Source organism: Thalassotalea sp. PLHSN55 (genome assembly GCF_052030545.1).
In the GTDB taxonomy this organism is placed as follows: domain Bacteria; phylum Pseudomonadota; class Gammaproteobacteria; order Enterobacterales; family Alteromonadaceae; genus CANMXU01.
In genome coordinates this window covers 288,356-403,698 of the sequence record NZ_JBPDIH010000005.1, presented here as the reverse complement: position 1 = coordinate 403,698, position 115,343 = coordinate 288,356, and the positions used below count along the sequence as shown (strand labels likewise).

Annotated in this window: 77 protein-coding genes, 1 tRNA gene and 1 pseudogene (2 of these 79 running past the window's edge); 64 read left to right on the top strand and 15 right to left on the bottom strand. The window is 38.8% G+C overall.

Annotated elements, in window-relative coordinates; all coding sequences use genetic code 11:
- The 5 genes from carB to ACRRSQ_RS12495 form a co-directional block, all read left to right on the top strand.
- On the top strand, window positions 1-57 hold the end of the coding sequence (carB, locus tag ACRRSQ_RS12515; RefSeq protein ID WP_440876080.1) for a carbamoyl-phosphate synthase large subunit. The gene continues 3,159 nt to the left of window position 1, outside the view; 57 of the gene's 3,216 nt are visible here — the last part of the coding sequence; its start codon lies beyond the left edge, outside the window; its stop codon occupies window positions 55-57.
- A gap of 114 nt (window positions 58-171) precedes the next feature.
- A complete protein-coding gene (gene greA, locus ACRRSQ_RS12510) occupies window positions 172-648 on the top strand; it encodes a transcription elongation factor GreA (protein WP_440876079.1) in 477 nt (158 codons plus the stop codon).
- Window positions 649-900: 252 nt separating this feature from the next.
- Window positions 901-2,667 carry an EAL domain-containing protein gene (locus ACRRSQ_RS12505; RefSeq protein ID WP_440876078.1) on the top strand — a complete coding sequence of 589 codons (1,767 nt, stop codon included), beginning with the start codon at window positions 901-903 and terminating at the stop codon, window positions 2,665-2,667.
- A 114-nt stretch (window positions 2,668-2,781) separates the two neighbouring features.
- On the top strand, window positions 2,782-3,627 hold the full coding sequence (locus ACRRSQ_RS12500; RefSeq protein WP_440876077.1) for an SPFH domain-containing protein: 846 nt from the start codon (window positions 2,782-2,784) through the stop codon (window positions 3,625-3,627).
- Between the two features lie 26 nt (window positions 3,628-3,653).
- Window positions 3,654-3,866 carry a hypothetical protein gene (locus ACRRSQ_RS12495; RefSeq protein ID WP_440876076.1) on the top strand — a complete coding sequence of 71 codons (213 nt, stop codon included), beginning with the start codon at window positions 3,654-3,656 and terminating at the stop codon, window positions 3,864-3,866.
- Window positions 3,867-3,920: 54 nt separating this feature from the next.
- Here ACRRSQ_RS12495 and yhbY read toward each other — a convergent pair whose 3' ends face one another.
- Window positions 3,921-4,217, bottom strand: coding sequence for a ribosome assembly RNA-binding protein YhbY (yhbY, locus tag ACRRSQ_RS12490; RefSeq protein ID WP_440876075.1), 297 nt, complete (start codon window positions 4,215-4,217; stop codon window positions 3,921-3,923).
- A 185-nt stretch (window positions 4,218-4,402) separates the two neighbouring features.
- On the opposite strand from yhbY, the gene rlmE reads away from it, so the two are divergent.
- The 15 genes from rlmE to ACRRSQ_RS12415 all read left to right on the top strand — a co-directional run bounded on the left by rlmE (window position 4,403) and on the right by ACRRSQ_RS12415 (window position 18,932).
- Window positions 4,403-5,032 carry a 23S rRNA (uridine(2552)-2'-O)-methyltransferase RlmE gene (gene rlmE / locus ACRRSQ_RS12485; RefSeq protein WP_440876074.1) on the top strand — a complete coding sequence of 210 codons (630 nt, stop codon included), beginning with the start codon at window positions 4,403-4,405 and terminating at the stop codon, window positions 5,030-5,032.
- 58 nt (window positions 5,033-5,090) lie between these two features.
- The gene (ftsH, locus tag ACRRSQ_RS12480; RefSeq protein WP_440876073.1) at window positions 5,091-7,028 is read left to right on the top strand and encodes an ATP-dependent zinc metalloprotease FtsH; all 1,938 of its coding nucleotides are present in this window, start codon (window positions 5,091-5,093) and stop codon (window positions 7,026-7,028) included.
- A gap of 130 nt (window positions 7,029-7,158) precedes the next feature.
- The gene (gene folP, locus ACRRSQ_RS12475) at window positions 7,159-7,938 is read left to right on the top strand and encodes a dihydropteroate synthase (RefSeq protein ID WP_440876108.1); all 780 of its coding nucleotides are present in this window, start codon (window positions 7,159-7,161) and stop codon (window positions 7,936-7,938) included.
- Window positions 7,939-7,976: 38 nt separating this feature from the next.
- Entirely contained in the window at window positions 7,977-9,314 is a 1,338-nt protein-coding gene (gene glmM, locus ACRRSQ_RS12470) for a phosphoglucosamine mutase (RefSeq protein WP_440876072.1), read from the top strand.
- A gap of 121 nt (window positions 9,315-9,435) precedes the next feature.
- Complete coding sequence (gene tpiA / locus ACRRSQ_RS12465; protein WP_440876071.1) at window positions 9,436-10,206, top strand: triose-phosphate isomerase; 771 nt, start codon at window positions 9,436-9,438, stop codon at window positions 10,204-10,206.
- Window positions 10,207-10,212: 6 nt separating this feature from the next.
- On the top strand, window positions 10,213-10,599 hold the full coding sequence (gene secG / locus ACRRSQ_RS12460; RefSeq protein WP_440876107.1) for a preprotein translocase subunit SecG: 387 nt from the start codon (window positions 10,213-10,215) through the stop codon (window positions 10,597-10,599).
- A gap of 45 nt (window positions 10,600-10,644) precedes the next feature.
- Window positions 10,645-10,729 (top strand) — tRNA-Leu (locus ACRRSQ_RS12455).
- Between the two features lie 164 nt (window positions 10,730-10,893).
- Window positions 10,894-12,135, top strand: a complete 1,242-nt coding sequence (locus tag ACRRSQ_RS12450) for an integrase domain-containing protein (RefSeq protein WP_440876070.1) — start codon at window positions 10,894-10,896, stop codon at window positions 12,133-12,135.
- 2 nt (window positions 12,136-12,137) lie between these two features.
- Window positions 12,138-12,860, top strand: a complete 723-nt coding sequence (locus ACRRSQ_RS12445) for a hypothetical protein (protein WP_440876069.1) — start codon at window positions 12,138-12,140, stop codon at window positions 12,858-12,860.
- Window positions 12,861-12,929: 69 nt separating this feature from the next.
- Complete coding sequence (locus tag ACRRSQ_RS12440; RefSeq protein WP_440876068.1) at window positions 12,930-13,199, top strand: helix-turn-helix transcriptional regulator; 270 nt, start codon at window positions 12,930-12,932, stop codon at window positions 13,197-13,199.
- 2 nt (window positions 13,200-13,201) lie between these two features.
- Window positions 13,202-13,519, top strand: coding sequence for a hypothetical protein (locus ACRRSQ_RS12435; protein ID WP_440876067.1), 318 nt, complete (start codon window positions 13,202-13,204; stop codon window positions 13,517-13,519).
- Window positions 13,520-13,810: 291 nt separating this feature from the next.
- Window positions 13,811-14,392 carry a YagK/YfjJ domain-containing protein gene (locus ACRRSQ_RS12430; RefSeq protein ID WP_440876066.1) on the top strand — a complete coding sequence of 194 codons (582 nt, stop codon included), beginning with the start codon at window positions 13,811-13,813 and terminating at the stop codon, window positions 14,390-14,392.
- 219 nt (window positions 14,393-14,611) lie between these two features.
- Entirely contained in the window at window positions 14,612-15,217 is a 606-nt protein-coding gene (locus ACRRSQ_RS12425) for a hypothetical protein (RefSeq protein WP_440876065.1), read from the top strand.
- An 847-nt stretch (window positions 15,218-16,064) separates the two neighbouring features.
- On the top strand, window positions 16,065-18,707 hold the full coding sequence (locus tag ACRRSQ_RS12420) for a hypothetical protein (RefSeq protein ID WP_440876064.1): 2,643 nt from the start codon (window positions 16,065-16,067) through the stop codon (window positions 18,705-18,707).
- Window positions 18,708-18,719: 12 nt separating this feature from the next.
- Window positions 18,720-18,932, top strand: a complete 213-nt coding sequence (locus ACRRSQ_RS12415; protein WP_440876063.1) for a hypothetical protein — start codon at window positions 18,720-18,722, stop codon at window positions 18,930-18,932.
- 475 nt (window positions 18,933-19,407) lie between these two features.
- Here the strand turns inward: ACRRSQ_RS12415 and ACRRSQ_RS12410 are convergent, their stop codons facing one another.
- Genes ACRRSQ_RS12410 through ACRRSQ_RS12400 form a run of 3 tightly spaced genes read right to left on the bottom strand, consistent with a single transcriptional unit; the run spans window position 19,408 to window position 22,851 of the window.
- On the bottom strand, window positions 19,408-20,697 hold the full coding sequence (locus ACRRSQ_RS12410) for an ABC transporter substrate-binding protein (protein ID WP_440876062.1): 1,290 nt from the start codon (window positions 20,695-20,697) through the stop codon (window positions 19,408-19,410).
- Window positions 20,697-22,148: an ATP-binding protein gene (locus ACRRSQ_RS12405; protein WP_440876061.1), complete on the bottom strand. Its 1,452-nt coding sequence runs from the start codon at window positions 22,146-22,148 to the stop codon at window positions 20,697-20,699. The genes ACRRSQ_RS12410 and ACRRSQ_RS12405 overlap by 1 nt, the downstream gene beginning before the upstream one ends.
- Window positions 22,138-22,851: a response regulator gene (locus ACRRSQ_RS12400; protein ID WP_440876060.1), complete on the bottom strand. Its 714-nt coding sequence runs from the start codon at window positions 22,849-22,851 to the stop codon at window positions 22,138-22,140. The genes ACRRSQ_RS12405 and ACRRSQ_RS12400 overlap by 11 nt, the downstream gene beginning before the upstream one ends.
- 182 nt (window positions 22,852-23,033) lie before the next feature.
- Here ACRRSQ_RS12400 and ACRRSQ_RS12395 point away from each other — a divergent pair, with 182 nt between their 5' ends.
- Complete coding sequence (locus tag ACRRSQ_RS12395) at window positions 23,034-24,548, top strand: sulfatase family protein (protein WP_440876059.1); 1,515 nt, start codon at window positions 23,034-23,036, stop codon at window positions 24,546-24,548.
- A gap of 303 nt (window positions 24,549-24,851) precedes the next feature.
- Window positions 24,852-25,097, top strand: a pseudogene (locus ACRRSQ_RS12390) (zinc ribbon domain-containing protein).
- Between the two features lie 267 nt (window positions 25,098-25,364).
- Here the strand turns inward: ACRRSQ_RS12390 and ACRRSQ_RS12385 are convergent.
- The 3 genes from ACRRSQ_RS12385 to ACRRSQ_RS12375 all read right to left on the bottom strand — a co-directional run bounded on the left by ACRRSQ_RS12385 (window position 25,365) and on the right by ACRRSQ_RS12375 (window position 28,253).
- Window positions 25,365-25,487, bottom strand: a complete 123-nt coding sequence (locus tag ACRRSQ_RS12385; RefSeq protein ID WP_440876058.1) for a hypothetical protein — start codon at window positions 25,485-25,487, stop codon at window positions 25,365-25,367.
- A 199-nt stretch (window positions 25,488-25,686) separates the two neighbouring features.
- Window positions 25,687-27,624, bottom strand: coding sequence for a sulfatase family protein (locus tag ACRRSQ_RS12380; protein ID WP_440876057.1), 1,938 nt, complete (start codon window positions 27,622-27,624; stop codon window positions 25,687-25,689).
- A gap of 266 nt (window positions 27,625-27,890) precedes the next feature.
- Window positions 27,891-28,253, bottom strand: coding sequence for a sulfatase-like hydrolase/transferase (locus tag ACRRSQ_RS12375; protein ID WP_440876056.1), 363 nt, complete (start codon window positions 28,251-28,253; stop codon window positions 27,891-27,893).
- Between the two features lie 369 nt (window positions 28,254-28,622).
- Between ACRRSQ_RS12375 and ACRRSQ_RS12370 the strand changes: the two genes are divergently transcribed.
- The 10 genes from ACRRSQ_RS12370 (at window position 28,623) to ACRRSQ_RS12325 (ending at window position 46,166) form a co-directional block, all read left to right on the top strand.
- On the top strand, window positions 28,623-30,047 hold the full coding sequence (locus ACRRSQ_RS12370; protein WP_440876055.1) for a sulfatase family protein: 1,425 nt from the start codon (window positions 28,623-28,625) through the stop codon (window positions 30,045-30,047).
- A 107-nt stretch (window positions 30,048-30,154) separates the two neighbouring features.
- A complete protein-coding gene (locus ACRRSQ_RS12365; protein ID WP_440876054.1) occupies window positions 30,155-31,753 on the top strand; it encodes an alpha-L-fucosidase in 1,599 nt (532 codons plus the stop codon).
- A 97-nt stretch (window positions 31,754-31,850) separates the two neighbouring features.
- Window positions 31,851-32,093, top strand: coding sequence for an IS3 family transposase (locus ACRRSQ_RS12360; RefSeq protein WP_440876053.1), 243 nt, complete (start codon window positions 31,851-31,853; stop codon window positions 32,091-32,093).
- Between the two features lie 237 nt (window positions 32,094-32,330).
- A complete protein-coding gene (locus ACRRSQ_RS12355; RefSeq protein WP_440876052.1) occupies window positions 32,331-35,012 on the top strand; it encodes a VPS10 domain-containing protein in 2,682 nt (893 codons plus the stop codon).
- A 169-nt stretch (window positions 35,013-35,181) separates the two neighbouring features.
- Window positions 35,182-36,375: a GDSL-type esterase/lipase family protein gene (locus ACRRSQ_RS12350; protein ID WP_440876051.1), complete on the top strand. Its 1,194-nt coding sequence runs from the start codon at window positions 35,182-35,184 to the stop codon at window positions 36,373-36,375.
- A 394-nt stretch (window positions 36,376-36,769) separates the two neighbouring features.
- Complete coding sequence (locus ACRRSQ_RS12345) at window positions 36,770-37,546, top strand: IclR family transcriptional regulator (RefSeq protein ID WP_440876050.1); 777 nt, start codon at window positions 36,770-36,772, stop codon at window positions 37,544-37,546.
- Between the two features lie 316 nt (window positions 37,547-37,862).
- Window positions 37,863-39,287: an L-fucose:H+ symporter permease gene (gene fucP, locus ACRRSQ_RS12340; protein WP_440876049.1), complete on the top strand. Its 1,425-nt coding sequence runs from the start codon at window positions 37,863-37,865 to the stop codon at window positions 39,285-39,287.
- A gap of 131 nt (window positions 39,288-39,418) precedes the next feature.
- Window positions 39,419-40,939, top strand: coding sequence for a sulfatase (locus tag ACRRSQ_RS12335; RefSeq protein WP_440876048.1), 1,521 nt, complete (start codon window positions 39,419-39,421; stop codon window positions 40,937-40,939).
- Between the two features lie 615 nt (window positions 40,940-41,554).
- Window positions 41,555-44,626 (top strand): TonB-dependent receptor, encoded by a 3,072-nt coding sequence (locus ACRRSQ_RS12330; protein ID WP_440876047.1) that lies wholly within the window; start codon window positions 41,555-41,557, stop codon window positions 44,624-44,626.
- 304 nt (window positions 44,627-44,930) lie between these two features.
- Complete coding sequence (locus tag ACRRSQ_RS12325; RefSeq protein WP_440876046.1) at window positions 44,931-46,166, top strand: SGNH/GDSL hydrolase family protein; 1,236 nt, start codon at window positions 44,931-44,933, stop codon at window positions 46,164-46,166.
- A 187-nt stretch (window positions 46,167-46,353) separates the two neighbouring features.
- On the opposite strand, the gene ACRRSQ_RS12320 is transcribed toward ACRRSQ_RS12325, so the two are convergent.
- Entirely contained in the window at window positions 46,354-47,574 is a 1,221-nt protein-coding gene (locus ACRRSQ_RS12320; RefSeq protein ID WP_440876045.1) for a DUF6786 family protein, read from the bottom strand.
- 190 nt (window positions 47,575-47,764) lie between these two features.
- Entirely contained in the window at window positions 47,765-49,393 is a 1,629-nt protein-coding gene (locus ACRRSQ_RS12315; protein WP_440876044.1) for a sulfatase family protein, read from the bottom strand.
- A 383-nt stretch (window positions 49,394-49,776) separates the two neighbouring features.
- Between ACRRSQ_RS12315 and ACRRSQ_RS12310 the strand changes: the two genes are divergently transcribed.
- From ACRRSQ_RS12310 to ACRRSQ_RS12275, 8 genes are all read left to right on the top strand, one after another.
- On the top strand, window positions 49,777-51,225 hold the full coding sequence (locus ACRRSQ_RS12310; protein ID WP_440876043.1) for a hypothetical protein: 1,449 nt from the start codon (window positions 49,777-49,779) through the stop codon (window positions 51,223-51,225).
- A gap of 624 nt (window positions 51,226-51,849) precedes the next feature.
- Complete coding sequence (locus ACRRSQ_RS12305) at window positions 51,850-53,304, top strand: glycosyl hydrolase family 28-related protein (RefSeq protein ID WP_440876042.1); 1,455 nt, start codon at window positions 51,850-51,852, stop codon at window positions 53,302-53,304.
- A gap of 549 nt (window positions 53,305-53,853) precedes the next feature.
- Window positions 53,854-55,332: a mannitol dehydrogenase family protein gene (locus ACRRSQ_RS12300; RefSeq protein WP_440876041.1), complete on the top strand. Its 1,479-nt coding sequence runs from the start codon at window positions 53,854-53,856 to the stop codon at window positions 55,330-55,332.
- An 81-nt stretch (window positions 55,333-55,413) separates the two neighbouring features.
- Entirely contained in the window at window positions 55,414-56,976 is a 1,563-nt protein-coding gene (locus tag ACRRSQ_RS12295) for a sodium/sugar symporter (RefSeq protein WP_440876040.1), read from the top strand.
- Between the two features lie 583 nt (window positions 56,977-57,559).
- The gene (locus tag ACRRSQ_RS12290; RefSeq protein ID WP_440876039.1) at window positions 57,560-58,720 is read left to right on the top strand and encodes an XdhC family protein; all 1,161 of its coding nucleotides are present in this window, start codon (window positions 57,560-57,562) and stop codon (window positions 58,718-58,720) included.
- A complete protein-coding gene (locus ACRRSQ_RS12285) occupies window positions 58,720-59,313 on the top strand; it encodes a nucleotidyltransferase family protein (protein ID WP_440876038.1) in 594 nt (197 codons plus the stop codon). The genes ACRRSQ_RS12290 and ACRRSQ_RS12285 overlap by 1 nt, the downstream gene beginning before the upstream one ends.
- Window positions 59,307-59,783: a (2Fe-2S)-binding protein gene (locus ACRRSQ_RS12280; RefSeq protein WP_440876037.1), complete on the top strand. Its 477-nt coding sequence runs from the start codon at window positions 59,307-59,309 to the stop codon at window positions 59,781-59,783. Before ACRRSQ_RS12285 ends, ACRRSQ_RS12280 begins: the two co-directional genes overlap by 7 nt.
- Window positions 59,780-62,041 (top strand): molybdopterin cofactor-binding domain-containing protein, encoded by a 2,262-nt coding sequence (locus ACRRSQ_RS12275; RefSeq protein WP_440876036.1) that lies wholly within the window; start codon window positions 59,780-59,782, stop codon window positions 62,039-62,041. Before ACRRSQ_RS12280 ends, ACRRSQ_RS12275 begins: the two co-directional genes overlap by 4 nt.
- Before the next feature lie 105 nt (window positions 62,042-62,146).
- On the opposite strand, the gene ACRRSQ_RS12270 is transcribed toward ACRRSQ_RS12275, so the two are convergent.
- Together ACRRSQ_RS12270 and ACRRSQ_RS12265 are read right to left on the bottom strand one after the other, a co-directional pair.
- On the bottom strand, window positions 62,147-63,700 hold the full coding sequence (locus ACRRSQ_RS12270; protein WP_440876035.1) for a sulfatase family protein: 1,554 nt from the start codon (window positions 63,698-63,700) through the stop codon (window positions 62,147-62,149).
- A gap of 336 nt (window positions 63,701-64,036) precedes the next feature.
- Complete coding sequence (locus ACRRSQ_RS12265) at window positions 64,037-64,996, bottom strand: ThuA domain-containing protein (RefSeq protein ID WP_440876034.1); 960 nt, start codon at window positions 64,994-64,996, stop codon at window positions 64,037-64,039.
- Between the two features lie 298 nt (window positions 64,997-65,294).
- On the opposite strand from ACRRSQ_RS12265, the gene ACRRSQ_RS12260 reads away from it, so the two are divergent.
- On the top strand, window positions 65,295-66,191 hold the full coding sequence (locus ACRRSQ_RS12260; protein ID WP_440876033.1) for a 3-keto-disaccharide hydrolase: 897 nt from the start codon (window positions 65,295-65,297) through the stop codon (window positions 66,189-66,191).
- 559 nt (window positions 66,192-66,750) lie between these two features.
- Here the strand turns inward: ACRRSQ_RS12260 and ACRRSQ_RS12255 are convergent.
- Together ACRRSQ_RS12255 and ACRRSQ_RS12250 are read right to left on the bottom strand one after the other, a co-directional pair.
- On the bottom strand, window positions 66,751-68,316 hold the full coding sequence (locus tag ACRRSQ_RS12255) for an alpha-L-fucosidase (RefSeq protein ID WP_440876032.1): 1,566 nt from the start codon (window positions 68,314-68,316) through the stop codon (window positions 66,751-66,753).
- Window positions 68,317-68,784: 468 nt separating this feature from the next.
- A complete protein-coding gene (locus ACRRSQ_RS12250) occupies window positions 68,785-70,377 on the bottom strand; it encodes a sulfatase-like hydrolase/transferase (RefSeq protein WP_440876031.1) in 1,593 nt (530 codons plus the stop codon).
- Between the two features lie 1,122 nt (window positions 70,378-71,499).
- On the opposite strand from ACRRSQ_RS12250, the gene ACRRSQ_RS12245 reads away from it, so the two are divergent.
- From ACRRSQ_RS12245 to ACRRSQ_RS12135, 23 genes are all read left to right on the top strand, one after another.
- Window positions 71,500-73,335 (top strand): arylsulfatase, encoded by a 1,836-nt coding sequence (locus ACRRSQ_RS12245; protein WP_440876030.1) that lies wholly within the window; start codon window positions 71,500-71,502, stop codon window positions 73,333-73,335.
- A 356-nt stretch (window positions 73,336-73,691) separates the two neighbouring features.
- Window positions 73,692-76,214, top strand: a complete 2,523-nt coding sequence (locus tag ACRRSQ_RS12240) for a CBM96 family carbohydrate-binding protein (RefSeq protein ID WP_440876029.1) — start codon at window positions 73,692-73,694, stop codon at window positions 76,212-76,214.
- Between the two features lie 19 nt (window positions 76,215-76,233).
- The gene (locus tag ACRRSQ_RS12235; protein WP_440876028.1) at window positions 76,234-76,737 is read left to right on the top strand and encodes a cohesin domain-containing protein; all 504 of its coding nucleotides are present in this window, start codon (window positions 76,234-76,236) and stop codon (window positions 76,735-76,737) included.
- 322 nt (window positions 76,738-77,059) lie between these two features.
- Window positions 77,060-79,546: a glycoside hydrolase family 2 TIM barrel-domain containing protein gene (locus tag ACRRSQ_RS12230; RefSeq protein ID WP_440876027.1), complete on the top strand. Its 2,487-nt coding sequence runs from the start codon at window positions 77,060-77,062 to the stop codon at window positions 79,544-79,546.
- A 44-nt stretch (window positions 79,547-79,590) separates the two neighbouring features.
- Window positions 79,591-81,138 (top strand): sulfatase family protein, encoded by a 1,548-nt coding sequence (locus ACRRSQ_RS12225; protein ID WP_440876026.1) that lies wholly within the window; start codon window positions 79,591-79,593, stop codon window positions 81,136-81,138.
- 2 nt (window positions 81,139-81,140) lie between these two features.
- Window positions 81,141-82,208 carry a glycoside hydrolase family protein gene (locus tag ACRRSQ_RS12220; RefSeq protein ID WP_440876025.1) on the top strand — a complete coding sequence of 356 codons (1,068 nt, stop codon included), beginning with the start codon at window positions 81,141-81,143 and terminating at the stop codon, window positions 82,206-82,208.
- 199 nt (window positions 82,209-82,407) lie between these two features.
- Window positions 82,408-83,958, top strand: a complete 1,551-nt coding sequence (locus tag ACRRSQ_RS12215; RefSeq protein WP_440876024.1) for a sulfatase family protein — start codon at window positions 82,408-82,410, stop codon at window positions 83,956-83,958.
- A 30-nt stretch (window positions 83,959-83,988) separates the two neighbouring features.
- On the top strand, window positions 83,989-85,398 hold the full coding sequence (locus tag ACRRSQ_RS12210; protein WP_440876023.1) for a TolC family protein: 1,410 nt from the start codon (window positions 83,989-83,991) through the stop codon (window positions 85,396-85,398).
- Window positions 85,399-85,400: 2 nt separating this feature from the next.
- On the top strand, window positions 85,401-86,642 hold the full coding sequence (locus ACRRSQ_RS12205; protein ID WP_440876022.1) for an efflux RND transporter periplasmic adaptor subunit: 1,242 nt from the start codon (window positions 85,401-85,403) through the stop codon (window positions 86,640-86,642).
- Complete coding sequence (locus ACRRSQ_RS12200) at window positions 86,639-89,734, top strand: efflux RND transporter permease subunit (RefSeq protein ID WP_440876021.1); 3,096 nt, start codon at window positions 86,639-86,641, stop codon at window positions 89,732-89,734. The genes ACRRSQ_RS12205 and ACRRSQ_RS12200 overlap by 4 nt, the downstream gene beginning before the upstream one ends.
- A gap of 158 nt (window positions 89,735-89,892) precedes the next feature.
- On the top strand, window positions 89,893-91,197 hold the full coding sequence (gene fucP / locus ACRRSQ_RS12195; protein ID WP_440876020.1) for an L-fucose:H+ symporter permease: 1,305 nt from the start codon (window positions 89,893-89,895) through the stop codon (window positions 91,195-91,197).
- Between the two features lie 593 nt (window positions 91,198-91,790).
- The gene (locus tag ACRRSQ_RS12190; protein ID WP_440876019.1) at window positions 91,791-95,021 is read left to right on the top strand and encodes a TonB-dependent receptor; all 3,231 of its coding nucleotides are present in this window, start codon (window positions 91,791-91,793) and stop codon (window positions 95,019-95,021) included.
- A gap of 784 nt (window positions 95,022-95,805) precedes the next feature.
- A complete protein-coding gene (locus tag ACRRSQ_RS12185) occupies window positions 95,806-99,021 on the top strand; it encodes a TonB-dependent receptor (RefSeq protein WP_440876018.1) in 3,216 nt (1,071 codons plus the stop codon).
- A 282-nt stretch (window positions 99,022-99,303) separates the two neighbouring features.
- On the top strand, window positions 99,304-101,838 hold the full coding sequence (locus ACRRSQ_RS12180; protein WP_440876017.1) for a glycoside hydrolase family 2 TIM barrel-domain containing protein: 2,535 nt from the start codon (window positions 99,304-99,306) through the stop codon (window positions 101,836-101,838).
- A gap of 238 nt (window positions 101,839-102,076) precedes the next feature.
- Window positions 102,077-104,539, top strand: a complete 2,463-nt coding sequence (locus ACRRSQ_RS12175; protein WP_440876016.1) for a PVC-type heme-binding CxxCH protein — start codon at window positions 102,077-102,079, stop codon at window positions 104,537-104,539.
- 72 nt (window positions 104,540-104,611) lie between these two features.
- A complete protein-coding gene (locus tag ACRRSQ_RS12170; RefSeq protein WP_440876015.1) occupies window positions 104,612-106,192 on the top strand; it encodes an arylsulfatase in 1,581 nt (526 codons plus the stop codon).
- Between the two features lie 47 nt (window positions 106,193-106,239).
- A complete protein-coding gene (locus tag ACRRSQ_RS12165; RefSeq protein WP_440876014.1) occupies window positions 106,240-107,010 on the top strand; it encodes a 3-keto-disaccharide hydrolase in 771 nt (256 codons plus the stop codon).
- Window positions 107,011-107,150: 140 nt separating this feature from the next.
- Window positions 107,151-108,629: an alpha-L-fucosidase gene (locus ACRRSQ_RS12160; RefSeq protein ID WP_440876013.1), complete on the top strand. Its 1,479-nt coding sequence runs from the start codon at window positions 107,151-107,153 to the stop codon at window positions 108,627-108,629.
- 496 nt (window positions 108,630-109,125) lie between these two features.
- Window positions 109,126-110,139 (top strand): zinc-binding alcohol dehydrogenase family protein, encoded by a 1,014-nt coding sequence (locus tag ACRRSQ_RS12155; protein WP_440876012.1) that lies wholly within the window; start codon window positions 109,126-109,128, stop codon window positions 110,137-110,139.
- 1 nt (window position 110,140) lies between these two features.
- Complete coding sequence (locus tag ACRRSQ_RS12150; protein WP_440876011.1) at window positions 110,141-110,974, top strand: amidohydrolase family protein; 834 nt, start codon at window positions 110,141-110,143, stop codon at window positions 110,972-110,974.
- A gap of 9 nt (window positions 110,975-110,983) precedes the next feature.
- Entirely contained in the window at window positions 110,984-111,919 is a 936-nt protein-coding gene (locus ACRRSQ_RS12145; RefSeq protein ID WP_440876010.1) for an aldo/keto reductase, read from the top strand.
- Window positions 111,920-112,295: 376 nt separating this feature from the next.
- Window positions 112,296-112,478 (top strand): hypothetical protein, encoded by a 183-nt coding sequence (locus ACRRSQ_RS12140; protein WP_440876009.1) that lies wholly within the window; start codon window positions 112,296-112,298, stop codon window positions 112,476-112,478.
- Window positions 112,479-112,592: 114 nt separating this feature from the next.
- Complete coding sequence (locus tag ACRRSQ_RS12135; RefSeq protein WP_440876008.1) at window positions 112,593-112,952, top strand: L-rhamnose mutarotase; 360 nt, start codon at window positions 112,593-112,595, stop codon at window positions 112,950-112,952.
- Between the two features lie 366 nt (window positions 112,953-113,318).
- Here the strand turns inward: ACRRSQ_RS12135 and ACRRSQ_RS12130 are convergent, their stop codons facing one another.
- Both ACRRSQ_RS12130 and ACRRSQ_RS12125 read right to left on the bottom strand, forming a co-directional pair.
- Window positions 113,319-114,254, bottom strand: a complete 936-nt coding sequence (locus ACRRSQ_RS12130) for a sugar kinase (protein ID WP_440876007.1) — start codon at window positions 114,252-114,254, stop codon at window positions 113,319-113,321.
- Window positions 114,254-115,343, bottom strand: the 3' portion of a protein-coding gene (locus ACRRSQ_RS12125) for a UxaA family hydrolase (RefSeq protein WP_440876006.1). The gene runs 401 nt beyond the window's last position; 1,090 of the gene's 1,491 nt are visible here — the last part of the coding sequence; its start codon lies off the right edge, out of view; the stop codon is at window positions 114,254-114,256. The genes ACRRSQ_RS12130 and ACRRSQ_RS12125 overlap by 1 nt, the downstream gene beginning before the upstream one ends.

The following is a 115,343-nucleotide window of genomic DNA, read 5'->3' as shown; positions in this document are numbered from 1 at the left end:
TCAGCTGACGACAGAAATACTGTAACGTCTATTCAAGAACTACATAAAAGATGCTAATTGGCTCAATAAATTAAGCCATTTAGTAAGATAAAAAATAAAAGGTGGTTTTACCTGATTTCTTATTTAAGAAGGTAAAACCGCCTTTGCTGTTATAAAATACAAAGGATTACCATGAATCAATACCCAATGACTGTACATGGTGCTGAAGCATTACGTGAAGAGTTAACGCATCTGAAACAAGTAAAACGTCCACGTATCGTTGCTGACATAGCAGAAGCTCGTGAACACGGTGACTTAAAAGAAAATGCTGAATATCATGCCGCTCGCGAAGAACAAGGTTTTTGTGAAGGTCGAATTCAAGACATTGAAGGTAAGTTAGGCAATGCGCAAGTGATCGACGTTACTAAAATACCAAACAGTGGCAAAGTTATTTTTGGTGTAACTGTGACTTTATTAAATATTGACACTGACGAAGAAGTGAAATATCAAATAGTGGGTGACGATGAAGCTGATATTAAGAATCACCGTATTTCAGTAAATTCACCAATCGCTCGTGGTTTAATTGGTAAAGAAGTAGATTCTGAAATTGAAATAACCACACCCGGTGGCGTAGTTGAATATGAAATTATCGCGGTAGATCATATTTAATTAAACAGATGAATTTAGCTTTAAGCTAAATAAGTTTTTGAAAAGCCAGTTGAATTCTCAGCTGGCTTTTTTGTTGAAGTGCGTTTTAGCCCGCTTAACTGTTATTGTTACATATTGAACATCTGTTTAATATTTGCCATTTAAAAGCATCATAAAATCACCTTAAAAATTTTATGATAAATATTCTTGCTGTCACACAACTGTCTTAAAACTTAAATAAACTAGTTACAAATAGATGAGTTTTAAAACAGTATGAACGTAGAATCCCACCTTAAATGCATTATTAAAGACGAACAGCTTTCAGCTTTATTCCAACCGATTTATTCAACAACTTTTGAAAAAGCCTACGGATTTGAAGCCTTAATTCGAGGCCCATCAGACAGTCCATTGCATAGCCCTAATGCCTTGTTTGATGCCGCGCTTCAATATGGCTTATTGTCCGAGCTAGAGCTCGTTTGTCGGAAAATATCAATTGCACGATTTGTCGAATTGGACTTACAAGGAAAGCTGTTTTTAAATGTTAGCCCTATGGTGTTGCTGCAATCAGACCATAGTCAAGGTGTGACGATTTCTTACTTGAACGAATACAACTTATCACCAGATAAAGTTGTGATTGAGTTAAGTGAAAAGTACCCGATAGACTCACCAGAGTTGCTAAAAAATGCTTTGATATATTACCGTAATTTAGGTTTTAGTATTGCTGTTGATGATCTTGGTGCAGGTTATGCTGGTTTGAAGTTATGGTCAGAGGTAACGCCAGATTTTGTCAAAATTGATCGATATTTTATTAACCAATGCCATCATGATCCCGTTAAAAGAGAATTCATTAAAAGTATTTTAAACTTGGGTAAAAATATCAATGCCAACGTTATTGCCGAGGGGATTGAAACTCATGATGAGTTTGATTGCTTAAACGAACTAGGTTTAAGCCTATATCAAGGTTATTTATTTGCTCGCCCTGAACCGTTTCCGCAACAAACCTTGCCAAGTATTCTCGAATTTAAACAGCGTTTAGTGAACGTACCTGTCGACATAGAGCCCTTAGCGAGTTCACTGTTACAGCCTGCAAATACCATTAACCATGATGAGCTAACGAAAGATGTAGTGGATTATTTGCATAAGCACCCACACGTACATTCGATTCCGGTGATCCGAGGGCGAGCGCCAATTGGCATGGCGTTGCGTGGTTTATTATTAGAGTTGTTTTCTACGCCTTATGGACGGGCATTAAATGAACAAAAAGTTATTAGCGAAACTATGGCGAAAAACCCAGTCATCGTTGAAGCTAATACACCACTTAGCGAAGTTGCTCGAATGGTGACATCTGAGCATGATGAAAAAATTCAATGGCACTTTATTATTACTGACCGCAGTAATTATGTGGGCATTGCCTCGGTGCGTGACTTGTTGCGTCAGCTTACCCAACAGCAAATTCAACATGCGCGCTATTCAAACCCGCTAACTATGCTGCCCGGCAATGTGCCTATTTATCGGCATGTCGATGAACTGCTCGCTGCTAAAGTGTCGTTTAGGTTTGCCTATTTTGATTTGAATAACTTTAAGCCGTACAACGATATTTATGGTTATGCAAAAGGCGATCAAGTGATCCAATTGGTTTCAACTATTTTACAGCACTACTGCGCGAAAACCGATTTTGTTGGCCATATTGGAGGTGATGACTTTGTAGTCGTTTTTCAAGACGAGCAATGGCGAGAACGATGTGAAGCTATTCTTCGAGAATTTGATGAAAAGATTTTAGAATTTTACGAACCGGGGCATATTAACGCCGGTGGCATCGAAACAAAATCTAGAACAGGGCAGTCGCAGTTTTTTCCCTTATTGGGGTTAGCCGTGGGGGTAGTTGAACCCGCATCAACCCGTTGTGCGAGTCATCATGACGTGGCAGAAGTGGCAAGTGCTGCCAAAAAACAGGCAAAACTTACCGTGAAATCTAGCATATTTGTCTGTAAGCGCGGCGGTCCAAACTTAGATGCGACTATTTCAGCGATAGCGGTGTAACTTTATTGAACAGTAAATCGTTAACTGAACCTAAAATTTTTATTGCATATAAAACAATGTGGATGTAGTCTTTATGATATCAAAGTGATATCACTTATGTCGTAAGGAGTTTTTATGAACGAGAAAAAAGGTTTTTCAATTAGTGGTTATGGTGTTTTCGCAATATTAGTGGCGACCAGTATTTATATTATTACCCAAGCTGCGATTGGAAATATTGAAATAGCGACTGTTTTGACGTTTATTTTAACCATTGCAGCCATTCCTGGTTTCTTTTTGGTGCAGCCTAATCAAGCTAAGGTGATGACGTTTTTTGGTACTTATGTTGGCACGGTAAAGGCGGGGGGATTACGTTGGACTATTCCTTTATTTATCCGTAAAAATATCTCATTACGTGTTAGAAACTTTGAGTCCAGCCAAATGAAAGTCAACGATAATCATGGTAATCCAATTGAAATTGCTACTGTGGTTGTTTGGTCGGTAGATGACACAGCTGAAGCGGTGTTTGAGGTGGATGACTACTTAAGTTTTGTCACTATTCAAAGTGAGTCAGCATTGCGAAATATGGCAATCAGTTATCCGTATGATCAACATGAAAGCGACAATATTGCTCTGCGAAGTCACCCTAAAGAGGTTTCAGAAGCGTTAAAAGGTGAAATTCAACAACGCTTGGCGAAAGCTGGCGTTAAAGTCCATGAAGCTCGTATTAGTCATTTAGCTTATGCCCCTGAAATCGCCAATGCTATGCTACAAAGGCAACAAGCGTCAGCGATTATTTCTGCTAGAAGACTGATTGTTGATGGCGCCGTTGGCATGGTTGAAATGGCACTGAAACAATTGTCTGATAAAGAGATTGTTGAATTAGATGAAGAGCGAAAAGCGACTATGGTCAGTAATTTATTAGTGGTTTTATGTAGCGATAAAAGTACACAACCTGTAGTCAATACTGGCAGTTTGTATTAAGCCCTGTCAGCTGAGTAGGAAATAAAATGGCAGCTAAAAAAAGTTTTCCGCTAAGAATTAACCCAGATGTATTAGCGGCAATGCAGCGTTGGTCTGATGATGAATTACGTAGTGTTAATGCACAAATTGAATACGTGCTTAGAAAAGCTTTAGTTGATTCAGGTAGGGTGAAAATCGTTCAAAAAGCGGTGACCATAGTTGAAGAGCAAGAAGCACCGGAGCAGGGTTCAGAAAAATAAGCATAAAAAATGACAGCAATTGCTGTCATTTTTTATCATAAACTCGAAAGAAAATTATAACTTTGGAATATGAATTTTCTTTTCAGGAGACTGACGGTAAATCGCTAAAACTTTACCGATTTGTTGTACTTTAACAGCGTTAGTTTCACGGCAAATTGCTTCAACGATAAGCCCTTTAACTTCGCGGTCATCAGTCGGTATTTTTACTTTAATTAACTCATGATGATTTAAGGCATAGTCAATTTCAGCGATTACGGCTTCAGTTAAACCATTACTACCAAGTAAAACAACAGGTTTTAGAGAGTGTGCCAGCCCTTTTAAGTGCTGAATTTGCTTTTTATTTATGTTCATTAACAATTTTCGTTACATGTTAGCTTGAATTAAGAGTATTTTACCTCCATCTAGTCTGTAATACTACTAACGTTTGAATGTCGGCTGTTTCATTTTGTATAAATAATATTCAAGTTAAACATATTTTTGCATGTGCAATCCGATTACATTCTAACTTTCAGCAACAGCTTATAAATAATATATAGATGAGTAACAAACAAAAAACCGCAAGCAGCACACGCTGGATGCAAGAACACTTTGACGATGAATATGTGAAAAAAGCCCAAAAGCTTGGCTTACGCTCTCGTGCGGTGTTTAAAATTGAAGAAATCAATAACAAAGACAAATTAATTAAGCCGGGTATGAAAGTGGTCGACTTAGGTGCGGCTCCTGGTGGCTGGTCTGAATATGCGGTTAAAGCCGTAGGCGATAAAGGACAAGTAGTTGCTTGTGATATTTTATCGATGGACCCAATCGCTGGCGTAGACTTTCTGCAAGGCGATTTTCGTGAAGACGCCGTACTCGATGCTTTGCTAACACGTATTAATGGTAAAAACATTGATGTGGTAATGTCTGATATGGCAGCAAATATGACTGGTAACGAAGCTGCCGATTCTGCCCGAAGCATGTATTTAGTTGAGCTAGCGCTTGATATGTGCAATCAAGTATTGAAGAAAAATGGCGCATTTGTCGTGAAAGTTTTCCAAGGACCTGGCTTTGAACAGTACATGAAAGATGTGCGTGCCGCCTTTAAAGTCGTGAAAACTCGTAAACCCGATTCATCAAGAGCAAGGTCGCGTGAAGTTTATCTGGTAGCGACCGGCTTTAAATTGTAGTAAATTATAGAAAGTTAATGGCTTTTCCCATTTTTTAAAACAGCATGAGGTTGTTAAGTTGAGCGATATGGCAAAAAATCTTATTTTATGGTTGGTTATTGCAGTTGTATTAATGTCAGTATTTCAGAGTTTTACTCCGAGTGGCGGCAATGATCAGCAATTAGATTATACACAGTTTATACAGGATGTTCGTCAAGGTAGAATTGCCGAAGCAACTGTTGACCGCAATGGTGTGGTTAAAGGGATCCGACGCGGTGGTGAAAACTTCGTTGCGGTTATTCCTGGTGGTTACGATAGTGACCTAATTAACGACTTAGTTAAAAATGGCGTGAATGCGACTGGCGAACTTCCAGAAGAGCCAAGCATTTTAACCTCTATCTTTATTTCTTGGTTCCCAATGATCTTGCTTATCGGTGTATGGATTTTCTTCATGCGTCAAATGCAAGGTGGTGGCGGTAAAGGCGCGATGTCTTTTGGTAAATCAAAAGCACGCTTATTAAGTGATGACCAAATTAAAACCACGTTTGCTGATGTGGCCGGTTGTGATGAAGCCAAAGAAGAAGTATCAGAATTAGTTGATTATTTAAAAGATCCGACTAAATTCCAAAAACTTGGTGGTCGTATTCCATCAGGTGTCTTACTGGTTGGCCAACCAGGTACAGGTAAAACTTTATTAGCAAAAGCGATTGCAGGTGAAGCAAAAGTACCATTTTTCACCATTTCTGGTTCAGACTTTGTTGAAATGTTTGTGGGTGTCGGTGCATCACGTGTGCGTGACATGTTCGAACAAGCGAAAAAATCTGCACCATGTATTATCTTCATTGATGAAATTGACGCAGTAGGTCGCCAACGTGGCGCGGGTATGGGCGGCGGACACGACGAACGTGAACAAACCCTTAACCAAATGTTAGTTGAAATGGATGGTTTTGAAGGTAATGAAGGTGTTATCGTTATTGCTGCAACTAACCGCCCAGACGTATTAGACCCTGCATTACTTCGTCCTGGTCGTTTTGACCGTCAAGTCACCGTCGGTTTACCTGATATCCGTGGTCGTGAACAAATTCTTAAAGTACATATGCGCAAAGTGCCACTAGGTGATGATGTTAAAGCATCTGTTATAGCTCGAGGCACACCAGGCATGTCTGGTGCAGACTTAGCTAACTTAGTTAATGAAGCGGCATTATTTGCTGCACGCTCTGCTCGTCGTACGGTATCGATGGATGAGTTTGAAAAAGCGAAAGACAAAATATTGATGGGCGCAGAACGCCGTTCAATGGTAATGAGCGAAGAAGAAAAAGCAATGACGGCTTATCATGAAGCCGGTCACGCCATTGTTGGTCGTTTAGTGCCAGATCATGACCCTGTGTACAAAGTGAGTATTATTCCTCGTGGCCGTGCGTTAGGTGTCACTATGTACTTGCCTGAGCAAGACAGATTTAGTCACTCAAAGCAGCATTTAGAAAGTAATATTTCATCACTATATGGTGGTCGTATTGCCGAAGAAATGATTTACGGCGCTGAAAAAGTATCAACTGGTGCATCAAACGATATTGAACGTGCAACACAGCTTGCTCGTAAAATGGTAACGCAATGGGGCTTCTCTGAAAAAATGGGTCCAATGCTATTTGCTGAAGAAGAAGGCGAAGTATTTTTAGGTCGCACTTCGGCTAAGTCTCTACATATGTCTGACGATACTGCACAATCTATTGATCTTGAAATCAAAGCTTTTGTTGACCGTAACTATCAACGTGCTGAGAAAATATTGAACGAAAATCGTGATATTTTAGAGTCAATGAAAGACGCGTTAATGCATTATGAAACGATTGATTCAAGACAAATTGATGATTTGATGGAACGTCGTGAAGTACGTCCACCAATGGCAGAGTGGGATAATCACTCAGATTCAAATGAGCCGCCAAAATCAGAAACGAAAACTGATTCAGCGCCTAAAGATGAACCTGACTTGAATACGCCTACCGATATGCCAGCCAAATAATTATATTGGTATAATTTAGCCCCGAACTATCGGGGCTTTCGTTTATCTACTTCTGTGAAAATGAGAAAACCTTTTGTCTGCTAAACCATCATCATTAAGCCAATTACTTAGCACCAACGTTCCTGCCGTTATGGGCATCTTAAATGTCACCCCTGATTCATTCTCTGATGGTGGTAAATATAATCAGTTAGACCAAGCCTTAATTCAAGTTGAGCGCATGATAGCTGACGGCGTTAAAATTATTGATATAGGCGGTGAATCTACTCGCCCAGGCGCAAAAGATGTTAGCTTAACCGACGAACTCGAGCGGGTTATTCCTGTACTAAAAGCAATAAAGCAACACTTTGATATTTTCGTATCTATTGATACGTCTAAAGCAGCGGTTATGGCACAAGCCATTGAATACGGTGCTGACATTATTAATGACGTGAGAGCATTACAAGAGCCTGACTGTTTAGCCGTGGTTGCACAATCAAACGTTGAGGTGTGTTTAATGCATATGCAGGGGCAACCACGTACTATGCAAACTAACCCGCAATATGATGATTTAATCGCCGATATTACAAGTTTTTTTATTGAGCGTATTGAAAGTTGCCAAAACCACGGTATTGATAAAAATCGAATAATCTTGGACCCTGGTTTTGGCTTTGGTAAAACCCTTGAGCAAAACTATCAATTGTTGGCGAAATTCTCTCAGTTTCAATCACTTAGTTTTCCGTTGCTTGCCGGTATTTCTCGTAAGTCGATGATAGGGAATTTATTAAATCGCGATGTAGACCAACGTTTAGCGGGCAGTTTAAGCGCCGCTATTATTGCCGCGCAACAAGGCGCAAAAATTATTCGTGTTCACGATGTCAAAGAAACCGTGGACGCACTTAACGTATTACAAGCTGTTAATTTGGCATCTTAAACTAGCCAAACAGCAAATAACTGACAAGGAGAGGAATTATGTCAGCAAGAAAATATTTTGGTACTGACGGTGTACGTGGCTTAGTTGGACAATATCCAATTACCCCAACATTTGTGATGAAGTTAGGTTACGCTGCCGGTAAAGTCTTAGCAGCGCAAGGCACAAAAAAAGTCCTTATTGGCAAAGATACTCGTATTTCGGGATACATGCTGGAATCAGCGCTTGAAGCGGGCTTTTCTGCAGCTGGTGTTAATATCGGTTTATTAGGACCAATGCCAACTCCAGGTATTGCCTATTTAACCAAAACCTTTAGAGCTGAAGCTGGCATAGTGATCAGTGCCTCGCATAATCCATTTTATGACAATGGCATTAAGTTTTTCTCTCAAGATGGCCAAAAACTACCTGATGATGTTGAACTTGCCATTGAAGCAGAGCTTGATAACGATATGGGTTGTGTTGAATCTGCGGCACTTGGTAAAGCGACACGCATCGACGATGCAGCTGGTCGATACATTGAATTCTGTAAAGGTCAGTTCCCAAGTGAATTGTCGTTAAGCGGCTTAAAAATTGTCGTCGATTGTGCAAATGGCGCAACCTATCATATTGCGCCTAGCGTGTTTCGTGAATTGGGCGCGGAGGTGGTTGAATTAGCTGCATCTCCTAACGGCACCAATATTAATGACGGTTGCGGTGCCACATCAATGGACATGATCAGCAGTGCTGTGGTTGAACATAAAGCCGATTTAGGTATTGCGCTTGACGGTGACGGTGACCGATTAATGATGGTTGATCACACCGGTTATGTAATTGACGGCGATGAAGTGGTTTTCATCATTGCCTCGCAAGATATTCAGTCTGGCAGAATGCGCGGCGGTGTAGTTGGTACCTTAATGAGCAATATGGGCTTAGAAATTGCGCTTGCTGATTTAGGCGTACCGTTTGCGCGCAGTAAAGTGGGCGATCGTTACGTAATGGAAATGCTCACCCAAAACGGGTGGCATCTAGGCGCAGAAAATTCTGGTCACATCATTAACTTAAATCATACCTCTACTGGCGATGGTATTGTTGCTGCTTTAAACGTATTAACCGCCGTATGCCAAAGTAAAAAGAGTTTGTATGAACTTCGCCAAGGCATGACAAAATTACCGCAAGTATTAGTGAATGTACGTTTCTCTGGCGACAATGATCCATTGACCGATCAAAGCGTTGTGGGCGCAGTACACACAGTCAACGAAAAACTTGCCGGACGTGGTCGCGTATTGTTAAGAAAATCAGGTACTGAACCACTCATTCGTGTCATGGTAGAAGGACCAGAGCTTGAAGAAGTGACTTCATTGGCAAATGAAATTGCTGATGCAGTAAAACAAGCCTGTTAAATTTAACTTTTTTTGAGCTTCTCGATTGAATATTAACCAAATGAGCAAGATATTAACCTTAACACTTGTAACTTTGACAGAGGTTAGTTAATATCTCGCCGCTTTGATTTAGGAAAGACAAATGAATAGAAGAGCTATCGTTGCAGCGAACTGGAAAATGAACGGAGATACTAAGCTAGTTTCTAGCATGGTTGAAAGTTTGTCAGGCTATGTGCCACCAGCGCATACGAGTGTTGTTATTTGTCCAAGCTATCCTTATTTAGCCTTAATGTCAGATAAAATCTCACAACAAGGATTAAATGAAAATATTGCGCTTGGTGCACAAAATGCTAATGAGCATTTAAGTGGTGCTTTTACCGGTGAAGTTTCTACAAATATGTTGACAGAAATGTCAGTGAAATATGTTATTGTAGGGCACTCGGAAAGACGCAGTATTTATCAAGAAAGCTCTGAAAAGGTTGCTGAAAAAGTTAAAGTAATTCTTGATGCGGGATTAACGCCAATTTTATGTATTGGTGAAAGCGAACAAGAGCGCATCGAAGAAAAAACAGAAGTTGTATTAACTCAGCAGCTTCAACCTGTTGTTGATGCAATTGGGGTTGAAAGATTTAAAGATGTTGTTGTTGCCTATGAACCCGTTTGGGCGATTGGTACAGGTAAAACAGCATCGCCAGAAATGGCACAAGCGACTCACGCGTTTATTCGTGGCTATTTTGCCAATTTGAACGAAGAAGTGGCTAACAAAGTACCATTATTGTACGGTGGCAGCGTTAACGCGAGCAACTGTGATGAATTATTTGCACAGGCTGATATAGACGGTGGTCTTATCGGTGGTGCTAGTTTAAAAGTCGACGAATTCAAAGTGATTTGTTCGGCAGCTAAAGGATCCTAAAGAATGTTGTATCAAGTATTAATTATTATCTATTTAATCGTCGCTTTGTGTTTAATTGGCTTAGTGCTAATTCAACAAGGTAAAGGCGCAGATATGGGTGCATCATTTGGTGCCGGTTCATCTGCTACCATTTTCGGTTCTAGCGGCTCAGGTAACTTTTTAACTAAAGCGACCACATGGTTAGCCATTGCATTTTTTGCAATCAGCCTTGTTTTAGGTAACTTAACGGCAAACCGTGTAAAAGCAACAGACGAGTGGAATAACTTAGAAGTAGCACCTACAGAACAAAGTATTCCAGCTGACGACGCTATTCCTTCAGAAAGTGCTGAACCAAAGCTTAACAGCGACGTTCCAGCGGCTGACAGCAAGTCTGATAGCGACGTACCAAACTAAGCTACTTATTTCCTCAAAATAAGTAATACAGCTTAAAAGTTTAATGCAGATGTGGCGGAATTGGTAGACGCGCCACCTTGAGGGGGTGGTGCCTTAGGGCGTGAGAGTTCGAGTCTCTCCATCTGCACCAAAACAAGGTTCTAAGAGAACCAATAAAGACCCGAAAGCCTAGTTAAAACAAGGCTCTCGGGTTTTTTATGGTTAAAGAGAATTAATAAAGGTTTGTAAAACTCAGCATTTTTAGTAACATCAATGGTAACACTGAACAACTATCACAAAGCTGGTGTTACCAAAATGGCTAAAATAACCAAACCACTGACCAATACAGAAGTAAAACAGGCTAAGCCAAAAGATAAAGATTACACCTTGCTAGACGGCGAGGGGCTACAGTTACGAGTTAAAACAACAGGCACTAAAAGCTGGATCTTTAACTATTATCACCCCATCACTAAAAAAAGAAAAAATCTCAGTTTAGGTCAATATCCAGCCTTATCATTAGCACAAGCTAGAAAGCAGCGTTCAAGCTCTAAAGAATTACTTGCCAACAATATCGATCCTAAAGAACACCGTGATGATTTACTAAGTGATAAAAAGCTAAAAATGGCATTTACGCTTGAGTGTATTGCGCTTGAATGGTTTGAAATAAAAAAAACTAAAATTGCTGAAACCACATCAAAAAGTTTATGGCGTAACATGGAAAACCATGTGTTTCCAAAAATAGGGCATAGGCCAATAGATAAACTACTCGCACCAGAAGTTATTAAAATATTAAAGCCATTAGCCGCGAAAGGCAGTTTAGAAACACTACAAAAAGTGATTGGCAACATTAACGAGATCATGAAACATGCGGTTAATACGGGTCGTATACACCATAACCCGCTTTCAGGAATAAGGTCTGCTTTTGAAACACCAAAAGTAACGCACATGGCGACCATCAAGCCTGAAGAATTACCAGAATTAATGAAAGCGATTAGTTATTCAAATATAACAATAGTCACTCGATGCTTACTAGAATTTCAATTACATACTATGGTTCGTTCAAGTGAGGCGGCTAGTGCTAGTTGGGATGAGATCGACTTTGAAAACAAGCTATGGGTAATTCCTGCCCAGCGTATGAAAATGAAAGTTGAACATACAGTGCCACTGACTGAACAAGTATTAGATCTTTTAAGGCGCGTTAAACAGCTCAGTGGTGAGCGTAAATACATATTCCCTGCTGATAGACACCCAAACCAACCGAGTGGCTCAGAAAGAGCCAACAAGGCATTACAACGTATTGGCTTTAAAGGTCGGTTAGTTGCTCATGGTATGCGTTCTCTTGCTAGTACAACATTAAATGAACAAGGCTTTGATGGTGATGTTATTGAGTCAGCTTTAGCCCATCAAGAAAAGAACGAAGTAAGGCGAGCATATAACCGTGCTGAGTATTTAGAACGTAGACGTAAGTTAATGTATTGGTGGTCTGAATATATTGAACAGGCGCAAACTGGAAAACAAATAGCTAAAGCCGTTAATCAATTCAAGGTGGTAGGTTAGATATGACTAAGCAAATAAATACACAGGAGCTTGAACCATTTCATATAAGAAGCCTAATGAAAATGGGAGCTAGCAAAATACAGTTGATTGAAAGCACAGCAACACTACATCTCAAGCAATTAATTTATAGGTTAGAAAGAATAAAGGATAGGCCAGATTATTTTGATAATTATATTTTAGAGTTTAACAGTTGGTTGGAGCGAGATAACTGGTGGGAAGTGAGAAATAATATTATCCAACAGACAGTTAAAAATATTTCACGTCCTCCTTTACCTGATGCGATAGATTTATTAAATGACATTCAAAAAGATGTTGAATCTAAATATCTATTGGAACAGATTAATTTAATTAAGGAGTGCTTATATGTGCTACCCAGTGATAATAATAGTGAAAAGGAGCTGAGTGATACGCTAGAGTTAATCATGTTAAAGACCCCTTTGACTATTGATCACGTATCAATAATAAACAGCACTAACTCAAAGAAAACTAGGAATGATGATTTAAATAAATTCATAAAAAAACTCTTAGATAAAAAACCTGATATCTCTAGTAATGAAGTAGTCACTAAGATTGAAGCAGAGTCACAAATCCGTGATAGTTTTATCGAGACTATTACCGAAGAACATATCGAGTGGACTAATAAAAAAGAGTCAGCAAATGAGAAACCAAAATCTACACCTATATCAGCTATAAGCAATCGTTTATCTCGATTAAAAAATAAATAAATACCGCTAACCCGTTAGCGACAATTCGTCTATGTATATTTTGAATCCCATAACCAATAAGGATTCAAAATGAACACTAACACACAAAAACACTACCAATTAATTCGTAGACCCGAAGTTTTAGCTCTCACCGCCAGATCTAAATCCGCATTACAACTAGATGAAAAAGCAGGACTATTCTGTCCTCCAATATCTATTGGTGATCGTGCCGTAGCTTACATCAAGCATGAAGTAGAAGCTGTAATTCAAGCAAGAGTTGAAGGACAGGCAACAGAGCAAATAAAACAGCTTGTTCAAGACCTAATAGCCAGCAGAACAGCTAACAAGGGAGGTATTTAATTATGATGCTTCACAAAAATAAATGCCTTGAACTTGGCTTACCTGAACCCAAAAATTTTCACACTCAAAAGGCCTATGTGCTTTTAGTTCTATCAAATGGCCATATTCTTGATACTAGAACAGCTAAGTATATTGGCATTGCTAACCTTCATAGTATTGCGCCATCGATAAGAAAAGCTGGTTTTCAATTTGAACATGTAAAACGTTTAGCTAAAGATCATGAAACGGGTGAAATACCACCGCATAAAGTGATTCATTTATCTATGACGGTTGAACAAATTGCTTATTACAAAGAAGCAAAAACCGCTAAGAAAGGTTAATTTCAAAGCGGCTCTTATAACTGGTTAGCGAATGAAGTTTGACGGCTAAATCGCTAACCAATAATCAAAGTATAACCGAGAAATTAAGTTAGTGAATACATACCTGTTACTTACTATTTATATTGAGTTGTTTCTTATTGAACCTTGTTTATAGGTTTTTTACCCTTGAATTTTTAAGTAAAGTAAACTCAACCTTTATATTTAGTGTGTGGCTACAAGTAAGTATCGACTAACAAAGCGCTAGGTAATTAATAATATCCTTTCACTAAATATCTTAGTTATTAAATCAATATGCCTTACATAACTAAAGACAAAGCAATAACAGTAAATGGCCAAACTTGGTGGGTAAATTCACAAGGTAGTGGCTTGATAACAAACGCCATTAAAACAATGATTAATCAAGTTGATGCGATGCTAAGCCACCATAGCAAAATTCATATCATACGCTTCGACTTGAGAGTTTATGAAAATACTGAAAATAACAGGATAATAACGGCCTTTAATCGTAGATTACATAAATGGCTTAAACGTAAATACAACTTAAAGCGTGTAGGCTTTATGTGGTGTAGGGAGCTAGAAACAACCAAGCAGCAACACTATCATTATGCGTTAATGGTAGATGGTCACAAAGTTAATTATCCGCACGAAATAACTAGTAAGGTTAAAGAATTGTGGCGGCAATTAGACGGTTCTGAATACTTTCCTGAAAAGTGCTATTACAACACTAAAAGGAATGGCTATGAGTCGATACAGGCGGCTATCTGGCGCATATCCTATTTAGCGAAAGCACGTGGCAAAGGTTATAAACCTGAGCAAACGAAAAACTATGGTACAAGCCGAATAAAACTAAAAGTTACTGATGATTATGCGTAAATAAGGGTTAAATAAGGGCTGCTAGATTTTATGCTTTAAAGATACTTATTCAATAACAAGAAAAAACGGGGAATTAAAATATAGCTTAATGTAAGGCATTAATAAGGCATTCATAAAGCAAGCAGCATCATAAAATGACGTTTTTCAGAGTCACAATAAGCACATTAATTATGGTAAAATAATACTTAGTTACCACCTGTTTTTCGGACTATATAAAATATGCCTAAAGGTCATCATTACGGTAGAACGCAAACAAGGGCTTACACTGCGGAATATCACCACGTAAATGCTAACGTGTTTAAGTGTTTGCTTAAATCACCACTAGGTCGCTATTCACTTAATGCTAAACACCTTAGTGGTGATCATCAAAAGCTAAATCTAGAAGAAAATAAAAATGGTGCTCGTTATATGACATTCACCATAAATAATAAACCACATCAAATAGCGCTAAAGCTCGATAATAGAAGCGCAAGCAATAAACTATATATCACTTGCCCTTATTGCCAAAAACAACGCCAGAGTCTTTACGCGATTAAATATGCCTATGCTTGTAGGCAATGTATTGGCTTACATTACAATTGCCAAAGCGAACGCCCACAGGCGAGACTGATGAGGCGTATTAGAAAGCTTAGAAAAGAGCTATGGGGTAATGATTGGCCTGATGTTAACAATATGTTTGAACAAGTTGCTTACTGGCCAAAACCTAAATGGATGCGCTGGAAAACATTTGAACAAAAACGAGATAGGATAATTGAATTAGAAAAAAGGTACTGGCCTATGGCTGCCAAACAAATGGACGTGATGTTTTCTGAACACTTAAATTAAAGGTTTTTCCGAAGTCATAAATAGAGGAGTCAAAAGAGATGCTTTATAAGGTGATTTTATTCTTTAGTTACACTGGTGGTAACACTGAGTGTTTTATTTGTAATTAAAGTTCCTTTATAACAGAGGTTTAAGTTCCGTTGTCGAGTCTCTCCATCGCACCAAATATAAATAAAGGGCTATAGCGATTTTCGTTATAGCTCTTTTTTATGCATTCCAAAACTATTTAATATAAATTTGCTAGTAAGCCTCTATCAAGCGTTGCTTAGTTACAACAGCCAAGTGATTCGAATGAATTAAGTTGTCATAATGGTAGGTATGTAAAAATCTACTATTTATTCTTAAATAAACGATACTGTTTCGATCGTTTAGCGACAAGCTTCATCGATGTTCTTACTTTATGAATACCTTAATCAAAGCCCATTGATCGCAACTCAGTTAGCATTTTACGCTTACTATAAGTCACATCCATATCAACATGAACCTGTTTCATAGTCGCTTCAAGTTTTACTTGTTTTTCATGTATCAACATTGTTACATAAAACGGCGTTCAGTAAATTGACTCTTCCGTGTGAAATTCTTATAAGTATAAATACATGCTGAGACGTATGTAATTTACTAAAGCGTACAAATTAAAAATATCGAATGTAAATAATGATGGCGATGTTAATCCAACAAAAAAGTACTTTTTACATTAACAGTATTGCTCTTAGTATTAATAAATTAACGGTTGCTTAACCTAAATATCGACAGCTTTAATTGTGAAAAAATAGTCGATTTTTAATGTTTTTAATGTTTTTAGATGGAGTCACTATTGAGCTCATACAGCGCTAATTATCGAGTACTTTCCTTGTCCGTTTGCCTTCTGTTGTCGGCATGTAATGTAACGGAGCCTTTAATACCGACAAACGATTCAAGCCATACGTCAAAACAAGCATCGTCATTTAATGTGATCACTAAGCCACAAGACTTCAAGCGCTTACAACAAGAAAAAATGGAGTCTTCTTCTACCGTAACTTGGCAACAAATTGGCCCTGGAATGGCGGGCAACAATATGCATGTTCATTGGCATAATACCGATCCTAATATATTGTTTTTAGGGCCTAATATGGATAATGCTTATCGTTCGGTAGACAAAGGACATACATGGCATACGTTATTTGATGCGGATGGTCCCGGTTATCAAACGCGTCAACGAGGTCCTTATGATATTCAATCACCGGAATTTTCTTATCAAAACCCTGATTTTGGTTTTGCGACAACCGAAGACGAAGCAACTATTTGGCAAACGAACGATCGCGGTAAAACATGGTTAGAATTACCGGGAGCCGACAAAACATTCGACGTATTAATTAGCGATATCGAAGTCGATCCAAGTAACGATAATATTTGGTACGCAGGTACTGGCAAAATATATAACGTGAACGATTTTGGTTTTAGTGATAAAGAGCCTCATGGGTTTTACCGTAAGCCCAAAAATTACCAAAATAAAGCACAGGTTTGGAAAACGAGTAATCGAGGTAAAAGTTGGCAACGCATTACGCCTCAAAGGCTAAATAAAACAGCAAACATCACTAAAATTATCGTACATCCGAAAAAAACAAATGTACTATTTTTAGCAACAACCTATGGCTTTTATAAAAGTACTGATGCCGGTGAAACTTGGCAGTTAAATAATAGTAATGGCTTTGACCACAACATAATCCGTGCAATCGATATGCACGTTGATAAAAGCAGTGGCAAAGTAACCTTGTATGCAATTGATTTAGTTAAATGGAAAATAGTTGGCAAAACTATTGCCAATGATGGTGGTGGCGTTTTTGTGAGTCATGATGAAGGGGAGTCTTGGCAAAACATTAATGGCAACTTAGACATTAATGTTAAGAAAATGGCAAAAACAGACCATTACTTTAAAAACCATTATTACAAGCAAGGTATTGCGCCGTGGTTTGGCATAAAAGACAGTCAAGCCCCTAAGCTATTTCCAAGTTTACCAGAAAGCTTAATGCACCGACTGGCACGAGTAATTGTTGACCCAAATAATCCAGAGCGTATTTTTGTTTTTAACGATTATAAAGGTAAGTCAGAATATACTTTTACCGGAGGGATTGTTTGGCGGACAGATGATGGGGGGAAAAACTGGTATGTCACTTTCCGTAACGGTACTGCGTGGGAAGGCGTGCATAAGGAATACTGGCAAAGTAGAAATAACCCAACACAACATAATGTTACTTTCAAATCTCAACGCAAATGGAAGCTAGAAAATTCCTACTTTAAGAAAGCAGGGTCTGCATTTCAATTTAATGCTGACGGTTCGGTACTCGCGGGCCAAATCGCAAAAGTCTTCATGGTTTCATATGACCATGGTGATAATTGGCAAGAAATTGATGAAATAGAACTAAGCTTTGGCAGTGAAGCGTGGGTTGCTGGTGGAAATAGTAATATGCCTGGGCAAGGTATGGTACAAGACGCTCGCATACCTAATACGATGTTTTTTACTGCTGGTGAGAACGATTATTGGTACACCGTAGCAGGCGGAAATACAGTTCGTCCAAATGCTCAGGCCGCGGTTCGAAATCATATGCAGCCTCATGGTGAATTTTCTGTTAGTACCATCGCATTCCACCCTGATGACGTGAATACGGTTTATTCTCTGCAAACTCGTCAAAGTCATATGGGCGCGTTACTGAAATCTACCGAAGGAGGCAAAAATTTTGAACTATATGGTCAAGCAGTGCCTAAGTGGGAAAGAACATCGAAGTTTGGTGACCAATCAATTCATCAGCGTAATCTAACTATTGATCCTGAGAACCCAAACTATATGTATTTTAATGTGCCAAAAGATGGAAATGAATTAAATTGGGTTGGTAACTCACAGAGTTCTTTTGGCATGCATAGATCGATTGACGGTGGAAAAAATTGGAGGCCTATAAATGCTGGCTTACCTAAACCGTTTAATGTCGCTAATTTTAAAATGGATCCTGATAATTCAGCTGTCTTGTTTGCAGGCGTTTATGGCCGCAAAGGTGAAGGTGGGCTTTACGTAAGCGAAAATCATGGAGAAAGTTGGGCCAAAATGGCATTACCTAAAGGTGTATTTAGTGTTGTCGATATTCATTTTTCAAAAGATGGTAAGTTTTATCTTTCTACTGGTCATAAAGGAGCTAAACCAGGGGAGGGGGGCTTATATGTTAGTGATAAAAAGCGTCCTGAACAAAACGACTGGAAAAAAGTATTTGATATGCCGTGGACAGGCAGTGTTAAAACCGCAGCGTATGATCCTAACGTAATTTTATTAACCGTAATGTCAACGGCTTCAATTGGCTATATTAATCCGGGCGCTTATTTGTCGAAAGATGGTGGTAAACGTTGGATAAAAATAAACCGTGGAAATGGGCAGTCTGATCGTATTAACGATGTCGCCATCGATATGTTTGAGCCTAATTTATATTATGTCTCTACACGAGGTGCCGGAGTATTTATTAGTCGCTGATTCAAGTTGAGTATGTTTCAATGCACTGCGTCAACCGACATTGACGTGATCGGCAATAATATGGTTCGAGATGATGACAACGATGGTGTTTTAGCTGTAAAAGGTGCTTACCCTTTGGCTCCTAATAAAACAAAGCATCTATTTTCAAAATGCATGAGCCAATTCAACGTTTGGCGCGAAGAATTACGTAGCTATCTAGCGATAATGAGTGCGTATTTTAGTTAATTTACGCGGATTTTAATCGGTGAACTACGTTCAGCGTAACTTAAATGCCGACATGGTAAGGTGCAGCAACCGCTGCACCTTATTGAACCAAACTCTGATTATTAGTGTTTACAGTGATTAGTTGAGCTCAAATTAGATAAAATTCACCGTTAACGGTTCGCTGCTTAGCTTGGTTTTTATGCTTGGTTCGGTTCCTACTAATATAATGTAGTGCCATTAATAAAAGCTTAGTGAAGGCTATATTCTCATCACCTTATATTCCCATACTATAGTGAGCTTTCAGGGCTTCAAACTAAAAGGTAAAAATTAGTCGTTTCGATTAAGTTATCTTGCAGACGATTAAAGTGAAATACGAGCTTACTAGAGGAGAAATATACGGCTGATCTATTTATACTAAATCATAAGGCATAAACACCAGATTATAAACGTAATGCCAACCCGTATTGGTTGCCTATCACGTTTATCTCAGTATGATTTAAGTGGACTTACCTAACTGACTTAGTGTATTAATCGCTTTGTTGCTAGTCATGCTTTTATCATTGAAAAATCGGTGAACGAGATTTTTTATATTGATCGTTATCATATGGTTATTGGCCATTCCTTGCGAGAGACTTGGCACTAAAGTCTCGTTTCTTTCTGCTTGATTAAAATCATATGAACTTTGCTGTGCGCAACTATCAAAAAGCGCAAGACTAATATCTTGGCGAACAGGAATAGAGCCTTTTTTAAGGTTAAAATTATGCTGAACGTTTTTTTTCAATAGATTGTCTAAAAACTTATGTTGTGCCTCTCGACTCTGTTTATCTGTTGCCTTTGGTCTTAGTTTAAAGAATGCAATGCTGTCGCTGTGAAAAGAATATGTACCGGCTGTGCCTGGCGAAGGTAAACATAAAAAATCGCTTTGTGGTTTAAGCCCACCTGCGATTAAATCTGCTTTTATCCAGTCGCCGCCAAGTTGTATAGCAGCATGAGAAAATGCACCAATAGCATCGTTAGTTGTTGGTGCTTTTAGCTTGTTTTCTAAAGCGCTAAAATCATGTAAGTAAGGTTGTATTAGACGAATTCGGTCAAATGTTTGCTTCATTTTAGGGCTAGATAGCGTGCTGCTGTTTAAGTCAATAAATGCCTTGCTATAACTATCAGGACCCAAGGTCGCTAGGGCAATAAGTTCGAATAAGGCAAAATTTTGTTCAGCAGTATTTTGTAGTGCGATAGGCTTTACACCTTTTTTGTGTAGCACTTTAGCTAAGGTTAGCAATTCGTCGAATGTTTTTGGTGGCGTCATTTTATCGGTTTTAAATATGGCTAGGTTTATCCACATCCAATTGACTCGATGAATGCTGATCGGAATGGCACTTATTTCGTTATTTTTAATAAATGTTGTTTTCAAGGTGTTTGGCCAAACATCTAACCATTTACGTTTTTCAGCAAGCAGAGTTACATTTCTCAGCATGCCAAGCTTTTGCCATTCGTTGACGTTTGGCGCGGTGATGTGCGCTGCGGTTGGCGGAGTGCCAGCTAATAAGCGATTTTGAAGTAAACTAAATATTTTTTCGTTTTGCCCTCGAAGGTTAGGGTGATCTTTCCATTTATATCCTCGTTCTTCGCTAAATTTTTTTAGTACATCAACGGCTTGAAGTTCATTTTTCTGGTGCCAAAAATGGAACAACTCTATTTGGCTGGAATACGCCTGAGCAACAAAAACTAAACTACTTAGTAAAGTAAAAGTTTTTATCAACAGTGGTTGGCGGTTTAATATGGTCATTAGCTAAACTCTTCTGGTGCGCGCGGTAAGGTAATACATACTTCAAGCCCAACGGGGGTTAAGTTGTGCAACGTCATTGTGCCACCATGGGCTAAAACGATATCTCGGGCTATGCCTAAGCCAAGGCCATGACCGTCGTTGTCGTCGTGAAGGCGAACGTAAGGAGTGAAAATAGACTGCAGGCTGTCTTCTGGAATGCCGGGGCCTTGGTCTTGAAACTTCAAACAAAGATCCTCGTTGTCTTTAATAACGATGTTCAGTTTATTTCCGTATTTAATTCCATTATTGATGATATTACTCAAGCAGCGTTTAATGGCGAGTGGTTTGCCACGATAGCGTGTTAATACTGATCCTTTTATGCTGATGCATGGTGAAAAATTGTTGTGGTGCTCAGCAAGTTGACTTAACAATTCCTGTATGTCGATTGTTTCAACATTTTCATGAATACTGGTTTCTTTAACGGTTTGAAGTGCACCTTTTACTAATAATTCTAGCTCGTCTAAATCTTTTGAAAACTTTTCAATTTTGCTTTCATCATCGAGTAATTCAACACGCAATCGCAAACGGGTGATAGGTGTTTTTAAATCGTGTGAAATTGCTCTAAATAATTGCTCCTTGTCATCTAAAAATCGTTTTAAACGTGTCTGCATTCGATTAAATGCTCGGGTTGTTTCTACTAACTCTGTGGCGCCTTGTTCAACAAGTTGAGGCTTGTTTATATCGCGACTTAAACTATCAGCAGCACGCGCTAACATACGGAGTGGGTATAGTTGCCAACGCACTAGCATAAAAACGAATAACAACATTAGAATACTGACAAGGCTAATAAATAATGCTTGTTCAAATGGAATAATTTCACCATCAAGCGTGTTATAAGGCTCAGGTAGTAATCCTGCAATATATAACCACTGACCGTCGTTCATTAATAGTTGTACAACGAGAATGGCAGAATCTGAGCGCTCAATAGACAAGGCATAATGTGCCCAAGATTTAGGTAAATCTTTTAGCAGAAGCTGATTATTTAATACGTGTAACGAATCAACAGAAGAAAAATCAATACTTAGCTTGTCTGAATGGACTAATCTTTGCTGCAGTTCTTTACGCATAGTGGTTAACACTAGTTGTTTCATTTGTCCGGCTTTTAATGACTCAATCGTTATATATTCTTCATTCATCGACACAAAAAAGCGTTCGCTGCTCATTTGCCTTAACTGTTCGACGACTAAATGGCGGTATTCAATGGGTAGTGACTGAAAATTATCAGCGGTCACTGCTATTTTTGCGGCAAAGCTGACCATGGCAGATGTTAAGCCTTGTGTTTCTCTTTGTTTAATTTGCGTATACCAAATAACCGTAACAAGCCCTTGCGCCAGTGCGATTGCCAACAAGGTAAATAGCAACATTCTTGAAACAAGTGATTTTGGAAACCAAGCTGTGAATTTAGTTAACATGGGCAACATTGGCAGTCATAACGTACCCAGCGCCTCTAATGGTTTTGATCAGTTCAGGATTACGACCGTCGTCACCTAGCCGACTTCTTAAACGTGACAACATAACGTCAATACCACGCTCAGTTGGTAATGAGTCACGTCCATAGGTAAAGCTCGATATGTCGTCTCGCGAGAGCGTTTTTTTGGGATTTTCAAGAAATAGCACTAAAAGCGCATATTCATTCGCCGGCAATACAATTGTTCGGCCGGAATCTGTATTAGTGAGCCGTCGCGCTTCGGTGTCTAATTGCCAGTTATTAAAAACAATGTATCGATTGTTGGTTTTATCTTTAAAATCGCTACGGCGCAGTTGTGCTTTAATACGTGCTAATAATTCTCTTGGGCTAAAAGGTTTTGCCATGTAGTCATCAGCACCAAATTCAAGTCCAATTACTTTATCTGACTCATTCGATGCCGCAGTTAGCATAATAATAGGCACATAAGATGTTTTTCGGATGTGTTTGCATAAGGTAAAACCGTCGTCACCGGGCATCATAACATCTAAAATAATAAGATCTGGCGACTGGTCAATTAGCAATCTACGCATTTCATTACCTTCGCTAGCAACGACAATATTAAAGCCTGCTTTGCTAAGGTATTCTTGTAGCAGTTCACGTAATTCCCGATCGTCATCTACTACCATGATGAGTTTTTTATGTAACATACACCTATCTACCTAACGTCAGAAATAAACTATTTAACTATATAGGAGATTGAAAGCAAAAATATATATAGCTATGTAACAATTTTGATACTTAAGCATTTTTTATTGTATTTCTATTCCAATCAACATCATATCTACTTAACCTAGATATTACTAATAAGTAGAAAATGTGACGAATCACAATGAAAATTAATAAAATTATACTGTTCTCTCTTGTATCTAATTTGGCTGCGATGCCAATCTTAGCAAACGACAATCGACCTAACATTGTTGTGATCATGGCCGACGATGTTGGTTTAGGCGATATTAGCGCCTTCCATCGCCAGTATTCTAAAAAACCGGTCGTTGTTGAGACGCCCAATATAGATAAGTTGGCCGCTGAAGGCATTTCATTTACCGACGCACATGCTCCAACATCACTGTGTGCACCTACACGATATTCGGTGATGACCGGTAACTCGACTTATCGAGGTTATAATCCTTGGGGGGTATGGAGTTCCTTTGCTAAAACAGCTATCACTGCTGAAGATGCAACTATTGGTCGAATTGCTCAACAAGCTGGTTACACAACTGGTTTTGTTGGTAAATGGCACTTAGGCGGCACCTTTTTAAATAAAAAAGGTGCCGCCTATACTGGCCCGAAAAATGGCCCGCTTAGTAAAACGGTTGACGTAACAAAGTGGATAGCAGGGCACCCTGCAGAAATGGGCTTTGATTATGACTATACATTGCCTACGGGTGTTCAAGGTCCTATGTATTTAGCTTATGAAAATGGGCAATGGGCACCTTTTGATAAAAATTCAAAAATTACCTATGTTGATAAAAACACAGCATTAGACCCCGCGTTTATTTCAGATAAAGGCCCCGGTATGGGGGAAAGTCATTGGGACGCACGCGCGCTAAATATGCAACTGACACATAAAGCAACCGAATTTATTAGACGCAGCGCCGGACAAAAACCATTTTTGTTAAATTACTGGAGTCCTGCGGTTCATTTACCACATACACCACCTAAAGAAATTGACGGAATTAAAATTGCTGGTACTACTCCTTCAAATCATTTAGATATGAACCGTGTGCTTGATTTAGAAGTAGGTAAAATAATTCAAGCATTGAAAGATACTAGCGAATATGACAATACTTTAATTATATTTACTTCTGATAACGGTGGACTGGCAGATGAAAAAGCGAATCAGGCTGGTCATAACTCTCCAGGGCAATACAGTGGTCGAAAAAATACCGCTCTAGAAGGTGGCCAAAGGGTGCCATTTATCGCAGTATGGCCAGGGAAAATTGAAGCCGGTAGAGTAAGCGACGCACTGGTTAATGGTACCGATATTATTGCCACAATTGCACAGGTCACCGGTATTAAACTGAACGAGAAGCAAGCTAAAGATTCATGGAATATAATGCCTGAATTACTGGGTAAACCTTATGAAAACCGCACATTATTAATGCAGCAAGCAGGCTCTGGAAAAGAGTTAATGTTACGACAAGGTGATTGGAAACTGATTATTCTGACAAATCACAAGGTCACTAAACGAGAAGTCATTGGCTTGTATAATTTGAAGAAAGATCCGCAAGAACAGCGTAACTTACTACACTCACCTGAGTATAAAGAAAAAGCAAAAGCGATGTTTGATCTTTATTGGGATATTCGTGAGTCTGGCCGCAGAACAGCACCGGTGCTGTTCTAATTTGGAATGAGTATTTTACATTGCCATTACGAAGAGCAGATTTAAAGTAAGGTTTTATTTCAACATAAAAATCAGAGGTAGCCTGTTTAATTAAAGCGGTTACCTCCGGTAATACCTACACATCAATAATGACACTATCTAGGTCATTTCCTCTTTAGCATTAAATAAATCAATAAAATAAATTAATTTAATAGATTTTAAAATTATGTTTACTAAAGCTTGGCATTATAAGTCTCTTAGCAAAGCGTTACAGTCTGGCTGATGTATTATCAAATAAGGAATTATTATGGCTAATAACTGGAAATGCCTAAATGTGATTGTAGTGAATACGACACTGATACCATAGTAACTGCAGGCTGCGGTTGGTCTAAAATATTCGATATGTAGAACCGATAATTTGCGGCGGTTACTTGTGTTAACTGTACTTATATAGAATTTTATCGAGGTAAAACGGGCACGCTGGGAAATGTTTTTGAAATGTTTGCTAATCGAACAACAAAAGGAATTAATAGGACGATAGAGCTAGTAGCAGGTTTACTCATTGATTGAGCGTTATTATTTTATGGTTTATTACTGGTAAATAAAGCCATAAGCTATGGCGATTAAGCATCTGTGTTAGTGATACCAACTGTTATTACATTTTTGATAGGCCTAATTCCTACCATTGGCGGTGTTACTGGTGTTTTTTTGCAATGATGGTAGATGTCATAACCACTATTGTAGTTATTATACTTTTAATATTGGGCTTTATAATATATTTTCGTATGCAAAAAAGTTATTGATTAGCGTCGGTATTATTGCATTTACGCGAGCTCCTCAAGCAATAATTGAACCTGCGCAGCAAGGCACATTACTTGCGCCTGTAGATGCATTAAAGGTCGCCAGCTTAATGTTTGCATGTATGGTATTTTCTTTTTCGGCCGCGGGTTTAATACGCAAGGTTGTTCTACTTAAGCCGGCGTTAAACAGCCAGAAGCATTGGCATCGTATTCTCGTATGGGCTTTAAAAAGCGTGCTGAGTTTGGTTGTTATCAATATGACCCGTTAAGTGTGTATATGGAATTAAATATATGCGAACTATGAATAAAACACATCGTGCGGCTTAATAGGTTAGTCGCACGATTGCGCTAAGGTTAAATTAATTTGCTAAATAGGTGCTTCTGGCGTTGAACCAAGCGTATTTACGTTTTTGTTGTATTGCCATTTTTGTGTTTTTCATTTTACTGTTAGGTTGTTGCCAACTTGCTTTCATCGCAATATCAAATTGATGACCTTTTACGTCATGCAATTGGGCGGCAATATTTAAAATAGCTAATGCGTCAATATCGTTTTCTGTACGCGCTATTAACGTCTGCAAGGGGATCCTTGGATCGAGTTGTTCGGTCATCGCTAAAAACTGAATGGCTCTTGCTTGGTTTAATGCACTCGTATCAGATTGCATTATTTTTCTCACGGTTTGGTTAAACTCTAATGCTTGTTTACCAAAATAAACTAACCCAGTAAGTGCCCAATAACGCTGCCATGAACTGCTTGCGGTTAGTGCTTTGCTAAGCTGATCTTTTGCTTGTTTATAGGGCAACAACTGTAAATTGGCAATATCAATGAGCTGCGCAATTTCACTATGATGTTCTTGTGAAAATGAGACTGGATCGGCAAAGGCGTTATCAGCTAAAAAACCTTCAGAATAAAAACTTAAATCAGGTAGCGCTTTTAAATGCTGAGCAAGTTCAGAACGCATTGATAATAAACGTGCTTTGTAGGAAGAGTTAGCGCCTAAGTTATTCATTTCAAAAGGGTCTGATTCTAGGTCATATAAAGCCTCAGGGGGCTTTGTTTTAAAGAAAGCAGCTTGTTGATTTGTGAGTTTTTTAGCTTGGTTGAGCTGTTTCCATTCTTTATAGGCTTGTTGCTTAAAGCGATATTGATTGAATAACGCGTCTGGATTAAATGGTTCAAAATGGCGAATATATTTAAACTTGCCACGACGAATGGTTCTGACCATATCAGATTTTTCGTCAAACCGGTCAGCATAGCCAAACGCAAAGTTACGGTTTTCTAACGCAGGTAAGCTAACATCATGTCCCATAAAGGCTTGACCGTCGTGTTGCTTAGCAGAAGCAATACCAGCAAGTTTCAATAGTGTTGGTGCAAAATCAACAAAGTTTACAAAACCATTCAAGCGCATGTTACGTAGTTGCTGCATGTCTGGGTGTAATAAATGACGATAATTTTCTGGAATTCTAACCACTAAGGGGACATTCAAACCGCGCTCGTAAGGATAACCTTTTGAGGCCGGTAGTACGCCACCATGGTCGCCAAAGTAAAAGACGAAGGTATTTTCTAATTCACCATCAGCTTTAAGTTGTTCTATTACTTTACCAATTTGTTGATCCACTTGGGTATGTAAGTCTAAATATCGCGCATGTGTATACCTAAAAAGCTTGGTATCAGGGTATAACGGGAATAAGTCAACATTTTCTGGCGCATATTGGGTGGGGGCATTTGTAAGGTCTTCTAATGGAAAATGCAGACGGCTTTCGTGGGTGTTTTGCCAGGTTTGCATATGAAAAAAAGGTTGTCCGGTATCTCTATTTCGCCAATGAGCGCCTTTTTTGGAAGCATGCCAAACGCCGCCTTTAGGTTGATGAAAATTATAATCTTCCTTTGCATCATTTGACGTGTAATAACCGGCATTTTTTAGGTATTGGCTAATCGCTTTTAAGTTATCAGGTAAATTCACCAAGGCTTGCGGTCGATGGAAATTTAACCCAAGACGCGGTGCATATGAGCCTGTTGCTAAGGTTGACCTAGCAGTTGAGCATACCGGTGCATTTGAAAAGGCATGCTCGAATATTAAGCCATTTTTTGCCAGTTGCTCAACATGAGGCATAGCTGCGCCTTTAGGGTTGTATAACCGTAAAAAATCTTTGCTGTTATCTTCAGATAATAACCACACAAAGTTTGGTTTTTGGGTTGGCTCTGCGGCAGAAACACTGCAGCAAACACAGATGAGTGCACCCAATAGGTTAAGCGTAAATTTTACGCTTTTACCGACATGGTTTTTTTTATTGAACATATGACATTCCTATTAATTTCAGCTAAATACCTAACATATTTTCTCATTTGGTATTTTAAGTTTTTTTGAGTTACCAACTATTAGGTTGTCAACACAGTGGCGTGAATTGTTCAGTAAGTGAACATTACTAAAGCAACAGTGTTAACCCAAGATTATTTAAAAGGTATTAATGTGTCGCGTTGAATCTTCAGACATTAATACAATTGGCACGTTGTTCTTATGTTAACAATATGCTTATTATTTCGCTTTTACCCAAGGGCTAAGGTCTATTGTAATATCTGGCTGCTTTCATTAATGCAAGGGTAAGAATGTTGCCAAGCTTCTTTAGCAACGCTAGTGCTTAAGTTAAAGTTACCACCATGTTTACATTCATATTGTCCTAATAAAATAGAGGCTCTGCTCGGTGTGCAAATAGCGCTAGTTACAAGCGTATTCGTAAATAACATCCCTTGATTAGCTAGCTTATCTAGATTTGATGTTTTCGCGATAGGGTTTCCTGTTACGCCTAGATAACCGTAGGGCTGGTCATTAGATAATACAAAAATTATATTCGGCTTTTTAGTATTAGCATGTGCTTGGAGTAGTAGGCTAAAAAACAAATAAAGCCCGGTAAAAAATAACCGAGTCATTGTTTGTGTGCGTGCAGGTCGCTTCATGTTTAGGTGGTCAGTAACAAATGTTAATAACTTTTATATATCATCATCCCTTGGCTATTCAACGTTTAATAGACAATGTTACTTGATTGTTACTTGATTGTTACTTAAGTGATTGCGTTGCTGTAGCTTTTACCTTGCTAATAACCTATTCGCCATCGCCCTCAGACACTATTAATAATTTTCGCTGTAAAATTAAAGAGTAACAATTACGTTACATACTTTGCATTGTGCAGGCATACGGAGTGAAACTTGTTGCGCATAGTCCATCAACATTTGAACAATACAAGTAATTATTACTCAAATATCATGTTGGTTATTGTTGACAATTTTTTAGGGGATAATTTGAAATTTATAACTACTGTTTTATTTACGGCATTACTAACGACACAAGTTGTGAGCAATGTTGCAAGTGCTAATAAGAATAACCGGCCGAATGTCCTAATCATTGTGGCTGATGATCAAGGTTGGGGAGATGTTGGCTTTAATGGAATAACTGATATACCAACACCAAATTTAGACTCATTAGCCGCTAGCGGGGTGTCTTTTGAACAAGGCTATGCCTCTCACCCATATTGTAGTCCAAGTCGGGCTGGACTATTGACCGGACGATACCAACAAAGGTTTGGGCATGAAAACAATATTCCTCATAAAGGCAATACCGAAAATTTTGGCTTGCCTTTAACTGAAGAATTACTTTCGCAAACATTGAAAAAAGCAGGTTATCACACTGCAGCTATAGGTAAATGGCACTTAGGAGATTCGCCACATTTTTGGCCAAACCAACGAGGTTTTGATGAATGGTTTGGCTTCTATGGTGGTGGGTTAAGCTATTGGGGAGAGACAGGTAAAAAACCTAAAATGGCCGGTGTCCTGCGCAACGGTAAAAAAGTACCTAAAGGTGAGCTGAGTTATTTAACCGACGACTTTAGTAACGCCGCAGTGCACTATATTGAGATGTTTTCGCGTAGCCAAGATCCATTTTTTATGTACCTAGCTTATAACGCGCCACATGCACCAATGCATACTCGCCAACAATATGTAGACAAAGTAAGCCATATTGAAGAAGGTAAACGTGCGGTTTACGCGTCAATGAATGTCGCTATGGATGAGGGAATAGGGCGAGTTATAGACAAACTTAAGCAAACCGGCGAATACGACAATACCTTGATTATTTATTACAGCGACAATGGCGGCAAGTTGATGTTTGGCGCTAGTAATGCACCTTATCGTGGTGAAAAAGGTATGTTGTTTGAAGGAGGAATACGAGTACCGTTTGTTATGTCTTGGCCGGCAGTTCTTCCTGCTAGCAAACGTTATACACATGCGATTACTGCCTTAGATATTTTTCCTACCGTGATAGCTGCTAGTAAAGTAACGCCACCGAAAAAAGCATTAGACGGTCTTAATTTATTACCTTATTTGACCACTGATAACATGTCGATGCCTGCGCATAAACAACCGTTATTTTGGCGTTATAGCGAAGGTAAAGGTTATGCGGTTAGAGCTGAACATTACAAACTTATTTATTCAGCGTATAAGCAAAAAAACTTGTTGTTTGATTTATCAAATGACCCCTATGAGCGTCTAGATCTTGCATTGTTGCAACCTAAAAAAGTGCAAGAGCTAACGGCCATGTATCAACAATGGCATAAGCATATGGCTGCTGCACGATGGCCCGATACTCATTTAGAAAATATAACGAAAGATGAACAAGCGCGTACTAAAACAATTAAGCAGGCAACTGCAGGTGAAGCAAAACTAAAATAATGAAGAGTAACCTGCGTAGACGAACAAGTTGCACGTTTTAAACAACACTTGGCTGAATCAAATCAGTTAGGGTTTAGATATACAAAATTGAGTTAAAAGGAACTAATATGTTAAAAATTTCAGCGCTAAGCGTAGCTATTACTTCGGTGTTATTAACAGGGTGTAATCAAAGTTCAAGTACGAACTTGGCAGCTATTGATATGCAACAAACGGGTATAAAAAAATATGAAGAGTCATGGGAAGACTTAGCCCGAGTGAATGAACAACCCGATTGGTTTCAAGATGCTAAGTTAGGTATTTATGCGCATTGGGGACCGGTTTCAACTGCCAATGATAATTTAGACCCCGGCGTTGGTTGGTACGGGATAAATATGTATATGGAAGAGCACTATGATTGGTCTACGGGCAAACCTAAATTAAAACGTGGAAAACCTTGGAAAAATCACGTTTTTAAACATCATAGCGAAACTCATGGTCATCCGTCTGAAGCCGGGTATAAAGACATTATTCCTAAATTTAAACCAACAGGGTTTGACGCAGAAGAATGGGCTGAGTTATTTGCTAAATCAGGAGCAAAATTTGCTGGCCCAGTTGCTATGCATCATGACAATTTTGCGATGTGGGACAGTGAAGTAACCCGTTGGAACGTCAAAGACTTTACTGGTATCGACGTTACTGGCGAGCTTAAAACGGCTATTGAAAAAAGAGACTTGAAGTTTATTACATCGTTCCACCATGCCTTTACGTGGGTATATTACGCGAATGCGTGGAATTATGATGCCACCGAAGAAACCTCCGATTTATATACCGACCGTCATGATATTATCGATTTTAAGCCGACAAAACGCTTTCACGACGAATGGTACGCCAAGTTAAAAGAAGTGGTTGATAATTATCAACCGGATGTTGTCTGGTTCGACTGGTGGGTTGAAGAACTCGATGAAGAATACCGCAAAAAATTTATCGCCTATTACTACAACAAAGGACTTGAGTGGGGGAAAGACGTTGTTATCAATTATAAAAACACCTCTTTTCCATCAGAAGTTGGCGTTCATGATTATGAACGTGGCAGGCCAAATAAAATCAAAGAACAGTTTTGGATGACAGATACCTCGCCTGGAGCATGGTTTTATCGCCATGATGCCAAGTTTGTTTCACCGAACGAAATTGTAGATATTCTTGTTGATATTGTTTCTAAAAATGGTTTGATGCTACTAAACGTACCACCTAACCCAGACGGTTCTATTCCGCAAGAAATGCAAGACATGCTGATTGCTATGGGCGATTGGCTGAAGATTAATGGTGAAGGTATATATGCTACTCGACCGTGGAAAGCTTTCGGGGAAGGGCCTACACGTATTAAAGGTGGCGGCCATAAAGTTGAAAAGCAAAAAATAGTCTATCAACAGCAAGACATTCGCTTTACCAAAAAAGGTGACGATACGTTATTCATGTTTGTGATGGATGCGCCTACAAAAGATATTGAAGTTAAAACTTTAGCTAAAAACTTAACCTTATTAGATGGTCACATCGCCTCGATTAAAATGTTAGGCAGTGATCAACCGGTTGCTTGGCAACATACAGATGAAGCTTTGATCATAGAAAAACCAATGTCGATTCCTAGTGACTTCGCTGTTGGTTACAAGATTCATATTGTTACCGAATCTGAAATTGGCATTGGCGGAGATGACGACCCTGGCGCATAAAACGTGTGTGGCTGAGAGTGAGCTTCATACGTGTGGTTATTGATTTATTTGCCTTTAAACCGATTGGTTGGACAATGTCCTATTCACCAAATAGCGAATGACAGCTAAAGTGTTAATTGTTGAGATAATGCCCATACGGAGCGTTTTTAGAAGCTTAAAAACGGAATGGGTTCCAACAACAGAATATCGAAATTTTAGTGAAGCGAAAACTAATATTACTAAATATATTAGTGGTTATTACAGCCAAGTCAGGCCGCATCAACATAAAGGCGGTTTGACAGCAAACGAATCAGAACAAAGATACGGGCTACATTATAACGCAGTGGTCAACTATCCTTGACCACTGCATATTTGGATGAGAGTTTACGACGAACATATAGTATCTGGCTAAGCAGTTATAAAGCTTTTGTAAAGGCTAAGGTGCCCAAATATAACCCACGGCTTTGTTGTATCAATTCAAGACTATTTACCAGAGCTTAGTTTGTAAATTAAAGTAAAGGCTGAGTAAAATTTGTTGCTTTATTGACTATTCTGATAAATCATCTTCGTATCTATATATAATGCAATGAGTTCATATATGAAATTAAATGCGGTTTCTAGTGTTTCATTTTTTTGCTTGATACTTGCTACTAGTGCCTGTACCAATCAAGAAACAAATGAAATGCCTGAATTAAAACAAAGTGAAGAATTTTTTTCTCTGATTAAAAATGAGAAGTACCCTTCTGACGAGGAAATACAGTGGAACAATTTTGGTCCTGGCATGTCAGGATATAACGAAGAGTTCTGGCCTCATCCTACTGATACTGATGTCATGTTCATGGGCCCTGATATGCATGTTAGTTATGGTACGTGGAACGGTGGGAAGTCATGGCATTCATTAAAAGATCCAGATGGTTTAGGTCTTGAAATGAAACGAGTATTAGATATTGAATTTTCAATGCAAGATCCAGATTATGGTATGGCGATTGATTGGAATGGTTGGGTTTATGAATCTAAAGACAGGGGAAGGTCTTGGTCAAAAATTAAAGACTTAATTCGAGATGACCAAAAAACCGATATTGATCCAAATGACCCGGACGCTTTTAAAAAAGGTTGGTATTACGAACAGCAAGGTACACGTCACAGTGAGCTAGCGGTTGACCCTAATAATGATAAGGTTTGGTATATCGGTGCGGGTGATTTTTGGAATGTAAAAGCGAATCATAAGTCTGCGGCCAACCCGCATGGTATTAACTTCAAATATGCGGATTATGGACATATCTGGAAAACCACAGATAAAGGTCAAACATGGCGTAAAATTACGGCGAATTTTCCTGAAACTTTAGATGTCGCTAAAATAATTGTTCATCCCGCTGATAGTCAAAAAATTATCATGGCGACTAATCATGGTTTGATGTTAAGTGATGACGGCGGTGAGTCTTGGCATAAAAATATATCGGGGTTACCTCATAATCTACCAAGAGATTTAACGTCATTTTATGATGTCAAAACTCAAGAGTTTGTCTTATATCTTGTTGAACAATCCGTCTATCAACCAGAAGGTAACTCGGTAAAATCAATTGGTGGTGTTTTTAAAAGTACCAACGGCGGTAAAACATGGAAAAGTATCACCGGGAATTTAGCTATTGATCTTACTAAAATTACCTTTGAAGATACGTTAGAGCGTGTTCATCGTACGCTTGGGCATTGGTTTGGTATATCAAAAGCTGAATCAAAAAATAAGTTCACAGAATTGCCGCGTGAATTATTGCCTGTTTTTAATCGCATAGTCGTTAACCCACTTAATAGCGAAGAGGTTTATGTTAGCTATAACAAAAAACATGATTTTACTTTTGGTCATGGTGATGTATGGCGAACCTTAGATGGCGGTAAATCTTGGACAGCGGTTGCGCGCCATGGGAGTTATTGGAAAGGCAAGCAAGATGCTAGCTATTGGCAATCGCGAGGCAATGCACTTGGCACCAATGTTAAATTTGCTCATATGCAAAGTTATATGGATCGAGGTGGTGAGTATTCGGGTAATAGAACATTAGCGATTAATGCTAAAGGTGAATTATTTGCGGGCATTCATCAGCAGACCATTACTTCATCAGATAAAGGTGAGTCTTGGCAACAAATTGATGACTTTGAAACATCTCCAGGCAGTAAAAAGTGGATTGGCCGAGGGGCAAGTAACCTACCTGGGCGCTTTATGCTACATGAAACAGGTATTAAAAATAGAAGGCTATTAAGTAGCGGTGAACATGGTTTATGGCAAACTGCCGATGCTGGTGATTGGCCCGACAAAAATGCGGTGGCGGTTGAGCAACTTGAAGGACAATTAAACCCAAATGGCGCTCATTCAATCTCTACTGTCGCCGTACATCCGCATAAACCTAATACTTTTTTCACGTTATCTTGGCGTCAAAATCATCGAGGGAAACTGCGTAAATCAGAAGATGGCGGTAAAACATGGGAAAATATAGCGACTATTTTTGAAGCTGATAACGGTTCATGGCAAAACGTAGCGACACAAAATTCACTCATTATTGATCCTGTCAACCCCGATAACATGTATTTTTGTGCGACATATATGCGGGTTTCTGAAATACATAACGGGCGCGGTACTAAATTAACTAAAGGAGGTTACGGCTTTTATCGTTCTTCTGATGGCGGGTATACCTGGGAATTAAGTAATAATGGCTTTCACAAAGGTGCTAGTGTTAGACGCATTATTATGCACCCAGATGATCCTGAAATATTATATGCTGCTTTAAATGACAATAACGGTGGTTTGTATAAATCTATCAACAAAGGCCGTTCTTGGGAGAAGTTGAAAATACCAGCGGTAATTAAAGCGGTGAATAATGTTTTTATTGACCGACATACCAAAGAAATGCTTATCAGTACTGGCAGAAGAAATGGCTCATACGAAGAAGGTGGCGTGTGGCGTAGTAAAGATGACGGTGTAACTTGGCAGCAAATATTTAAGGCGCCTTTTGTTTGGCAAGCCGAAATCTCGCCGGTAAATTCAAAACTTATTGTTATTAGTGTTCCAGGACAAGCTGTTAGCATGGCATATAAGTTTATGAATCCTGGTGTTTATCTTTCTCAAGACTCAGGAAGTACATGGAAGAAAATAAACCATAATCTTGCCAATTATGACAAAATTGTTGATGTTAAACCTGATCCATATAATGAAAATGTTTTATGGGCCTCAGGTTGGGGCAGTGGCTGGTATGTCGCTTACCTTAATGGTCAACAAGGTTGGTTGAAGTAGGGCTAGTGTTCATAATAAGAGGGTTGCTAATTATTTTTTATGAGCAACTCTCTTGTTGATTACCTTTAATAGAACAACCATTTGGTTGATCTATAAGCTTTAACATCATCATAATGTTAAAGCGTTAAGACCACGTAAATTATCTTCAATTCGTCTTATGGAATATTTGATGAAAAAAGTCATAGCTTTTATTTTCTCAACCACCTTAACTCTTAATATTTTACCGACCTTTTTTATGGCCGTAATGGCCTTAACTTATGCAAATACTGTAGCTTCAGCAGAGCTAATTAAGTTAATAAGTTCACTGAATACGGCGGATAATCCTAATTACCAATACACAGGACGCATTGATTTTTCAGATCCCAAAAGGCCCTATTTAACTTGGCCAGGCTCAAGTATTAAAGCGCGTTTTAGTGGCACTGAATTAGCACTAACTATAGATGATGATCGTGGCGAAAATTATTATAACGTTATCATTGACGAGCAAAACCGCTTTCCAACGGTTATTGGTTTAAAAAAAGGTCTACATACTTATACGATTGCAACTGGCCTAACAGAAGGTGAGCACAGTGTTGAAATTTTCAAGCGCACAGAAGGCACAGAAGGTGGTAGTTACTTTCTTGGCTTAACCCCTTCTTCTGCAGAACAAAAAGACAACATTAACGCCGCACAGCTACTAAATAAACCTCCCATGTTAACGCGTAAAATTGAATTTTATGGTGACTCAATTACTTCTGGCATGGGGAATGAAGCTGTTTATAATTTGCCTGACCAAAACGTCTCAGAAAAGAATCATTACCTTTCCTATGCAGCGATGGCCTCGCGTATGTTAAATGCTGAGCATCATTCAATATCTCACAGCGGGATTGGGGTGATGCATAGCTGGTTTGACTACATTATGCCTGAATATTTTAATCAACTGTCTGCTGTGGGTATAAATGATACCTTATGGGATTTTTCAATATGGCAACCCCATGTAGTGGTGATTAATTTAATGCAAAACGACAGTTGGCTGGTTAAATCAAAGAAGCATGTTGCGGTGCCACCAAGTGAACAAGAAATTATTCAACATTATTTCGACTTTGTTCAAAACATTCGTAGAAAATACCCTAAAGCTTACATCGTGTGTGCTCTAGGTAGTATGAATGCAACTCAACAAGGTTCACAATGGCCCCACTATATTAACGCTGCGGTTAATCAAATTAAGTCTATAGATCCGCAGGCAAACATAACGTATTTATTTTTTGATTTTAATGGCTACAAAAAGCACCCTCGTGTAGCACAACACCATGCTAATGCAAAAAAACTGGCCCAATTGATTTCAGAGAAAATGAATTGGCCGCTAGATTTAGCCGCTTTTTGATTTTTGTCGTAAATTGGCGGTGTGCAGCATTAATGAATTTTTTTGCTTTATTGTGGTTACAAGCATTTTAAAAGGACTTTATTTTGTATTTGATTCTAAAAAAATTAAATATGATTTAATTTTTAATATTGCTTTGATCAAGTTTTTATACTTGATAAGTAACATTTTGTTTATTAAAAAATGATGTCTTTTGGTGTTTTACTTTTTATTTTCTCTTTTAATCAATGGTTTGTCGTGTGTTCTATTAAGTATCATAGAATATTTTTATAATTTAGTATTATATTTTTATCGACATTCATGCTAATCCATCTAAAATAGAAAAACATTTGATTTTGTATTTGAATTTTAAAGTTACTTAAATCTATTCTTTAAATTGGTATTAAAGGTTGTCGAAATGTCAGGAAAAGAAACAAAAAAATATTCAGCGCCAGCACTAGAAAAAGGACTTGATGTATTAGAGTTACTTTCGGCTGACTCAACTCCTATTAGCACATCAGCAATTGCTGAAAAATTGGGTCGATCTAATGCTGAAATTTACCGGATGATCTTAGTGCTCGAGCAAAGAGGTTATATTGAAAAATATGACGATGTTGATGGCTATCAAGTTACCAGAAAGCTACTTCAATTAGGAACAGAGCATGAGCCTATTAAAGATATTATGGAATACGCTCAGCCGATCATGCGAGAACTCGCTGAAAAAACCAGTATGTCTTGCCATGTTGCTGTTGAATCTCAAGAGCAAATAGTGGTTATTGCTCGGGTTGAAACGCCAAGTAATCTTTCTTATTCAGTTCGTATCGGTTATCGACGACCTATATGTTTTGCTGCGTCTGGGCGAATTCTTTTTGCTTTTCAAACGTCAGCTAAAAAAGAAAAAATGATCGCGTTATTAAAGCAACATCATAGCGAAGAAGAAGTTAATATTTTCCTTTCAGAATGTAAGAAGGTTGCTAAGCAAGGTTATTTAAAAGCACCGAGTGCCTTTGTCGAAGGTGTAACTGATATATCGTTTCCGATAATTGATAATGATGTTGCTGTTGCGACACTGACAGTCCCATACATCAAACGCATACCAGAAGAAATGCCTATCGAAGGTGTTATTAAAGAATTAAAAACTGCTGCTGAAGATATTTCAAAAGCTGTTTCTTATGGAATTGTTCGTAAGTTTTAGTTTTCACTAACAAAATAAAAACAGGGAGCATTTATGCTCCCTTTTTTGTGAGTAAAATTCATAGGCCGCGGATTTAATTTGCTATTTTATTTTCACTGTTAATTCACATCTTATTCCTATTAACCTGCCTAGTAAGCAATAAGCCCTTATCAAGCTTCAATTTATTCAATTATTCAGCTTCTGTTTTGTTTTTATATGCGAAAGCTATTATTTATATATGGAGTTGTGTTAGTCTTGTGGTTAGATGTTGTTAAATGTACGCATGAAAATAACAAAACAAAAATACATTATTGATAAAAACAAGAACGAGGGGTTTATGAACACAAATGCAAATCATATAACTGATGTGGAAATTGCCACAAATACGCCAACTAAAAAAGAAAAAATAATAGAGTCTAAATACCTTATTCCCTTTTTATTGGTTGCTACCTTATTTCCATTATGGGGATTTGCCAATGATGTAACAAACCCACTTGTTAAGGCCTTTAAAGATATTTTCTTGATCAGTAATGCCCAAAGTAGTTTAGTGCAATTTGCCTTTTATTTAGGTTACGGTGTGATGGCGATTCCTGCGGCAATCTTTATTCGCAACTATTCGTATAAGTCAGGAATTTTATTGGGATTATTTCTCTATGCAGTGGGAGCATTATTGTTTATACCGGCTTCTATTTATATGGAATTTGGTTTCTTCCTAGCAGCGTTGTGGATTTTAACCTGTGGCTTAGCGTTATTAGAAACCACCGCTAATCCGTATATTTTATCTATGGGACACCCTGATACTTCTACACAACGATTAAATCTTGCGCAAGCTTTTAATCCTATTGGCTCGTTAACGGGCATGTTTATCGCCTCGAGTTTTATTCTTAGTCAGCTTGAGGTTGAAAAGTTTAGAGCTAAAGAAAAAGCGGCTAATCCGGAATATGCTAATTTATTGCCATCAGAAGTTGACGGTAAGTTAACGCAAGCCTTGGTCGATTTTTCAACTAATAGTCCACAAGCACATCAGGCGATGCAAGCTGCTGACTTATTGACGATTAGAGGCCCGTATGTGGCAATAGCTATTGTTGTAGCCATTTTGTTTGCCGTTTTTTTGTTCAGTAAGCTACCGCAAACTATCTCGCATGATCAGCGGTTAACCAAAAAAGAGTTAAAAGAGACTTTTGCTCGGTTATTTGCTAACAAATGCTATTTGGAAGGCGTTGTCGCCCAAGCATTTTATGTTGGTGCGCAAATTATGTGCTGGACTTTTATCATTCATTACGGCATCACGTCAGTAGGGCTTAGCGCCGCCGATGCCCAGTCATATAATATGGTAGCCATGGGACTATTTTTAACCAGCCGCTTTGTTTGTACTTTTTTACTCGCTTTTATTCGCCCAGGCCAGTTATTGATGATATTAGCTGCCGGTGGTTTTATCCTCACCTTAGGTACGATTTTCATTGGTGGTATGACAGGGCTATATTGTTTAATAGGTGTTTCAGGGTGTATGTCGCTTATGTTTCCTACTATTTATGGTATCGCTTTAAAAGGTATGGGTGATGATGCAAGTTTAGCTTCTGCGGGCTTGGTTATGGCAATTGTTGGTGGCGCGTTGATGCCACCCCTTCAAGGTACGTTGATTGATGGTAGTGAACTGCTAAGTGGCATACCGTCAGTGCAAACGTCGTTTGTATTACCGCTATTATGTTTTGTGGTTATTTGTTGTTATGGCTACCGTGCGCACAATAAATACAACGTTTAACTAAGTTCAGATTTTAGCTCAGCGTTTTTTAGCGCTGAGCTTTATTTTATAGAGTTATTCATTATCTAAAAGATTACCCCAAAAGTATTCACGAAATAGTTTAAAAAAACAAACTTAACAAAAGGTTTAATATGTTTAGTCACTACTTATCAATTCCCAAGGTAACCGCTATTGCAACCTGTGTATTGCTCATGTCTGCCTGTAATATGAGCGCAACTGATAGAGATGAAAAAGTAAATAACCCGAATAAGAAACCCAATGTGCTTTTTATTCTGGTTGATGATTTAGGTTATTCAGATATAGCCGCATATAATGAAAAGAGTTTTTATCACACCCCTAATATTGATCAGTTAGCCAAGGAAGGGGTTCAATTCACTAATGGTTATGCCGCCAACCCAGTTTGCAGTCCATCACGTTATGCAGCCCTTACGGGGAGACATCCATCAAGAATTGATGCGACAGATTGGTTTCATGTCAACGGTTGGCCACATCGGGTTGAAAAATTTAACCCTGCAAATATGCTTGAGAGCATGCCCCTAGAAGAACGAACCATGGCTGAGTCATTTAAGGAACATGGCTATAGCACAGCTTTTTTAGGGAAATGGCATTTAGGTGATGACGAAGCATTATGGCCAGAGCACCAAGGTTTTGATGTTAATATTGGTGGAATGAAATATGGTCAGCCACCCAATGGCTACTTTTCTCCTTATAAAAACCCTCGATTATCTGACGGCCCTAAAGGTGAATACCTTACTGACCGTTTAACCAATGAATCGATCAACTTGCTAGAGTCATATGCTCAGCAGGAAAATCCATTTTTCATGTATTTATCGTTCTACACCGTTCATACTCCATTGCAGGCGCCGCAAGATGTTGTCGAAAAGTATGAAGGTCTAGCTAAAGAACAACCCTCTTCAGACGACTTCCGTGAAGAAGAACAAATATGGCCAACAGATAAAAAAAGGATGGTTCGTGTTCAGCAAAACCATGCAGTATATGCTGCCATGGTTAATAAAATGGACACAAACGTTGGTAAAATCCTGAGCAAACTAAAAGCACTAGGTTTAGATGATAATACCATTGTTGTATTCACGTCTGATAACGGTGGCTTATCAACTTCTGAGGGCTCTCCAACATCAAACTTGCCTTTAAGAGGCGGCAAAGGTTGGTTGTATGAAGGTGGCATAAGAGTTCCATTTATTATTAAAGCACCTAATGCTCAGGTCAATGGCCATAAAATTGATACGCCAGTTATTGCGACTGACTTTTATCCAACGCTACTAAATCTAGCAGGTTTGTCAGCTGAGCCTAAACAGCACATTGATGGTGTATCCCTAGTACCCTTATTAACGGGTGATAGCATTGACGACCAACGACCTTTATATTTTCATTATCCACATTATTCGAACCAGGGCGGTTTTCCTGGGGCTGCTGTCCGCGTTGGTGATTGGAAACTTATTGAACGTTTTGAAGATGGTAAAGTACATTTATACGATCTTAGTTTAGATATTGCTGAGCAACATGACTTGGCAAGGCAAGAACCAGGTAAAACGAAACAGTTAAAAGCACAGTTACATAATTGGTATAGAGAAGTTGATGCGAAATTTCTTAATAGTAAAGACGGTAAAGTGCCATGGACACCAACTAAGTAAGACTTTTTAATTATTTAGTCCAATCCAATGGCAGCGGTTTATGATATTAGCCCTGCCATTTTAATTTGGTGCACTCTTTCTTAATATCTCGACACCATAGTTAGTTCTATTTCGTAAATCATCCTTCTTATATGGCTCAGCCCCTCTTAAATGAGTAAGCGTACAGCAATCTGAACACCTGTTAGATAATTACTTCTATGAATTCACCTTCAATCTAGTGTTTCGTTTGAATCAAGTTAATGAATTTGTATATGATAAAGCCAACTGATATTTCAAAAATAAAAAGTATATTAATTTTTGCGTTTTATTGAATGAATGTGTGGATTTTTATTTTAATCGATATTTGATGAATCAAGGTTTTACTATTGTATTTTGGTGTGTTTTTTACTATTTACTTGTCTGATTTTTATGTATTTTTGTGCTGCGTGGTAAATGGGTGATTGCAGTCTTGTACAAGAAAACTCTTTATTGAATTGTTTAAATAATAACAAAAAAAGGTTGAATTTAAATATGAATAGTGTATTTTATATTTAATTCACCAGTGTCTGAGAGCATATAGCTTTTAAAACACTTAAAAAAATAATATAAAAATAAATAAACAGGTTGGGGAATCTTATGAAACATAAGGTATTACTTGCAGGCTTGACGCTAAGTCCATTAATGGTAGCGATGTTTCCTGCATATGCAGAAGAAGAGCAAGAAAAAGAAATTGAAGTTATTGAAGTGACTGGTTTTAAGTCGTCGGTAACTAAAGCGCTGAACTCAAAACGTTTTGCTAAGAACGTAACCGACTCTATTGCCGCAGAAGATATTGGTAAATCTGCGGATCAAAATATTGCAGAAGCTTTGCAACGTGTGACGGGGATTTCAATTGACCGTAGCGGCGGAGAAGGTACCACCGTTTCAGTACGTGGCGCTGGTCCAAACTTAAATAATGTCACCTTAAATGGCGTACCTCTAACCAGTAGTGGTGCCAACCAAGCGGTTGATTTTAGCCAATATTCATCAGATGTTTTGGCTGGAATAGATGTTATTAAAACCCCCAGTGCCGACCATGATGAAGGTAGCTTAGGTGCGAGTATTCAGTTGAGTGGTTTTAAACCCTTAGCCGCTGCCAAAGATAGAAGAACATTAGAACTACAATACCGTAATAACCCTTTTGCCGATGTTGATGGCCAAGCAGATCATAAATTCAGCGGCTCAATTTCTGAGAAATTTTTTGATGAAACGGTAGGCTTTTCAATCGTTGCCAGTACAGAAGCTTCTACAGTCAGACGCGATCGTTACAACAATACTTGGTGGCGTCCGCTGGAGCCTAAAAATGGTGCGACTAATACTGAAACGGGTGAAGTCGTCACTAAAGATGACGGTTATGATTACGACGGTGATGGCGTTATTGGTGATGATGAAAAAAGAATTCGTGGTTTTGCAAGCCGTCAAACCCAGTATCGCACTTCTAACATAGCTCGAGACCGCAATACTATCTCGTCAACCTTGCAGTTTTTACCGACTGAAAATACCGATGTTTCTCTAGATTTTACTTTCTCCGAGCAAATGGTTAAGAATGACGATAACTATTTTGCCAACACCACGCCAAATAAAGGTGATGAGCCTGAAAATATTCTTTGGGATCCAAGCACGTTTACTTTTCCTAAATGGACGAATACCTCAACTACGACGAAAGAGCCTATTACGGTAAGGAACCATCGTGATATTGGGGAAACCACTGATAGAAACCGTGTATTTGGTTTTAATATCGACCATGAATATGAGAACTTTTCATTTACCTTGAAAGGCGGTCAATCAGCGTCAGAGTCAGGCGATGATTTTTATCTACAATCACGCTATAGACTACCTAATTCAGGTAAGGGTGAAGGCTACTACAACGGGTATGACTGTACAACGGTCAGTGACGTATGTTTAAGTGTGGTGTCTCCTGAGCTTGCGAATGACCCATCTACGATGGAACTACAATCATTAGCATTGCGTGACAGAAAAACGGAAGACAAAGCGACCAATATCTTTTTTGATGTTGACTGGGAAGTTGAATTTGGTCCGGTCACCATGGTTGAATTTGGTTATAAATGGAGCCAACGCGAAAAAAACCTTCATGAAACACGCCAAGAATTTAACGCTGCGGCGTTTGAAGACTTCTTTGCTGGCAAAACCATGGCTGATTATTATGATGGTGAAATGACACCTTCTGATTGGGGCGAAGAGCTGGGTTTTCCGCGTGATGAAATCACCGATGGCTGGGTAACCGTGAACTCTCGAGCGATTTTAGACGATATTCGAGAAGCAGGACTTGTCCCTGAAATTTCAACTAACCTAAGAAACACTCGTGATATTGAAGTTGACGCACAAGCGATTTACGCAAAAGTAAACTTCGAGTTCCTAGATGGTGACTTAGTCGGGGACTTAGGGTTACGTTACGCAAAAACAGATGTTAAAGCCTTTGGTTATTCAGGCTTTCAATACACAACGCTTAATTTTATTACCGAAGAAAATATTGCTTTTTACGGCTCTGAAGAAGCAGCGTTTGAAGCGCTTGGTTTGAGAATTGAAAAAGGCCAACATGTACCAAGCCCAACACCAACAAACGATACGCATGATTATGACAACTGGTTACCAAGTTTAAACTTAAACTACGCGATTAATGATGAAACTATTGTGCGTTTTGCCGCGTCAAAAACCATGGCACGTCCAAGAATTGATGCACTAAAACCGGGTTTTACCATTAACGAAAGTTATACTAACCCTACGTCAAATGCGACTGTGGGTTCAACAAGATTAAACCCTTATTTATCAACCAATTTAGATTTATCGTTTGAATGGTATTTTGACAGTGCTTCACTTTTTGCTGTGACATTATTTAATAAAGACATGTCAGACTTTGAAGAGACGGCGTCAAGTTTAGCGTACTGGAAAGATGTTCGTGATGAGTTTTATGATGTGGGTGATGATGGTCGCACGGGGGTGCTTAAAGACGATGAAGATATCGATTTTGTTGCTAACCCTGATGAGGTCTTATACCCATACACACCAGAAAACATGCCTGTTGGTTGTATGCCAAATCGGGAAGAAGATGTTACATCTTCGTTTGGTGAAGAAGGCTGTGACTTACTTAATATGAGTGTTAATCGCAACGGTAAAGGTGGTTATGTTCGTGGGATGGAGTTTAACTTCCAGCACAGTTTTGACTACTTACCTGATGCTTGGAGTGGTTTAGGCTTATTAACGAACTACACCTATTCTGACAGTGAAGTGGATGCAGAGCACGATGCTAATGGTAATGTGACCTTCGCTGAGGCACCTTTAGAAAACACTTCTAAGCATACTTTTAATACCACAGTTTATTGGGAAAAAGACGGTGCGTTACTTCGCTTAGCTTATAATAATCGCAGTGATTACCTAAGCCAACGTGCTGCTCAAGATGGTAATGCTATTTGGACCGAAGGTTATGACTCGTTGGACTTTTCAGCGTCTTACCGAGTAAACAAGATGATATCGGTGACCTTTCAAGCGGTTAATTTAACCGATACTGTGATCAGAACGTACAACTCAAACGTTAATGACTTGTTATTACCGGCTGAATCTTTAACTCTGGGCGATGCGCCAGATCATAGAACTATTTCGGCAGCAAATGTGGGTACCACATATCGATTGAGTACACGCATTAATTTTTAGAAAAAACAATTAAGTAACTACCTGGGTTGTGTGCAATATCCGGCGCATAACTCAGGTTTTTATTTCTTATTGCTCATGCAATGATAAATAATAAATCAGCATAGCACTTTGATAAAACCGCTTATTGTGTGAATTGCTCAATCAGATTTTCAGCACAACACTTCAGTTTTATCATTCATTAAACTTCAAATATTTAAATCCCACATAACGCTTAAGTAGTTACTGTTTTTATTAGTTATAGTGATTTAAAACTTTAAGAAGAAGCCGAATGAATGGCATAAACGATAACGACTAAAGGTATAACATGAAACTTAAAAAGTTCACCTCGGCATTATTATTTAGCTTATCAAGCCTTGGTTTAACGAGCTTATCAGCTCAAGTAATAGCTCAGCCAAATGTCTATAAATTTGACACTACTAAAACCGCTGAACTTCGTGCCCGAGATGGGTTACCAAACTTCTTCAAAAAGCTGCATGCCGGTGAAGATGTCAAAGTGGGTTACATCGGCGGTAGTATTACCAATGGTGGTTTGTGGCGAGCTAAGTCTTTAGATTGGCTTAGAAGTGAATACCCAAAGGCAAATATAACGCAAGTGAATGCTGCTATTGGCGGCACAGGCCCTGATTATGGTGCGGCGAGAATCGGCGACCATTTGCTTGAACATAACCCTGACATGGTTTTTATTGAATACCGCGTTAATAATGGTGGCGTATATCAAGGCAGAGCATTTGAGGGCTTGATCCCACAAATATGGGAAAAAAACCCGAATGCTGAAATTTGTATTGTTTATACCATTGCTCACTGGATGATCGACGATATTTCAAAAGGTAATCAAGCTCAAGCCGGCAAACCAATCGAAGCCGTAGCGAATCATTACGGCATACCGTCAATAGAGTTTGGCTTAGAAGTGGTTAAATTACTAAAAGAAGACAAACTGGTCTTTAAGAAAGGAGACAGCTCTGCAGAAGGAAAAATTATTTTCTCTAAAGATGGTGTTCACCCGATAGAAGCAGGGCATGACATATATCGTGATGTACTGGTACGCTCGCTTAAAAACCTCGACGGGCATGGTGTTGCAGGGAAAAATATCATACCAGCACCTTCGAAAGAAAATATATTTTCTAAAGCCTCTATGGTGCCGGTAAGCGAAGCTAAATTTAGCACAAACTGGCAGCGTGTTGCATTAACGGGTGTTGATATTAATGCCGATTTAACCGATGAAAACCGTGGTGGTAAAGCTATTTTTGAACAGGCGATGAAAACCACTAAAGTAGGCGAAAGCTTTACCTTTCAATGGCAAGGTTTCTTGTTAGGATTAACAGCCGTACTTGAAGGCAAAGGTGACGTTGTTGTGGAAGTAACTACCGATGGCGGAAAACCTAAGCTAGTTGATTTAAAGTCGCGAAAAGGCCATAGGCAAGAGAAATACAAATTCTTAGCTGAAGTGGCTGACGGTAAACATACTACAACAGTTAAACTGGTTAAATTAGCGCCTAATAAAACACTTCAAGTCGGGCAATTTTTAGTTGTTGCAGACTAATCAGCTTTAGCTAATCTACGTTAACTCAGCTTGTGTAAACGACTATCTTTAATAGTGACGTAAGCATGAAGTAAATTTTGGGTGAGCAGGAAATGAATAGCGCAGTGATCATGTTGATCACTGCGTTTTTTTTAAGACATATAACGCTATGTTGCATTACCGAGCTTTGTTTATGATGGCCCTTAAATTATTTGTCTGACCATGTTTGAATCTTTTGCAATGATAGCCCTAATACTTGTTGGGCGATATTGTCTAGTTGGTTGCTGTTACCAAAAAAGTGAAAGGTATGGTGTTGATGCTCAATAAAATCACCATGTTTCAATGGCTCCATCGCAGCAGCAGTTTCCAATTCATAAAATTCTTTATCTGCTGACGGGCCTTGATGATTGTAGAAGTTACTGACATCACCCAATGTGCCATCTGGCACGTCGCTTTCAAGTGCTATGGGGTAATTTGGTTGGTTAGTAAATGAAAACAATACCACGGTTAGTCTATTAAGTTCTGGGCTATAACTGGCTATGCGGTCTTTGGTTATTGTTTTTGGGACCCCTAGCTTCGCTCGAAATTTACCATCTACTTTAAAATAAACGGCTTCGTCGTGCTGTTTCAAGTAATCATTGTTTATTGTGTTTAAGTAAGTGTGTATTTGGCCTTTTTGTGAAACTTCTTGGTTTAATGGTGCAATTGCCCAACTATTATCGGTACCTTGAAACATGCCTAAAATCCAAATAGATAAAAGCCCAGTATCGGCACGCCAGTCTTTCCCTAAGTTTGTTAAACGATTATTTGAACCAAAACCGATATATTTTACATTTTCGGGGAGCTTAATCTTTAGCAATGTATTTAGATGTCGTTTGGAATACAGACTGATATTTCTATCGACCCCAACAATAAACTCTGTTCCTTGCATATTTTGCACATGTAATTTTTGATAAAGATGTGCGCTATGCGCATTTTTGCTGATTAAGGTAAAAGGTGTTTCTGATACCGCTTCTGGGACCCGCCATAAATTAGACGCGAATGAATCTCCAACAGGGTAAAAAACGGAATATTTTGAGCCTATAGGTGCTAGCCAAAAACGATCTTCTCCACCAACATTACCTTTACCTGCACTTAAAGCATCATAGTTTACCCAGCCATTGCTGAGGCCATGCTCGCCATTTGCGGTACTGGTAATCACTCGGCCTTGATGTTTGGCTGAAATAAGCAGTTGATGTTGACGGTTAGCTGAACTTAATAAAATTGGTTGGTCATATTTTTCTATAAACGCTTTGTCTTGCTCAAAGGTAGAAGATGTAGCAGCAAAGGGCAGTAATAAAGTGATTAGTAACGTGATACTGCCCTTGCAAGGTATTTTAGATAGTCTCTTGTTATTGCTTTTTCGGGTATTTGTATTGAATTTTTTCATAAATATCAAATTCCAGTCTTGGTTCTTATTGAATAAATTAAGTCATTAAGATAAGTGTTTGTTTTACTAATGCTCAAGGTGGTGAGTGCGAATGAGTGGTGAGAAAATAGGATAAATGGCGTGTTAGCTTAAAAGCTAATACGCCATCTAGACGTAACTAATCGCTGATTATTAATCTTAGCTACTTATATTAGTTATTAAACGAATCCTGAAATATTTTTTGCATTCTAGGGTAGTTTACATCAGTTTCATTGTAGCGTTTACGCTGCGCAACTAATTCTTGTTTGAGTTCTTTAATGACCGACTGATAACGCTTATCGTTGTAAACATTATGAAGTTCATTTGGGTCACTTCTTAGGTCATAAAGTTCCCAGCCAGCAGGTGTCGCTACTTTGTTTGGTTGTTTCCCTGTTTTTGCTAACCATTTTTTATCATAGTAAGTGAACTGCTCATCACGGTAGTTATCACCGTAAAAGAAAATAAGCTTAAATTCTTTCGTGCGTAAACCAGTATGTGCTGGTACATCATGATACATGCGATGTGTCCAATAACGGTATAAAGACGCTGTTCGCCAATTATCTGGTGTTTCACCCAATAACTCTGATTTAAAACTGCGACCTTGCATATAAGAAGGCGTTTTTTTATTGGCTAAGTCTAAAATAAACGGGGCGAAATCCGTATTATTTATCAGTAAATCACTGCGTTGGCCTGATTTTTCAATCTCTGGATGTTTGACAATGAACGGCATTTGAATTGACTCATCCCAAATCCAGCGCTTATCTTGGTAGTCATGCTCACCTAACATCATGCCTTGGTCAGAGGTATAAACGATTATGGTATTTTCATAGAGACCTTCATCTTTTAAGGTTTGGATCAAACGGGCAATATTGTCATCAACCCCTTTAATCGTACGCAAGTAACCTTTTACGTATGCTTGGTATGCTTGATATGTGTATTCTTTGTCTGAAAGATTAGGATCTATCTTGTAATGTTGACCATAATTCCGACGCGGGTTTCGTTTTGAAATTGACGTGCCGATTTCTCTGATGAGCTCGTCGTTGTGGCCTCGAGTCGCAGGAGAGCCAAAAGTGTCAGGTATTCCGTATAAGTCTGCTGGTTCGGGGATCTCCACGTCGTCTAAATAGTGATTGTAGCGTGTCGCGTATTGAAAATAGTCATGTGGAGCTTTAAATTGATGCATTAAGAAAAAAGGTTTATCTGATTTTCTATTTTTTAACCACTTAATTGACGTGTCGGTAATAACATCAGAGGAGTGCCCGATTGAAGTTTTAATATTGTTAGGCCAAGCTTCGTCGCCTCTTACACGAAACTCAGGATCAAAATATTTACCTTGTCCGGGGAGTACTTGGTAAAAATCAAAAGCAGAAGGTTCCTTTTTAAGATGCCATTTACCAACAATTGCGGTTTCGTATCCAGCTTTTTTCATTTCTATGGGGAGATATTGCTTTTCTCCAGCAACACCGCCTTTTAAGTCTTGAACACCATTGGTTTGGCTATATTGCCCAGTTAATATTGTTGCTCGGCTTGGGCTACAAATTGAGTTGGTGACAAATACGTTGTCAAATACCATGCCTTCATTGCCTAATTTATCTAAATTGGGCGTAGGGTTTAATTTAGCTAAACGCCCTTGATAAGTGCCAATGGCTTGTGCGGCATGATCGTCAGACATAATGTATAAGATATTATATTGTTTAGTCGCGGCTGACCGGGTTGGCTCAGTTTTAGTTTCTACAACGCTACAACTCACTAAAGGTGCAGAGAGCAATGCGACGAGCGATAAATAAGTATATTTATTCATTCTATAACTCATGTTAAATTGTATGTGCATTTACTATATCAAATATAAAAACCATTGGTAAGGGCTATAGAGATTTATTATAAGATAAGAAAAGAGCGTCAGCAAACACAGGACAAAATAACGCTGGGAAGAAAGCCTCCTGTGGCGAAAATTAAAAATATTTTAATAAAAATCAGCGTAATAGCTAAACGTTTATAGTAATCACTAGTCTAGGGTAATAAGGAAATTGACTCATATCTTCAAGAAGCATTATGTAAAGCCATGTAAACTTGCTTTACCTCGAAACAATTTGTGATATCTTTTCAGATACAAATAAATTATTTTATATTTAAATTTAGTGTAAGAGGGAGCGAAAGCTTCATACATTGATAAAGGAACCTGTTATGTTTTTAACGCACAAACCCACGGTGGATAGCTTTTATGATTGGCAAACTAAAATAGTTCACCCTTATATTATGGTACTCGCATTACTTATTTTATCGGTAAGTAGCTTTACTGTGTCAGCTAAAGAGCGTATCGCTGATAAAAATAATATTAGCCAAATTGTTAAATGGGCAAAAGATGGTGTTACCACTAAAATCACTTTTCCAGAAGGGCTATATCTATTTAAGCAGCCACTTATTATCAAAAATAATAACTTAACATTGGTTGGTCATGACAAGCTGAACACTGTTTTAAAACTAATGACTATAAAATCGACGTTAATCGATGCCACTGGTAATAATGCTTTGGTTAAAAATTTAACCTTAGACGGTAATAATCAACAAAAGGGCTATGATGATGCAATTTTTAGATTTAACAAAAGTAAAGGTCATCGTTTTGAACACGTAATCTTTAAGCGTAGTAAAAGAGGTGCGATTCTACCGGTAAGGGGCTGGGCGCTTGATGGTTTATATGTATCACATTGTGAATTTGAAGATATTTATGGCGTTGCGATTCATATTTTAAACCGTAATACCGTTAAACGGAAAAAGTTGATTACTTCGATTGACCAAGTCATCGTTAAAAATAGTATATTCAAAGCCGGCTATATGATGGGCGTAACTCTTGATGCCGGTAATGATCGACGCAATGAAGCGGTTGTTGGTGGGAAAAAAGTGGGTCGACGTTATGTTGAGACTGTTAATATGAACAATACCATTATAAGTGATAACGTTTTTGAAAAAACACGTAAATTTCATATTGCTGGTGTGCAAGGCTCTGGTATTAAAATGATAAGAAATACCTTTGCAGGCATGACTGACGACGCTGAAGGCGGTGCTAATGCCATTCATTTTGAACAATTTACCAGAGACTTAGAGTTTTACGATAATACCTTTTCTATGGCTAATACTGTACCCAAACGTTACCCATATATTTCAATTGCCGGTACCGAAGGGCATGTACGTGTTGAGCAAAAGCGAAGTAGTGACACCTATAAAGAGTGGACTTACTTTTATGAAGGCAGTCGTGAACGACGAGCGAATGTTAAATGCGCTGCATTTGGGCATACAGATAAAAGCTGTAAACGCGATGTTCATGTCTATGGTGTTCGAAATGTCTATTTAGCGGGTAATACTTTTAACGCTTCAACAAAAATTTCGAGTTACCTTTTGGTTAAAGAAGGTGAGAATATTCAAATAGGAACGAAAAAAGACGGAACAGTGAGTTTAAATGCCTTTTTAGGGGGTGACGAAACAACACGAAAAATTAATTTTATAGGCCATGATGAAGGAACCTGTGACGTATTCATCCGTGCGGGACAGCACATTTCGAAAGGCAATGTTTTTATTCCTGATGTTGATTTTGACAAGCCAGCATGTCGATTAGCTAAGCCGATAATAATCGAATAGTTATTGATTAACTATTGAGTAGTTATCGAATTATTACAAAGGCTTTTTAATTGGCTTACTCGCTGATTATTCGATAATACTTGTCTTTAGTTTGCTAGTTAATATTCTCTAAATATAGCTACATCAGTTACTTCAGCTGGTGTAGCAAACATCTTTACACTTCTATAATCTGTTATTCCTCTACCGACAATCACACTTACTGTTTTATGGCAATAACGCATCGCGTTTGCGGTATAAAAGTTTGAATGTTAGACCTTCTCTGATTTTTATACTCCCTCTAGCTTTTTTGTTTAAAGAAAGGTAAGTCGCAAGTTTTAATCGAGTTCTAAATAAAAGCTGGTCATAAATAAGACATTTTTATGCTGTGTAAGTGTCATGTTTCTTCATTTGAATTGTAACAAGTCTCTGTACATATTGAATTCTCAACCATTTGATAGCCCTATATTTTTGCCCTACTTTAGAGCGTTTGCTCTTTTTTGGTGATCAAAAAATGTTCTATTTTGCGTTTACATCGACAATTCATCCTGCTAAGTTCCCATTTCACATAAGAAGTGTGATCATCAAATATAAAATTTGATGAAGCAATAAATACAACAATAAATATAAAATTAAAGGATGGTTATTATGCATTTGAATGCAAATCTCAATGTTACACATAAGCGTTATCGACACGGACAGTTCATGGGGGTATTAACGCTTATTGTCGCACTTAGTACACTCGTTTTACCGAGTTTTAGTGCGTCGGCGAAAGAGCGCACGGCAAATAAAGATAATATTGCTCAAATTCAAGCGTGGGCAACAGATAATGAAACAACCAAAATCACATTCCCGGCGGGAACCTATTTATTTTCCACTAGTTTAGTGATTAGCAATACTAATTTAACTTTGGTTGGTAGCGGCAAAAATAATACGGTACTTAAACTGACACAAGATAGTAAAGCCCTTATCGATGCTCAAGGTAATAAAATAACGGTTACCGACATGACATTAAATGGTAATAATAAGCTTAAGGTATTTGGTCAGCCTATTTTCAAGTTTAATAAGTCAAAAAATCATAGATTTGAGCGAGTATTATTTAAACGCTCTGAACAGTTTGGGATCAGTGCAACGGTTGGCTATGCACTTGATGGCTTATATGTGTCAGATTGTGAATTTGAGGATATTAAAGGTATCGTCATTAACATATTGAACCGAAATACTGAAAAACGAAATGGTACTTTGGTGACCTCAGTATCAACCGTAACCGTTAAGGACAGCCTATTTAAACAAGGGTACCTTATTGGTATTACCCTTGATGCAGGCAACGATAGAAGAGACGAGACCGTTGTTGATGGTAAAAAAGTGGGTCGACGTTATGTTGAAACTGTTGATTTGAACGACTCTGCTTTTTCTTCGAATACTTTTGAAAAAACTCGTAAATTTCATTTTGCTGGTGTTCAAGCCAGTGGCTTTAAATTGGCACAAAATACGTTTGCCGGTATGACCGATGATGCTGAGTCGGGCGCTAATTCACTTCATTTTGAGCAATTTACCACTGATGTGAAAATTTACAATAATACTTTTAGTATGAGCAACACTGTCGCTAAGGCGTATCCTTATATGTTGTTTAGTGGTACTGAAGGGCATAAACGTGTATTTCAGAAAAAGGCGAGCAGTACTTATGAAAGCTGGACCTATTATTATGAAGGAGGCAATGAGCGACGTGCTGATACTAGCTGTGCCTCGTCAGGTGATACCGATAAGAACTGTAAGCGTGATGTACATGCCTATGGCCCAAAAGGTATTTATATCGCCGGGAATACTTTTAACGACTCGACTAAAATTTCTAAGTACCTCCTAGTTCATGAGGGTGAAAATATTCGTGTAGGTACGGAAAAAAATGGCGTCGTTAATTTAAATTCATTTAATGGCGGTAACAATTCGACCAAAAAAATTAGCTTTGGCGGTCATGATGAAGGTACATGCGATGTGAAAATTTTAGCAGGACAAGGCATTGTTAATAACAATGTTAGTATCGCAGGCGTCGACTTTTCTTTACCTGCTTGTAAGATAGCTAAGCCGATAGCGATTGGTATTTAGTCAGGTAAATCTCCCTCTGCTTTATTTGTAGAGGGGGTATTAGCAACTAAAAACATTAATATTTATATCATGTCCATTTGCATAACCAGTGTAACCGCTTTAACGTGCGCTGGTTATTATGCCATTCCCGAAAAATTTAGCTGATATTCTTCTAGCAACTTTTACTTTGCATCGTTCTAAGATAAAAATTTTTCTCACTAGATTAAAACCTCAGGTTATATATTCATTCAGTTTTCACTACTTGCTGCACTTTTAGCGTAGATAGTAATTATTAAAGTTTATATATAAACCTTAATAATTATATTTAAATAATGTAGTATTGAGTAACTTCGATTTATGATGATTGAGTAGGGGCGTCATTTAGCGAATTTATTTTCTATCGCGATACCTTTTATTAAATGGTGTATGACCGTTCTAACCTTTCTCACCGATGTTTCAAGAGAAAGCTTGGTTAATAACCATCTAAATATGGAAATATTATAAAAAAGCACTTATTTCAGCATAAGAAGAAAATAAGTGCTTAACCGTTAAACATTTAAGGATCTTGACGTGGCTCTATTATCTTATGCTGCTTTGGACGACCTCGCAGCGAATAAAATAAAAATACCTTCTTATTTAAATCACTCGAGCGAAAAGAATATAGGCATAGTACACATAGTACACATAGGACCAGGTGCATTTTTTCGCGGGCATCAGGCTTGGTATACTCATCGTGCTATGGAATTAGCTGGGGGAAATTGGAGTATAAGTTGTATTTCTCTGCATTCGACTGGCGTTTATGATGCACTTAAGCCACAAAACGGTTTATTTACACTCGCAGTATTGGATGCAAAAACCGAGTTTGAATTAATTGGATCTATTCAAGAAGTATTGGTTAGCCATCAAGATTATGAGCAAGTATTATCACGGCTAAGTAATGATCAAACACGCATTGTAACTCTTACAATCACTGAGAAAGGCTATTGCCTAGATAGCAACGGCAAACTTGACCTGTCTCACCCACAAATTAAAGCCGATTTATCAAGTGTGAGAAAAGTTTCTGCCATTGGTTTACTGGTAGAGGCGTTGTCTATTCGCAAAGAGAAATCTCGTCCCGCCTTTACAGTGCTAAGTTGTGATAATTTAACCGATAACGGCAAAAAAATACGTGCTGCATTGATTTGTTACGCACAGCAAATTGATTACTCGTTAGCGTACTGGCTTGAACAACAGCTTATATGCCCATGTTCTATGGTTGATAGCATTACCCCCGCGACCGATGATCATTTACGCGCTCAGATAAAATCGGAACTTGGCGTAGATGATAATTGGCCCATTAAACGAGAGGCTATTGTGCAATGGGTGATAGAAGATATTTTACCTGAGCCAAAACCTGCTTGGGCGCGAGCCGGCGTCACATTTACCTCTAATGTTCAAGGGTTTGAAAATGCTAAATTACGGCTGCTAAACTGCCCGCATTCAACCTTGGCATATTTGGGGATTATCACTTCGACAGTTACCGTGTATGACGCAATGCAAAATAGAGAATTGGTCGCCTTTATAAAGGCCATGATTAATGAGGAAATAACACCATCATTTAATCCGCCAGAAGAGCTTGATGTTAGCCAATATACGGATGATATTTTTCAGCGCTTTAGAAATCCAGAAATATGCCACTTTTTGGCTCAAATTGCGTGGGATGGTTCGCAAAAATTGCCAATGCGTATTTTACCTATCATTGAAGAAAACCTAGCCAATAATCTGCCTATTGACAAGCTATCGACCGCGGTAGCTGCTTGGTGTTTATTTATCCGTAAACGCTATCTTGAGCAACAGGAATTGGTTGACCCCCTTTCAGCAAAATTAATTTTGTTAGCCGCACAGTGCAAAAATGAAGCAGATCATGACATCAGAGTGTTTTTGCAGCTAGAGGAAGTTTTTGGCGTGCTTCTACCTGAGCAAGAAAAATTTGTGACTAGCTTAACACTTGCATACCAAAACTTATTGCCTTCATTGGCAACTGGGAATATTGATTGGCATGTTTTATAGCCTATTCATAATCGGTCATAGGAGGCAAAGCCTCCTTTTTTATCCAGATAATAATGACAACATCAACATTTAGGAGAAATAATGAAATTAGATATGCTCGATTCAGGCGTGTTTATTGCCTATGTATTAGGCCTGTTAATACTTGCGCTATGGATATCAAGAGAAGATAAACAAGAAGGTAAAAATACGGAAGACTATTTTTTAGCCTCAAAAGCATTGCCATGGTGGGCGATAGGAGCGTCATTAATTGCTTCTAATATTTCCGCAGAACAAATCATAGGTATGTCTGGATCTGGTTATGCGATTGGCTTGGCGATTGCTTCATATGAATGGATGGCAGCCATTACTTTACTTATTGTTGGTAAGTATATGCTGCCGATATTTTTAAAAAATAAAATTTTCACCATGCCGCAATATTTAGAGCAACGTTTTGATAGTAAGGTCAAAACCACTTTAGCACTGTTTTGGTTAGCAGTTTATGTGTTTGTTAACTTAACCGCAGTGTTATGGTTAGGAGGCTTAGCCATTGAAACGGTTGCCGGAGTTGACTGGATGTTTGGAATGATATTCTTAGCGGTGTTTTCGGTGGCTTATTCATTATATGGCGGTTTAAAAGCGGTTGCTTATACTGATATTTTACAAGTCGTATTATTAGTATTTGGGGGATTATTTTTAGTTTATTTAGCACTTGATGCCGTTTCTGCTGGTGAAGGAGTTTTAGCTGGCTTTGGTATTTTAACCAGTGAATTACCATCACACTTTGATATGATTTTAAGTGATGACAATGAGCATTATATGAGCTTGCCGGGAATTTCAGTGCTTATCGGTGGCATGTGGATCATGAACTTTAGTTATTGGGGCTTTAATCAATACATTATTCAACGGGCATTAGCGGCTAAAAATATTAAAGAAGCACAAAAAGGCATTGCCTTTGCAGCCTATTTAAAACTACTCATGCCAATCATTGTGGTATTGCCAGGCATTGCCGCCGTTATGCTTCATCCTGAGCTAAATACGCCTGATCAAGCATACCCATCAATGATGGCGTTAATGCCTTCAGGCATTAAAGGTTTAGTTTTTGCTGCCCTAGTTGCTGCAATTGTTTCTTCACTGGCTTCAATGACTAATAGTATTTCAACCATTTTTACCATGGACATTTATTCAAAAATGAAACCCGGTAAAAGCCAGCGTCATTATGTACATGTGGGCCGTATCGCTACGCTTATTTCATTAGGTATTGCATTAATTGTGGCAGAGCCATTATTAGGTAAGTTTGACCAAGCCTTCCAGTATATACAAGAATTCACTGGCTTTTTCACGCCAGGAATTGTGGTGATTTTTGTCATGGGGATGTTTTGGTCGAAAGCGACCTCTGCAGGGGCATTATCCGCCGGAGTGGGCTCAGCCGTATTCTCACTGGCACTCAAATTCTTGTGGCCTGAATTACCGTTCATGGACCGAGTTGGTTTAGTGTTCTTACTGTGTTTAGGTTTATGTATTGTTGTATCACTAGCTAGTAAAAGTAAAAGCAGTAATGCCAGTGTCAGTTTAGATGAAGTGAGTTTTGCTACTGACAAGAATTTTAATATTGCCACACTTGGTGTGATCATTATTTTAACGGCACTATATGCCGCTTGGTGGTAACTTTTTAGTTTAACCTTATTCTGCATTAAAGGGTTGCATTACATGTAACCCTTTAATGTGTAAATAACGTCTTCTTTTTAGTCCTTGTAACTTATTTTAATCATTATCTACTCAGCCAACTCACATTAAGTTATTACATTTTCAATAAATTTTAGAATTATTTATAAACGATATCTATCAGTCCCATTTATGTTTTACAGACTAGTGTGGATTCGTATTTAAAACTATGTAATTATATGTAAATAGAGTGACTGTTTTTTGTTTATCATTAAAGACTCGACCTTATGAACCAATTTGATCCAGCTGAACATCCACTCGATGATATGACTCTGTGATGCAAAAGTGTGAGAGAGTCTCTACATCGCCTAAAACGACCTGCTTTATTTTGCAAAGATGCTGAATGTCCGTGCATTAACTGAAATGGGTGGCTGAGAAACCGTTTGGCTATATGATGCAAGATACCTTGAGGGCGCAGCCGGATAGCCTGATGGATTATATGAGTTGTATTTAATTAACGACGTTTTTAGTTGATAACTACAACATCATATGTTTTTATAGGTAATACAATTGTAAAGGGTGATTGATGAGTAATCAACTACAGGCACTGATTGAACGTTGGTATCCTGAACGTGAAAAATACCAGTGGGTCGTAGCAACGGTTATAGAAACTGCAGGTTCGGCTTATCGAAAGACAGGGGCTATGTTATTAATTAATAGCATGGGCAAGTTTGACGGACTCGTTAGCGGTGGGTGCTTAGAAGCTGACGTTATGCGCCAAGCACAACGAGTAATGGACTCAGGTAAAGCGCGTGTTATTCAATATGACATGTCAGCAGAAAGTGCTAGTGGCTGGCAGGTTGGCTTAGGTTGTGGTGGCATTATTGATATATTGCTACAGCCGCTCAGTAGTGAAAATCACTATCAAGGTTTTATACAGTTAAGCACGCTTTTGGCGCAGCAGCGACAAGGCGTGATGATCATTGATAAACAAGGTGTTGTTGATAACACAGTACATGCAGATATCGACCAAGCTCAATGTCATTTACAGCAGCGCCTTAGGGCAAATCAAACCTTACCTGATCCTTTAACAAAAACCTTAGCCAATTCGGCATTAACATCTTTATCGAAACCTGAAAATCAAACGCTAATCCCTTCGTTAACTTGTCAGCCTAAACAAGTGGTGGCTGATCGCTTTTTGGTTTTATCGTTAAATGCTCCACCTGAAATAGCTGTTTTTGGCGGCGGACTTGATGCCAAACCTTTGGTTGATATTGCCTCGGTACTCGGTTGGAAAATTCATTTAGTTGATCACCGCATGGGCTATGCCCGTAAAGAACATTTTCAAAATGCCACCGCTATCTACCGCCAGCCTCTTGATGAACTAGCCACAGCGGATTTTTTAAATCGCCTTGATGCCAGCATTATTATGGGTCACAACATAACTTTTGATGCTAACGCCTTGGCTTTTTTACATCGTAGTCAATGTCAATATATTGGCCTATTAGGCCCTGAACATCGAAAAGATAAAGTGCTAACCAAGGCGGGTGTTCAACCTGTGCAAACAACGCTTGCAGCGCCTGTTGGCCTAAATTTAGGTGGTGAATTACCCGAAGCTATTGCTTTAGCGATTATCGCAGAAATACAAGCTTACCTTAGTGGTAGTGATGCGTTGTCTTTGTCTAATGTGCTTAATGTAAATGTGCCTTCGTCGGCATCAAGTTATGCTCAAGGTGGAGCCGCTTAATGACTACCGCAATAGTGATACTGGCTGCAGGGCAAGGGAGTCGATTCGGCGCCATCAAACAACTTGCTCGCATCAAACAGCAAGCCTTAATTAATCGTCAATTGGCTTTCTATTTGCAATTTAACTTGCCCCTAATTTTGGTTTTAGGAGCATATTATGCGCAGATAGTTAAGGAAATTGAACCTGAAAGCTTGTCTAAAATTACCGTATTAAAAAATTTAAATTGGCAACAGGGCATGGGAAATTCCATTGCCTTTGCAATGAATAAAGTCAACGAAGAACCTCAAATAAGCCATGCTTTAATTACCTTATTAGATCAAGCGTGCTTAACCTTTGACGACATTAAGCGACTACTGAATAAAAGTAAGACTGTTCCACAAAAAAATATCGCCAGCATCTATCAACAGCAAGTCGGAGTGCCTGCTGTTTTTCCTCGGTCGTCATTTGTCGCGTTGTCACAACTGAGCGGTGATAAAGGGGCAAAATCGATACTGGCGCAAAATAACCAGTCCGTTGCTGTTGATATACCTAATGCAGCCTTTGATATAGATACTCAATTACAACTTAGTGAACTAAGGAAAAAAATATGTTAACCCTTGATATTAATAACCAAAAACATCAAGTTGATGTTGAAGACGACACCCCGTTATTATGGGTTTTACGCGATACATTACAAATGACCGGCACAAAATTTGGCTGTGGCAAAGGTCTGTGTGGCGCTTGTACCGTGCATCTTGATGGTAAGCCCGTTCGCTCTTGTTCATTACCTGTTTCTGCTATCTCAACCGCTAAAATTACCACGATTGAAGGTGTTGAAAGTAACTTATTGATCGCGCCAAGTGCCAAAGCGGTTAAGCAAGCGTGGGTTAAAGAAAGTGTGCCGCAATGCGGCTACTGTCAGTCAGGGCAAATTATGTCGGCAATTGCTTTAATTAAAGAAAATAAAGCGCCAAACGATGAAGATATCGATATAGCAATGTCAGGTAACTTATGTCGTTGCGGCACGTATAAACGTATTAAGTCGGCCATTAAAATAGCGGCGAGTAATGAGGAGCAAGCATGATGAAAACTCAAGTCTTAGCAAGCATTGAAAATATTAGTCGTCGTTCTTTTTTAAAAGGGCTTGGTATCGCCTCGGGTAGTTTTGTTTTAGCCAGTACTTTACCGGTAGGCAATCTAGCCAAAGCTCATACAAGTAAAGATCTTAATGAACTGAATATTTTTATCAGTATTCATGAAAATAATCACATTGACATTATTTGTCATCGTTCAGAAATGGGCCAGGGCGTGCGTACTAGTATCCCACAGCTTATTGCCGACGAATTAGAGGCCGACTGGTCGCTAGTTAACGTAGTTCAAGGCATGGCTAATAATGCTTATGGAAGCCAAAACACCGATGGTTCATCGTCTATTCGTAAAGCCTTTTTTCAATTACGACAAATGGGCGCGTCAGCTCGTTATATGTTAAGAGAAGCTGCAGCTAACTTCTGGAAGGTTCCTGTTGATGAATGTATCGCCAAGAATCATCAGGTCAGTCACGCAAAAAGCGGTAAAAATTTGTCTTATGGGCAGTTAGCTGAGCTTGCCTCAACCATGACGCCGCCGTCACTTGATACCTTGGTGTTAAAAGATAAATCAGAGTTTAATTATATCGGTAAAAGGTTAGCCAATGTTGATTTGCCAGACATCGTTAACGGCACAACCACTTTTGGGCAAGATGTGCAATTACCTAACATGCTTATTGCTAGCATTAATCGCTGCCCAGTTGTTGGCGGCAAAGTAAAAGCGTTTGATGCAAGCTTAGCTAAAAAGGTTAAAGGCGTTAAACAGGTGATTGAAATTGAATTAACACCTGGTGCTGCACATTTTAACCCGTTAGCAGGCGTTGCGGTGTTAGCAACTAATACCTTCAGTGCGATAAAAGGTCGTGAGCAGCTAGACATTAGCTGGGATTTTGGTAAAAACCAAGCACATCAATCGGATGAATATTTAGCTGAACGGCAATCATTAGTACAACAACCGGGTAAAACCTGTCGAAATGAAGGTAATATTGAAAAAGCATTTGAGCAACATAAAAAACAAATCAGCGCTGTTTATACCGTGCCGTATTTATCTCATGCGCCTATGGAGCCGCCCGCAGCAACAGCAATGTTTCATGAAGATGGTCGTTGTGAATTGTGGGCTTGTACTCAATCGCCACAGCGTGCCCGAGATGCGGTAGCCAAGGCATTAGGGCTTGAAAAAGACCAAGTATTGATTAATGTGACTTTACTTGGTGGCGCTTTTGGTCGAAAGGCAAAAGCAGACTACCTTGTTGAGGCTGCGGTATTGGCAAAAGCTGCAGGTCAGCCAGTGAAAGTTGTTTGGAGTAGAGAAGATGATATTCAAAACGGCTATTACCATGCCATCAGTGCGCAATATTATCAGGGAGCTTTAGACGATAAAAACCAAGTACAAGCTTGGTTAGCACGCACCAGTTTCCCGCCAATAGCATCTACTTTTAATAAAAAGAAGCAATCTCAAGGTCAATTTGAATTGGCTGGCGGCTTTGCTGACGTGCCATTTAACGTGGAAAACCTTCGGTGTGAAAGCATTGACGCACCAGCACACCTTCGAATTGGTTGGTTACGCTCGGTAGCTAATATTCACCATGGCTTTGCACTAAGCAGTTTTGTCGACGAATTAGCAGCAACAGCGGGGCAAGACGCTAAAGGTTTTTGGTTTAATCTGTTAGGTGACAATAAAAACTTTCCGTTAAAAAGCGGTGGTTTTAAAAATGGTAACTATGGTGCTAAGGCTAAAGATCACCCCATTAATACCGACCGTTATAAAGCGGTCATTGAAGAGGCTTGTCAACTTGCCGGTTGGGGCAAAAAAATGCCTAAAGGTGAAGGTTTAGGGCTTGCCGTACATCGCTCTTTCTTAGCTTATGTTGCCGTTGTTAGTCATGTTAAAGTGGTCAATAATCACCTGCAAGTAAAAAAAATGTATTGTGCAGCTGACGCTGGCCAGATTGTTAATCTTGACCGTGTTGAAGCGCAAATGGAAGGCGCGATGATTTTTGGAATGAGCATCGCCTTATTAAATAATATTAGCGTTAAAGATGGGCAAGTTGAACAGTCTAACTTCCATGACTATCCGATGACACGTATGTCACAAGCACCAGATATTGCCGTTAAAATTATCGAAAGTGATGGTTTGCCAGGCGGGGTAGGGGAACCCGGTGTACCGCCTGTAATGGCCAGTATTACCAATGCCATTTTTGCAGCAACAGGTAAGCGTATTCGAGACTTACCATTGAATAAGCAGTTTTCAGTGTAATTTATAAGTTAACCTACTACTGATAAATAAAAAAGCCACTGAGCAGAAATTTGCTCAGTGGCTTTTTATTGGTATGCTTTTATTGGTTTTTACATTTTCACAAGCTTAGCGCGTTGTTTTGGCAATAGTTTTATCAATGATTTGTTGATATTTTTCAACTATGTCTGGGTGTTTTTTTGCAAGGTTATTCATTTCTTGTGGGTCTTCTTTTATTGAGAACAATTGAGGTTCTGTAGACAAGCCTCCTTCTATGTTCTTTCTATCAGCGATCCAACTGTTGCTACCTTTTTTACTTTTAATATACTTCCATTGTTCGGTGCGTAATGACAAGGTGTAAGACTCTTCTATCAAGGCTGTTCGGCCTTGAGCCTCTGCGTTAAACCAAGCATTTAGATGGTTTTCACTGTCAATGGCTTCGTTCTTTGCTAGCGGAATATTTAATAACTTGGCAAGTGAGGCATAGATATCAATTTGACTCATTAAACTATCACTAACCCCTGGTGTTACGTTATTAGGGTAGTGAAGAATGGTTGGTACTCTTGTACCGCCTTCAAAAGCACTGTATTTACCCCCTCGGTATGGACCTGCTGGTAAGTGCTCGCCTAACTTTTCGATGGCAAAATCATCGTAGCCATCTGTGAGTACCGGACCGTTATCGCTAGTAAATATAATAATGGTATTATTGAGCACGCCAGACTTTTCTAGCTGTGCTACCACTTGACCGGTGATCCAATCCATTTGTACTATCGCATCACCACGAAGCCCCATCGAACTTTGTCCTTTAAATCTTTCATTAGGTAAGCGTGGTACGTGAATATCGTGAAAAGAAAAAAACAGGAAAAACGGTTTGTCTTGGTTTTGACTAATGAAGTTATTGGCTTTATCAGTGAATACTTTATAAAAGTCTTCATCAACCCACTCTGCGCTTTTCCCACCCGCCATGTGACCAATTCGGCTGATACCATTAATAATCGTGTCGTTATGTTGAGTATCGGCAGGCTGTCTTCGTAAGTCTGGATTTTCGTAGCCGGTAGGGCGGTTACCTATTTTCTTTTGGTAACTAACAAAAAGTGGATCTTTTTTGTCTAAGTTAACGACGTGATGATTTTCTAAATATACCGCTGGAACGCGGTCACCTGTTGCTGGTAGCAAATAACTATAATCAAAGCCTATCTCCAAAGGGCCAGGTTTTATTGCTTCATTCCAATCAAGTGGCTGTTTTCCGTCACCTAAGCCCAAATGCCATTTACCAACAACGGCAGTTTCGTAGCCAGACTTTTTCAACAGTTTTGGCAAAGTAGGTTGTTCAGGTTCAATAAGTAGCGCAGCATCGCCTTTTAATACTTTAATTTTTTTGCGAAAAGCATGCTCGCCTGTAAGTAGCGAGTATCGTGAGGGTGTACAAGTGGCTGCTGAACTATGGGCATCTGTAAAGTTAATGCCGCCTTGTGCCAAAGCATCAATATTGGGCGTTTTGACGCCTTTTGCCCCATTAACGCTAATATCTCCAAAACCTAAATCATCGACATAAAAAATAACGACATTGGGTTTAGTCTTTTCTACTTCTTCATTTTCTGCTGTTGAACATGCACTAAGGGTTAGCGACAATAGTGTTGCGGATATAAGTGAGTTATATTGACGGAACTTGTTTTTTTTCATGGTATTGTTCTCTTTCTAAACGTTTAATCTTACGTTAAATCAGCTCTCTAACATGCTATTTTCAGCGTAGTTGTTAAAACTAATTAATAATATATGAGTGGGTATGACACCGTTTATTTTCTGCTGTATTTATCTTTAAAATGGGTAGTTCACATATTAAAAGTATATTTCATATTTAACTTTGTGTATAGCGGTTTGAAATTTACAATAATCCTGTTTATTAAAATGAAAGCTTAGGTTAGCGATCTTAAGTCTGAAAATAGCTGGCTAGCAATCCATCAAAATACGCATGAATAAAAGGAATGGAAATACATCACATATAAACACGCTCGTTAATTACTTGGCGTCATTAATGTGAACATCACCTAGCGCAAACTGTATACCTGCCAAATAGTGCCTTAGAATCAATGAATTCCAATATATGTCGTTGCGGTGACCTAAGCTGGAATAAAAAACTCTGCCTTTTGCAACATGTTTAACCCATGAAACAGCAAAATCGTTATCTTCACGTAAAGTAAATTTCTGTGGTTTATCACTATTGTTAGGATCTAAATCCAGCAGAACATGCACTTCATCTCTTGAGTAAGGTGGGCTTTTAAATTGGTATATTTCTTCTTGTAAAACAATGCGGTCAATACCTTCAAATACATGCTTATTAATGGGGTGGTTACTATCTTCTACAGTTATAGTAACGTTTGAGTTAGACATCCATGGGTGATTTAGCATAAGTGCACCTAGGGTTTTTCCGTATTCAGGGTTGTTATAGCAGGCGTCTGCTGCAGCATGAATGCCGATGAGTCCTCCACCACCTTTTACATAGTTAATCAGGTTGTCAATTAGGCGATTATGATTAGCTGCTAAGGATTGCCATTCAAGGTCGGAAAAATCATCTCGCAATGAGCCTTTTTTGAAAGATGTCGGCATAAAAAAATCACCGGTAGAGTTAAGTAATATAACTGCATCAAAGGCCTTTAGTTGCTCTGCCTCGAAATACTTAGGATCATGGCTTACTATGCTTGTATATGCGCCAGAGCTAACTCCTAATTGTTGTAATGCATATTCTCCAACAGGAATTGATTTATGACGGTATCCAGCTGAACCGCTAAAAATTAAAATTTTTCGCGCTGATTTTGTTGGGAATACCGTAGTTGGCGGAAGTGCCGCGTTGATTTCATTTTTGATTTGTGTAGTAACAGGTATGTCATTTGGAAATGACGCTTTCCAAGATGACCTAGGTACTTGACTACATGCTGTTAGCAAGAGTGAGATAAATATCAGAGCTATTATTTTTTTCATACGGTATAACGCAAATATAATTTTTTATAATCACTAGTAATTTTATTGTGCTCATAAAAATCATATTTTAAATTTTAGTGTTATGAAATTATAGTTCACATCAATAGTTACCTCAACAATCCTAGGGGTTAATACGTACATTAAAATGCTATATTTTAATTTTTATGTGATTTCGTGTTTTTGTATATAAATAATTATCTGTTTGTATGCTTGTATTTATGATAATTTAGGTTAATTTTATTTAATGTATAGGTTTACGATGTTGATGCTTTTTTATAGAAATTTGAATGTAAAAATCATGTTTGTTTTTTTAATGCTAATAACCACGCTAACAGCATGCCAATATGCTCAGAAAAACAAGGTAGAACAGGAGGAATGGATCCCGCTATTTAACGGAAAAGACCTAACTGGCTGGGATGCTAAGTTTGCCGGTTATCCTTTAAATCATAACTATTTAGATACTTTTGTCTTCGAAGACGGAATGTTACGTATTAAATACGACGAATATGAGCATTTTAACGACGCGTTTGGTCATCTGTATTATAAAACCCCTTTTTCATATTATAAGCTTAAATTTGATTATCGCTTTACCGGTGAACAAATGATTGGGGGCAAAGCGTCAAATATACGAAATAGCGGTATTATGTTGCATGCTCAGTCAGCAAGGAGCAATGAATTAGCGCAAACATTTCCCATTTCAGTTGAGCTTCAATTGTTGGGTGGGCTAAGTGATGGTAAAGAGCGAGCTACCGGAAATGCCTGTACGCCCGGTACCGCTGTAGAAATCGCTAGCAAAGTTGAGCATCAGCACTGTATTCAATCAAGTTCACAAACATATCACGGTGATCAATGGGTGCATGGTGAAGCCATTGTCATGGGCGGAGAATCAATGGTTTTTAAAATTGAAGGAGAAACGGTTTTAGCTTTCCAAAAACCACAATTAAATACGGCTTATGTTAGAAAAAATGGCAAAGGCCAAAATTGGGCGAAATCAGGCATTAGTCGCGATATACCAATGTGGCTAGCGAGATCGGGTGAAGTTTTGACTGAGGGTTATATTGCCATTCAAGCTGAAAGCCATGCCATTGATTTTAAAAATATTGAGTTGCTAAATTTAATGGGTTGTACAGATAAAAGCGCTAAAAATTATAAAAGCTATTTTGTTAAAGCAAATAACCAAACGTGTCAATATTAACAATTAATGCGTTTTACCGATAACAATGTCGTAGCTTAAGGCAATACCACTCTTTGAATGAGCCATTTATTCTAGCTTTGTACCTTAAATACGCGCGAGCATGTTTTACCTGACCTTGTTAGTTTATTGCTCATCTTCTAAATTATCTATACGTTTTAAGAGCGCCCTCGAGAGCAATATACGGTACTTCCCTTCTAAATAACCGGTGCCGCAATCTAGGCACCATTAAATCGACTCATTAAATATCTAAGTTCTGTAAACCTTCGTGATAGTTCAAGTGTCAATTAAGCCGGTGTCAATAAAGCTGCGGGGTTGCTTGGTATTTTTTTGTCATACTGTTTTATATTGGCAATACAATACCAACAAGGCGTAATCAACAATAAAAAAATATGTGAAACCGACAGTGTGTAGATATTAAATAGATGTGTAAATGAAGAAAACTGTGTCTAAAGCGGTTGAACCATTATTTACATTGGCTATAGCTTTTAGGCAGACGATGATTGGATTGTTTAAAGGCACTATGCCAGCCTAAATTGCTAGGCTGACATAGTAGGGGGGATTAATGCGTTATTTTAAGTACTTGTGCATGTGCATTAGGTGCACCTGCAGGTAAGTTAACAATTAAACCTGTTGGTAGTTGTTTGAAGCTAATATTGTCGCTATGGCCAATAAGCTTAACTGTTTTAATGGTTTGCTGATAGTTTTCGCTGTTAATTGATCGGATGACAATTTCTTTATTGTCGCCAGGCCAAGCTAATATGGTTGCGTATAGCGCATCGCCATTTTGCGTAAAACGTATGTCACTGCTATTAAAGTCTTTACGGTTTTTCTCAGCATTGTTTGAATGCTTGCCGTCAACAACTTCAGTTTCACCTTCACCAAAAGTTAACCACGGGCGAGTGTCATAAATAGCTTCACCATTTAGGGCTAACCAGTCACCAATTTCTTTTAGTAAGCGAACTTCTTCTTCAGGAATAGTACCGTCAGATTTAGGACCGATGTTTAATAACAGCGAACCATTCTTACTGACGATATCGATCATGTCGTCAACTAAGGAGTTTGCGTCTCGGTATCTATGATTCGTTACATAACCCCATGAAGATTTAGAAACAGAGGTATCAGTTTGCCAGAAATGTTCATGTATATCGGTCATGCCACCACGTTCAATATCAAGTACGGCAGAGCCCGGAAGGAATGAACGCATGTCGTGATGTTCTTTGTAGTTAAGCGCAGGCATTCTGTCCCAGTTAACGCCTTTGTTATAATAATAACCGGTAAAGGTTTCTACATGCTGATGGAAGGGCTCTGATGCCATCCACCAGTCGAACCAGATTAACTCAGGTTCATATTTATCCACTAATTCAACAGTTCTTAATAACCAGTCATCCATAAACTCTTTTGTAGGAGGTGTTAAGCCAGCTTCTGAGGTTTCTCGGTTGACAGCCGGTCCGTATAAATCACGGTAAGCTTCGTCTTGAACATCAGATGGCATTTCTCTGCCGCCGTCGAAGAACCACCAGTTTTCCGCTCGGTGACTCGATAAACCAAAATGAATATCAGCTTTTTCTGATGCCACTTTTAACTCGCTGATAATATCGCGTTTAGGGCCCATTTCAACTGAATCCCAACGGGTATAACTATTATCATACATAGAAAAACCATCATGGTGCTCAGCTACAGGAACGATGTAGCGTGCACCTGAGTCTTTAATGATTTTTAGCCATTGGTCCGCATCAAAGTTTTCAGCTTTAAACATTGGAATGAAATCTTTATAACCAAATTCAGTTTGGTCGCCCCAGTTTTTAGCATGGTGTTCTTTTTCATCCGAACGCTCTTCATCCCGGTACATTTTACGTGGGTACCACTCGCCATTGTATGCAGGAACTGAATAAGCGCCCCAGTGGATAAAAATACCGAACTTGGCATCTTGATACCAATCAGGGATTTGATATTGAGCAAATGAGTCAAAGGAGGCTTTGTAAGGGCCTTGGTTTGCTACTTGATGAATTTCCGCAAGTTTCTGGCTATGGTCAGCTGCACTCACTTGGTTATTGTCTTTAGGCGTGTTATTTCCACAAGCCGCTACTGATAATGATATTGCAGTAGCAATAATTGTTTTTTTCATTTTTTTTGTCTTTTTTGAAATGTTATTAGCTTAACTATAAAGGCATTTAAAATTAAAAAGCAAGATTTATTTTTATATTTAATTTGACTTATTTGTATTTGAATTATCAAAGTGGTGACTTAATAGTGAAGAAGAGGTGCCTTGGAAGCGTTAGATGGAGAATCTGATCTACTTACCTTGTCACGCGAAATTGTGTTTGTGAAGGTATCAGCTTTACATGGACTCGTCGGGTCTTCACGTGAGGTGGTTTAGCTGAAGAAGGATACAAAGTCAGAGCGAAGAAAAGTAGGTGAGGTGTTCTTACAAATAAGCTATATGAATTTACGTTAACAAAAATGAGCAGGCTTTAGAATGGGAGTTACTGGCCAAAGAGGTGGCAATAAAGTCGCAAAAAATGCTGATAATAACCCTTGTTATCATCAGCATGTGTATTTACCTAAATAGAATTGAGTAGGTTTACAGCCGCTACTATTTGCTATCGACAGTATAACGAACTACATCAGGAGCGCCTTGACCACGAGCAGATTTAAGCTTGGTCATCCAATCTTTACGCAGCTTGTTTAACATAGCTTTATGTTGAGCGCTGGTCGCTAAATTTGTTAACTCTTCAGGATCATTTGATAAGTGATATAACTCTTCAAAAACTGCTGGCTCGCCGTTTAAGGGACCCTCAACAAACTCACGATATTCGAAAATGTCATTATCATGTTGACCATACAAAACACTTCCTGTTTTCATACCGAGTTTTTTACCAAATTTGACTTTTTTATTGGCGGATAAATTGTTGTTTTCATAATAACGAATATATTTCCATTCATCGTTTTGAATTGACTCACAACGTGGGTTACCAAAATGGTTTGACCATAAATTTTCAGAAAAGCTGTATTGACGTTTGGTCTGCTTTTGGCCTTGATAAAAGCCCGTTAAATCTTCACCCTGATAAGATTTAGGAGACTTTACTCCGGCATAGGCAAGAATAGTTGGTGCTATATCAATGCTTTGCACTAAAGCGTTGTTGGTCGCGTTTGTCGGCTTTTTACGTGGATCGTAGATGATAAGCGGGACATGAGTTGCTTTTTCATAACAAAATGCTTTGCCGCCTAAGCCGTGTTCGCCCATAAATAAACCGTGATCTGAGCTAAAAATAATAATGGTATTATCATCGACATTATGTGCTTTTAATTCATCCCTAAGGTTTTTAACTAATCGGTCGATACCGACCATCGCTTGATTTTGGCGAATAAGCATTTCTTTAACGGTGTCTTCTTCATTTACATAGGAATAACCCACTTGTCTATCTTCTGCGTGCAACAATTCTGCTGACAATTTAGGGGTGGTAATGTCATCTTTTGCCACATAATGCTTAGGTAAAGGAATATCTCTGTCTCTGAATAAGCTTTTATAAATGTCGTCATCACTGTCACGTTGGGCCATTTCACGAGCACCAGCGCCATGAGGTAGGTTAAGGTTAATTGATAACATGAATGGTTTGTCTTTTGGACGAGCATCAAGGAAGGTTATTGCACGTTCAAATTTATGTTCGTTAGTATCCATAAAGTCACTAATACCTTCAGATACAATTTCTAGTTGTGTGTCATTTTCAGCTTCTTTAAAGATAGGAAAACTGTCTTTAGGATAAAACTTCATATGCCCTTGCGAGGCATACCAATAGTCAAAGCTATTTTCTATTATGCCACTTTTGTAACCATTTTCACCTAATGGCACATGGTTTTTACCAACCCAGCCGGTAAAGTAGCCTGCTTTTTTCATCAGCATCGGGTATGAGTTTTCCCAACTATTTTTAGAAACAGCCGTGCCTGAATTGAAGTTAACACCATGTTTACGTTCATATTGGCTCAACAAGATAGAAACACGACTCGGCGTGCAAATAGCACTGGTGACGTGAGCATTAGTAAATAACATGCCTTTGTTGGCTAGTTGGTCAATATTGGGGGTTTGAGCGATTTTATTGCCGGTAACACTTAAGTATCCGTAGGGCTGATCGTCAGTTAGAATTAAAATAATATTTGGCTGAGTTTTAGCGCTTGCATTGCAACCCATTAATGCCAGTATGAATAGGCTAGCTGTTATTATGAAACGAAAGTTTTTCATTATGTTTTACTCGACTTGTTATTAGTATTTATTTATATACTTGACTCTATCAGTTAATTCGGTTGTCAAAGCTCACACCTTATATTTATATATAAAACATAAAACTTGCATTTGATTTTACATCAAAGGGTGAATATGTGGCAAGTATAGAAATGTAAAGCTGCCTTCTTTCTATTTAATTCATTAAAGTGTAGCGACTCTTATACTGACATCATGGGTTAATGAATAATTTAATTGTTGCTTATTCAGGATCACTTTCACACGTAATTTTTTCGTTTATCAGTTAAATATTAGTAGTAGCTGCCATAACCTTATAGTGCAATGAATTAATCTTAAGATAATCAATTTTAGTTAATCAACTAACAATGTTTGGGATTAGAACGTTAAACAGTAAAGCTGTTGCTATGGGCTTACTATCATAACTACCTTTGATGTGGCAAACAAAATATCAACGTTTTGAATCGTCAATAAAAGTGATTTGTTTATATATTTTTTGCTTCGCTGTTGAAGTCAATTTAATTATAAAACCTTGATTTTATATGTGAGTGGTGTATTTTATATTTAATTATTCGGTTTTTTGTAAAAGGTGAGGGTCTTGCTCCACTTTAGGCATCATAACTGTAGTGTTTATAGAGAGAGTTGTGCCTCATCAGGTGAGAATATGATTTTGATTATAAGCTAACCTTGTAAGGCTTTTCAAAAGCATAACAAGACAGTAGCGCTATTGTAAACCTATGATAAGTCTGAAATGTTTTTATCAAATGTTGGCACGACGACCGTTTGTGTAGCTTCATCCTTATTTAGGAATGTAATGCGCTTGAATGTTTTAATCTTATGCTTAAGTTTATAATAAATATATGTTTTTATATCTTTTGAACACTTATTAACATAAATAAAAATATGTTAATTTAAATAATATAGTTTCCATTATCTTTTCTTTTTGAGTAAACAGGCGTTTATTAATACCGTTTTTCATAACGGGCATTATCTCCATTGTTACTCAATACACTTAAATATGCATGGAAAAGAAAATTAAAATAAATAACATCTTATAAGATAGAGGTATTGTGTATGGCTAAAACAAGTATTTTTAATGTAATACTGTTACTAGCATCGAGTAACTTATTAGTGTCCAATGCGTTTGCTTTTCACGAGCAAAAGCCAGCGACTAAACCAAACATTGTTTTAGTGATGACCGACGATCAGGGCTATGGTCAACTTGGCATAAACGACAACCCAATTATTGATACGCCCAATATTGATCAGTTAGCGCGTGAAAGCGTTAGCTTAACTAACTTTCATGTTGACCCAACTTGTTCACCAACCAGAGCATCATTATTAACAGGGAAGAATTCTTTAAAAGCAGGTGTTTGGCATACCATTTTAACGCGATATTTCTTAGGTGAAGAACACGACACCTTAGCTGAGCAATTAAAAAGAAATGGTTACGAGACGGCTATTTTTGGTAAATGGCATTTAGGCGATAATTACCCGTACCGCCCGCAAGATCAAGGTTTTGATAATGTTATTATTCATGGTGGTGGCGGTGTTGGCCAAACCCCCGATTACTGGGGAAATACACAATTTGACGACGTATATTATGACAACGGTGTAGAGCGACGATTTCCTGGCTATGCAACTGATGTATGGTTTGAACAGGGCATTAACTTTATAAAGAAAGACAGAGAAAAACCATTTTTTGCCTATATTTCTTTAAATGCACCACATGGCCCTTATCGCGCTCCGAAAAGCTATGTTGAACCTTATCTTAAAAAAGGTTTGAACAATAGTATGGCGACGTTATATGGCATGATCACTAATATTGATGACAACATGGCTAAACTGCGCAGTGCATTAAAAGCGCAAGGTTTAGATAAAAATACCATTTTAATCTTTATGTCAGACAATGGTGCTGGTTATAAACCAACGGACAATCGCAATGTTTTGTCGAAAAAGCATGAAGCCTTGCAAAAGAAATACCCTAGTTGGATACCTAATGCCGGCCTTAAAGGTTACAAAGGCAGTACTTATGAAGGCGGTCATAAAGTACCCTTTTATATTCATTACCCAGATGGCGGTGTAGTGACTAAACAATACAATGCCTTAAGTGGACATATTGATATTTTACCCACGTTACTTGATTTAGCGGGTTTACCTTTACCTTCAAAAGGCATTGACGGCATCAGTTTGAAAGAGTTACTGACGACGGGTAATTCGAATAAATTAGATAATCGAAAAATTGTGATCACAAATCAACGTATTGACGTGCCGTCTATTGAAAGACCAACCGTTGTTGCACATAAAAAATGGCGTTATATCACCTTTAAGGGGAAAGAAGAATTATATGACCTTAATAATGATCCTCAGCAAAATAGTAATGTCATCAAAAAATTTCCTGAAGTGGCTAAACAGCTTGCTAACCATCATAAAGCTTGGTGGAAGGAATTAAGCGATAAAGGCTTTTTAACACGTAGCATTATTGTGGGGAATGACGCAGAAAACCCTGTACGACTTAATGCTATGGATTGGAGCGAAAATAAAGGCGAAGTTCCATGGTTTATTGGGCATCAAGCGCCAGCTGAGGAACGAGATTATATTCACTGGATAACTCGAGAAGATGATTTCAAGCCACACCCTTGGTATATCAATGTCGAAAAAGCCGGTAAATATGAAGTTAAAGCTTATTATCATGACTCACCAGCAGAAACGCCGGTAATGAATAAATACTGCGTTATTGAAGCAAACAATCAAAAATACATTGAACGCGTTTGGGGCAGAGCATCACACTGTGTTGCTAATATAAAACTTCAAACCGGTGAACAAAAAGTATCTGCTTGGTTTACCGATGATGAATCAGGAAATAGAAAAGATAAAGCTGCCTTTTATTTATATTTAAACCGATTGTAAAATAAGTAATTCAAATACGCCTTTTGTGGATTGATTTCACATCAGGCGTATTATGTTGTTATCTTTATAAAATCCCAACGATTTCCCAAGTTTATTTTTTCTTTTATTATATTCTCTCTTATCAAATTTAAGCTATAGCCCTTTTTTGTACTGGTTTTAACCTGTTTCCTAACAGAAAAAACTAGCTTGATTTCACACACTGAACCAAAATTTAATCGAGACTTGCTGTTAAAGTGTTCAATAAATAAATTCTTGTCTTGCAATTATTATTTAAATTACCTATCTTGTTTTGTATATGAAGCAATGGATGCACATATAAATAGTATTTACAATGTGATTTCAAACAAGGTATACATATGAAGTTTAAAACAATAACGATGACAGCACTGGCTTACGCCGTGTGTAGCTTCACGGCTAACGCTGAAGAACGAATTGCAGATAAAAGTAATATAGACCAAATCATTGCTTGGGCGGCTGACGGGGTAACAACTAAAATAACTTTTCCAGCAGGCGTGTATGAATTTTCTAACAGATTAACCATAGGAAATGATGACCTAGTGCTAGAAGGGGTTGATAAAAATTCAGTCATCTTAAAGCTCACCCAAGCGCGACCAGCACTAATAAATGCACTTGGAGATAACGCCAGTATTTCCAATTTAACCTTAGATGGTAATAATTTACAAAACAGCTTTGGCCAACCAATCTTCAATTTTAATCGAAGTGAAGGTCATAGCTTCGATAATGTGATATTTAAAAACTCATTACAATTTGGCATATCCGCACCTATAGGGTGGGCAACAGAAGGGCTAACTGTTTTAAATAGTGAGTTTGTTGATATTAAAGGTATCGTGATTAATGTCATGAACCGAAATACTTTGAGACGTGGTGGGGATGTAGTTACCGAAATTAAGCCTGTGACGGTTAAGTCATCCATTTTTAGAGAAGGTTACAAAAATGGATTTACCCTAGATGCGGGTAACGACAGAAGACATGACTCTACTGATGAAGACGGTAACAGAATTGGTCGTCGTTATACTGAATCGGTTGATATGAATGGCTCGATTGTTCAAGATAACATTTTTGAAAAATCAAACACATTCCAACTTGCTGGTGTACAAGCGGGTAATCTTACCATCGCAAATAATACCTTCATGGGGATCACTGATGATCCAACGGGCGGTGCTAATGGCCTTCATTTTGAACAGTTTACCCATGATTTAAAAATTTATGATAATGAATTTTTTATGCCAGACACCATCCCTAGTGCGGTTCCGTATATATTAATATCGGCGACAGAGGGTCATAAACGTGTTACACAAGAGCAAGACTCAGCTACTTACCCAACCTGGACCTTTAAGGTTGACGGCAGTAATGAACGACGTGCATCAACTGCTTGTGCGTCAATTGGCCATTTAGATAAAGACTGTAAGCGAGACGTGCATGCCTACGGCCCTCGCAATATCTATATTGCCGGGAATACCTTTCACGCATCAACCAAAATTAACGACTATCTATCAATTAAAGAAGGTGAAAATATTCACATTGGCGCTAAAGAAGATGGCACGATTGCGTTAAATACTTTCCATGGTGGTACTGAATCTTCACGTAAAGTGACTCTGTCAGGTCAGGATGAAGGTAATTGTGATTTAGTTATTCACCCGGGGCAGAATGTCTCTGTGGGTAATGTCGTTATTAAATCAGTGAGCTTTGATTCACCACCATGTTTAGATGAAAAACCATTGATCATTGACGGCACCGTTATCGGCGGCGATTCAAACTCCGGTGGCGACGACGATAGTGATTTTGACGGTGATGGTATTTTAGATGTAAACGATCCCGATGACGATAACGATGGCATTATTGATGAAGAAGACGCATTTCCATTCAACATTAAATATGCCGCGCCTGCTACTGAATTTCGTTTTGATGTCATTGCAGATGCCGATGTTGATTCTAGTCGCCCAGACGTTAACCTTGGTGTTCCGTCAGCCTTAAAATTATTTGTTGACCGCCGCCATAGTTACGTTAAGTTTGACGTCGCTGGCGTAGAAGACGTATTAGGCGATACTGTTACACAAAAATTATGGTTAACAAATCGCACGGCAAAACCAGTTGTTGGTAATGTTAATGTTTATCAAACAGACAGTGACTGGGAAGAATCAACGGTTACTTGGACCAATAAGCATGATTTAGAAAACTTGATTGGCAGTGCCGCAGTTGATAGCACAACAACAGTGTTTAGTGTTGATATTGATGTGACAACCGACGGTTATTATAGCTTTGGTGTAAATGCTGATGCAGACGGCCAACTATACGCTAAAGAATCAGATAATGGTTTGTTTGGTGCCTATATTGAAGTGGTAAAAGCGGTGCCATCTCCAGATTTTGATCAAGATGGTTTACCTGATCTTGTTGATACTGATGACGATAACGACGGTGTTGATGATGCATTTGATTCGTTCCCATTTGATGCACATGAGTCGGCTGATTTTGATAAAGATGGCCTAGGTGATAATGCTGATGAAGATGATGATAACGACAATGTTATTGATACTGAAGATGCTTTTCCTTATGACCCAACGGAATCGCTAGATACCGACTTAGATGGTCTTGGCAATAATACTGATCCTGATGATGACAACGATGGTGTTAGTGACGAAAACGACTTTTTACCTTTAGATGCTGATATTGGTGTTTTAGGCGACTTAGATGGTGACCTTGACGTAGATGCTATGGATATTCGCGCATTTAATCGTGGTTTATCTGCTGGCACAATTACTCATTTAGCATATGACTTAAATAGTGATGGTGTTGTTAATCGTCGTGATACGCGTGGTCTAGTAGCGCTTTGTACCAATTCACGCTGCGGCGTTAAGTAAGTTGATTTAGGAGAATAAAATGAAAAAGTTAATCGTGGCTTTTGTAATGTTATTTAGCATGCAAGCTAATGCTGGCTTAATCACATTCGAAACTGATCAAGCATCCTATAACAGTGGTGACATTTTTGATGTCACTGTCATTGTTGATAATAGCTCAGGCAATATTGCAGAAGTCGATTTTGCTTTAGATTATGACGAATCGGCATTAAGTCTTAACCAGTTCACCTTTGATTTTGACAATACCTTGTTAGCGTTAGTGGCTGATTATGATGACTCAATTTTGGGCACGTTATCTCTTTATACCTTATGGTTTGATAGTTTTGATGTTGCTGCTGGTAAATTTGAACTAGGTATCGCCACTTTTACTGCCAATGAAGATATTTCGCTAGATTTTGCTGCTAGTGAAGTTTTTGTTGCTGATGCTTTTGGTGATGAAGTGGCAACAGCGGTACCAGAACCACAAGCGTTAGCACTATTAATGCTAGGCTTGTTAATGCTAGGTTTAAAGCGTAAATATTCATAAGTTGATATTTACTTGCTTTTGTTAGGTATTGTTCACTAAAACAACTTAGCTTTTATGGAAATAGCGTTTACGAATATACTTTCGTAAACGCTATTTTATTTATAGCGCTTATAGACTCACCTCAAAACAACGTCTTGGTTAATGCATTTTCAAATTTTACCGTATTTAACTACAGCTCAATGTTTAAATAGTATTCTCTACACAAATGTAAATATTATGTAATTTCGTATTTAATTCTTATTATTCATATGTGAATTTTTTGTTGTATGTGATACAGTCAAGGAAATGATAAAACGTTTAATTAAAAGAGTGTTAGATAATAATGATAAAATTCAAAGGTTTGACTTTGTTATTTGCCTTAACCACATTTGCTTTTTCTGCTTTATCAGCTGATTTAAACAAAGTAAGTTTTAATGACGGCTGGAAGTTTAGTAAAGGTAAGTTAGTTAACGCACAAAAAAATAGCTATGACGATCGTCAATGGCAATCGGTAACGCTTCCTCATGACTGGTCAATAGAGGGGCCGTTTGACGACAAGTATAATGCCCGTAACGGCGGCTTACCGGTTTTTGGTAATGGTTGGTATCGTAAGTCGTTTACCTTACCCAAAAGTGTTAAAGGCAAACATGTATCGGTGACTTTTGATGCGGCCATGAATAACTCTAAGGTTTATATTAACGGCCATTTATTAGGTGAACGTCCGTTTGGTTACATTGCTTTTGAGTATGATTTAACGCCTTACCTTACCTATGGTGATAAGCCCAATGTCATCGCGGTCAGTTTAGCGCCAGAGAACTTTTCTGCGCGTTGGTATGCCGGTGCTGGTATCTACCGAAATACCTGGTTAGATATTAACGATGACGTTCATGTTGCTAAATGGGGCACCTTTGTTAGTACGCCAAAAGTTACTCGTCAATATGCGCAAGTAAAACTAGAAACTAAAATTAACAATAAAGGCAAGGCAACCTCGGCACAAATCCGTCATATTATCCGCAATAGTGATGGCGATATTGTGACTGAGTCTTCATCTGTTGTTGATAAGCTGAAAGCGAACTCACAGCAAACTTTGACTCATCATTTTAATATGAAAAATCCTATTTTATGGGATACCGAAAACCCGTATCTTTATCAAATTGAAACCTTGGTGATTAAAAATGATACTGTTGTTGACCGCTATACCACACCGCTCGGTGTTCGCCATATAGAATATAAAGCCGATGATGGTTTTTGGCTAAACTGGCGTCGTGTACAAATTCAAGGTGTTTGTTTACACCATGATAATGGCCCATTAGGCGCGGTAGCGAATCACCGTGCGATCGAACGTAAATTACAAATTATGAAAGATATGGGTGCTAACTCTATTCGTACATCTCACAACCCACCGTCACCTGAACTAGTGCAATTGGCTGACGAAATGGGAATTTTACTGCAAGTTGAATCATTTGATGTTTGGAAAATAGAAAAGAATACTGTAGTTAACGGCTACCATAAAGACTTTGACCAATGGCATGAAAGAGATTTACGCGACATGATCCGCCAAAACCGTAATAGCCCTTCAGTGATCATGTGGAGTACCGGCAATGAAATTATGGAGCAAGGTGATAAAGATGGTTGGAAAGTTGCGAAAACCTTATCAGATATCGCTCGTGATGAAGATCCAACACGTTTAGTTGCTGCAGGTTTTAATAATCCTAATGGCGCGATTAAAAACAAATTAGCTGATGAAGTTGATATTGTCGGCTTAAATTACAAACCGACTTTATATGATGATATCCATAAAGAACACCCAAGCTGGATTAAACTAGCCAGTGAAACATCGTCAGTAACCAGTACCCGTGGTAAGTATCACTTCCCGATGGACAAATACAGCACACATGACTCTCGTTATGTCACCAGTTACGATATTGTTGGCCCTGTATGGGCGTATCCACCTGATATTGAATTTGAATATTTAGCACGCAACCCTTCAGTAATGGGCGAGTATATTTGGACCGGTTTTGATTATTTAGGAGAGCCCACGCCATATGGTGGCAAAGATCACAGTGATATTGGTTATTGGAATCATGACTGGCCAGCACGTAGTTCATCATTTGGCGCGGTTGACTTAGTGGGCTTTCCAAAAGACAGATTTTATCTGTACCAAAGTCAGTGGACTGATACACCTATGGTGCATGTATTACCACACTGGAACTGGCCGACAATGAAAGGTCAATCAATTCCGGTATATGCGTATACCAATGCTGAAGAAGTAGAGCTATTTGTTAATGGCAAATCGTTTGGAAAAAAAGTTAAGGGTGTTGATAAAGCTGAATTACCGATCGACTTTAAACGTTGGGATAAAGAAGACCGTCCTGACTATAAAACACCTTATCGCTTACGTTGGGATGTTAAATATCAGCCAGGCGAGTTGAAAGTTGTTGCCTACAACAAAGGAAAAGTAGTTGCAGAAAAAGTCATTAAAACCGCAGGTGAAGCGGTTCAAGCAACGCTAACACCAGATCGCGCTGAAATTTCAGCCGATGGTTATGATCTATCTTATGTGACCGTAGAAGTGCAAGATGAGCACGGCAATATGGTACCAACAGCAGAAAATAAAATACGCTTTTTTGTTGAAGGCGCAGGGGAAATTGCCGCAGTTGGCAATGGTGACTCAGCAACGGTAGAGCCGTTTAAAGCCGATTATCGTAGAGCATTTAGTGGTAAAGCGATGTTAATTGTTAAAAGCATTAAAGGCCAAAAAGGTAAGATAAATATTCGAGCCTATGCCGATGGCCTTAATATCAAACCGATTACGTTACAAGCAAAATAAACAGGTTAACAACTATTAATTTAATTAGTCACAGGCTCTATGTTATGAATAAAACGAAACTATCTTCTACGCTAGCACTGACTTGGGTATGTACGAGTTTATCCCTGTTGTCAGGGTGTAACGACAGCGCAGAGGGAGAAAGTGCGATTGTAGAAAGTATTAGCGAGGCACAAACACCTAATATTCTGTTCATTTATACAGATGACCAAGCCCCATGGGCCATTGGTGCATCAGGGAATGGCCAGGCGATAACACCTAATATGGACAAACTTGCCAGTGAAGGCATGAGATTACCAAACGCGTATACCACGACACCCGTTTGTAGCCCATCTCGTGCTGGTTTGTTAACGTCTAAATATGGATTTGAATTAGGCGTTGATGACTGGATAAATACTAAGTTTAATCATTTTGGTTTAGCACCATTAGAGCCTGAACTTGGCGCATCTGCGTCGTGGGAAACCTGGCCAGAAATTTTACAAAAAGCTGGCTACTATACTGGCTTAGTTGGTAAGTGGCATTTAGGAGTGCAACCTGAGCATCATCCAACACAGCATGGTTACGACGTATTTTCAGGTTTTACCTCAGGCGGAACTAAACCGGTGAACCCGGTATTAGAAGTGAATGGTAAAGAAGTAAAAGAGCAGGGCTATACTGCGGATGTATTAACTAAGCACGCTATTACGTTTTTAAAAGAAAACAAGCAACGTAAATTTGCTTTGTCACTGCACTATAGAGCGCCGCACGGTAAATGGTTGCCTGTTGACGAAGCTGATTCTGCGCCTTATGAGAATAAAGATCTTGAAATACCTAACCCAGATTACCCTGATTTAAATGTAAAACGGGTAAAACGCATGATGGGTGAATATCTTTCGAGTGTGCGTAGTGTCGATCGGAATCTTGGTCAATTAATGCAAACCTTAGATGATCTTGGCTTAACTGAGAATACCTTAGTAGTATTTACTTCCGACCATGGTTATAACATGGGCCACAACGGTACTTGGCATAAAGGAAATGGCCACTGGGTATTAAATCATAAAGTGGTCAATGATTCGAAAAACATCCCAACCGATCAACGCCCAAATATGTACGACAACTCGATAAAGGTTCCAGCCATAGTGCGTTGGCCAAACAAAGTTGCCGCAAATAGCGTTAACTATTCAACGGTATCTAATTTAGATTGGTTTCCAACACTCTTAGCGGCAACCAATACCCAAGCGAGTAACGTTGACGCTATCCGTGGTGAAAATGTTTTACCGGTACTATTAGGTGATGTACAAACGTCGACAACGGATTATTACGCCGCTTATACCACCAAGCACCAATCCATTACGGGTATGCGTATGTACAGCGATGGTAACTATAAGTTAGTCAAAGACTATATCAACAAAGGACGCGATGAGTTTTATGACTTGCAAAACGATCCTCATGAGTCACATAACGTAATCGCCACCGCTAACCCTAAATTACAAGCCATGATTAATACTTTCGACGATGTAATATTCGAGAAAATGCTTGCTACCAAAGACCCATTGCTTAATCAGTTTTTGCCAAAGCCGAAAAAGAAGAAGGCTAAAGTGAAAAAGGAAAAATAAAGATGAAATTTATAAAAACATTAGTTGCTAGCGCATTATTGACTTCAGTTACTTTTGCTAGCCAAAGTGAAGAGTTTATGTCTGATCATGAACTTACTAAAGACCTTGCCGCCAATGGCATTGTTGAATCAAGTTTTAGTCAATCACTGCAAAGTGGCGTGCGTATTCTTGAAGAGAAAAACTGGAACGTTTGGGGCATTTCTCCGATTGTTGGTGAAGATGGTAAAATTCATGTGTTTTTTTCACGCTGGCGCGGTACACATGGCCATTGGTTAAGCCACAGTGAAATTGCTCACGCGGTTGCTGATAAGCCGGAAGGTCCATATAAAGTCCTAGGTACGGTACTAAGCGGCCGTGGTGGCAAGCACTGGGATGCTGATACCATTCACAACCCAACTATTCAAAAAGTTGGTGATAAATATGCGCTATTTTTTATCGGTAATAATTTAGCGCGTGCCGATGATTTTGATGGCCATCATGCCTCAACACAACGTGTTGGTTTAGCATTATCTGATAGTTTATACGGCCCATTTGAACGCGTAGGTGAAGATCCAATTCTTGACGTTAGCCCGAACAGAGAAGACTGGGACAGTTATTTAACCACTAACCCGGCGTTATTACAGCACCCAAATGGCGAATATTGGCTTTATTACAAAGCATGGGATAAGTATAACGATGACATGCGCAAAATGGGCGTCGCTATTTCGAAAGACATTAAAGGTCCATATAAAAAGCACCCTAAAAACCCGCTAGTATCTTTTGCCAACATTAAAAAACAGGTCGAAGATGCCTATGTTTATTATGCGGATAACAAATATCACATGGTGATGCGTGATATGGGCGTGATACACCCTCATGTTGGCCTGATGCTGGATTCCACAGACGGCATTAATTGGTCTAGCCCAATGCTTGGCTACAAAACTAATACTCATTACACAGATGAGAAAAAAATTCAGCGTATGGAAAGACCACAAGTATTAATGAAAGACGGTAAGCCCGATTACTTGTTTATGGCATTAATGGGCGGCGAGTACAACACCTCATCAGGTGTCGTCTTAAAGGTCAAATAGGCACAATCATGTTCCCTTGTTAGGTATAGACCCTAACAAGGGAAATTAAATTTGGTCGGTTTCATGTTAGTTTCAACGGGCATTAAAAAAACTTGATAACTATTTTAATAATATTAAATATCAGATAGTTAAAGACTAAAAATGAGTCACCCGTTTGGAGGAAATCTACCGTTACATCATTTTTTGGATAACTAAAAATATGAAACTTCATCAAGGTATTTTATCACTGTTAGCCTGTGCACTGGCTAGTTTAAGCCTTTCTTCTCCTGCACACTCCCACTCATCTGCAAAAACGACACACGTTGGCGAAAAGCCGAATATTGTTGTTATCATGGCGGACGATCTTGGTATCGGCGATGTGAGCTTTTACACGCGCGATCTGATCAAACGCCAACCATTATTTGAAACGCCGACACTCGACCAATTAAGCCGTGAAGGGCTTTGGTTTGACGATGCGCACTCAACCACGGCACTTTGTTCGCCGACTCGCTACGGCATGATGACCGGAAATAGCACTTATCGTAGCACTGCTCCTTGGGGCACATGGAGCATGTACAAAGAGTCGCCTGTTAAACCAACTGATGCCACTTTAGGTCGAATTGCCAAAGCACAAGGTTACCGTACCGGTTTTATTGGTAAATGGCATTTAGGTGGCGACTATAAAACTAAAGATGGCACAAAAATTTACCGTGGCGAAAAGCGTGGTTATTTACCAACGGTTGATTTATCAAAAATTGTTGACGGTGGGCCTGAACATCTAGGTTTTGAATACAGCTTTATGTTACCTGACGGTATTCAAGGCCCTAACTATATGGCTTTTGAAAACTCAACCTGGTATCCGCTGTCTCCCGAATCTAAAGTAATTTTGATTGATGAAAAAAGTGCAATTGATCCAAAAATTGTCTCAAGCAAAGGGCCTGGTATGGGCGACTCGGCATGGGATACCCAAAAAATGGGCGATATAATATCTCGAAAAGCGGTTGATTTTATTAATCAGCAACGTAGCGATAAGCCATTCTTATTGTATTACACCTCGCCAATGCCACATGTTCCTCATATACCACCGGCAACATTTGATGGCGTAAAAGTTAAAGGCACAACACCCACAGCGCATTTAGATATGGTCGTTGAACTCGATCTTCAAATCGCGCGTATTGTTAAAGCATTAAAAGATAAGGGCATTTACGATAATACCTTGTTGGTGATCACTTCAGATAATGGTGGTTTATTATTTAGCCAAAATACTGGACATCGAACATCAGGCGAGTACCGCGGTAGTAAAAATCTCGCGTATGAAGGTGGTCACCGAGTACCGTTTATTGTCAACTGGCCTGAAATGATTTCGCAAAGTGCTATCGTTAAAGAGCCGATTATGGCACACGATATTGTGGCTACTATCGCCGCAGTGACAGGCTATAAAGTACAAGAACATCAAGCAATGGATTCAATGAGCTTATTACCGCTTATTCGAGGTGAAAACGACTTTCCACGTAGAGAGTTTATGATGCAACAAGGCGGCACAGGTATGAATGTTGTCTTACGAAAAGATCAGTGGAAGCTGATGATAAAAACCAATAGAAACCTAAATAAATGGGAACCTGTTGGTTTATATAATCTTGAGGCAAATCATAGTGAAAACGAAAAAAATAACTTATTGCACAATAAAGAGTATGAAAAGCACGCTGAAAAAATGATGTCGCAATACCTTGAAATTAGGTCCTCAGGCGTAAGAACAACACCGATGCTTTAATGGTGCATTTATTTTTAAGGTTTTAGATTAATGGATAAATCGACAACGTTTACATGCAGTGCTTTGTTGGTATTGGTTTTAACTGGTTGTGGTAGTGTTTTTCAAGAAAGCACCGACACAGCTAAACTATCAGCTAACTTGCCCGAGTTCTGGCAAGCTAATTTAAGCACGAGTGTTGCTAAGCCTCAGTTTGAAGAAATATGGGGAATGACACTGCCTAAAGACGTTGAGCATTTGTTGTCGATTGCCGTAAAAGATAACAAAGCACTTTATATTTCAGCATTAAAGTTAAAGCAAGCCGAGCAAGACTTACACATTAGCTCAGGCTTGTTATGGCCTGAAGCCAAAGTTAGCCTAAATGAACGCCATTTTCAAAAGCTTGAAAATGGCGATAAACAATCAACTCAGCTATCGTCACTTGGGTTGTCAGTGCGTTGGGAGTTAGACTTATGGAACAAGCTTTCAGCCGAAAATCAACAACAAACATGGCTGATGTCAGCCAAAGAAAGTGAACTGGAAGCACTGCGCAAATCAATACAAGCACAAGTGCTTTTGGCTTGGTTAGCTGTTATCGAGCAAAATAATTTACTGCGGCTTAATCAAGAAAATATTGAAAACCAAATGAGACGCCTAAGCATGTCCTTAATGCGCTTAGACAATGGTTTAGCGTCTAGTTTAGATGTGCGTAATGTTAGAACAACCTTAATGCGCACTCGCGCAGAGCAGAAAAATATTCGTTTTAAAAGACAAAAAGCCATACGAAATTTAAATCTGTTACTCAATAAGCCGCCAACAGATAAATTATTGACCAAGTTAGAGCCACCAGAGTTAGCAAAGAGCGTCACGTTATCATCTCCTAAAAATATCTTACTGAACCGCCCTGATATTAAAGCGGCAGAAGCGAAATTGTTAGCAGCAGGCTTTGCTTGGAAGTCGAGTGAGCTTAAAAAGCTGCCGAAGCTAACCCTCGATGTTAATGTCGATACTCGACAAGATCACCTCGGGGACTTGTTTGACGTTAACTATTGGCTAACTTCTATTACCGCGTCACTTGTACAGCCGATATTTTATCGTGGCGTGCTTGACGCTCAAGCCAAAAAAGCCAAATTCCAACAAGATATTGAATTAGCAAATTTCGAAATGAAATTGCTACGTGCCTGGAAAGAAGTTGAAGATACTGTGCACAACGATCTTGTACTTGAAGAGCGAAAAGCGTTATTGGATCGCGCCCTATTAGAAGCTCGAGCGGCTGAGTTACAAACCGAAAATCAATACAGTGCTGGCCTTGCTAGTAGCTTTGAGCTTTTATCTGCCCAGCGCACTCGTACGTTAATCGAAAGCGACAGAATTAAGCTCGCAATCGCCAGAATAAACAACCGCATTCAACTTAAATTAGCGCTTGGTTTGCCCCAAGTTCCCCCGCCAACTTCGACGTCTTAATTATGATCAAATCAAAACTTATCAATGCCATTCCCTTTGTTTTTTCGCTAGCGATTATCTTTATCATTTTGTATTTATTAGATACTTTTCAACCGCAGGCCCAACAAAAAAAGTATCAGGAAAATCACCTTAAAGTTTTTGTTGAACGTAGCAATCAAAAGGTTACCCAGCTTTATGCGCATAGCCAAGGCGAAGTGGTGCCTAAGCAACAAGTTGAATTGAAGAGTCAAGTTGACGGTCGTATTACCTATGTTGCCCCTGAATTGGTAGCAGGTGGACATTTTGCTAAAGGCCAAACCTTATTAAAAATCGACGATCGAGATTATAAACTAGAGGTAATTCAGCGTGAGGCGAAGGTTGCACAAACGAAGCAAAACTTAGAACGAGTTAAAGCGCAAGCACGTATTGCTAAACAAGAGTTAGCGGAATTAGGGCGCGACAATGCTAACGCACTTGCTCGTGGTTTGCCGCAATTAGCCCATGCCGAAGCTGAAGTAAAAGCCGCGCAAGCGTTATTGCAAAAAGCGCAATTAAACTTATCAAGAACGGTCGTTGTCGCGCCGTTTGAAGGGGTTATTCGTAAAGAAAGCGTTAGCATCGGCCAGCAAATAAGTCGTAATTCCAACTTAGCAACTTTATATGCAACCGAAATTATGGAAGTGAGTTTGGCGTTAAACGGTAACGACCTTGCCATAATCAATATTCCTATTGATTATTACCAAGAAGATTATAATCAAGGCATTGATGTTGAATTAAGCGCCGAGCTAGGCGGTAACCTATTAAAATGGCCAGCAAAAGTTGTTCGCGCTGGTGGACAGTTTGATACACGTACACGGACCTTGAATGTGATTGCAGAGGTCAAAGCGATCAAAAGTTTACCTCAAATTTTGCCAGGTCTTTTTGTGACCGCCAAAATTACGGGCAAACAGGTTGATAACGCCACGGTATTGGCGCGCACTTCAGTGCGGCCGAATAATCGCATTTGGTATGTCGATAACCATAACCAATTGCAAGTCACTAACATTAATCCAGTGCAGCGTAACAACGAATTTATTGTTGTCACGGGGCTGGCTGATAATACTAAGGTGGTGGTTTCAAGTTTAGTTGCTCCTCTGCCTGGCACGGCAGTAACGGCGATATATAAAGAGCAGGAGGAAATTGCGCAAATTGACGCCAAGGCAAGCGACATTCAAATAAGTGATTTAACAAGTGTGGCAGCTGTAAGTGCGAGCAAAACACCATGAAAAAATTAGTGACTTGGTGGATAAAAAATCCGATTGCGGCTAACTTGGCCATGGTGAGCTTAATTGTTGCAGGATTAGTGAGCTACTTTGAGCGCATAGAAAAAGAGCCTTTTCCGATCACCCAAATGCCAATAATGACCGTCACCATGAAATGGTTAGGCGCAGGGCCTCGCGACATTGAAGATCAAGTCATTGTACGTTTTGAAGATGCCATTAAAAATGTTGAAGGTATAAAAAGTGTTACTTCCCGAGCGTTAGAAGGGCGAGCGGTAATTACTATTACGGGCAAAGAACGTGTTGACCGTCGCAAGTTTTCTGAAGAAATCCGTGAGAAAATAAATTCAGTCAATGGTCTACCGTCTGATGCTGAACGGCCTATTGTGACTGAAAAAACCAATAAACAACAGATGATACGCATTGCCTTACATGGGCAAATGGAACAAGAATATTTAGCCTCGTTATCTCATGAAATTCGTAAAGAAGTCGCGGCATTACCCCTTATTTCAAATGTCGAATTATTAGGGCAGGGTAATCATGAAATTGCCATTGAGTTAACCGAACACTCGATGAGTTTGTTTGATATAAGTATTGACGAAGTTGCCAATGCGATCAGAAATACTTCATTTAATATCTCGGCCGGCACGGTTAGAGATGATGCAGGTATTTTAATGTTAAGCACCCGTAATCGTGCCGAATATCAACAAGACTTTGAAGACATTATTATTCGACAAAATAGTGACGGCGGCGCTTTATACCTGAAAGATATTGCCACTATTAAGGACGGCTTACGTGATTCTCGTTATTTTTCTAGTTTCGATGGGGAAACCGCGATTTTAATAGACGTTATGAACAGCGACTACATGGATATTCCTAAAATATCTGAGCATGTTCATCAATATGTTAACGCTAAAAATGAACAATTACCTGACGGCGTTTCTTTAACCATTTGGTCTGATTGGAATGAGGCCTATCAAGCACGACTATCAACTATTTTTACTAACGCACTTAGCGGTTTACTGTTAGTTTTTATTATGTTGCTGCTTTTTTTACAGCCCCAAATTGCGCTCTGGGTTACTGCCGGCATAGCCACCGCTTTTGCTGCTAGTTTTGCCTTGTTACCGACCTTTGACGTATCGCTAAATATGATCTCGTTGTTCGCGTTTTTAATGGTGATTGGCATTGTTGTTGATGATGCCATAGTGATCGGCGAAAGTGTGCATTTAGCGCAAGAAGGTGGACATGATGGTGAGGAGGCCGCCATTATTGGCGTTGCTAATGTTGCTAAACCGGTATTATTTGGCGTATTGATAACTATGGTGGTATTTACACCAATGGCCTTTTTACCGGGCAGTAGCGCTGAATTTACCCGAGCGATTGCTACGGTGGTTATTTTATCGCTGGCGTTTTCTTTATTTGAGGCGTTATGTATTTTACCTGCTCATTTACGTCATTTAAAAAGCAGTAAATCAGTTGAAAAAAATAGCTTAGAAAAAATACAAGCCAAATTTGCTGGTAGTTTAGATTGGTTAAACCATCGACTGTACATGCCGTTTATTCAGCTATGTTTTCGCCAGAGGTATAGTGTTATCGCTTTGTTCATTGGCGTGTTTTTTATTGGGTTAAGTTTGCTTAATAACAATTACATTCACAAAGCGTTTATGCCGCAAATTACCGACGATAAAATTCGCTTAGTGATCAACTTACCGCCTACCGCAACGCATGAGCGCATGTTGCAAGTATTGATGCAAGTGCGTCAAGGCCAACAAGCACTGTTTGACTATGTTGAAACGCTAGAAAAAACTAACTTAATAGAGCACGACTATACACGTATGTATAGCACGCGCTTGGTCAGTGAAATGAAATTGGTGCAATACGAACAACGGGCCTTAACCATTGAAGCCACATCTGCACTGTTGCAAGAATTTATTGGCGATATTCCTGACGCGGAAGAAATAGAATTAAAAACGACCTTAAATACACAAGAGCCAAGAATAGGTTTTGCTTTTCATTCCCCTGATATCGAAGCTTTAAAAGAAGGTCTCATCGACTTTAAAGCACAAGTTGCCACTTATGATGGTGTAAATATGTTAAGGGACAACATGGATAAAGGTAGCCAAGAAATGGTGCTGCATTTAAAACCGGGCGCTGAAACCTTAGGTATTTCATTAAAAGAAATTAGCAAACAAGTTAAGCAAGCTTATTTTGGCCAAGAAGTTCAGCGTCTACCTAAAGTCGGTGGCGACGTGCGAGTGCGGGTAATGTATAGCCAAGGTGAACGAGAGTCGATTGACTCATTGCAGCATTTTAAAGTACGCACCAAAGATGGTCGGAGCATTCCTTTGATGGCATTGGTTGATTTGGAAATGCGTTCTGGGATTCAACGAATTATCCGAAAAGATGGTCATAATGTCGGTTATATTTATGGTGAATATGTCGGCAACGATAAAATGGCGATGTATCAAAAACTAAAAGATGAATTTTTACCGCAATGGCAACAACGTCATCCACAAGTGCATTTTGGCAGAAGCAATCGCAGTGAAGATGAAGACGAATTTAATCAAACGGTATTGGTATTGGAAGGTTTGGCTATTATGGTGGCCTATATGTTAATGGCGATTGCGTTTAGTTCATATGCTCAACCTTTATTGATCATGTCAGCAATTCCTTTTGGTTTTATTGGTGCGCTTATCGGCCATTTAATTCATGATGTCAGTTATGGTATGTTTTCAATGCTCGGGGTTTTAGCCGCGTCAGGCGTAGTAATAAACGATAATCTAGTCTTGGTTGACGCGATTAACCGCTTTTCCAAGCAAGGTCAAAATTCCAAAGATGCGGTGATAAATGCTTGCCGTTATCGATTTAGGCCAATATTGTTGACCTCAATGACCACCTTTATTGGGCTAATGCCGATGCTTTCTGCAGAAAGTGTGCAAGCGAAATTTCTTATTCCTATGGTGGTTTCATTAGCTTATGGTGTGGTCGCTGCAACTATTATTACACTGATTTTTGTGCCATGTTTATATTGGGCGAGCAATGATCTGGTGAGTTTTTGGCGAAGCTGGAAAACTAAACAATTGGTTAGTTCAGCATAAGTTAAATTATTTATTGCGAGAGCTCGTTAACTTAAACAGTTGTTTTTTTTATTTGTAAATGAAGCCTGTAACAATAGATACTTTGAATTTTAATTATATAAATTGCTACTATTTACAATTAATTAAAAATATTATTGACGAAATTTACTGGTAAAATAATGAAAAAAATCCCTATAGTTTCAAAAGACATAATCCTTCCTTTTATCTTGATCACCTCGTTGTTTGCCCTTTGGGGTTTTGCCAATGATATAACAAACCCTATGGTGTCGGCGTTTAAAAAGGTACTTGAATTAAGTAATCTTGAAGCCTCTTGGGTGCAAGCGGCCTTTTATGGCGGTTATTTTACCATGGCGCTGCCGGCTGCAATGTTTATCAAAAGGTATTCGTATAAGGCAGGTATTATACTTGGCTTAGGTTTATATGCGCTTGGCGCGTTGTTGTTTTTTCCTGCTGCGGCCATGGAAACCTACTGGATATTTTTATTAGCTCTTTATATTTTAACTTTTGGGTTGGCATTTTTAGAAACCACAGCTAATCCGTATATTCTCGCTATGGGCGCCGAAGAAACCGCGACGCAACGATTAAACTTGGCCCAAGCTCTAAACCCGATTGGCGCATTAGGGGGCTTGTATGTTGCGCAAACCTTTATTTTGTCAGCATTACAATCTGATGATGTTGATGCTCAGGGTAACGACATTTATTCAACCCTTTCTGAAACTGCACAAGCGACTGTTAGAACTACGGATCTACTGGTTATTCGTGACCCTTATGTTGCGCTAGGTCTTTTTGTGCTGATCATAATGGTGGTGATCGCTTGTATTAAAATGCCAGAAAATAAAGACAGCGACCATCAATTACATCTGGGTAAGTCGATTAAACGCATTTTTGCGATTACGCATTTTCGTGAAGGGGTAATTGCGCAAATGTTTTATGTTGGCGCTCAAATTATGTGTTGGACCTACCTTTATCAGTATGCCGAATCAATCGGCATAGATAACCGAACTGCGGTTGACTATGCCATGGCTGCGCTGATTATTTTTCTACTGGGTCGCTGGATTTGTACCTTTTTATTGCAAATTTTTAGTCCCGCAAAATTGCTAATGGTGATGTCAACTGCTGCTGGAATATTAACCTTAGGTACAATTTTCTTAACCGGAATGATGGGCTTATATTGCTTGGTATTAACTTCGTTTTGCATGTCGTTAATGTTCCCAACAATATACGGCATCGCTTTAAAGGGATTGGGGGATGACGCTAAGTTTGCTTCTGCTTTTCTCGTGATGGCCATTGTGGGTGGTGCCATTATGCCGTTTGTTCAAGGTGCACTTTTAGATATGGGTGGAGCAGGTTATACCGATGTTATTATTTTTGGTGTACCTGAAGTGAACTTCTCTTTTTTCTTACCACTGATGTGTTTTGCGGTAGTGGCATTGTATGGCTACCGTTCGGGTCGAAATAAATAAAGCAAGCCTATACTTATAAAACGAACCATTCTAAACACTTACACTATTTACTCTCATCATATGCTAATACTATGATGAGAGCGGCAAGAACATTTAATCATTAATCATTAATCGCTATTAGTTAGCTCTTCCTTGCACACCTATAATAAATGCATTAATCCTGGCAATTTTATCAATTACCTTAATCTCCGGTATCTTTATGCCAGCGACTAAACTTCAATGAGAACAAACTATTTTATATTGAGGAAGCCTGGGTTGACTGTTTTTGTGGGAGGTCGAGTGTGAATCATGAAAATTAAATTTAAATATAATGTCACTTTATATAAAGTAATTTTACATTTTGATTAAACTGAGTCTTTTGTTTTTAAAGGCCTATCTGGTTGTTAGTGTTGGGTTTTATTATCTGGCGTCAGTTTTTGATTGTTATTTTTTTATTGGTTGTATGTGAATTTAGTTTTTTGTATATAAAATAAGAGTGTGTTTTTTGTTGACAACTTAAGCTTGATGATCAAATCTTCTAGTGTAAAGAATTGTAAGTTAACGAGAAGAAATTCTCGTTTCTGCCTTTTTACTAATACTCAAGGGGAACATAAATGGTACTAACAAAAATAAAGACGAGACCACATTATCAACGTTTATTACTTGGTGCGGCATCAGCGACAGCATTAATGGGGTCATTAGCGCAAGCGCAAGAAGTTGAAAGTGCAAAAGAAAGAGAAGAAAAAGCGAAAGAAAGCATTGAAGTTATTGAAGTGTCAGGTTTCCGAGGTTCGGTGACTAGAGCATTAAATGCAAAAAGATTTTCAAACAACGTCAGTGACTCTATCTCAGCTGAAGATGTAGGTAAGTCTACTGATCAAAATATTGCAGATGCACTTCAACGTATTACCGGGGTGTCGATTCAAAGAGAAGGCGGAGAAGGCACTGAGATCAGCGTTAGGGGCGCAGGGCCAGATCTAAACAGAATAACCCTCAATGGTGTTGAGTTAACGAGTACCGGCGAAAGCAATGCGGTTGATTTAAGCCAATTTTCATCAGATGTTTTATCATCAATTGAAGTCGTAAAAACGCCAAGTGCTGATCATGATGAAGGTAGCTTGGGTGCAACGGTGATCTTAAGAACCTTTAAGCCGCTTAATGCCAATAAAAACCGAAGAAGTTTTGAAGTACAAGCGAGAGAAAATAGCTTTGCTGACAAAGAAGGTGGACCAGACTACAAAATAGGTGGCTCAATTTCTGAGAAATTTTTGGATGAAACACTTGGTTTATCAATTGTAGCGTCACGCGAAACCCAAACGCTTCGAGAAGACCGTTACGACAATACGTGGTGGCGTCCTCTGACAGTAAGAAATCGTGTGGGTGATCCTGATATCCCTGGAGACGGTAACCTTGCTGGTGCAGCAACCAATTACCAAACCGGCGAATTAGTTACCGAGTGGGACTATAATGGTGATGGTGTTATAGAAGATGCCGAGAAACAAATTCGCGGCTACGCAAATCGCCAAAACCGCTATTCGTATAACTTACGGGAAAGAGATAGAGATACCTTAAATACCACATTGCAATGGCAACCGAGTGAAAATACAGACATTCAGCTAGATTTAACCTATTCAAAACAAGAGACAGGTTTAGATCAAAACTTTTTAACTAATACTACAAACCCTAATGCGAATGAAGCAGAAAACATTCTTTGGGACCCTGAAACCTTTACTTTTTTGAAGTGGACCGATACCAGTAACCGTATCGCAAATAACCAAGGCAACCCTATAGCTGAGCCGACAGTAACTGTTCGTAATCACCGAGACATTGCTGAAACGGTTCAAACGAATAATGTTGCAGGCCTTCAGATAGAACATATTCTAAATGATACGGTAACGCTAACACTTCGGGGTGGTCATTCTGAATCAGAACAAGTTGATGATTTATTCTTACGAACTCGATTCGGAAGCATCAACGGTGTCAGAGGAACAGGCATCACAACCGGTTATGATTGTACCTTGTCTCCTGATTTAGAACGCTGTGATCAAATTATCACCAGTGGTGATGACAATAGCGTTGTGGATAACACAGATAACTTCCAATTTAATGTATTTGACGTACGTGATCGCTCTATCTTAGATACAAGTAATAGCGTGTATTTTGATGTCGATTGGGATGTGGAATTTGGCCCTATTACTCAGATAGAAACCGGTCTTAAATGGAATAATCGTGTTAAAAAGAATAAAGAATCTCTTGATACTTTAAATGCTAACCGCGTTGATCTTCCAGCGGATTTGCGTTCACTCACCTTGTACCATACTGGCGAATACTCAAAATCGGATTGGGGTAAAGAGTTTGGCTTTCAACCAAGTGATGTAACTGATGGTTGGCCATTAGCGGATACTAGAGCAATGGCAAACGCGATTTTATCGGCGGGAACAGACCTTGATGCGACCATTAACCTTGCAAATACACGTGAAATTGAGCAAAGCATATATGCAGCTTATATTAAAGCCAACTTTAGCTTTTTTGATGACAGGTTATCCGGTGATATTGGTGCTCGTTATGCAAAAACAGAAGTTAAGGCTAGTGGTTTTACAGGCTTTAGGCATGTGACAACAGGATTTACGACAACACAAGAGAATATCGATTATTTTGGTTCAGAAGAAGCTGCGTTAGCCGCGTTGGGCATGGACGTTAATGATAACAACACTGGTGTAGTTCCTGTTAATGCAACTAATGACTACAACAACTTTCTGCCGAGCTTAAACCTTAATTATTTACTGACCGAAGATACAATTATTCGTTTTGCTGCCTCAAAAACGCTTGCTCGTCCGCCTATTGATGAATTAAAGCCAGGTTTTACTGTTCGAGAGGCTGACTTTAGTTCGGTATCGAATGGCACAATTGGTGCAACACATTTAAAACCTTTCTTTTCAACGAACTTAGATTTGTCATTTGAATGGTACTTTAAAGATGACTCGTTATTTGCAGTAACATTATTTGATAAAGATTTTTCTGATTTCCAAGAATCTGCTGGTTCGTTAAATTATTGGAAGGATGTTCGTTCAACTTTTTATGATGCCAATGGCGATGCCCTATCTGATGAGGAATTAGCTGAAAATGGTACAGTGATCAATGTAGATGATATATTAACCCCAATTATCTTTGATCAACCGAGTGATTGTCTACCAAACCGAGAGCAAGATTTAAGTGCGGCTTTAGGCGCTGAAGGTTGTGATATTGCCGACTTAACATCAAGTCGAAACGGCCAAGGTGGTTATGTGCGTGGTGCTGAGTTTAACTTCCAACATGGTTTTACTTATTTGCCAGGCATTTTCAGTGGTTTAGGTGTATTAGCTAACTATACCTATTCAGACAGTGAAACGGATGCCGAACAAGAATTTAATAGTGAAGGCGTACTTATTCGTGATATTCCGGCTGCACCATTAGAGGGTACATCTGAGCATACCTATAATATGACGGTTTATTGGGAAAAAGACGGCTCGCTCGTTCGTTTAGCTTATAATGCTCGTAGTGATTATTTAGAACAACGCTTAGAGCGTGACGGCACCACTGAGTGGGTGGAAGGCAACGACAGCTTAGATTTATCAGCAACCTGGAAAATAAATAAAAACTTTTCTTTATTGTTCCAAGCGACTAATTTAACTGACTCTGTTACTCGACGCTTTTTAACGCTTCGTGGCGACTCAGTACTATTAGAGGATGGTTCACCGTTGATCCCTGCTGAAAGCTTTGATTTAGGTAACTTAAATACTTCAAGAACTTCTCGCTTAACTAATACCGGTACTAATTACCGTTTAAGTATCCGCGCTGATTTCTAAAAGTTATTATAGTAGTTAATTAAAAAGTGTAACGGTTTGCCGTTGCACTTTTTTCTTCTTGAAAGTGTATTAATAAATTGTTTAAACAATAATTTAGCTACCCAATAAGTGGTTCTTGTAAAACAAGTTTATTGATGGTCCTACTTATAGCTAACTGCAGTCATCAGTACACGATCAATGATAATTATTCCCTGTTGTCTATTGAGTAATTCCTTTTCCTAGTTGCTAATATCGATTATTTAGCCCCAATTTTCAGGTTTCAATTTTTCGGTATAACTACTTGCATAAAATAGCTAATTTTAAGCAAAATTAACCGCCATCACTTATTTACTAATGTCTTCTTAAAGCCCATAACGTTTCTTATTCTCTAACTTATTTTTCACAAAATAATTATAAATTCACTGTAAAGGTCGGCTCCAATTAAATATAAACTCACCAAGTCAAATGCAAACAGGTAGTGTGTTATTCGTACGAAGCTTTTCGTCTAATGCTAATATGCAATGTAACCGATGATGATTATTTAATGTATTGTAAGTAATGGTTTTTTGTTGCGTTTTGTTTGTATTTTTTTATTTTTATAGATGCCAGTTATAAATGGTTATCATTCTTGTTAATGTGATATTAAAGTGCGTATATGAAGATTGCGGTGTATATATAAAGATAAATTGTGTATTTTGTTGACAATTTAAGCTTGATGATCAAATCTTATAGTGTAAAAAATTGTAAGTTTACGAGAAGGGGTTCTTGTTTCTGCCTTTTTTACGAATACTCAAGGGGAAATCAAATGGTACTAACAAAAATAAAAAACAGACCACATTATCAACGTTTATTGTTGGGTGCTGCGTCAGCTACCGCATTAATGGGGTCACTTGCACAAGCACAAGAAACGACAACAGAAGAACAGCAAAAAAATGCCGAGGCGATTGAAGTCATTGAAGTTAAAGGGTTTCGCTCTTCTTTAACTAAGTCGCTTAATATGAAGCGATTAGCTTCTAATATTGTTGACGGTATTGCCGCTGAAGATATTGGTAAGTCTGCTGACCAAAACATCGCCGAAGCGCTACAACGCGTGACCGGTATTTCAATTAGTCGTCAAGACGGTGAAGGTACAACCGTAAGTGCTCGTGGTGTGCAAGGCTCATTAAACGTTGTAACATTAAATGGTGTGCCACTTTCCGACTCATCAGCTGGTGGTGGCGTTAATTTTAGTGAATTCTCATCTGATATTTTAAGTTCAATAGAAGTTCAAAAAACACCGAGCGCCTCAACCGATGAAGGTAGTTTAGGGGCGAGCATTAGATTAGCCGGCTTCAAACCGCTTGATGCTAACAAAGATCGTCGAATAGTTGAAATTCAAGGTCGTCAAAATGACTTTGCTGATACTGACGACTTTAAAGCACAATTATCGTTATCAGAAAAATTTCTAGATGATACGGTTGGTTTTTCACTGGTTGCCTCACGTGAAGAGCAAGGTACTCGCAGAGATTTATCAACTATAGGTCGCTGGCGCACTATTAAGCCGCCTGTCGGCGCAACAAATATGGAAACAGGTGAAGTTGTACGAACGTGGGATTATGACGGCGATGGTGTTGAAGAGCCATTGGAGCTGCGTCAAGCCTCTGTTTATAAATTGGAAACACAAACAGTACAGCGTAACAGAGACTCTATTGCGGCAACTTTGCAGTTACGCCCATGGGAAAATGGTGAGTTTAAATTTGATGCAACCTATAGTTCACAAGATATTGCTCGTGACACCGCAGGTATTCAAACAACTCCAGAACGAGTTAATTATGAAAGTCAGAATATTGTATTTGATCCAAATACTTTTACTATCGTTAAAACTCTAAAAACTGCGTTAACACAAGAAGAACGTGTAGCTATTGCCGAAGCTGAAGGGGTTGCTGTTAATCAAATTCCCGGTAAAGTCCGAAATGTTGGTGTAATACGTAATTACCGAAACATGGTAGAAGATAATACCGAAAATAAAGTGATTAGCTTTTCCTATGACCATTACTTTGAAAATGTAGACGTATCAATTCGCGGTGGCCATTCTGAAACAGATAGAACACCTACAGATCAGCTACAAGGTTTTTTCCGTGGTAGTACGGCAGCAAGTACACGTGAAAGTGGTGTACAAAATGGTTATCTTTGTAATGATGGTAGCGATGGACTGATCTGTGAGTTGCAAGTTACACCAGAGGGGTATATGGACAATGCCGAAGGCTTTGAATACCAAGCCTTCACTAATTCAGGAAATTACGTTAAAGATGTTGCTGACAGTTTATATGCCGATGTATTGTGGACCGTTGATTTTGGCGCGATTACAAGTATTGAAACAGGCCTTAAATGGTCATCGCGTGAAAAAGAAACTAATAGGTTTTTTAGTCAATGTAACCGCGGCTGTGTAGGCGGAGAATTAAACGATTATACATTAGCAGATTTCACCAATGGTAGTACTTCCGGTAATCTAGGCGAAGGTATTGGTTTACCACCATCAGAATTTACCGATGGTTTTCCTGTATGGGATATTGAAACAACACGTGACTTTTTAGCCTCAGAAGGCCTTGACGGTAATCTTGAGTTGCTGTTTACCGACATTGGCTCTAAAACAATTCAGCAAGACGTATTTGCAGGTTACTTACAAGCTAACTTTGAATTAATGGATGGTCGCTTAACCGGTGATTTTGGTATTCGTGTAGCGCAAACCAAAGTTACAGGTATGGGCGCATCAGCATTTAAATATGACGTAAACCAAAGCTTTATGTCGGCAGAAAATATTGAGAAATTTGGAAGTCGAGAAGCAGTTGCTGAAGCATTAGGTATTTTAGTCGGCGACCCAGATGACCAAAAAACTAAAGATACCGCAGCCGTATTGAATACCGATACTCACGAATATACTGATGTATTGCCGAGTTTTAATTTAAACTACGCTGTTTCTGAAGATGTTATTGTGCGTTTTGCGGCTTCACAAACCATTGCTCGTCCTCCGTTTGATAAACTGGCACCGCAATTTAGCATTTCAGAAGGGCTCTTTGGTGAATATTCAAATGGTAATTTAGGCACTGTAAAACTTGACCCGTATAAGTCTAGTAACCTTGATATCTCGGCTGAATGGTATTTCAATAAATCGTCATTATTCTCTGTTGCTTTATTCACCAAAGACTTATCTGATTATTATGCGAGAGTAGATAAGAAATTTTATTGGAGAGATATACGCAGCGAATATTATGATGACAGCACAATTGTTGACCCAACTACCGATCGAGCTGTCAAAAAAGAAGGTGAAAACGTAACGTTTAATCCAATCGCTGATAATGTATTACTTTCGTATGACGATGGTGACAACCAAACGGGTTGTATGCCAAACCGCGAAATTGATTTATTAGCACCTACTGCGACTGACTTTTGTGATGTTGCCTTGATCAGTGGAGGACGAAATGGTGCCGGTGGTTATGTGCGCGGTGCAGAAATTTCGTTCCAACATAATTTGGATTATTTACCTGGTTTTTGGAGCGGCTTTGGTGGTGTAATGAACTATACCTATGCTGATTCACAAACTGATGCTGAAACCTTCTATACGCCAGATGGTGAACTAGCGGATTATATTCCTGACACCCCACTAGAGAATACTTCTGAGCATACATTTAACGCTACAGCGTTTTGGGAGAAAAACGGTAAGTTAGTGCGTTTGGCTTACAACTACCGTACTGACTATTTAATCAATCGTGTTGAGTCTGAATATGGTTCTCATTGGATTGATGGTTTTGGTACATTAGATCTTTCGGCGAACTGGAATGTAACAAATTGGGCAAGTATTAACCTTCAAGCAAGTAACTTGTTAGACACAGTTACACGTGTTTATTCAACAACCCGCCCTAATGTTACAGGTAGTAACATTCCTGGTGAGGCAACAACCTTAGGTGAACAACCGACAGAGAGAACTGTTGCACTTAGTAACACTGGCACTATTTATCGCCTTGGTGTTCGTTTAACCTTTTAGCCCTTATTTATAACGATAAATTAGTGCAATGGAGCTTTTAACCATTGCACTTTTTTTTGTAATAAATTTGGCAGCATTAAGTCGTTAGATACTTTTTTATCCTACTATTTTCAGCTTAATTTTAATTCACTTTTAAATTTATAAACTGATTAATGTTAATGGCGATAAACTTAATTAAATTCAGTTGCTTAATCTAATTAAGTTCTCATGGAGTAATAGAATTACTAAACTTTTGGAATAGAATGTCTAATGTTGATAGTTGATTTTTTGATGGAGTTATATATGAAAATCGTGAAAAATCTTGGGTTCTACATAACTTGTTTTTTGTTATGTTTTAGTGCTCAAGCGACCAATATAGAAAGAGAAGTAGATTTTAACTTCGACTGGAAGTTTACCCTTGTTGATAGTACCGAACTACCAAGTGAACTTCCTTTAAAAGATTCAAGTTGGCGAGATGTACGCTTACCCCATGACTGGAGTGTAGAAGCGTCATTTGATGAGTCATTAGAAGGTGCTACTGGTTATTTGCCCGGCGGTGTCGGAATTTACCAAAAGCACTTTAAAACCCCAGCTGCGCCAAGCGATAAAAATAGTTATATATTATTTGATGGTGTATATAACAACGCGACGTTTTGGCTAAATGGTCAAAAATTAGGAGTAAACCCATATGGTTATTCCCCTGTATATTTTGATTTAACCCAGTGGCTTAAAACTGACGGTTCAGACAATATATTAACGGTTCATGTTGACCATTCTCGCCATGGCGATAGCCGCTGGTATGCAGGTAGTGGTATCTACCGAAATGTTAAATTAATCACCACTGACAAATTACATATTCCTATTTGGGGCACATTTGTTACTACTCCAAAAATCAGTAAAGAAGAAGCTGAAATCAACATTGAAATTAATGTTGCCAATAGCCATAAAAATAGAGAAAGCGTTTTAGTTACGACAAATATTATTGATGACCAAGGCCATGTTGTAGCAACCGATACGTCAACAGCTCGTATTAAAGGCATGGGCAAAAAAGTATTATCTCAATCTATGACTGTCGCTAATCCTAAGCTTTGGGATATCGACCAGCCAACGATGTATCAAGCTATTACAACGCTTAGTCAAAAGGGGAAGTTAGTTGATACATATACCACACCGTTTGGTATTCGCAGCCTTAAATTTGAAGCGAAAAAAGGTTTCTTTTTAAATGGTAAGTCAACCTTAGTTAAAGGTGTTTCATTACACCATGATGGCGGTTTAGTCGGTGCAGCTGTACCGAAAGAGGTATGGCGTCGCCGTATTCAATTGTTAAAAGATGCAGGCTTAAACGCGATCAGAACCACACACAACCCATTTTCTCAAGAGTTTTTAGATCTATGTGATGAAATGGGCATTTTAGTGCAAAATGAATTTTTTGATGAGTTCGATTACCCGAAAGATAAGCGTTTAAATATGCATGAACGCCATGATGATTATGATACTCGTGGTTATGCAGAGCACTTCCAAAAGTGGAATAAAAGCGACTTAACACGCACTATGCTACGCGATAGAAATCACCCAAGTGTATTTCAGTGGAGCATAGGAAATGAAATTGAGTGGACATATGTTCATTACCGCTACGTAACGGGCTATTGGAATGACCCTAACGATGCAACTAAAATGGATAAGGCGTTTTGGAGCTCTGCACCTAAGTTTAGCCCAGAAGAATTAGCCCAGCGTTATAAAAATTCTGAAAAAGGTGAATATATCCTTGCAGATACCGCGAAAAAATTAAACGACTGGGTAAAAGAATTAGATACAACACGCCCAACTACTGCCAACCTTATTATTCCGCAAGTGAGCCATGTAAGTGGTTATGCTGACGCAGTAGATATTGCTGGTTACAGTTACCGTAATAGCGTGATCCCATGGGGACAAACGCACTTCCCAGAGAAACAAATTACCATTAACGAAAACCCAGGTACTTGGGATGACTGGAAGCAAGTTATTCAATTTCCGGGTGTTTTCAGTCAGTTCATGTGGACGGGTATTGATTACATGGGCGAGCGCCATAAAAAATGGCCACACAAAAGCGGTTGGGGTGACATGCTGAACTTGGCCGGCTTTAAGTTACAAGGTTGGAATTATTTCAAAAGTGTTTGGGTGAACGAGCCACATATTTCATTAGGGACTTTACCCCTTGAAACATCTGGTTTTGAAGCTGATGAATTGTCTGGTTTAGCTGTGGCGGAAACTAAAAAGAGCAATCGTTGGCGAGACTCTAATATGCATTGGAACTATGAAAAAGGCGAAAAAATTCTTGTTGAAGTTACCTCGAACCACTCAATTGTTGAGTTGTTTTTAAACGGTGAATCACTTGGTTACCGCAGTATGTCAGAAGCTAAAGATCGTATTTTCCGCTGGGTAGTGCCTTATCAATCAGGGGTGTTAACCGCTAAAGCAGGTTTTACTGGTCAGGAAATTGAAGCAACACTTGAAACGGCGGGTAAAGTTGCTGGTTTTACTTTTACTGCTGACAAGTCGACCTTAAAAGCTGACGGTTATGATCTTGCACATTTAATCGTGCAGTTAGTTGACGACAAAGGTCGTCCAATTAAAACAGAAAACGCAAAAGTGACCTTTGAAGTGGAAGGTGATGCAAGGTGGCTTGGAGTTGACTCAGGAGTACCAGAAAATATACAAGACTTTCAATCTCAAAGCATAGTGACAGCTAAAGGACGAACTTTAGCGATTATTCAATCAAATAGAGTTGCAAACCGGATTACGATTACTGCGAAAATTAAAGGGCTTGATTCTCAGCGCTTAAACCTTAATTTGCAATAAAATATAAAAAGCTATCCCTGATAAAAATAGAAGTCATGAGTGACTTCTATTTTTTTGTCTGCGATACAATATTCAGATATTGATGCATCATTCGCTAATCAACAGGATTAATGATGTTTGTATATAAAATTTAAAGGTTGTATATAAAAAATGTTGTTTGTTTTTTTGTATTCTGTTCTACTTAGTATCGTCCTTATACAGATTAATTCGCCTACTTTGTGGTGGTTAAGAGTCAATAATGAAAAAAATAATATTATGTGCAGCAGCGCTATTGACCAGTGCCTGCATTACAGCAGAAAAAAGCGCGCAAACAGCACAAGAACGTGGTGTTGAACAAGAGCAGCCATCACAAAAAAATGACAAGGGTCATCAACATGGCGCTGGCTACCATCAACACAAGTTGGCTACGAAGGTCAATAAAGGTGACAGAGCAGGGCATGTAATGAAAGACCCCATTCCTGCCGAACAAATTCCTCCTGCACCGATATTAACCGTTGCTCAAGCCCTTGATTCAATAAAATTGCAGCCCGGATTTGTTTTAGAAAATGTTGTTTCAGAGCCAAATGTATTTAATCCCGTTGCTATGACATTCGACGGTAATGGCCGAATGTGGGTGTGTGAAATGACCACCTATATGCCGACGGTATACGGAGAAGGAGAAGATGCTAAAGAAGGCAATATTGTTGTTCTAACTGATACCAATGGCGATGGCACCGCAGATAAACGTACTGTTTTTATTGATAATATTGATATGCCAAGAGCGGTCGCTATGGTGAAAGGCGGCATACTATATGCTGATCAAAATAAACTGTATTTTGCTGAAGTTAAAGAGGGTTTAACGCTAGGTAAACATGATGTGGTTGACCCAACCTATGCGCAAGGCGGCACTTTAGAGCATAAAACCAATGCGCTGTTACACGGAATAGATAACTGGTATTACAACGCTAAAAGTTGGAAGAAATATAAAACAATACCATTAAACGAAGAAATTCCAGCCGGCGGTAAAGAAATCTATCGAAACCAATATTGGAAACTTGTTATTGCCCGTTCTGACTATCGTGGTCAGTGGGGATTAAGCATGGATGATTTTGGCCGTTTATACCATAACGGCAACAGCTCTCCTGCCTCGGGAGAATTTTTACGTCCGGGTGCATTAATACAAAATCCAGACTATCAAGCCAAAATGTCTGCCAATAAAATTGGCGGTCATCGTGTGTATCCTATCCGCATGAATCCGGGGGTAAATCGTGGGTATTTAAAAGGTACCTTAGTTGCACAAGGTGAGCACAAAGGTAAATTAGTTAACTTTACTGCAGCAAGTGGTAATGAGGTTTATCGAGGCGATAATTTTCCATCAGCATTTTATGGTGCATCTTTTACACCAGAGCCGGCAGCAAATTTGATCAGCGCACGCTATATTGTCGAAACTGACGGCAAATTATCGGGGCAAGCGATATACCCACAACAAGAAATTTTAGCATCGACCGATGAACGTTTTCGTCCGGTGAACTTATATACTGCGCCCGATGGCAGTATGTATATTATTGATATGTACCATGGCATTTTACAACACAAAGATTACCTGACCACGTACTTAAATAGACAAATTATTTCGCGTGCTCTTGATAAAAATAACAATACCATGGGACGTATATATCGTTTGCGCTGGCAAAAAAATCCGCTTTCACCACAGCCGAAATTAAGGTCTTTGTCGGCCGATGAATTGGTACCATTTTTGGCTCATAATAACGGCTGGTGGCGCGATACAACCAGACGTTTACTGACTGAAAAAAATGATGAAAGCGTAGCCGCAGCGATCACGGAATTAATTAAAAACAGTAAAGACCAACGAGTTATTGTTAATGCGCTATGGACCTTACACGCGTTAAATCATGTCAGTCTTGACCTTGTAAATTACGCGCTGACTTTACCTGAAACAAAAATTAAAGTGAATGCCATTGCCATTGCTGACAAATTATCGGCAAAAGAGCAGTTAGTATTCGCAAAAACCATGAAAGATTTAGCCAATAGCAATTATGAAGTCGCCTTACAAATTGCCTTATCAAGTGCTGACATTCGCACAGACGACACCTTAGATGCACTTAAAATAGTATTAGAAACGTATGGTGACAAACCCTTAGTACATGATGTTGTATTAAGTGGTTTAACCGGTCGAAAAGAAGCCTTTTTACAGTTAATTGGTGATTTTCATCACAAACCCTTCCTAAATAAACTCGCAAATGTGGGTGTCGACATTAAAGAAAAAAGTAGCAGAGACCAGCTTTCACTCGTCGGTCAACGTTTGTATGACTTGGGCAAGAAAAATTATCTTGGCAAAGCGGTTTGCTCTGGATGTCATGGCGACAGTGGTGAAGGCATTAAGGGCATGGGCGCACCGTTTATCGATAGCGAATGGGTACTGGAAAGCAAAGAGCAATTAGCGAAAGTATTGCTGCATGGTTTAATGGGGCCAATTACGGTCAATCGTCGAAAATGGCGCACAACGGCAGTTATGCCAGGCTCGGCAAGTCGCACTGATATTACCGACGAAGACCTGGCCGCCATCGCCACTTATATTCGAAATTCGTGGGGTAATGCCGCCGATATTGGCGGTGAAGTCAGTGTCGATTTGATTAAAAAAGTACGCAAAGAAACACAAGATAGAACTATGCCTTATACCGCACAAGATATTGATAAATAGAGTTTAACTCTCATGTTAAATAAAAGTATAACTAAGTTACGAAATAGAGAAACATCTTAAGAGAGTAGTTCAATGTTAAAACAATTGATTTTCATTTTACTTGGCTTTTATTTCATCAGTACAGCGGCAAACGCAGTAGAAAAGCCTAATATCGTACTTATATTAACTGATGATATGGGCTACAGCGATATTGGCAGTTATGGTGGTGAAATTTCGACGCCTAATCTTGATACACTTGCTAAAAACGGTATTCGTTTTACCCAAATGCATAACGCATCTAAATGTTTTCCTTCTAGAGCCTCATTATTAACGGGCTTATATGCACAGCAGAATGGTTTTCACAGTCACTATAGTGCCTTTCAAAATTCGGTGACTATAGGTGAGGTATTAAAAAGCGTAGGTTATCGCACTTTATTGTCGGGTAAACATCATTCGCGTGAATCGTTATATGATCGCGGTTTTGATCGTGTTTTTGGTCTATTAGATGGCGCAACTAACCATTTTAACCCCGGAGTTAAACGAATTGGAGAAGTTGCTCCAGCAAAGAAAACGATTAAAGGTCGAGGCTGGAATATAGATGGCAAATTATATAAACCTTACACACCTAAAGACAGAAATTTCTACTCGACAGACAGTTACACTAATTACGCACTAGAGTATTTAGAAGAATATAAAAATGAAGATAAACCCTTTCTCCTTTATTTAGCTTACACTGCGCCACATGACCCGTTACAAGCTTGGCCGGAAGACATTGCCAAATATGCTGAAACTTATAAAGTTGGCTATGAAAAAATACGCCAAGCACGCTATGCCAAAATGCAAAAAGAGGGGGTTGTTGATCACCACTCTCCTTTGTCTGCACCTACTTACCAATCTTGGCAGGGGTTAACAAAGCGTCAGCAAGATATTGAGGCACGCAAAATGGCGGTGTATGCAGCGATGATAGATCGCCTTGATCAAAATGTAGGCCGTGTTATTGATAAACTGAAAGCTTTGGGGAAATTTGAGAATACACTGATCATTTTTGCTTCTGATAATGGCGGCAGTGCCCAAAATGCCGAAAAAGCAGGTAACAAAGAGGTGCAGCTAGTTGAGGATGGTAATGATATAAACCTTATTGGCACTGTTGGCTATTGGGCATCATTAAAGTCTGATTGGGCCAACGTATCCAATACCCCCTTTCGTTTTCATAAAACAAGCAGTTTCTCAGGGGGAACTAATACGCCCTTTATTGTCCATTGGCCTAAAAAAATTCGCGCAACAGCAGGCAGTATTAACAGTTCATATACGGGACATTTTATTGACCTTATGCCAACGTTAATTGACATCACTGGGGCGAAATACCCACGCAGCTATAATGATACTGTCGTATTACCTATGGCAGGTGAAAGCTTTTTACCGCAGTTAATGGGCTCAGAAAAACCAAGAGCTAAGCCACTTTTCTGGCAATTTAGGCAACATAAAGCCGTTTTATATCGTCATTGGAAAGCAATAAATGATGACGGTAACTGGCAGTTGTTTAACATGAAAAGTGACAGAACTGAAATTCAGAACCTGGCCACTCACTACCCTGAACAACTTGCTACGTTAATCCAGATGTATCGCGACTGGTTTTTATCAACACCGGCAGGAAAAGAATCATCTGCCCATTAATCAACCAATAATATTTAAGAGTTTATCCTATTTAACCGAGTAAAATAATGAATCAAAAACATATAATAGCGTCCTTTTTAACAGCATTTAGCCTAACTGCTTGCACAAGTACAGTAGAGCACAAAATTGCACCACAACAACATAAGTGGATAACGTTTTACGAAGCTCAAAAAAATATAGTTGCGCCAGAAAAAGCCCTGCTTAATACAGAAAAAGAGCCGGTAATTACGGCAGATTTTGTTGACTTATACAAGGGTAAAGACCTTAGTAATTGGACAGTTCGTGGCGGTTTTAGCTCATTTACGGCTAAAGAGGACTACATCGAAGGTGTCGCATTAAAAAAATCGCCGAGTACTTACTTATCAACCAACAAAGCGAACTTTAAAGACTTTGTATTTACCATGGAAGTTAAGTGGTTAGAAGATGGTAATTCCGGCGTTATTGTACGAGGAAATACCAAGCCCGGTAAAAAAGGCAGTATATATAAAACAGTTTTTGGGCCGCAAGTGGAAATGGAAGACTTTAAAAGGAAGCGCTATTGGTCAGGAGGGATATATGGTCAAAGCGCTGGCGCATGGCATTATCCATTATGGTTAGAAGCGCATGAAACCGCACGCCAGGCTATTAAGCGAGAAGACTGGAATCGACTCACGGTAAAGGTTGTTGGAGATAACTATAAAACATGGGTTAATGGTATTCCTGCCGCTCATTGGAATGATGAAAAAAGCCAATTTAAACAGGGCTTTTTTAGTTTGCAAATTCATGCTGGTGGTCGTGGGAAAATTCGTTTTAAAAACATTAAAGTCAAAGAGCTTTGATATTCTCATTTTTCGATTTTGGCCAATACAGTGTCAACAGAAAATCAGTTGATATTACATTTAAAGTTACTTATTCGTATACGAAGTGTTGTTTTTTTTGTGTGATGATGGCTAGGTTGTTGTTATAAAGGAAAAAATAAATGCTAAAGTGTGTGTCGTTAATGGGAGTGATGAGCCTTGCCTTATTCGCTGCAGAGTGTACTGCTAAAAAAATTACACCGCCGAACTTCTCCTTAGATTGGACTGAAGAAAAAACACACCAGACGCCTGATTGGTTTCTTGATGCTAAATTTGGAATATATTTTCATTGGGGACCATACTCGGTTCCTGCGCATAAAACAGAATGGTATTCAATGTGGATGTATAAAGAGGGTCACCCGATACGTAAATACCATGAACAAACATATGGAAGTTTAGATAAGTTTGGTTATAAAGACTTCATTCCTCATTTCACTGGTGAGCATTTTAATGCTAAAGAGTGGGCGGAATTGTTTAAAAAGTCGGGGGCAAAGTTTGCCGGGCCTGTAACCGAACATGCCGATGGCTTTGCAATGTGGGACAGTAAAATAACGCCTTGGAATGCCGCTAATATGGGGCCAAAGCAAGATATCGTTGGAGAAATGTCTGAAGCGATAAAAGCACTGGATATGAAGTTTATTGCTACATTTCATCACCAGTGGAAGTATGCTTGGTATCCTACATGGGATAAAAACACTGATGCGTCAGAGCCAAGTTTCGCTAAATTATATGGCCCCAACGTTCCTAAAGGTACTTTTGTCATGGCCAGCAAGCAAACCACGCCTTTGCCTGATGATGGTTTTAACCAAGAATGGTTAGCAAAAGTTAAAGAGGTCGTTGATAATTATTCTCCAGATCTGGTTTATTTCGATAACAAAATGGACATTATTCAAGAGCAAACCCGATTAGATTTTTTAAAGTATTATTACCAGCAAGCAAAAAGTAAACAGCAAGAAGTTGTTGTCACTTATAAGTTTAATGACTTACCAAAAGGCAGCGCAGTTTTAGATCTAGAGCGCTCAAGAATGAGCGAGAAAAAAGATTTTCCTTGGCTGACCGACGATTCAATTGATTGGAATTCATGGTCTCATACCATTGACCCTAATTATAAAAGTGCAAATAGACTTATCGATTTTTTAATCGATGTGGTAAGTAAAAACGGCGGCGTGCTGTTAAATATCACCCCTACCGCTAAAGGTGTTATTCCTGATGAGGTAAGAGAGCGACTACTTGCCATGGGCGAATGGTTAACAGTGAATGGCGAAGCTATATACAAAACTAGACCATGGCTCGTATACGGCCAAGGGCCAGCTAAAGTCATTGAAGGTCACCTCAGTGAAAAGAAAAATGTCGATAATAGCGCTAAAGATATTCGTTATACGGTCAGCGGTGAATACCTTTATGCGACGATACTTGATTGGCCAACAGAAGATACTTTATTAACTGATGTTACCAAGACAAACTATTTAATAGGAGATATTGAATTGTTGGGGAGTGATGAAATCATTCACTGGCAACAAACAGACAATGGATTATTAATAAAAGCGCCGAAACATAAAAAAGGTAAACATGCTTTTGTTTTTAAGCTATCGAGAAAATAGCGAATTGATCACGTTCATCAAGCGACGCTATTTATAACACCTTCTTGTTATATTAATAGCGTTTATCTCATTATGTCTAATAATAAACTGCCTGTTAAGCTTTACGCTAAAGAGCATAATCAAGCTTTTTAGTGGTACATAGGCCACGCTAAATGCAAGGTTTATAAAAAACAATGAAACTGAATTGTATAAAATCGTTTTTATACAATGCTTTAACTGGCTTTATCATGAGTTTTTTCGATATAAAGCTAGCTAACTTCTTTTATTGACGGTTCCATCTACACCTTTGGTTTCTAATTCAATATTTCCCTTTTTATCGACTTTTTGCTTTCTCTAAAAGTCGATAAATAAGCTAATGTCAGATTTTATTTTTAAAGCCCTATATAAAATGCATGTTTTATATTTAAAAAATGCTGGAGTTTTATAGTCTAGCTGTTAATATTGTTCGTATGTAAAAAATCTTATCTATATTTGAACTACCGGAGATTGCGTATTTATGAAAGCAGTTGTGTGTATAAAGCCAGGGCTTTTACAAAACTCAGAAAAGGACAAGCCATCACCGAAACAGGGTGAGGTGTTAGTTAAAATTAAATCAATTGGTATATGTGGTACTGATATTCATGCTTACGGTGGCAGTCAGCCGTTTTTCGAATATCCGCGGGTATTAGGGCATGAATTGTCAGGTGTAGTTGAAGCCAGTGGTGAGGGTGTCAGTATTGCCAATGGTAGCTCGGTTTACATTATTCCTTATATGAGCTGTGGCCAATGTATTGCCTGTCGTAATGAAAAACCAAACTGCTGTACGGATATCGCCGTGCTAGGTGTGCATCGTGATGGCGGTATGTGTGAGTATGTTTGTGTGCCTGAATCAGCGGTAGTAAAAACTGACGGTTTAAGTTTCAACGAAATGGCGGTGATTGAATGTTTAGCCATTGGTGCTCATGCTGTAAGGCGCGCTCAAATTACCGAGAAAGATACAGTGTTAATTCAAGGTGCAGGCCCTATTGGTTTAGGGGCGTTGCAGTTTGCTCAAGGTGCTGGCGCCAAAGTGATTGTCTCTGAAGTATTTGAGCAGAAACGACAATTCTGCAAAGAACAGTACAAGGTGCATGGTACTGTTGATGCGCTTGGCGATGTAAACGCACAATTATCTGAATTAACCCAAGGTGAATTTCCTACCGTAATTATTGACTGTACGGGTAATGTTAAAGCGATGGAGTCAGCCGTTAATAATTTGGCACACGGCGGGAAAATCGTTTTTGTTAGTGTTGTTAAAGCGGCCTTGTCTTTTGATGACCCTGAATTTCATAAACGTGAAACTACATTATTGGGCAGTCGAAATGCTACTTTAGAAGATTTCGAACATGTGGTATCTAGCTTAAAGAATGGTAAGGTACGTATTGAACCTTTTGTTACTCATAAAGCAAAATTTAGTGAATTAATTCCAGCGTTTAAAGAATGGGTAAAACCTGAAACAGGCGTTATTAAAGCAGTAGTTGAATTAGATTAAAATGAAAATAGATGCTCATCAACATTTTTGGCAGTATTCTTCTCAAGAATACGGCTGGATTGGCGAAACAGAAAAAGCGATAAAGCGTGACTTTTTACCTGAACATTTATCGCCAATTTTAGCAGAAAATAATTTGCAAGGCTGTGTAGCTGTACAAGCACGTCAAACAGATGAAGAAACACAGTGGTTATTATCACTCGCTAAGCAAAATTCGCTTATTAAAGGCGTTGTTGGTTGGATAGATTTACGTGCTGATAATTTAGCATCGCAATTATCATATTATGAAGGGAGCTCATTATTGAAGGGCTTTCGTCATGTGCTGCAAGATGAACCAGACCCTGCATTCATGCTACAACATGAGTTTATTCGAGGTTTAGCACTGATTGCTGATAATGATTATAGTTATGACTTATTAGTATTCGCTCATCAGTTGCCTCAAACCATTGCCTTAGTGAATAAATTACCACCAATGCGATTGGTTGTAGACCATATTGCTAAACCTGACATTGCATCGGGAGAGGGTTTTCAGCAGTGGCAAAAACACATTACTGAGTTAGCGGCTGTTCCTTATGTGTTTTGTAAAGTTTCCGGCATGGTGACCGAAGCGGATCATCAACAGTGGCAGCAGTCACACTTTACCCAATACCTTGATACTATTTTTAATGCTTTTGGCCCTGAGCGTATTATGTTTGGCTCTGACTGGCCCGTTTGTTTGCTAGCCTCACAATATCAAGAAGTGAAAAAAATAGTCTCTGATTACGTACAGGCGAATTACCCAGATCATGTAGATCAAGTTTTTGGTTTAAACGCTTGTAAGTTTTACAAATTATTATAGGAATAATGTATGCAGTATAACAAACTAGGCAAAACTGATTTAAACCTTTCTAAATTAAGCTATGGTGCATCTCCTTTAGGCGGCGTATTTCGTAACATCAGTGAGGCTGACGGTATTCGCACGGTTCATACCGCTCTTGATTTAGGTATTAACCATATTGATGTCTCACCTTATTATGGTGATACCGTCGCTGAAACCGTATTGGGCAAAGCCCTTAAAACGGTTTCACGTGACCGTTTTATTCTATCGACTAAAGCAGGGCGTTATGGTTCAGAGTTTGCCGATTTTGATTTTTCAGCAAAAAGAATTAATGCCAGTTTAGAAGAAAGTTTAGCTCGATTAGGGGTCGACGGTGTTGATATTTTATACTTGCACGATATCGAGTTTGGTGATTTAAATCAGGTATTTGAAGAAGCTATTCCTTGTTTACAAGCACTTAAGGCACAAGGAAAAATCCGTTATTTTGGCGTAACAGGTTATCCGGTTAAAATATTTGAAGAAACGGTCAAGCACTTCGATATTGACTGTATCTTAACCTATTGTCGTTATGCTTTACATGATACAGCGCTAACCAAACTTATTCCAATACTAGACAGTAAAGGTGTTGGTATCATTAATGCTTCACCTACAGGTATGGGCTTATTGACTGAACGTGGTGCGCCAAGCTGGCATCCTGGCAATAAAGAGCTGTTAGCAGCGAGTGCAAAAGCGGTAAAACTCTGTCAAGAGCATGGTGTAGATGTTACCGAGGTCGCCTTGCAGTTTGCGATTGATCACCCGTCTATTGTGTCGACCTTAGTTGGAACAGCCAACCCGTTAAATATTGAAAAAAATGTAAAGTGGGCGGAAAAGAAACCTGATCCTGTTTTGGTTGAAAAACTACGCGCATTGTTTGCCAATGTAGATTGTACTTGGCCTTCAGGTCATGCCACTAATCAAGATTAATCCTTCTAGGTGCCAATAAAAGTAAAAATTATTGGCACCGTTTTTAAGTGCCAGGTTAAAAATGTATGCGTTTTTATCCTGCTTTTTTGGCTATAACGTTATTGATCTTGCCTTTAAATTCAGCCTAGTCGTCTCTTTATGCTTAGCTAAATTTTCCTTATCTACAATCTTCTTGTTGATTTATATGTAAAGCCCCTATTTGCAAGCAGGAGATATTGTTGTGCTACACATACATACTGTGCATGTTATAACTTCATTACCTTGATGATAAATTTGCAGGCGCTAAAGCATCGGTTGGTTACGTGGATAAGGGGCAAAAGTCGGCAACATTAAAGCAGGCGCTGGCAAATAGGGGCATTAAGCGGACTTGATAACGATGAGCACAACATCATTTAAAAATATTGCAATTAGTAAAGCTGTGTTATCCGAAGGTGGTAAAACAGTTGGTATAACTCTAGCGCTGACAGCAGATAAAGTTGTACAAATTAATTTTATCGTTCTGAAAGATATTAATAGCCGTAAGGTCAGCGTCGATAAAGTTTATTATACCCTTAACTAGCTTAGTCACTAGTTACACGAATCTATTCTTTTGGGAGAATAGATTATTTCATCGTCTTGTACCTAGAGGCGTTGTTTAAATTTTAATAATATGATTAAAAATTAGGGAGTCTTCATGACGGATAGCATACGTTATTGTCTAGCTTTGGATTTAAAAGATGAAGCTGAATTGATTAAAGAGTATATAGAGTATCATCGGCCTGAGAATGCTTGGCCACAAATAACCCAAAATATGCGTGAACTGGGTATTTTAGATATGGAAATATACCACTTAGGTAGTCGATTGTTCATGATCATGGAAACTAAAGCTGATTTTGATCCAAACCAGCCACCTATAACGGAAGCCGGTCGACAAAAAAGTGCGGAATGGGAAGCTTTGATGTGGAAGTATCAACAGCCTTTAAAGTGGGCTAAAGAAGGCGAAAAATGGGTGGCAATGGATAAGATATATGACTTAAAGCAGGCGTTAACTTAATTGCGCTTTATACCTGTTATCCGGCATTGATAAGTTCACTTGAATCGTCCTTCATGGATACTGCTATAGCAGCTGGAGTATTTTATGAAGGTGTTTATTTCTGAGCAACTTTTGCTAGTTTGCTCGTGATTCAGATGACATTAAAAAATGATAACTTGCCATACAGGGATTGTTGGCTTGATTTTTTATGGAGTTTGATTGAAATGATCAAAAAACCGTACTTATACCGTATTTGCTTAGTTTATTTAACTTAGCTGTGGGGGCAGCATGTTAATGAAAAACGGTAACGCCTAAATTAAAAGCGCTAATTGCTGATAAGAAAAATAATCACAAGGTCTGACTGTTAGTTGAAAATTGTAAATATGGTTAAAGTACCGCCCAAACTTCGTCAGTGTTAATAGAGACAATAGCACCTTTTTGCTGGATCACTTTACTGGCCAGTTTATTGGCGACTTTACAGCATTGCTCTGGTGTTTTGTCATTCAACCAAGCTGCGAGAAAACCTGCATTAAAAGAGTCACCAGCCGATGTGGTATCAACTACGTTAGTCACAACTTCTGTTGGTACATGTAGCTCTAGTGCTGATGTTGAATAAAAACAGCCATTTTCACCATCTTTAATGACAATCTCGTTGATATCGTATTTTGCCAACCTTTGCTTACAAGCTTCTACAGAGCTATCTTGCCAAATTATTTGCTCGTCTTCAAAGGTCACTAAAGCTAAATCAGATAAGGCATATATCTTATCGTAGTAATGTTTTGTTTCTTCTATATCACGCCACAAAGCAGGACGATAGTTACTGTCAAAAATAATTTTAGTGCCTTGACTGCGTAACGTATGCAGTGCTTGAACTAGCTTTGTTTTGTCATCTTCAGGTAGTACGGCAAGTGAAATGCCTGAAAGAAAAACAGCATCATAATTTTGTAAATTATCAAAAACAGCGGCAATCTGTTCATGTTGCATCATGAAGCGGGCCGCAGAGTCATTACGCCAATATTGAAAAAAACGCTCGCCCGAGCTGTCATTGTGAATATGGTATAACCCCACATGCTTATTTGGGTCAATCAATACGTATTGCGTATCGATACCATAAGCTTGCCATTTTTCGATAATGGCTTGGCTTAGCTGATCTTTACCCATTGCAGTAACAAAACTTGCTTGACCAGTATTAGGTAAAAGGCTTTTTAAATATACGGCGGTATTCACACTGTCGCCACCGAAACTTTGCTGCATGGCAGTAAAAGGTGCGCCTGAAATTTCAGCCATGCATTCGCCAATTAATGCGAGTTTAAACTCTGCCATTATAGCGTGACTCCACTTTTCCAAATCGCCACTTCTCGTACATCGTTGATTTCGTTGCACACAGGTTTGCCATTACAGGCGTCAATAATCAGCGTAAGGAATTCTTCAAGTAAGACGTCCATTGATTTGTCGGTGACAAGCTGGCCGGCGTCAAAATCAATCCAACGATGCTTTTTCTTGGCTAATTCAGAATTGGTCGCAATTTTTAAGGTCGGTACAAAACCGCCATAAGGTGTGCCGCGACCTGTAGTAAATAACACCATATGACAACCACTTGATGCTAATGCACTGGTGGCTATGGCATCGTTACCCGGTGCATTAAGTAAATTTAAGCCTGGAGCTGTTAAGCGTTCACCATAATTTAATACTGCTTGCACTTTACTTAAACCTGCTTTTTGCGTACAGCCGAGTGATTTATCTTCTAAGGTTGAAATACCGCCACTTTTATTGCCTGGTGATGGGTTTTCATAAATAGGCTGGTTATGATCTTTATAGTAACGTTTAAAGCCATTGACCATATTAACCAAGTCGTTAAAGGTACTTTCATCTTTACAACGAGACATTAATATTTGCTCTGCACCAAACATTTCAGGTACTTCTGTTAATACGGTCGTACCGCCTCGGGAAATAAGGTAGTCTGAAAATTGACCTAATAATGGGTTGGCGGTAATGCCCGATAAGCCATCGCTACCACCACATTCCAAACCAAATTTCACTTCTGACAACTTACCGGGCACTCGTTTGTCTTGACGTATGGTTTGGTAAATATCTTCTAACAGCTCAAGGCCCGATTCAATTTCATCGTCAACAGATTGCGACGTTAAAAACTTAATTCGGTCGCGGTCAAGGTCGTCTAAACCCATTCTAAAGGTGGAGATTTGGTTATTTTCACAACCAAGACCAACAATGAGTGCACCACCAGCGTTAGGGTGCTGTGCCATGTTTTGTAAAAGTCGACGGGTATTAACTAAATCATCACCGAGTTGCGAGCAGCCAAATTGATGCGGAAATACATGAACGCCGTCAATTTCAAGTTCAGGATGCGCTTGCAAAAATTCTTTTACCATTTGCTGGGCGACACCGTTAACA

Bases quoted from the DNA above. Each gene is read 5' to 3' on its own strand.
- greA (WP_440876079.1), top strand. From the start codon at position 172: ATGAATCAATACCCAATGACTGTACATGGTGCTGAAGCATTACGTGAA.
- ACRRSQ_RS12505 (WP_440876078.1), top strand. From the start codon at position 901: ATGAACGTAGAATCCCACCTTAAATGCATTATTAAAGACGAACAGCTT.
- ACRRSQ_RS12500 (WP_440876077.1), top strand. From the start codon at position 2,782: ATGAACGAGAAAAAAGGTTTTTCAATTAGTGGTTATGGTGTTTTCGCA.
- ACRRSQ_RS12495 (WP_440876076.1), top strand. From the start codon at position 3,654: ATGGCAGCTAAAAAAAGTTTTCCGCTAAGAATTAACCCAGATGTATTA.
- yhbY (WP_440876075.1), bottom strand. From the start codon at position 4,217: ATGAACATAAATAAAAAGCAAATTCAGCACTTAAAAGGGCTGGCACAC.
- rlmE (WP_440876074.1), top strand. From the start codon at position 4,403: ATGAGTAACAAACAAAAAACCGCAAGCAGCACACGCTGGATGCAAGAA.
- folP (WP_440876108.1), top strand. From the start codon at position 7,159: ATGGGCATCTTAAATGTCACCCCTGATTCATTCTCTGATGGTGGTAAA.
- glmM (WP_440876072.1), top strand. From the start codon at position 7,977: ATGTCAGCAAGAAAATATTTTGGTACTGACGGTGTACGTGGCTTAGTT.
- tpiA (WP_440876071.1), top strand. From the start codon at position 9,436: ATGAATAGAAGAGCTATCGTTGCAGCGAACTGGAAAATGAACGGAGAT.
- ACRRSQ_RS12450 (WP_440876070.1), top strand. From the start codon at position 10,894: ATGGCTAAAATAACCAAACCACTGACCAATACAGAAGTAAAACAGGCT.
- ACRRSQ_RS12445 (WP_440876069.1), top strand. From the start codon at position 12,138: ATGACTAAGCAAATAAATACACAGGAGCTTGAACCATTTCATATAAGA.
- ACRRSQ_RS12440 (WP_440876068.1), top strand. From the start codon at position 12,930: ATGAACACTAACACACAAAAACACTACCAATTAATTCGTAGACCCGAA.
- ACRRSQ_RS12435 (WP_440876067.1), top strand. From the start codon at position 13,202: ATGATGCTTCACAAAAATAAATGCCTTGAACTTGGCTTACCTGAACCC.
- ACRRSQ_RS12430 (WP_440876066.1), top strand. From the start codon at position 13,811: ATGCCTTACATAACTAAAGACAAAGCAATAACAGTAAATGGCCAAACT.
- ACRRSQ_RS12425 (WP_440876065.1), top strand. From the start codon at position 14,612: ATGCCTAAAGGTCATCATTACGGTAGAACGCAAACAAGGGCTTACACT.
- ACRRSQ_RS12415 (WP_440876063.1), top strand. From the start codon at position 18,720: ATGTTTCAATGCACTGCGTCAACCGACATTGACGTGATCGGCAATAAT.
- ACRRSQ_RS12410 (WP_440876062.1), bottom strand. From the start codon at position 20,697: ATGACCATATTAAACCGCCAACCACTGTTGATAAAAACTTTTACTTTA.
- ACRRSQ_RS12405 (WP_440876061.1), bottom strand. From the start codon at position 22,148: ATGTTAACTAAATTCACAGCTTGGTTTCCAAAATCACTTGTTTCAAGA.
- ACRRSQ_RS12400 (WP_440876060.1), bottom strand. From the start codon at position 22,851: ATGTTACATAAAAAACTCATCATGGTAGTAGATGACGATCGGGAATTA.
- ACRRSQ_RS12395 (WP_440876059.1), top strand. From the start codon at position 23,034: ATGAAAATTAATAAAATTATACTGTTCTCTCTTGTATCTAATTTGGCT.
- ACRRSQ_RS12380 (WP_440876057.1), bottom strand. From the start codon at position 27,624: ATGTTCAATAAAAAAAACCATGTCGGTAAAAGCGTAAAATTTACGCTT.
- ACRRSQ_RS12375 (WP_440876056.1), bottom strand. From the start codon at position 28,253: ATGACTCGGTTATTTTTTACCGGGCTTTATTTGTTTTTTAGCCTACTA.
- ACRRSQ_RS12365 (WP_440876054.1), top strand. From the start codon at position 30,155: ATGTTAAAAATTTCAGCGCTAAGCGTAGCTATTACTTCGGTGTTATTA.
- ACRRSQ_RS12360 (WP_440876053.1), top strand. From the start codon at position 31,851: ATGACAGCTAAAGTGTTAATTGTTGAGATAATGCCCATACGGAGCGTT.
- ACRRSQ_RS12355 (WP_440876052.1), top strand. From the start codon at position 32,331: ATGAAATTAAATGCGGTTTCTAGTGTTTCATTTTTTTGCTTGATACTT.
- ACRRSQ_RS12350 (WP_440876051.1), top strand. From the start codon at position 35,182: ATGAAAAAAGTCATAGCTTTTATTTTCTCAACCACCTTAACTCTTAAT.
- ACRRSQ_RS12345 (WP_440876050.1), top strand. From the start codon at position 36,770: ATGTCAGGAAAAGAAACAAAAAAATATTCAGCGCCAGCACTAGAAAAA.
- fucP (WP_440876049.1), top strand. From the start codon at position 37,863: ATGAACACAAATGCAAATCATATAACTGATGTGGAAATTGCCACAAAT.
- ACRRSQ_RS12335 (WP_440876048.1), top strand. From the start codon at position 39,419: ATGTTTAGTCACTACTTATCAATTCCCAAGGTAACCGCTATTGCAACC.
- ACRRSQ_RS12330 (WP_440876047.1), top strand. From the start codon at position 41,555: ATGAAACATAAGGTATTACTTGCAGGCTTGACGCTAAGTCCATTAATG.
- ACRRSQ_RS12325 (WP_440876046.1), top strand. From the start codon at position 44,931: ATGAAACTTAAAAAGTTCACCTCGGCATTATTATTTAGCTTATCAAGC.
- ACRRSQ_RS12320 (WP_440876045.1), bottom strand. From the start codon at position 47,574: ATGAAAAAATTCAATACAAATACCCGAAAAAGCAATAACAAGAGACTA.
- ACRRSQ_RS12315 (WP_440876044.1), bottom strand. From the start codon at position 49,393: ATGAATAAATATACTTATTTATCGCTCGTCGCATTGCTCTCTGCACCT.
- ACRRSQ_RS12310 (WP_440876043.1), top strand. From the start codon at position 49,777: ATGTTTTTAACGCACAAACCCACGGTGGATAGCTTTTATGATTGGCAA.
- ACRRSQ_RS12305 (WP_440876042.1), top strand. From the start codon at position 51,850: ATGCATTTGAATGCAAATCTCAATGTTACACATAAGCGTTATCGACAC.
- ACRRSQ_RS12295 (WP_440876040.1), top strand. From the start codon at position 55,414: ATGAAATTAGATATGCTCGATTCAGGCGTGTTTATTGCCTATGTATTA.
- ACRRSQ_RS12290 (WP_440876039.1), top strand. From the start codon at position 57,560: ATGAGTAATCAACTACAGGCACTGATTGAACGTTGGTATCCTGAACGT.
- ACRRSQ_RS12285 (WP_440876038.1), top strand. From the start codon at position 58,720: ATGACTACCGCAATAGTGATACTGGCTGCAGGGCAAGGGAGTCGATTC.
- ACRRSQ_RS12280 (WP_440876037.1), top strand. From the start codon at position 59,307: ATGTTAACCCTTGATATTAATAACCAAAAACATCAAGTTGATGTTGAA.
- ACRRSQ_RS12275 (WP_440876036.1), top strand. From the start codon at position 59,780: ATGATGAAAACTCAAGTCTTAGCAAGCATTGAAAATATTAGTCGTCGT.
- ACRRSQ_RS12270 (WP_440876035.1), bottom strand. From the start codon at position 63,700: ATGAAAAAAAACAAGTTCCGTCAATATAACTCACTTATATCCGCAACA.
- ACRRSQ_RS12265 (WP_440876034.1), bottom strand. From the start codon at position 64,996: ATGAAAAAAATAATAGCTCTGATATTTATCTCACTCTTGCTAACAGCA.
- ACRRSQ_RS12260 (WP_440876033.1), top strand. From the start codon at position 65,295: ATGTTTGTTTTTTTAATGCTAATAACCACGCTAACAGCATGCCAATAT.
- ACRRSQ_RS12255 (WP_440876032.1), bottom strand. From the start codon at position 68,316: ATGAAAAAAACAATTATTGCTACTGCAATATCATTATCAGTAGCGGCT.
- ACRRSQ_RS12250 (WP_440876031.1), bottom strand. From the start codon at position 70,377: ATGGGTTGCAATGCAAGCGCTAAAACTCAGCCAAATATTATTTTAATT.
- ACRRSQ_RS12245 (WP_440876030.1), top strand. From the start codon at position 71,500: ATGGCTAAAACAAGTATTTTTAATGTAATACTGTTACTAGCATCGAGT.
- ACRRSQ_RS12240 (WP_440876029.1), top strand. From the start codon at position 73,692: ATGAAGTTTAAAACAATAACGATGACAGCACTGGCTTACGCCGTGTGT.
- ACRRSQ_RS12235 (WP_440876028.1), top strand. From the start codon at position 76,234: ATGAAAAAGTTAATCGTGGCTTTTGTAATGTTATTTAGCATGCAAGCT.
- ACRRSQ_RS12230 (WP_440876027.1), top strand. From the start codon at position 77,060: ATGATAAAATTCAAAGGTTTGACTTTGTTATTTGCCTTAACCACATTT.
- ACRRSQ_RS12225 (WP_440876026.1), top strand. From the start codon at position 79,591: ATGAATAAAACGAAACTATCTTCTACGCTAGCACTGACTTGGGTATGT.
- ACRRSQ_RS12220 (WP_440876025.1), top strand. From the start codon at position 81,141: ATGAAATTTATAAAAACATTAGTTGCTAGCGCATTATTGACTTCAGTT.
- ACRRSQ_RS12215 (WP_440876024.1), top strand. From the start codon at position 82,408: ATGAAACTTCATCAAGGTATTTTATCACTGTTAGCCTGTGCACTGGCT.
- ACRRSQ_RS12210 (WP_440876023.1), top strand. From the start codon at position 83,989: ATGGATAAATCGACAACGTTTACATGCAGTGCTTTGTTGGTATTGGTT.
- ACRRSQ_RS12205 (WP_440876022.1), top strand. From the start codon at position 85,401: ATGATCAAATCAAAACTTATCAATGCCATTCCCTTTGTTTTTTCGCTA.
- ACRRSQ_RS12200 (WP_440876021.1), top strand. From the start codon at position 86,639: ATGAAAAAATTAGTGACTTGGTGGATAAAAAATCCGATTGCGGCTAAC.
- fucP (WP_440876020.1), top strand. From the start codon at position 89,893: ATGAAAAAAATCCCTATAGTTTCAAAAGACATAATCCTTCCTTTTATC.
- ACRRSQ_RS12190 (WP_440876019.1), top strand. From the start codon at position 91,791: ATGGTACTAACAAAAATAAAGACGAGACCACATTATCAACGTTTATTA.
- ACRRSQ_RS12185 (WP_440876018.1), top strand. From the start codon at position 95,806: ATGGTACTAACAAAAATAAAAAACAGACCACATTATCAACGTTTATTG.
- ACRRSQ_RS12180 (WP_440876017.1), top strand. From the start codon at position 99,304: ATGAAAATCGTGAAAAATCTTGGGTTCTACATAACTTGTTTTTTGTTA.
- ACRRSQ_RS12175 (WP_440876016.1), top strand. From the start codon at position 102,077: ATGAAAAAAATAATATTATGTGCAGCAGCGCTATTGACCAGTGCCTGC.
- ACRRSQ_RS12170 (WP_440876015.1), top strand. From the start codon at position 104,612: ATGTTAAAACAATTGATTTTCATTTTACTTGGCTTTTATTTCATCAGT.
- ACRRSQ_RS12165 (WP_440876014.1), top strand. From the start codon at position 106,240: ATGAATCAAAAACATATAATAGCGTCCTTTTTAACAGCATTTAGCCTA.
- ACRRSQ_RS12160 (WP_440876013.1), top strand. From the start codon at position 107,151: ATGCTAAAGTGTGTGTCGTTAATGGGAGTGATGAGCCTTGCCTTATTC.
- ACRRSQ_RS12155 (WP_440876012.1), top strand. From the start codon at position 109,126: ATGAAAGCAGTTGTGTGTATAAAGCCAGGGCTTTTACAAAACTCAGAA.
- ACRRSQ_RS12150 (WP_440876011.1), top strand. From the start codon at position 110,141: ATGAAAATAGATGCTCATCAACATTTTTGGCAGTATTCTTCTCAAGAA.
- ACRRSQ_RS12145 (WP_440876010.1), top strand. From the start codon at position 110,984: ATGCAGTATAACAAACTAGGCAAAACTGATTTAAACCTTTCTAAATTA.
- ACRRSQ_RS12140 (WP_440876009.1), top strand. From the start codon at position 112,296: ATGAGCACAACATCATTTAAAAATATTGCAATTAGTAAAGCTGTGTTA.
- ACRRSQ_RS12135 (WP_440876008.1), top strand. From the start codon at position 112,593: ATGACGGATAGCATACGTTATTGTCTAGCTTTGGATTTAAAAGATGAA.
- ACRRSQ_RS12130 (WP_440876007.1), bottom strand. From the start codon at position 114,254: ATGGCAGAGTTTAAACTCGCATTAATTGGCGAATGCATGGCTGAAATT.